The organism is Nocardia sp. AB354 (genome assembly GCF_049538315.1).
GTDB classification, from domain to species: domain Bacteria; phylum Actinomycetota; class Actinomycetes; order Mycobacteriales; family Mycobacteriaceae; genus Nocardia; species Nocardia nova.
Genome location: NZ_JBMVFU010000005.1, coordinates 54,244 through 168,601, shown reverse-complemented (window position 1 = coordinate 168,601; position 114,358 = coordinate 54,244). Strand labels below are relative to the sequence as shown.

107 protein-coding genes and 3 pseudogenes (2 of these 110 running past the window's edge) are annotated in these 114,358 nt (G+C 68.3%); 59 read left to right on the top strand and 51 right to left on the bottom strand.

Annotated features, from left to right (window positions below):
• A protein-coding gene (locus ACPCUW_RS09635) for a LuxR C-terminal-related transcriptional regulator (protein ID WP_423424367.1) crosses the window boundary here: on the bottom strand, positions 1-504 show its 5' portion. Its footprint begins 168 nt before the window's first position; the window shows 504 of its 672 coding nt (coding positions 1-504); the start codon lies at positions 502-504; its stop codon lies beyond the left edge, outside the window.
• A gap of 238 nt (positions 505-742) precedes the next feature.
• Between ACPCUW_RS09635 and ACPCUW_RS09630 the strand changes: the two genes are divergently transcribed.
• A complete protein-coding gene (locus tag ACPCUW_RS09630) occupies positions 743-1,135 on the top strand; it encodes a hypothetical protein (RefSeq protein WP_146098734.1) in 393 nt (130 codons plus the stop codon).
• A gap of 138 nt (positions 1,136-1,273) precedes the next feature.
• Here the strand turns inward: ACPCUW_RS09630 and ACPCUW_RS09625 are convergent, their stop codons facing one another.
• Entirely contained in the window at positions 1,274-2,482 is a 1,209-nt protein-coding gene (locus tag ACPCUW_RS09625) for an erythromycin esterase family protein (protein WP_423424366.1), read from the bottom strand.
• A gap of 114 nt (positions 2,483-2,596) precedes the next feature.
• Here ACPCUW_RS09625 and ACPCUW_RS09620 point away from each other — a divergent pair, with 114 nt between their 5' ends.
• Both ACPCUW_RS09620 and ACPCUW_RS09615 read left to right on the top strand, forming a co-directional pair.
• Positions 2,597-3,292 carry a MerR family transcriptional regulator gene (locus tag ACPCUW_RS09620; RefSeq protein ID WP_423424498.1) on the top strand — a complete coding sequence of 232 codons (696 nt, stop codon included), beginning with the start codon at positions 2,597-2,599 and terminating at the stop codon, positions 3,290-3,292.
• Positions 3,293-3,381: 89 nt separating this feature from the next.
• Positions 3,382-3,852, top strand: coding sequence for a hypothetical protein (locus ACPCUW_RS09615; protein ID WP_030513711.1), 471 nt, complete (start codon positions 3,382-3,384; stop codon positions 3,850-3,852).
• A gap of 89 nt (positions 3,853-3,941) precedes the next feature.
• On the opposite strand, the gene ACPCUW_RS09610 is transcribed toward ACPCUW_RS09615, so the two are convergent.
• The 3 genes and pseudogenes from ACPCUW_RS09610 to ACPCUW_RS09600 all read right to left on the bottom strand — a co-directional run.
• On the bottom strand, positions 3,942-4,277 hold the full coding sequence (locus tag ACPCUW_RS09610) for a hypothetical protein (RefSeq protein ID WP_063012843.1): 336 nt from the start codon (positions 4,275-4,277) through the stop codon (positions 3,942-3,944).
• 519 nt (positions 4,278-4,796) lie between these two features.
• Positions 4,797-5,630 (bottom strand): MSCRAMM family protein, encoded by an 834-nt coding sequence (locus ACPCUW_RS09605; RefSeq protein WP_423424496.1) that lies wholly within the window; start codon positions 5,628-5,630, stop codon positions 4,797-4,799.
• Positions 5,631-5,774: 144 nt separating this feature from the next.
• Positions 5,775-7,493: pseudogene (locus ACPCUW_RS09600) on the bottom strand (MFS transporter); the annotation flags it as partial.
• A 287-nt stretch (positions 7,494-7,780) separates the two neighbouring features.
• Between ACPCUW_RS09600 and ACPCUW_RS09595 the strand changes: the two are divergent.
• Positions 7,781-8,743 (top strand): acyl-ACP desaturase, encoded by a 963-nt coding sequence (locus tag ACPCUW_RS09595; RefSeq protein WP_063012841.1) that lies wholly within the window; start codon positions 7,781-7,783, stop codon positions 8,741-8,743.
• A gap of 32 nt (positions 8,744-8,775) precedes the next feature.
• Here the strand turns inward: ACPCUW_RS09595 and ACPCUW_RS09590 are convergent, their stop codons facing one another.
• The 14 genes from ACPCUW_RS09590 to ACPCUW_RS09525 form a co-directional block, all read right to left on the bottom strand.
• Entirely contained in the window at positions 8,776-9,480 is a 705-nt protein-coding gene (locus tag ACPCUW_RS09590; RefSeq protein WP_423424365.1) for an MBL fold metallo-hydrolase, read from the bottom strand.
• Complete coding sequence (locus tag ACPCUW_RS09585; RefSeq protein WP_423424364.1) at positions 9,477-9,707, bottom strand: hypothetical protein; 231 nt, start codon at positions 9,705-9,707, stop codon at positions 9,477-9,479. Before ACPCUW_RS09585 ends, ACPCUW_RS09590 begins: the two co-directional genes overlap by 4 nt.
• Before the next feature lie 59 nt (positions 9,708-9,766).
• Complete coding sequence (locus ACPCUW_RS09580; RefSeq protein WP_423424363.1) at positions 9,767-12,067, bottom strand: glycosyl hydrolase family 65 protein; 2,301 nt, start codon at positions 12,065-12,067, stop codon at positions 9,767-9,769.
• Between the two features lie 88 nt (positions 12,068-12,155).
• Positions 12,156-12,959, bottom strand: a complete 804-nt coding sequence (locus ACPCUW_RS09575) for an acyl-CoA thioesterase domain-containing protein (RefSeq protein ID WP_423424362.1) — start codon at positions 12,957-12,959, stop codon at positions 12,156-12,158.
• A gap of 42 nt (positions 12,960-13,001) precedes the next feature.
• The gene (locus ACPCUW_RS09570; protein ID WP_423424361.1) at positions 13,002-13,631 is read right to left on the bottom strand and encodes a hypothetical protein; all 630 of its coding nucleotides are present in this window, start codon (positions 13,629-13,631) and stop codon (positions 13,002-13,004) included.
• Between the two features lie 40 nt (positions 13,632-13,671).
• A complete protein-coding gene (locus tag ACPCUW_RS09565) occupies positions 13,672-14,628 on the bottom strand; it encodes an MlaD family protein (RefSeq protein WP_423424360.1) in 957 nt (318 codons plus the stop codon).
• Positions 14,625-15,722 carry an MlaD family protein gene (locus ACPCUW_RS09560; protein ID WP_245925583.1) on the bottom strand — a complete coding sequence of 366 codons (1,098 nt, stop codon included), beginning with the start codon at positions 15,720-15,722 and terminating at the stop codon, positions 14,625-14,627. The genes ACPCUW_RS09565 and ACPCUW_RS09560 overlap by 4 nt, the downstream gene beginning before the upstream one ends.
• On the bottom strand, positions 15,719-16,822 hold the full coding sequence (locus ACPCUW_RS09555) for an MlaD family protein (protein WP_423424359.1): 1,104 nt from the start codon (positions 16,820-16,822) through the stop codon (positions 15,719-15,721). The genes ACPCUW_RS09560 and ACPCUW_RS09555 overlap by 4 nt, the downstream gene beginning before the upstream one ends.
• Complete coding sequence (locus tag ACPCUW_RS09550; RefSeq protein WP_423424358.1) at positions 16,822-17,865, bottom strand: MlaD family protein; 1,044 nt, start codon at positions 17,863-17,865, stop codon at positions 16,822-16,824. The genes ACPCUW_RS09555 and ACPCUW_RS09550 overlap by 1 nt, the downstream gene beginning before the upstream one ends.
• Positions 17,853-18,857: an MlaD family protein gene (locus tag ACPCUW_RS09545; RefSeq protein ID WP_423424357.1), complete on the bottom strand. Its 1,005-nt coding sequence runs from the start codon at positions 18,855-18,857 to the stop codon at positions 17,853-17,855. The genes ACPCUW_RS09550 and ACPCUW_RS09545 overlap by 13 nt, the downstream gene beginning before the upstream one ends.
• Positions 18,858-19,916 (bottom strand): MlaD family protein, encoded by a 1,059-nt coding sequence (locus ACPCUW_RS09540; protein ID WP_423424356.1) that lies wholly within the window; start codon positions 19,914-19,916, stop codon positions 18,858-18,860.
• Between the two features lie 4 nt (positions 19,917-19,920).
• Positions 19,921-20,784, bottom strand: a complete 864-nt coding sequence (locus ACPCUW_RS09535) for an ABC transporter permease (RefSeq protein WP_423424355.1) — start codon at positions 20,782-20,784, stop codon at positions 19,921-19,923.
• Complete coding sequence (locus ACPCUW_RS09530; protein WP_423424354.1) at positions 20,784-21,641, bottom strand: MlaE family ABC transporter permease; 858 nt, start codon at positions 21,639-21,641, stop codon at positions 20,784-20,786. The genes ACPCUW_RS09535 and ACPCUW_RS09530 overlap by 1 nt, the downstream gene beginning before the upstream one ends.
• A 148-nt stretch (positions 21,642-21,789) precedes the next feature.
• Complete coding sequence (locus ACPCUW_RS09525) at positions 21,790-22,689, bottom strand: phosphotransferase family protein (RefSeq protein ID WP_063012908.1); 900 nt, start codon at positions 22,687-22,689, stop codon at positions 21,790-21,792.
• Between the two features lie 208 nt (positions 22,690-22,897).
• Between ACPCUW_RS09525 and ACPCUW_RS09520 the strand changes: the two genes are divergently transcribed.
• Positions 22,898-25,210, top strand: a complete 2,313-nt coding sequence (locus ACPCUW_RS09520) for an MFS transporter (RefSeq protein ID WP_423424353.1) — start codon at positions 22,898-22,900, stop codon at positions 25,208-25,210.
• Positions 25,211-25,253: 43 nt separating this feature from the next.
• On the opposite strand, the gene ACPCUW_RS09515 is transcribed toward ACPCUW_RS09520, so the two are convergent.
• The 5 genes from ACPCUW_RS09515 to ACPCUW_RS09495 all read right to left on the bottom strand — a co-directional run bounded on the left by ACPCUW_RS09515 (position 25,254) and on the right by ACPCUW_RS09495 (position 30,471).
• The gene (locus ACPCUW_RS09515) at positions 25,254-25,418 is read right to left on the bottom strand and encodes a hypothetical protein (protein WP_181068463.1); all 165 of its coding nucleotides are present in this window, start codon (positions 25,416-25,418) and stop codon (positions 25,254-25,256) included.
• A 67-nt stretch (positions 25,419-25,485) separates the two neighbouring features.
• Positions 25,486-26,112, bottom strand: coding sequence for a PAS and ANTAR domain-containing protein (locus ACPCUW_RS09510; RefSeq protein ID WP_227462964.1), 627 nt, complete (start codon positions 26,110-26,112; stop codon positions 25,486-25,488).
• A 177-nt stretch (positions 26,113-26,289) separates the two neighbouring features.
• Entirely contained in the window at positions 26,290-27,237 is a 948-nt protein-coding gene (locus tag ACPCUW_RS09505; RefSeq protein ID WP_063012815.1) for a helix-turn-helix transcriptional regulator, read from the bottom strand.
• 179 nt (positions 27,238-27,416) lie between these two features.
• Positions 27,417-28,085, bottom strand: coding sequence for an HAD family hydrolase (locus ACPCUW_RS09500; RefSeq protein ID WP_423424352.1), 669 nt, complete (start codon positions 28,083-28,085; stop codon positions 27,417-27,419).
• 154 nt (positions 28,086-28,239) lie between these two features.
• Positions 28,240-30,471, bottom strand: coding sequence for an MMPL family transporter (locus ACPCUW_RS09495; RefSeq protein WP_423424351.1), 2,232 nt, complete (start codon positions 30,469-30,471; stop codon positions 28,240-28,242).
• A 544-nt stretch (positions 30,472-31,015) separates the two neighbouring features.
• Between ACPCUW_RS09495 and ACPCUW_RS09490 the strand changes: the two genes are divergently transcribed.
• The 6 genes from ACPCUW_RS09490 (at position 31,016) to ACPCUW_RS09465 (ending at position 41,966) form a co-directional block, all read left to right on the top strand.
• Positions 31,016-37,459, top strand: coding sequence for a type I polyketide synthase (locus ACPCUW_RS09490; protein WP_423424350.1), 6,444 nt, complete (start codon positions 31,016-31,018; stop codon positions 37,457-37,459).
• Between the two features lie 42 nt (positions 37,460-37,501).
• Positions 37,502-38,908, top strand: coding sequence for a condensation domain-containing protein (locus ACPCUW_RS09485; protein ID WP_423424349.1), 1,407 nt, complete (start codon positions 37,502-37,504; stop codon positions 38,906-38,908).
• 33 nt (positions 38,909-38,941) lie between these two features.
• Entirely contained in the window at positions 38,942-39,625 is a 684-nt protein-coding gene (locus ACPCUW_RS09480) for a hypothetical protein (protein WP_423424348.1), read from the top strand.
• A complete protein-coding gene (locus ACPCUW_RS09475; protein WP_423424347.1) occupies positions 39,622-41,064 on the top strand; it encodes an MFS transporter in 1,443 nt (480 codons plus the stop codon). Before ACPCUW_RS09480 ends, ACPCUW_RS09475 begins: the two co-directional genes overlap by 4 nt.
• Positions 41,065-41,361: 297 nt before the next feature.
• A complete protein-coding gene (locus tag ACPCUW_RS09470; protein WP_423424346.1) occupies positions 41,362-41,574 on the top strand; it encodes a hypothetical protein in 213 nt (70 codons plus the stop codon).
• Positions 41,565-41,966 (top strand): hypothetical protein, encoded by a 402-nt coding sequence (locus ACPCUW_RS09465; protein ID WP_423424345.1) that lies wholly within the window; start codon positions 41,565-41,567, stop codon positions 41,964-41,966. Before ACPCUW_RS09470 ends, ACPCUW_RS09465 begins: the two co-directional genes overlap by 10 nt.
• A gap of 18 nt (positions 41,967-41,984) precedes the next feature.
• On the opposite strand, the gene ACPCUW_RS09460 is transcribed toward ACPCUW_RS09465, so the two are convergent.
• Positions 41,985-43,268 (bottom strand): MFS transporter, encoded by a 1,284-nt coding sequence (locus tag ACPCUW_RS09460; protein ID WP_423424344.1) that lies wholly within the window; start codon positions 43,266-43,268, stop codon positions 41,985-41,987.
• Between the two features lie 545 nt (positions 43,269-43,813).
• On the opposite strand from ACPCUW_RS09460, the gene ACPCUW_RS09455 reads away from it, so the two are divergent.
• The 6 genes from ACPCUW_RS09455 (at position 43,814) to ACPCUW_RS09430 (ending at position 49,934) form a co-directional block, all read left to right on the top strand.
• Entirely contained in the window at positions 43,814-45,397 is a 1,584-nt protein-coding gene (locus ACPCUW_RS09455) for a lipase family protein (protein ID WP_423424343.1), read from the top strand.
• Positions 45,398-45,494: 97 nt separating this feature from the next.
• Positions 45,495-46,682: an NAD(P)/FAD-dependent oxidoreductase gene (locus tag ACPCUW_RS09450; RefSeq protein ID WP_305780726.1), complete on the top strand. Its 1,188-nt coding sequence runs from the start codon at positions 45,495-45,497 to the stop codon at positions 46,680-46,682.
• A gap of 108 nt (positions 46,683-46,790) precedes the next feature.
• Positions 46,791-47,615 (top strand): DUF1684 domain-containing protein, encoded by an 825-nt coding sequence (locus tag ACPCUW_RS09445; protein ID WP_423424342.1) that lies wholly within the window; start codon positions 46,791-46,793, stop codon positions 47,613-47,615.
• Positions 47,612-48,634, top strand: a complete 1,023-nt coding sequence (locus ACPCUW_RS09440; RefSeq protein ID WP_423424341.1) for an LLM class flavin-dependent oxidoreductase — start codon at positions 47,612-47,614, stop codon at positions 48,632-48,634. The genes ACPCUW_RS09445 and ACPCUW_RS09440 overlap by 4 nt, the downstream gene beginning before the upstream one ends.
• Positions 48,635-48,701: 67 nt before the next feature.
• On the top strand, positions 48,702-49,295 hold the full coding sequence (locus ACPCUW_RS09435; protein ID WP_423424340.1) for a DUF4291 domain-containing protein: 594 nt from the start codon (positions 48,702-48,704) through the stop codon (positions 49,293-49,295).
• 228 nt (positions 49,296-49,523) lie between these two features.
• Positions 49,524-49,934, top strand: coding sequence for a hypothetical protein (locus tag ACPCUW_RS09430; protein WP_155525756.1), 411 nt, complete (start codon positions 49,524-49,526; stop codon positions 49,932-49,934).
• On the opposite strand, the gene ACPCUW_RS09425 is transcribed toward ACPCUW_RS09430, so the two are convergent.
• Complete coding sequence (locus ACPCUW_RS09425) at positions 49,921-51,237, bottom strand: MATE family efflux transporter (RefSeq protein ID WP_423424339.1); 1,317 nt, start codon at positions 51,235-51,237, stop codon at positions 49,921-49,923. The two genes, ACPCUW_RS09430 and ACPCUW_RS09425, sit on opposite strands and share 14 nt — an antisense overlap.
• Before the next feature lie 146 nt (positions 51,238-51,383).
• Between ACPCUW_RS09425 and ACPCUW_RS09420 the strand changes: the two genes are divergently transcribed.
• The 4 genes from ACPCUW_RS09420 to ACPCUW_RS09405 all read left to right on the top strand — a co-directional run bounded on the left by ACPCUW_RS09420 (position 51,384) and on the right by ACPCUW_RS09405 (position 55,877).
• Positions 51,384-51,899 carry a GtrA family protein gene (locus tag ACPCUW_RS09420; protein WP_423424338.1) on the top strand — a complete coding sequence of 172 codons (516 nt, stop codon included), beginning with the start codon at positions 51,384-51,386 and terminating at the stop codon, positions 51,897-51,899.
• 92 nt (positions 51,900-51,991) lie between these two features.
• A complete protein-coding gene (locus ACPCUW_RS09415; protein ID WP_423424337.1) occupies positions 51,992-53,365 on the top strand; it encodes a hypothetical protein in 1,374 nt (457 codons plus the stop codon).
• Positions 53,366-53,415: 50 nt separating this feature from the next.
• Positions 53,416-54,651, top strand: a complete 1,236-nt coding sequence (locus ACPCUW_RS09410) for an AAA family ATPase (protein ID WP_064901323.1) — start codon at positions 53,416-53,418, stop codon at positions 54,649-54,651.
• Positions 54,648-55,877 (top strand): DUF2201 family putative metallopeptidase, encoded by a 1,230-nt coding sequence (locus ACPCUW_RS09405; protein WP_423424336.1) that lies wholly within the window; start codon positions 54,648-54,650, stop codon positions 55,875-55,877. Before ACPCUW_RS09410 ends, ACPCUW_RS09405 begins: the two co-directional genes overlap by 4 nt.
• A gap of 56 nt (positions 55,878-55,933) precedes the next feature.
• On the opposite strand, the gene mug is transcribed toward ACPCUW_RS09405, so the two are convergent.
• Complete coding sequence (gene mug / locus ACPCUW_RS09400) at positions 55,934-56,497, bottom strand: G/U mismatch-specific DNA glycosylase (RefSeq protein ID WP_423424335.1); 564 nt, start codon at positions 56,495-56,497, stop codon at positions 55,934-55,936.
• 293 nt (positions 56,498-56,790) lie between these two features.
• Between mug and ACPCUW_RS09395 the strand changes: the two genes are divergently transcribed.
• From ACPCUW_RS09395 to ACPCUW_RS09365, 7 genes are all read left to right on the top strand, one after another.
• On the top strand, positions 56,791-58,137 hold the full coding sequence (locus ACPCUW_RS09395) for a family 1 glycosylhydrolase (RefSeq protein ID WP_064908544.1): 1,347 nt from the start codon (positions 56,791-56,793) through the stop codon (positions 58,135-58,137).
• A 111-nt stretch (positions 58,138-58,248) separates the two neighbouring features.
• The gene (locus tag ACPCUW_RS09390) at positions 58,249-59,088 is read left to right on the top strand and encodes an SAM-dependent methyltransferase (protein WP_064901317.1); all 840 of its coding nucleotides are present in this window, start codon (positions 58,249-58,251) and stop codon (positions 59,086-59,088) included.
• 92 nt (positions 59,089-59,180) lie between these two features.
• A complete protein-coding gene (locus ACPCUW_RS09385; protein WP_305780736.1) occupies positions 59,181-59,750 on the top strand; it encodes a dihydrofolate reductase family protein in 570 nt (189 codons plus the stop codon).
• Between the two features lie 14 nt (positions 59,751-59,764).
• A complete protein-coding gene (locus ACPCUW_RS09380; protein ID WP_063012902.1) occupies positions 59,765-60,121 on the top strand; it encodes a YciI family protein in 357 nt (118 codons plus the stop codon).
• Positions 60,122-60,125: 4 nt separating this feature from the next.
• Positions 60,126-61,424, top strand: a complete 1,299-nt coding sequence (locus ACPCUW_RS09375) for an RNA polymerase sigma factor (protein ID WP_305780738.1) — start codon at positions 60,126-60,128, stop codon at positions 61,422-61,424.
• Between the two features lie 144 nt (positions 61,425-61,568).
• Complete coding sequence (locus tag ACPCUW_RS09370) at positions 61,569-61,853, top strand: hypothetical protein (protein WP_423424334.1); 285 nt, start codon at positions 61,569-61,571, stop codon at positions 61,851-61,853.
• A gap of 106 nt (positions 61,854-61,959) precedes the next feature.
• On the top strand, positions 61,960-62,808 hold the full coding sequence (locus ACPCUW_RS09365) for a 3-hydroxybutyryl-CoA dehydrogenase (RefSeq protein WP_423424495.1): 849 nt from the start codon (positions 61,960-61,962) through the stop codon (positions 62,806-62,808).
• Positions 62,809-62,864: 56 nt separating this feature from the next.
• Here the strand turns inward: ACPCUW_RS09365 and ACPCUW_RS09360 are convergent, their stop codons facing one another.
• Positions 62,865-63,020, bottom strand: coding sequence for a hypothetical protein (locus tag ACPCUW_RS09360; RefSeq protein WP_156511303.1), 156 nt, complete (start codon positions 63,018-63,020; stop codon positions 62,865-62,867).
• Between the two features lie 403 nt (positions 63,021-63,423).
• Between ACPCUW_RS09360 and ACPCUW_RS09355 the strand changes: the two genes are divergently transcribed.
• Positions 63,424-64,341, top strand: a complete 918-nt coding sequence (locus tag ACPCUW_RS09355) for a cutinase family protein (RefSeq protein WP_423424333.1) — start codon at positions 63,424-63,426, stop codon at positions 64,339-64,341.
• A gap of 7 nt (positions 64,342-64,348) precedes the next feature.
• Positions 64,349-64,783, top strand: a complete 435-nt coding sequence (locus ACPCUW_RS09350) for a hypothetical protein (protein ID WP_423424332.1) — start codon at positions 64,349-64,351, stop codon at positions 64,781-64,783.
• Here ACPCUW_RS09350 and ACPCUW_RS09345 read toward each other — a convergent pair.
• Complete coding sequence (locus ACPCUW_RS09345) at positions 64,780-66,468, bottom strand: acyl-CoA synthetase (protein ID WP_423424331.1); 1,689 nt, start codon at positions 66,466-66,468, stop codon at positions 64,780-64,782. The genes ACPCUW_RS09350 and ACPCUW_RS09345 overlap by 4 nt on opposite strands.
• Positions 66,469-66,603: 135 nt before the next feature.
• On the opposite strand from ACPCUW_RS09345, the gene ACPCUW_RS09340 reads away from it, so the two are divergent.
• Together ACPCUW_RS09340 and ACPCUW_RS09335 are read left to right on the top strand one after the other, a co-directional pair.
• Positions 66,604-67,464: an oxygenase MpaB family protein gene (locus tag ACPCUW_RS09340; protein WP_423424330.1), complete on the top strand. Its 861-nt coding sequence runs from the start codon at positions 66,604-66,606 to the stop codon at positions 67,462-67,464.
• A 51-nt stretch (positions 67,465-67,515) separates the two neighbouring features.
• Entirely contained in the window at positions 67,516-67,689 is a 174-nt protein-coding gene (locus tag ACPCUW_RS09335; protein WP_156055502.1) for a hypothetical protein, read from the top strand.
• 49 nt (positions 67,690-67,738) lie between these two features.
• Here the strand turns inward: ACPCUW_RS09335 and ACPCUW_RS09330 are convergent, their stop codons facing one another.
• The 3 genes from ACPCUW_RS09330 to ACPCUW_RS09320 all read right to left on the bottom strand — a co-directional run bounded on the left by ACPCUW_RS09330 (position 67,739) and on the right by ACPCUW_RS09320 (position 70,113).
• Entirely contained in the window at positions 67,739-68,302 is a 564-nt protein-coding gene (locus tag ACPCUW_RS09330; RefSeq protein WP_423424329.1) for an NUDIX hydrolase, read from the bottom strand.
• 49 nt (positions 68,303-68,351) lie between these two features.
• The gene (locus ACPCUW_RS09325; RefSeq protein WP_423424328.1) at positions 68,352-69,308 is read right to left on the bottom strand and encodes an endonuclease/exonuclease/phosphatase family protein; all 957 of its coding nucleotides are present in this window, start codon (positions 69,306-69,308) and stop codon (positions 68,352-68,354) included.
• A 229-nt stretch (positions 69,309-69,537) separates the two neighbouring features.
• Positions 69,538-70,113 (bottom strand): TetR/AcrR family transcriptional regulator, encoded by a 576-nt coding sequence (locus tag ACPCUW_RS09320; protein WP_423424494.1) that lies wholly within the window; start codon positions 70,111-70,113, stop codon positions 69,538-69,540.
• Between the two features lie 163 nt (positions 70,114-70,276).
• On the opposite strand from ACPCUW_RS09320, the gene ACPCUW_RS09315 reads away from it, so the two are divergent.
• The 6 genes from ACPCUW_RS09315 to ACPCUW_RS09290 all read left to right on the top strand — a co-directional run bounded on the left by ACPCUW_RS09315 (position 70,277) and on the right by ACPCUW_RS09290 (position 76,209).
• On the top strand, positions 70,277-71,011 hold the full coding sequence (locus ACPCUW_RS09315) for an SDR family oxidoreductase (protein ID WP_423424327.1): 735 nt from the start codon (positions 70,277-70,279) through the stop codon (positions 71,009-71,011).
• Between the two features lie 95 nt (positions 71,012-71,106).
• Entirely contained in the window at positions 71,107-72,270 is a 1,164-nt protein-coding gene (locus tag ACPCUW_RS09310) for a PucR family transcriptional regulator (protein ID WP_423424326.1), read from the top strand.
• A 342-nt stretch (positions 72,271-72,612) separates the two neighbouring features.
• Positions 72,613-74,289, top strand: a complete 1,677-nt coding sequence (locus tag ACPCUW_RS09305; protein WP_423424325.1) for an AMP-binding protein — start codon at positions 72,613-72,615, stop codon at positions 74,287-74,289.
• A gap of 134 nt (positions 74,290-74,423) precedes the next feature.
• Complete coding sequence (locus tag ACPCUW_RS09300; RefSeq protein ID WP_063012756.1) at positions 74,424-75,035, top strand: hypothetical protein; 612 nt, start codon at positions 74,424-74,426, stop codon at positions 75,033-75,035.
• An 84-nt stretch (positions 75,036-75,119) separates the two neighbouring features.
• Positions 75,120-75,542, top strand: coding sequence for a DUF7144 family membrane protein (locus ACPCUW_RS09295; RefSeq protein ID WP_030513772.1), 423 nt, complete (start codon positions 75,120-75,122; stop codon positions 75,540-75,542).
• A gap of 7 nt (positions 75,543-75,549) precedes the next feature.
• Positions 75,550-76,209 (top strand): GAP family protein, encoded by a 660-nt coding sequence (locus ACPCUW_RS09290; RefSeq protein WP_423424324.1) that lies wholly within the window; start codon positions 75,550-75,552, stop codon positions 76,207-76,209.
• A gap of 4 nt (positions 76,210-76,213) precedes the next feature.
• Here the strand turns inward: ACPCUW_RS09290 and ACPCUW_RS09285 are convergent, their stop codons facing one another.
• Entirely contained in the window at positions 76,214-76,438 is a 225-nt protein-coding gene (locus tag ACPCUW_RS09285; RefSeq protein ID WP_030513774.1) for a lipopolysaccharide assembly protein LapA domain-containing protein, read from the bottom strand.
• A gap of 259 nt (positions 76,439-76,697) precedes the next feature.
• On the opposite strand from ACPCUW_RS09285, the gene ACPCUW_RS09280 reads away from it, so the two are divergent.
• Positions 76,698-78,593, top strand: coding sequence for an alkyl/aryl-sulfatase (locus tag ACPCUW_RS09280; RefSeq protein ID WP_423424323.1), 1,896 nt, complete (start codon positions 76,698-76,700; stop codon positions 78,591-78,593).
• A gap of 30 nt (positions 78,594-78,623) precedes the next feature.
• On the opposite strand, the gene ACPCUW_RS09275 is transcribed toward ACPCUW_RS09280, so the two are convergent.
• From ACPCUW_RS09275 to ACPCUW_RS09240, 8 genes are all read right to left on the bottom strand, one after another.
• Positions 78,624-80,090 carry an FAD-dependent oxidoreductase gene (locus ACPCUW_RS09275; protein WP_423424322.1) on the bottom strand — a complete coding sequence of 489 codons (1,467 nt, stop codon included), beginning with the start codon at positions 80,088-80,090 and terminating at the stop codon, positions 78,624-78,626.
• A gap of 32 nt (positions 80,091-80,122) precedes the next feature.
• Positions 80,123-80,245: a hypothetical protein gene (locus ACPCUW_RS09270; RefSeq protein WP_255359447.1), complete on the bottom strand. Its 123-nt coding sequence runs from the start codon at positions 80,243-80,245 to the stop codon at positions 80,123-80,125.
• A gap of 57 nt (positions 80,246-80,302) precedes the next feature.
• Positions 80,303-80,533, bottom strand: coding sequence for a ferredoxin (locus tag ACPCUW_RS09265; RefSeq protein ID WP_030513777.1), 231 nt, complete (start codon positions 80,531-80,533; stop codon positions 80,303-80,305).
• On the bottom strand, positions 80,530-81,768 hold the full coding sequence (locus ACPCUW_RS09260; RefSeq protein WP_423424321.1) for an NADH-ubiquinone oxidoreductase-F iron-sulfur binding region domain-containing protein: 1,239 nt from the start codon (positions 81,766-81,768) through the stop codon (positions 80,530-80,532). The genes ACPCUW_RS09265 and ACPCUW_RS09260 overlap by 4 nt, the downstream gene beginning before the upstream one ends.
• Complete coding sequence (locus ACPCUW_RS09255) at positions 81,765-82,334, bottom strand: ferric reductase-like transmembrane domain-containing protein (RefSeq protein ID WP_423424320.1); 570 nt, start codon at positions 82,332-82,334, stop codon at positions 81,765-81,767. Before ACPCUW_RS09255 ends, ACPCUW_RS09260 begins: the two co-directional genes overlap by 4 nt.
• The gene (locus tag ACPCUW_RS09250) at positions 82,331-83,257 is read right to left on the bottom strand and encodes an FAD:protein FMN transferase (protein WP_423424319.1); all 927 of its coding nucleotides are present in this window, start codon (positions 83,255-83,257) and stop codon (positions 82,331-82,333) included. Before ACPCUW_RS09250 ends, ACPCUW_RS09255 begins: the two co-directional genes overlap by 4 nt.
• Positions 83,254-83,505: a hypothetical protein gene (locus ACPCUW_RS09245; RefSeq protein WP_146098670.1), complete on the bottom strand. Its 252-nt coding sequence runs from the start codon at positions 83,503-83,505 to the stop codon at positions 83,254-83,256. Before ACPCUW_RS09245 ends, ACPCUW_RS09250 begins: the two co-directional genes overlap by 4 nt.
• 132 nt (positions 83,506-83,637) lie before the next feature.
• Positions 83,638-84,576, bottom strand: a complete 939-nt coding sequence (locus tag ACPCUW_RS09240) for a GlxA family transcriptional regulator (RefSeq protein WP_423424318.1) — start codon at positions 84,574-84,576, stop codon at positions 83,638-83,640.
• A gap of 200 nt (positions 84,577-84,776) precedes the next feature.
• Here ACPCUW_RS09240 and ACPCUW_RS09235 point away from each other — a divergent pair.
• From ACPCUW_RS09235 to ACPCUW_RS09215, 5 genes and pseudogenes are all read left to right on the top strand, one after another.
• Positions 84,777-85,468: pseudogene (locus ACPCUW_RS09235) on the top strand (DJ-1/PfpI family protein).
• A gap of 43 nt (positions 85,469-85,511) precedes the next feature.
• Complete coding sequence (locus ACPCUW_RS09230) at positions 85,512-85,829, top strand: hypothetical protein (protein WP_064901290.1); 318 nt, start codon at positions 85,512-85,514, stop codon at positions 85,827-85,829.
• The gene (locus tag ACPCUW_RS09225) at positions 85,826-86,275 is read left to right on the top strand and encodes a hypothetical protein (RefSeq protein WP_423424317.1); all 450 of its coding nucleotides are present in this window, start codon (positions 85,826-85,828) and stop codon (positions 86,273-86,275) included. The genes ACPCUW_RS09230 and ACPCUW_RS09225 overlap by 4 nt, the downstream gene beginning before the upstream one ends.
• A gap of 82 nt (positions 86,276-86,357) precedes the next feature.
• Positions 86,358-86,840, top strand: a complete 483-nt coding sequence (locus tag ACPCUW_RS09220; protein ID WP_064908529.1) for a hypothetical protein — start codon at positions 86,358-86,360, stop codon at positions 86,838-86,840.
• 96 nt (positions 86,841-86,936) lie between these two features.
• A pseudogene (locus ACPCUW_RS09215) lies at positions 86,937-87,482 on the top strand (glycosyltransferase family 39 protein); the annotation flags it as partial.
• A gap of 360 nt (positions 87,483-87,842) precedes the next feature.
• On the opposite strand, the gene ACPCUW_RS09210 reads toward ACPCUW_RS09215, so the two are convergent.
• Together ACPCUW_RS09210 and ACPCUW_RS09205 are read right to left on the bottom strand one after the other, a co-directional pair.
• Positions 87,843-88,721 (bottom strand): SAM-dependent methyltransferase, encoded by an 879-nt coding sequence (locus ACPCUW_RS09210; RefSeq protein ID WP_423424316.1) that lies wholly within the window; start codon positions 88,719-88,721, stop codon positions 87,843-87,845.
• Between the two features lie 116 nt (positions 88,722-88,837).
• Positions 88,838-89,770 carry an SDR family NAD(P)-dependent oxidoreductase gene (locus ACPCUW_RS09205; protein ID WP_423424315.1) on the bottom strand — a complete coding sequence of 311 codons (933 nt, stop codon included), beginning with the start codon at positions 89,768-89,770 and terminating at the stop codon, positions 88,838-88,840.
• A 103-nt stretch (positions 89,771-89,873) separates the two neighbouring features.
• Here ACPCUW_RS09205 and ACPCUW_RS09200 point away from each other — a divergent pair, with 103 nt between their 5' ends.
• The 4 genes from ACPCUW_RS09200 (at position 89,874) to ACPCUW_RS09185 (ending at position 92,798) form a co-directional block, all read left to right on the top strand.
• The gene (locus ACPCUW_RS09200; protein ID WP_393529870.1) at positions 89,874-90,719 is read left to right on the top strand and encodes a helix-turn-helix transcriptional regulator; all 846 of its coding nucleotides are present in this window, start codon (positions 89,874-89,876) and stop codon (positions 90,717-90,719) included.
• Positions 90,720-90,847: 128 nt separating this feature from the next.
• On the top strand, positions 90,848-91,441 hold the full coding sequence (locus ACPCUW_RS09195; RefSeq protein ID WP_423424314.1) for a TetR/AcrR family transcriptional regulator: 594 nt from the start codon (positions 90,848-90,850) through the stop codon (positions 91,439-91,441).
• Positions 91,438-92,286, top strand: a complete 849-nt coding sequence (locus ACPCUW_RS09190) for an alpha/beta hydrolase (RefSeq protein WP_423424313.1) — start codon at positions 91,438-91,440, stop codon at positions 92,284-92,286. The genes ACPCUW_RS09195 and ACPCUW_RS09190 overlap by 4 nt, the downstream gene beginning before the upstream one ends.
• An 83-nt stretch (positions 92,287-92,369) precedes the next feature.
• On the top strand, positions 92,370-92,798 hold the full coding sequence (locus tag ACPCUW_RS09185) for a hypothetical protein (RefSeq protein ID WP_423424312.1): 429 nt from the start codon (positions 92,370-92,372) through the stop codon (positions 92,796-92,798).
• A 20-nt stretch (positions 92,799-92,818) separates the two neighbouring features.
• Here the strand turns inward: ACPCUW_RS09185 and ACPCUW_RS09180 are convergent, their stop codons facing one another.
• Positions 92,819-93,448 carry a hypothetical protein gene (locus ACPCUW_RS09180; RefSeq protein WP_064901270.1) on the bottom strand — a complete coding sequence of 210 codons (630 nt, stop codon included), beginning with the start codon at positions 93,446-93,448 and terminating at the stop codon, positions 92,819-92,821.
• A 933-nt stretch (positions 93,449-94,381) separates the two neighbouring features.
• Here ACPCUW_RS09180 and ACPCUW_RS09175 point away from each other — a divergent pair.
• The 7 genes from ACPCUW_RS09175 (at position 94,382) to ACPCUW_RS09145 (ending at position 100,229) form a co-directional block, all read left to right on the top strand.
• On the top strand, positions 94,382-95,518 hold the full coding sequence (locus ACPCUW_RS09175) for an amidohydrolase family protein (protein WP_423424311.1): 1,137 nt from the start codon (positions 94,382-94,384) through the stop codon (positions 95,516-95,518).
• 70 nt (positions 95,519-95,588) lie between these two features.
• Positions 95,589-95,834, top strand: a complete 246-nt coding sequence (locus ACPCUW_RS09170; RefSeq protein ID WP_030513798.1) for a CsbD family protein — start codon at positions 95,589-95,591, stop codon at positions 95,832-95,834.
• A gap of 41 nt (positions 95,835-95,875) precedes the next feature.
• A complete protein-coding gene (locus ACPCUW_RS09165; protein ID WP_156055505.1) occupies positions 95,876-96,037 on the top strand; it encodes a hypothetical protein in 162 nt (53 codons plus the stop codon).
• 34 nt (positions 96,038-96,071) lie between these two features.
• Positions 96,072-96,536: a CinA family protein gene (locus tag ACPCUW_RS09160; RefSeq protein WP_423424310.1), complete on the top strand. Its 465-nt coding sequence runs from the start codon at positions 96,072-96,074 to the stop codon at positions 96,534-96,536.
• 152 nt (positions 96,537-96,688) lie between these two features.
• Positions 96,689-98,194 (top strand): 2-methylcitrate dehydratase PrpD, encoded by a 1,506-nt coding sequence (prpD, locus tag ACPCUW_RS09155; RefSeq protein WP_423424309.1) that lies wholly within the window; start codon positions 96,689-96,691, stop codon positions 98,192-98,194.
• Complete coding sequence (gene prpB, locus ACPCUW_RS09150; RefSeq protein WP_063015538.1) at positions 98,191-99,105, top strand: methylisocitrate lyase; 915 nt, start codon at positions 98,191-98,193, stop codon at positions 99,103-99,105. Before prpD ends, prpB begins: the two co-directional genes overlap by 4 nt.
• Entirely contained in the window at positions 99,105-100,229 is a 1,125-nt protein-coding gene (locus ACPCUW_RS09145) for a bifunctional 2-methylcitrate synthase/citrate synthase (RefSeq protein WP_423424308.1), read from the top strand. The genes prpB and ACPCUW_RS09145 overlap by 1 nt, the downstream gene beginning before the upstream one ends.
• A gap of 17 nt (positions 100,230-100,246) precedes the next feature.
• Here the strand turns inward: ACPCUW_RS09145 and ACPCUW_RS09140 are convergent, their stop codons facing one another.
• The gene (locus tag ACPCUW_RS09140) at positions 100,247-101,692 is read right to left on the bottom strand and encodes a lipase maturation factor family protein (protein WP_423424307.1); all 1,446 of its coding nucleotides are present in this window, start codon (positions 101,690-101,692) and stop codon (positions 100,247-100,249) included.
• A gap of 39 nt (positions 101,693-101,731) precedes the next feature.
• Positions 101,732-102,556, bottom strand: a complete 825-nt coding sequence (locus ACPCUW_RS09135) for an acyl-CoA thioesterase (protein ID WP_396929566.1) — start codon at positions 102,554-102,556, stop codon at positions 101,732-101,734.
• A 128-nt stretch (positions 102,557-102,684) separates the two neighbouring features.
• Between ACPCUW_RS09135 and ACPCUW_RS09130 the strand changes: the two genes are divergently transcribed.
• A complete protein-coding gene (locus ACPCUW_RS09130; protein WP_063015584.1) occupies positions 102,685-103,443 on the top strand; it encodes a DUF72 domain-containing protein in 759 nt (252 codons plus the stop codon).
• 12 nt (positions 103,444-103,455) lie between these two features.
• Here ACPCUW_RS09130 and ACPCUW_RS09125 read toward each other — a convergent pair whose 3' ends face one another.
• The gene (locus ACPCUW_RS09125; protein WP_423424306.1) at positions 103,456-106,887 is read right to left on the bottom strand and encodes a protein kinase domain-containing protein; all 3,432 of its coding nucleotides are present in this window, start codon (positions 106,885-106,887) and stop codon (positions 103,456-103,458) included.
• Between the two features lie 244 nt (positions 106,888-107,131).
• Here ACPCUW_RS09125 and ACPCUW_RS09120 point away from each other — a divergent pair, with 244 nt between their 5' ends.
• The 3 genes from ACPCUW_RS09120 to ACPCUW_RS09110 all read left to right on the top strand — a co-directional run bounded on the left by ACPCUW_RS09120 (position 107,132) and on the right by ACPCUW_RS09110 (position 110,964).
• The gene (locus ACPCUW_RS09120; protein ID WP_063015585.1) at positions 107,132-107,977 is read left to right on the top strand and encodes a crotonase/enoyl-CoA hydratase family protein; all 846 of its coding nucleotides are present in this window, start codon (positions 107,132-107,134) and stop codon (positions 107,975-107,977) included.
• 26 nt (positions 107,978-108,003) lie between these two features.
• On the top strand, positions 108,004-108,753 hold the full coding sequence (locus ACPCUW_RS09115) for a VOC family protein (protein WP_423424305.1): 750 nt from the start codon (positions 108,004-108,006) through the stop codon (positions 108,751-108,753).
• A gap of 204 nt (positions 108,754-108,957) precedes the next feature.
• The gene (locus tag ACPCUW_RS09110; protein WP_423424304.1) at positions 108,958-110,964 is read left to right on the top strand and encodes an aconitate hydratase; all 2,007 of its coding nucleotides are present in this window, start codon (positions 108,958-108,960) and stop codon (positions 110,962-110,964) included.
• Position 110,965: 1 nt separating this feature from the next.
• Here the strand turns inward: ACPCUW_RS09110 and ACPCUW_RS09105 are convergent, their stop codons facing one another.
• The 4 genes in view from ACPCUW_RS09105 to ACPCUW_RS09090 are tightly spaced (each overlapping or abutting the next) and all read right to left on the bottom strand, a layout consistent with a single transcriptional unit that may run on beyond the window.
• On the bottom strand, positions 110,966-111,943 hold the full coding sequence (locus ACPCUW_RS09105; protein WP_423424303.1) for a glycine betaine ABC transporter substrate-binding protein: 978 nt from the start codon (positions 111,941-111,943) through the stop codon (positions 110,966-110,968).
• Positions 111,940-112,677: an ABC transporter permease gene (locus ACPCUW_RS09100; protein WP_030513812.1), complete on the bottom strand. Its 738-nt coding sequence runs from the start codon at positions 112,675-112,677 to the stop codon at positions 111,940-111,942. Before ACPCUW_RS09100 ends, ACPCUW_RS09105 begins: the two co-directional genes overlap by 4 nt.
• Positions 112,674-113,960, bottom strand: a complete 1,287-nt coding sequence (locus ACPCUW_RS09095; RefSeq protein WP_423424302.1) for an ATP-binding cassette domain-containing protein — start codon at positions 113,958-113,960, stop codon at positions 112,674-112,676. The genes ACPCUW_RS09100 and ACPCUW_RS09095 overlap by 4 nt, the downstream gene beginning before the upstream one ends.
• Positions 113,957-114,358, bottom strand: partial view of an ABC transporter permease gene (locus ACPCUW_RS09090; RefSeq protein ID WP_063015547.1) — the 3' portion only. The gene runs 243 nt beyond the window's last position; only the last 402 of its 645 coding nucleotides appear in the window; the start codon falls outside the window, past its right edge — the gene reads right to left on this strand; the stop codon is at positions 113,957-113,959. Before ACPCUW_RS09090 ends, ACPCUW_RS09095 begins: the two co-directional genes overlap by 4 nt.

Below are 114,358 nucleotides of genomic sequence, written 5' to 3'. Positions count from 1 at the left end.
CGCCGATTCGCCCGAGGCGTACAGGGCGAGCACGTCGCGCTGGCGAGGGCTGAGGGTGACCGTGGTGAAGTTCTCGTCGGAGTCGATGGCGACCGCCCACTCCGTCGTCGGCACCTGGCGCCCGGCCGCGGCGTCGCGCACCGCGGCGGCGACCACCTCGTCGCGTTCGGATTTCCGCACGACTCCGAGAACACCGGCCCGGGCGGCGGCGCGCACCAGGAACGGTTCGTCGCCGGAGGTGAATACGAGGGTTTCGATGCCGGCGGCCCGCAGTTGCTCGATATTGGTGGCGGGGGAGGAACCGTCGGGTAGTCGCAGATCGAGGACGACGAGCGCCAGATCCGTTGTGAAGGAGAGCAATTCCGCTACCGACGCGCCCGTGGCCGCGATGGTGACGGTGGGCTCACCGGCGAGTATCTGGCGCAGACCGGCGATGGTGACCTGGTGGTCCTCGACGACACCGATGCGATAGGGGTCCCCGGCCGCGACATTCTCCCGCATCATGCCCCCTCCTGTTGCCGACCCGCGCCCGGCTGTGCCGGTCTCGGCGCGCGAATCCGCCGACGAATGATGATTGTTATTCACTCCGCCGGGGTAATTCATTACGTCCGGCCGGTCGGACGGTCACGGACAATTGACCAGTTGTCGTGCGAAATGCCGACTGACGCACTCGCCGCGGCGGGGCAGACTGAGCGGTATCGGATGGCAGCGCCCCAGGTTCGAGGAAGGAGGCGTGGTGGTCGTGACGGCAGAACCGCGCCATGTACCCACGGTCACGGTGGATTTCGACGATCTCGCCGAGCTGATTCTCGCCGTGCACACGGTCGTCACCGATGTGCCGCGCCGCCTGCGCCGCCGGCACGACAACGTCGTCGACATCGTCGCGGCGACGCTCAGCGATATCCGCCCCTCGGACGCGGGACGCCGTCATCACCTCCTCCGCACCCCCGCGGCGGCCTTCGCGGTCACCCAGCGCGGGGAAACGATCGACGTCGTCATCGAGCGCGACGACACCCTCGTCAGCGCCGGCTTCTTCGACCAAACATCCTCGGCCCACACGGATTTCGCCGCCTGGCTCGCCGCCCACACCCACGACGCCCTCCAGGACCGCCACGTCCACTCGATCCTGTCCTGAGCGCTCCGGCGCCGACTGAGACGGCGAGGTCGCCGTTGTCCCTTACTGCCCAACGGGTTCACCGAACAGGTTCAGCATGAACGGGGCGATCTGTGAAGTCCATCATCCCCACTCGGGTACGTGGTCCCGAAGGTTCCGCTACCAGTAGCGGACCTGTTTCCCGTCGGTGTCGGTGATGAAGACGGTGGCGTCGGCGGTGTCGAGATCCGCGCGGCGTAGCGGGATGTGGCCGAGGACGATCGGTTCGCCCGTGGCGATCGCGGAGGGCAGGTACTCGCGCAATTCGCTTGTGGGAAAAAGGGTTCGACGCGTCGTCGCCCGTGCCAGCACGCCCTGGAGGGTGGCCGGATCGGCGGCGGGGGCGCCGTCGGTCGTCACGACCGTGTAGCGGGCTCCCAGGGCGAGGGCGACGAGGGCTCCGGCTCCGCCCCAGCCGGGCGCTTCCTCACCGGGGGAGTGCGCGCGCTGGAGGTGGGCATTGTGCGCGAAGACGAGACTCGGCCCGCGATGCCGCTCCCGCCCGACGATCGTCAGCAGATTCGCGGCCATCATCTCGGCGCGCAGGCTCAGCAGGTCGCCGAGGCGATCGGTGGATGGGGTCGCCATGGCCGCGTGATAACGCAGCAGACCCTGTGCGGTGCGGGCATGGTCGGCCGCCCGGTCGTAGCCGGACGGATCGGCCGGCCGCAGCCCCGGACCCGCGCGGTGCAGGGCACTGGCGAGGTCGTCGGCGACGATGCGCAGGGCACGGGCCCGGTCGGAATTGCCGATGGAGGCGGCCGGGTCGAACATGGCCGCCTCGTTCGTCCAGTCGGCGTCCGCACCGGCCAGGGCGTCGAGGTCGGCTGCCGACGCCGGTCGCAGCGCCGCGGGCAGAGAGTCGGCGACCGCGGCCAGCGCACGTCGCGGACTCGGTGCCGCGGAGATCTCCACCGGCGCGTCGAATCCGTAGCAGTGCACGCGATCCCCCGGCGACCGGCCGGTGTTGTAGGCGCGCAGCCATTCCACGAGTTCGCGATTGCCCGGTATCGCGCCGAAGCCGTGACTGAACCCGGTGGCGAGGACATCATCGATATCCGCGGTGGCGCCGCGGACGTAGTCGTCGACGCGGGCGGCGGCGAAGAAGTCGATCTCGAGCGCGATCGACCGGAATCCCCGCTGCACGAGGTGGGCCAGAATATCGTTGCGCAGCAACGGAAATGCCGCGATGCCGTGTGTCGGCTCACCGAGGCCGAGCAGGGCCGGGGCCCCAGGGCACGCGGCGAGCAGTTCGTCGAGGGTGCGGCCCAGGTTCACCGGGTCGTCGAGAGGACGGCCGATGGCACGCAGTGTGGTGGCAGTGGACATGGATACCCCTTTCCGGCAGCGAATACCTTCGACACTATCGTTGAAGGTTCGAGTGAAACTTCTGCCGAAGCGACCTGGAAAAACACCCGTAGAAGTCTCAAACGGAGGTACGTCCTGCGGCCCGTCGATCTCGCCCGCGAACACGGATTGTCCGCTCAGGCGATCCGCAATTACGACGAGGCGGGCATCCTGCCGCCGGCCGAGCGCAGCGACGCCGGGTATCGCCGCTACACCGTGCTGCACGCGGTGGCGTTGCGCGCATTCCTCGCCCTTCGCACCGGGCACGGACATCGGCGGGCCGCGGAGATCATGCGTTCGATCCATCGCGGCGACCTCGAATCGGCCTACCGGCTCATCGACGCCGCACATGTCGCGCTGCTGACCGAACGCGGCACTCGCACCGAAGTCGCCGCGGCCTTGAGCGGCCTGTCCGCCGCGCCCACACCGGTTCCCGGCCCGCCCCTGACCGTCGGCGAGCTCGCGCGCCGGCTCGGGGTACACCCGGCTACCTTGCGTACCTGGGAAACTCACGACATCCTGCGCCCCGAACGCGACCGCGTGACGGGCTATCGCCGGTACGGCCCGGACTGCGTGCGCGACGCCGAAATCGCCAGGCAACTGCGTCGCGGCGGCTATCTGCTCCCGCAGGTCGCGCAGTTCCTGGAGTCGTTGCGCGCGGCGGGCGGCGCGCAGGCGCTGAGTACCTTTCTCGATGCGTGGCAGGACCGCTTGATCACCCGCAGCCGACATCTCGTGACCGGCGCGGCTCGCCTCGACGAGTACCTGACGCAGATGGATCGGGTCCGGTAGCCGGTCCGGACAGGCGCGGCGCGCCGTAATGGGTTGTGGCGGTGGGGCGATGGGTACGTCAGGAACATGATCACACCCAAGGAGGCAGCGTGAAACGATGGATCGTGCGTACGTTGGCGATGGCCGGTGCGGCGGCGCCGCTGGCGTTCGGCGGCGTGGCCGGCGCCGACACTCCCGGGCCCGTGTACTTCTCCGCGGGGAGGTTGAACTGCTCGATCGCCGACGACGGCAGCGTGGGATGCGATCTCGCCGATCCGACGTGGATGTCCATCCAGCTCGGCGGCAATGTGTCGGTGCCGGTGCCCTTCCCGGTCCGCGAGGTCGTCATCGACGTGCCGTGGGCGCCCGCGCATCCGGGGTTCGATGCCGGGACTCCGCATACCCTGCCCGGCGGCAATCCGGACATCTCGACCTACGGCCAGAGCGCCGGGTCCGGGCCGACGGCCGGACCCGCGGTCTCCCACGCCGGGTCGACGTGTGCGGTCGGGTTCCACGGCAGCTTCTCCTGTGATGCGAAGGGCCACCACTTCTTCTACTACGAGCAGATCACCGGCAGCTGATTCCGCCGGCGAACCCCGGTGGCGCAATTCGCCCGCACTCCGCTGGACGGAAGCCGGACGGATTGCGCACCAGGGTTTTTCCGGGCCGATCAGATGCCGTGCAATTCGGGCAGTTCGCCGCCGGCCCAGCGCGCATAGGTGTGCTCGGGGGTCACCGTGATGACGTCGGTGATCGCGAGGAGATCGGCGGGGATCACCCGGTCGGCGAAGTGGTCGAGGCTCGGAACGACCACGGCCTCGGCATCGAGGCGCACCACCGCGTCGATCAACTGCTGGATCGGATCGATGGTGCGGTTGCTCAGTGCCACGGTCTTGCACAGGTTGTAGCCCAGACGCCCTGCCAGCCATCGGATTTGGGACTCGTCCCAATGCTGGTGCCGTCGCGAGACATCTCTGCGCAGATATCCGAGGGCAAGGAAGGTCATGTCGGTCCATCCTCGAGTCGACTACACGCGGGCGAACTCGGTGGCCAGGGAGCTTCAGTCTCAGCATCTTTCTGGCAAACTCGAGCTTAACGGCGTTTTTCGTGCCGTGACAAGCAGTGGCTGCGGCACCGGCGGCCGGGTGTCCGGTCGAGTTTGCTGAGGCGGAAATCGTTCCGCGCAGGTAGCGGCCATTTTTCGGCGCCCCGCCGAGTGTGCCGAAGATCAACGGGGACAGGCGTTCAGGGCACTTTCATCGCCGCCGCATGCCCTCTGCTCCGCAGGTGGCCTGGATGGGGAATGTCGACCCGAGGCGCCCGTCGACCCGCGAATCCGCAGTGCCGCGCCGATGTCGCGTCCAGCCCGAAACGTTCGGCGAATCATGTTTCCACGCACGTCATTTCGGAGCGAGATGGCGATTGGCATCCCTGCCGTGTCGTCTCCTCGCGCCGAAACACGCGTGGCCCCAGCACCGCACTGTGCTGGAGCCACGCGGAGGCCGACGATCTCGGCCGATCTCGGTCAGTCCCGGTCGTATGCCGGTTCCGAGGGGTCCGGTTCGGTGGCGTCGCTGCCGGAGGGCAGGTCGTAGCCGAGTCGCACATCGTGTTCGACCGCGCCGCCGGTGACCTCGACCCGGCCCTCGCGCGGCGGGTAGCCGCGAACCACCACGGTGTGGGTGCCTTCGGTCAGGTCGGTCACGGTGTAGCGGCCGTCGCCGTCGGTGCGGGCGGTGCCGAGTACCGCGCCGGTCTCGTCGAGCACCGTGACCAGGGCGTCGGGCACCGCCCGGTCGCCTGCCCGGACCGCGCCGGTGAGCACGGCCAGCGAGGTCAGTTCCACATCGTGGTGCAGGACGCCGCTGTCGGGCACGGTCAGCGTCATGGCGGCCGGGCGCAGATGCGCGGCCACCGCGACGAGTGTGTAGGTGCCGCCCACGACACCCGAGCACAGGTATCCGCCGTCGGCATCGGTGACCGCCGCGCCGACGACCTGGCCACGCAGATCGGTGAGAGTGACGGTCGCGTCGGGAACCGCTCGGCCCGCCGCGCGGACGAAGCCGGACAACTCACCCGAACCGTGCAGTGTGACGTCGAGGCGCTGCGGCCGGCCGTCGACCGAGACGGTGACCGCGGTCGGCTGCTGTCCGCGGGCCGACACGATCAGCACGTAGTTGCCGGGGGCCGGCGGATCGATCACGTACCCGCCCTGCGGATCACCGGTGGCCCGCGAGACCTGATGTCCCTGCTGATCGATGAGCGTCAACGCCACACCGTCGAGCGGATGACCGTCGGTGCGCAGCACGCGTCCGGTGATCGAACGCTGCGACCGGGCGGGCGGAGCCGCCGCGGACATCACCGCGGTGGCCGCGAGCGCGTGGCGACCGGCGGATACGCCATGTCCGTTGGTGGCCGGCCGGCCGGTTTCGGCCTCGGCGTCCGCATCGGTGACCAGACCGGCGCCGGCCGCTTCGGCCAGTACCTGCGCCTCGTGTTCGACGTAGTCGCCGCGGGCGAACCAGGACGCGATCGAACCGAGCAGCATCATCACCGCGGCGGCGAGAAACACCACCACCAAGCCCGAGTGGAACGGGTCGGAGATCAGGTGCGGGAAGAACTCCTGGCCGGTCAGCACATCGGCGTGCACCCCCGGCTTGTCCAATGTGCCGCTCGGGCCGAGCAATTCCTTGAACGGGTTGTAGCCGAGGAAGGTCGCGAACAGGCTGCCGACCGGCGGCATATCCGCGATATGTCCCGCGACGTCGGCGGGGACGCCCTGGTCCTTCAGCCCGGAATTCATCGCGCCGGGCAGGGTGCCGGACAGGCCGACGATCATCAGCGAGAAGAAGATGCCGATGGACAGCGCCATGCCGCCGTTCATCAGCGTCGCGCGCATACCGGAGGCGACGCCGCGCTGCGAGGCCGGGACCGCGGACATGACCTCGGCGGTGTTCGGTGAGGTGAAAATGCCCATGCCGAGGCCGTTGAGCAAAATGATCAGCGCGAACAGCCAGTAGTTGAAGTTCACCGGGATCACGATCAGCAGGACGAAGGTGATCGCGGCGAGCAACAGGCCGCCGGTGGCGAACAACCGCCCGCCGAAACGGTCGCTCAGATAGCCGGACAGCGGTCCCGAGACCAGGAAGCCGATGGTCAGCGGCAACATGTAGATACCGGCCCACAGCGGCGTCGACTCGAAGTCGAAGCCGTGCAGCGGCAGCCAGATGCCCTGCAGCCAGATGATGAGCATGAACTGCAGGCCGCCGCGGCTGATCGAGGCCATCAGGCTCGCGAAACTGCCCAGCGCGAAGGTCCGGTTGCGGAACAGGCTCAGGTGGAACATGGGCTGGCGCGACTTCGCCTCGATGACGCAGAACAGCACGAGCAGCACGATGCCGCCGATGACTCCGGTCAGCACCCACGGGTTGCCCCAGCCGGTCTTGGAGTCGCCGTAGGGCTGGATGCCGTAGGTGATACCGGCCAGCAGCGCCGTCAGGCCGAGGGCGAAGGTGACGGTACCCGGGATGTCGAGCGACCCGGGTGTGCGTGCGCCGTTGTCGTGCAGCGACTTGTAGGACCAGATGGTGCCGAGGATGCCGAACGGCACGCTGACCCAGAAGATGGCCTTCCAGTCCCATTCGGCCAGCAGACCACCGATCAGCAGACCCAGGAACGAACCGGCCACCGCCGCGACCTGGTTGATGCCCAGAGCCATGCCGCGCTGCCTGGCCGGGAAGGCGTCGGTGAGGATGGCCGTCGAATTGGCCATCAGCATCGCGCCGCCGACACCCTGCGCCACACGCCAGGCGATCAGCCATATCGCACCGCCGCCGAGATCGAACGGATCGAACGACAGCGCTATCGCGCAGACGGTGAATATGACGAAGCCGAGGTTGTAGATGCGCACTCGGCCGAACATGTCGCCGAGGCGGCCGAACATCACCACGAGCACCGCGGAGGTGAGCATGAAGCCCATCAGCATCCACAGCAGGTAGCTGACGTTGGCGGGTTCGAGCGGATCGAGGTGGATCCCGCGGAAGATCGCCGGCAGGGAGATGATCACGATCGACGAGTTGATCGTGACCATCAACATGCCGAGGGTCGTATTCGACAGTGCCACCCACTTGTAGTGCGGGTGGTCGTGATCTACCCGGAGCCGGCGGCCGACGGTCCGGATGTCGGAGGCATCCAGGTCCTCGGCGGGTTGGGCGGAAGCCAAGTTCTCTCCCTCATCGACAGGAAAACGGAATGGGTCTCCAAATAATATAGTTGCGATGGCTAACTAATTGAAGAGGAGTATGTCACGTCCGAATTGTCCGGACTTTAGGTTTGATTCGGCGGGCATGTAATCGGTGTGCGACGTGATCGGCGCTCTCGAACCGGGGACACAGCGGCGGAAACTTCCGGCAACCATAGGTCGACGGGTAGCGTATCGCCGCGCAACACTGCTCTCGGATCGCCCTTGTGTGTCGTAAACCCGATGGTTACCTTCTCGAAAGGAATTGCATGCCAAAGGATTTGACGCAGTTGCAGTTGCTCACCGAACTGGAGCCGGTCGTCGCGGACCAATTGGACCGGCATCTGGCCACCGCCAAGGAATGGCATCCGCACGATTATGTGCCGTGGGACGAAGGCCGCAATTTCGCCGCACTCGGCGGTGTCGATTGGGATCCCGAACAGTCTCGTCTGTCGGAGGTCGCGAAGGTCGCCATGATCACCAATTTGCTCACCGAGGACAATCTGCCCTCCTATCACCGGACCATCAGCGAGCATTTCTCCCGCGACGGCGCCTGGGGCACTTGGGTCGGGCGCTGGACCGCCGAGGAGAACCGCCACGCCATCGCCATGCGCGATTATCTGGTGGTCACCCGCGGGGTCGACCCGGTGGCGCTGGAGCAGGACCGGATGGTGCACATGACGCGCGGCGTGCACGCGCCCGAGTACTTCCACGGCATGCTCGACCAGGTCGTCTACGTGACGTTCCAGGAGCTGGCCACTCGCATCAGCCACCGCTCCACCGGCCGGGTGTGCGGCGATCCGATCGCCGACCACATGCTCGCGCGGATCGCGGCCGACGAGAATCTGCACATGATCTTCTACCGGTCGATCGCGGCGGCGGCGTTCGATCTGGCGCCGGATCAGGCGATGGAATCGGTCACCGAGATCGCGAAGAATTTCGCCATGCCCGGCACCGGAATGCCGAACTGGCGGCGCAACGGTGTGCTGATGGTCAAGCACGGCATCTACGATCTGCGCCAGCATCTCGACGAGGTGCTCAATCCGGTGCTGCGGCACTGGAATGTCTTCGGCCGCACCGATTTCACCGAGCGGGGCGAGCGCGCCCGCCAGGAGCTCGCCGACTATCTCGACAAGCTCGGCCGCGACGTCGTGCGCTTCGAGGAGCAGCGGGCGCGCATCCTGGCCCGGGAAGCGGCCAAGGCGCAGACCCGGGATCCGGCGCGGGTGTAGCCGGGCCGGTGAAATCGGCTGGGCCGGTGAGATCAGCGGGCCATGGGTTTTCCGTGGCCCGGTATCAGCAGCCGCGGCCGGTGGGCGATCAGGGATTCCGCGGTGGTGTGGGTCTGTGTCTCGTCGTGGTTGAAGACCTCGGGTAGTGCTTGGAGTCCGGTGTCGGGAAGTAGTGGATGGCCGGTGACCAGGGCGTCGCCGCTGAAGAGGATGCCCTCGTCGGGCATGAGGTAGGCGGTGTGGCCGGTGGTGTGCCCCGGCGTCGGGACGGCCACGATACCGCCGGGCAACTGCCGCAGGGTGTTCTCGTCGTAGCTGGTGGCGGTAGGGACGCTCATGCGGACGTGGCCGCCCAGCGCGCGCAGTGTCTGGAACACCCACCGCGGTCCACCGGGAGTGCCGAGCTGGCGGGCCATGTCCACGGGAGTGATCTGCTGCAGATATTCGCGACGCGCGTGCGCGGCCTCGTCCGCGCCCGTGTAGACCGGCACACCCGTGCGTTCGACCAGGGTGGGGATGGCACCGATGTGGTCGAGATGGGCGTGGGTCAGCAGAATCGCCACCAGATCGGCCGGTTCGTGGCCGATCCGGCGGAACGAATCGAGTACCGCGCCGGTATCGCGCGGATAGCCGGCGTCGACGAGGACCACGCCGGAATCGCCGGTGATCAGCGACCAGTTGACGTTGGTTCCGGCTACCACGTACACCGAATCGGCGACCTGCTCGATGGCGCTCATGCGGCGATCCTCCCGCGCTCGTGCCGTTCACCGGCCGGCCGCGACCGGCCGGCGGCGGTGTGCTCCCGCGTCCGCGCGCTCGGCGAGCGCGGGACGACTGCGGTGTCGGGTGCCGCGTTGCGGCGCAGTGTGGTGACCCATTGCTGCGGGTCGCCGAGGTCGAAGTGGTTCTGCACACCGGCGATGGTGGTTCCGTTTGCCGCATCGCGCAACCGCGCACCGCTCACCTGGACCGCTCCGTCGCGAGGGGCCGGCCGGTGGCCCCGTCGCACATCCGCTGTACGTCTCAGCACGCGGCGCGGGTGGGGATCGAAAGGGGTTGTCCAGGGACCAGTTCGACGGAGCCACCCGGCGTCTGCAGGGTGATCGGGTCGCCCGAGGTGAGGGTCAGCGTGGTGTTCGCGGGCGTGATATGAACGGTCGTCCGGGCGGCGCCGATCGCCAGGCCGCGAATGGTCAGGCCGTCGGGGAAGCCGCCTGGCAGCATCGGATCGATGGACGGGCCGCCTTCGGTCCAGCGCAATCCGAGCGGTGCGTAGAGCAGTCCTTGCAGGAATCCCGCGGCACCGGTGACGAAGATCCACGCCGACTGCCCCTGCGCGTTGGCACCCGACCGGTCCCCGCGCGCCTCGGCCTGGAATCCGTACGGCTCGCGGGCATACGGCTGCACGGATCGGTCCAGGTAGTACTGGGTGCGACAGGGGTCGTAACGGGCACTGAGGATCGCGCCGACGCTGTTGCTCATATTCGGGCCGTCCGGATCGGTGCGGTCGAAGTAGTACCGCGTGGTCGCGGCCGGCGAATAGCCGGGCGCCGCGTAGGTGAACGGGTAGCTGAGCAACACCGTGTCGGCTTGTTTGATCGGGGCGCCGGTGTAGCCGAGATATTCGGCGGGCACCCCGGGCGCGATATCGGGCGGCATCGCCATATGCGCTGCGATATCGGCCCAGCGCGGGTCGACGGGAAGACCGGAGAGTGCGGCGGCCCGGGCGGCGATGTCCATCGTGTTGCGCACGCCGCCGTTGGTGAGCGCGTTGTCGACCGAGAAGGCGACGTACTCGTCGGATCCGGCGGCCGGGGCGAAATGGTAGGCGCCGTCGGGCAGTTTCGGCCCGATCCGCGCGGTCAGGTAGTCGGCGATCGCGGTGATCACCGGCGCGCCGCGGGTGCGCAGCCATTCGTTGTCGCCGGTGGCCAGGTAGTACTGCCATTGGGCGAGGGCGATCTCGTTGTGCAGATGTTCCTCGGTCAGGCCGCAGCCGATCGGGGAGGCGCAGCGCTGCGCGGGCCCGTCGTCCCAGGGATACAGCGCACCGGGCAGTCCGTAGCCGCGGGCGTTGGCCCGGGCGGCGGGCAGTGCGGCGGCGCGGAATTCGACCACGGTGCGAGCCAGGTCCGGATACAGCGCCAGCAGCGTCGGGAAGATCCAGGTCTCGGCATCCCAGAACGTCATGCCCCCGTAGTCGTCGGACGACAGTCCGGCCGGTTGCACCGACCAGCGCTCGCCCGCGCGCACGCTGGCCAGAACGGAATACAGCGCGGCGCGGATCCATCGGGTGTAGTCGGTGCGCCCCGGAGGCTCGATGGCGGGCTGCCACAACCGATCCCACTGCGCGGCGTGGGCGGAATGTGTGGCGTCGAACCCCTGGGCGCGGCCCGATTCGGCCGCGGCGGTGGCGGCGGCCAGGGGATCGGATCCGTAGTCGGTGGAGGAGATGCCGGTGTAGGCGGTGAAGGTGTAGCTGTCGTTCCCGGTGACGGACAGCAGATAGCGGATCCCGTCGGCGCCGGGCAGTGCGGTGCCCGCGGCCTGCGGCGGGGAATCGACGGACGACACCACGAATGCCGTATCGGAGGTTCCCTCGGCGCGGACTCCCGACACCGTGCGTCCGCTGCTCGGATCGGCCGTCGTCGTCACCGGGACCACCCGCCGCGCCGCCGCGCCGTCGATCCGGTCGACGACCGCGAGCTCGCCCGGGCGCTCGGGTGTGACGGTCAGTCTCTGCACCGCGAGATCCGGCCGGTCGCGAGAGACGAAGGTGTCGTAGCGAAGCCGCAGCCGATGCTCGGGATCCGGTGTCCAGTTGGCCCGGGTGGTCACCGTCGCGGTGCGGTAGTCCAGCGTCTGCCGGTAGTCGTGCACGGTGGCCGGGTCCACGTCCGCGTCGTAGCGGTGACCGTCGACTTCGACGGCCAGATCCGTCCACGCGGGCAACGCCGCGATCACCTGGGTGTACTGCGGCGACCGGAGGTATTCCGGTGACAGTGCGGCCTGCGCGTAGAAGCCCGCCAAATACGTTCCGGTATAACGGGATTGCTGCAGCGGGAAGGAGGTCCGCGCCGCGTCGCCGTAGTCGTGGTAGCCGCCGCCGCTGGGCGGCAGTACCGTCCCGATCCGGCCGTTGCCCAGATACGGCGCGGCGTGGAAATCGCCGGGTGCGAACGATTCCGCTGTCGAGGACCACAGCTCGCCCGCCGGGATCGCGGTGGCCACCGGTGGCGGTGCGGCCACCACACCGAGGACGACGATCACTACCGGCCACAAGCGCCGACGCCGCGCAGCGGGCGTCCTTCGGATCGGGCTCACCCCGACGATCGTCGGAACCGGCCGTCGCGCGGTCAACCCGACACGCGCGGCGCGGTCCGATATCGGGCCGGAAATATCGCCCGGCGCCTCAGTCTTCGGAGAAGTCGATCCCGTTCGCGGAGAAGTCGATCTGGGCGGCCGCGTTGCCGACGGCGGTCACCATGCCGGTGCCGATCGGCCCGCGGGAATCGAAAAGCGTTGCGGTGCCGACGGATACACCGTTGGCGGTGAGGTGGGTCTCGGCCCGCAGCCCGATTCGGTCGCCGACGGGCAGGCGGTCGAGTGCCACGGTGAGGTCGGCATTGATGTATCCGATGCCCTGCGACCCCCAGTTGGTCACCAGGCTGGTGGACTCGGCTGCGACCACGGCCTCCACGAACGCGCTGCGCTCCTCCCCCTCGACCGCTCCCAGCGGCACCGCCCACAGGCTTTTGCGGCCGGAGTTCTGGTGGTCGCCCATCGACGTCGACCAGTCGTTGTCGCTGCGGTACCACCAATCCACCCCGGCGTCGGCGGGTGGGTCGAACGGATGCTCGGAATGCCACTCCTCGCCCGGAGGGGTCTCGGTGGCGCGCAGCTGAACCAGGCGCGCTTCCGCGACCTCGACCTCACCCTGGCGCACCGTGGCCGAGGCGATGTGGATCCGCCGCCCGGCGCGGATCACTTCGGTGTGCACCTCGAGGGGCTGTCCCTTCGCCGCCTTGAACAGGTCGATGGTGAATCGAGCCGGCACGAAACCGGGCAGCCCGTGTTCCCGTTCGAGGGTGCGCGCGGCGGCTGCGCAGACGGCGGGGCCGCTGAGCATGTCCGCGCCCCAGCGGCCGTACGCCCACTTCCGGGGCAGGTACCGACCGGCGTCGTCGACGGTGAACATGGCAGGCATATCGGTCATCAGCTCATAGTGTCCTATCGCCGCCGGCGGCCTTCGCCCGACTCACTTGGTGGGCAGGGCGTTCTGCAACCCGCCGACATCGGTGATCTTCCAGTCCGCGTTGCGGTCGATGGTGAGCGAGTAGGTCACGGTGGTGCGACCGCCGTCGGGAGTCTGCGCGCTGGTCGATGTCACGTCCAGGTAGGCGTTGACCTTGTAGATGCCGTCCGATTCGGAGGTCACCGCGGCCGACAGCGGCGTCGCCTTGGACGTCCACTGCAGCGGGAGCAGGATCTGCTCGAGTTGCGGTGCGGTCGCGTCGAATTTCGCCGCCAGTTGCGTGGTGGTGCCGGCCTTCAACCGCTCGATCCAGCTCTTCACATCGTGATAGTCGATGGTCGACGCGCCGACGGCGTACTGCGACGCGATGTCCTCGGCGTGTTTGTCGCCGGCGGCCGCGGCGTCACGATCGGACAGGGTGGAACGCGCCGAGAAGTACAGGCACCCGAACACGATGCCGACCGCCAGCAAGGCGACGATCACCGCGGTGGTCACTGCGGTGGAGAGCCGGACGGCGATCGTCAGCGGCGCCCGCCGCTCGGTGCCGGGCGCGGAAGGCTGTGCGGCACAGGATTTTTCGTCCTTGTCCGCCTCCGCCGCGCGGATGTCTTTGTCGTCTACTGCTGTGCTCATCGGCTCGTTCCTCCTGCCGGTCGGGCTGGCTGGTACTCGGCTATTTGACGGCGATCCGGAAATGCAGCGTCCCGTCGGGATCGACGCCCTGCAGGGCCTGGCCGATCAGCGCGCTGACGTCGATATGGGGCGAGCTGTGCACGGCCTCGGTGAGGACCGGCTGCAGGGCCGGGCCCAATGGCGCCACCCCCGGCCCGATCTTGTTCAGCAGCTCGGTCAGTTGCCCGAGGAACGGAACGAGGCCGTCGCCGGTGTAGTAGTTGTCCACGGGTTGTTTGTTCGACAGCACGGACCCGCCCTCGACGATCTTGATCAACATGGTGCCGAACAGCCCGAGTTGTGGTCCGGCGGTTTCCAGCGAGGGCCCCAGCCAGTCCATGTTCCCGCCGAGGGCCTGCATGTCGGCGAACAGTTGCCGCATGGCGCCGGTACGGCTGAGCAGTGTGGCCGCCAGCAGGTCGGACGAGTGCTGCAGCGTGCGCATCGCCTGATCGGTACCCTTCAGCGCGGTGTCGAAGGTGTCGACCAGCCGCGCCACCGCCTCCGGGTGGATCTGCTCGAGCAGCTGTACCGCCCGCGTCGACAGCGCCGTGATGCTCATCGGCAGGTGCACCCGCTCGGTCGACATCGTCTGTCCGTCACGCAGATACGGCCCAGCCGGGCTCGTCGAGGCGAAATCGATGTACGGCTCGCCGAGTGCCGACAGCTGTTCGATATGGATCTCGCTCGTAGCCGGGATGTGATACTTGTCGTCGATCTTCAGCCGGACGAGCACGCCGGAGGCCTGTTTGCGTACCGTCTCCGCCTTGCCGACCGCGACCCCGTCGAACAGCACCGGCGAATTCGGGCCCAGCCCACCGGATTCGGCGAGCCGGAGATCGGCGGTGAAGAAAGATTTGCGCGGATCGAGGTGCAGGACGCCCACCGTCATGTAGACGATGCCGAAGACGAGCACGGCGGTGATCGCCGTGAGCGAGACGATCGATCGAATTCTCATCGGACCGCTCCGATCATCCGCAGCGTGTCGACGATGCGGGAGGTCTGTTGCTCGGGTGTCGTGCCGACGGCCGCAGACGGCGGCATCGCGACGCCGACCAGGTTGATCTTCGGTCCGCGCTCGGCGAACGGAATGATCTGCGATTGCAGCAGATTCGTCAGTGTCGCCATGTTGGACGGGGAGCCGGTGTCGAGCGGTGCACTGCCGAACAACATCGGCACCACCGCGCGCGCGGCGGCCGTGGTCGAATCCAGCACCGGCCCCAGCCATTTCGTCGACGGCGCGAACGGGCCGAGGGCCGTGAGGACGAAGACGACACCGATCTCGGCGCGAATCACATCGGTGGTGTGCTGCACACCGTCCGGGGTGAGCAGCGGATCCCACGTCGACGTGTGATTCAGCAGGCCCTCGTCGACCGTGGCCTGAATACCGCTGACCAACTGGTGAATCGAATCGGTATGTGCGGCAAGGTCACCGAGATCCGAACCGAGGACCTCCGATATCCGCGCGGTCACCGCCGGATTCGGGGGCATGATCCCGTTCACGTTCTGCACGATGTTCTGGATGTCGTGCACCGCGCCGCTGCCGACGAAGGTGGCCAGCTGCGCGAGGATGTCCTCGATGGGAAGTTGCGGGCGGGTGTCGGAGATCGGGATCGTCGCATCCGGGCGGATCTCGCCGGCCGTGGGGTGGGCCGGTTCGGTGAGTGCGATGTGGACGTCGCCGAGCGGAGTCGCCTGCCGCAGTTGGGCGGTGGTGCCGACCGGAAGCCGGACCGAGGTGCGGATCGCGACATCGGCGATCACATAGCCGGTGCGCGCCGGAGCCGTGCCGGTGGCGGGCGCCGGGTCGACGACGGTGATGTGGGTGAGCTGCCCGATCCGCACGCCGTCCGCGATGACCTTGGCGCCCTGCGGCAGATTGAGAACATCGGCGAATTCGATGCGCAGATGGTAGGTCGGTCCGCCGACACCGGTGCCCGGCACCGGGACGTCGGCCGGCTGGAAACCGCAGGCCCCGGCCGATGCCGCGAGGGTGGCGGCGACCAGCGTGCGGGCGCAGATCCGGCGGAGTTTCGCGGAGGGTCGTGTCACTTCGCGCTCACCGCCGACAGGAGAACCGGAAGCGCAGGCACCGTCACCACACCATTGCCGGGGGTCCCGCACTGTTGCCCCGCGACCGCCCGCAGCGCCGCGCAGATCTGGTCGGTTTGTGCCTGCGGCAGAGCCAGTTTCGGTGGCGCGTACCCGATGGTGAAGTCGCCGCTGACCGGATCGACCGCGTCGGAGAACCCGGTGGCGAGGGCCGGGGTCATGCGGATGATCTCGGCGAGTGAGCCGACTCCCGACGCGATGAGCTTCGACAGGCCGGGGATGTCGTTCACCGCGCGCAGCGCGGGGGAGCCGAGCTTCATGATCACCTCGTTGAGTTCCGGAAGCAGCCCGGCCAGCGCCGTCACGAGATCGGCCACGGGCGGGAACGCGAGGGTGTTGATATCGGAGAAGGTCTGGGTCAGCCGAGGCACGATGTTCTCCAGGTCCGGCCATCCGTTGCGGGCGCGACGGGCCAGTGCGGCGAGATCGTCCATGAGCTGACCGAGATGTCCGATCGCCGCGTCGGGGGAGGCGAGCGCCCGGCTGAGTTGCCCGATGAGCGCGTTGAGCTGCTCGCCGGTGCCGGATGTCGCCCGGTCGAGTGCGTCGAGACCGTCACCGACGGCGGTGCGCTGGGCGGGATCACCGGACGCGTCGAGCTGATCCGAGAGTTTCGCCAGTGCGTCGAAGGTCTCCGACATGCTCTTGGGCGTCAGGGTTTTGGTGATGCATCGGCTCGGATCCCAACCGGCTCCGGCGGGTTCGGCGCCGATGAGCGCCAGAGTGCGATCGGCCAGGATGGTGTGGCTGACCGTCACCGCGCCGACGTCCACCGGGAGTTTGCGGTCGGCGCGTACGGTGAAACGCACTGTGGCAGCGCCGTTGTCGGGCTCGACGGCGGTGACCTTGCCGACCTGAACGCCCATGACGGTGACGGCGCTGTCGGTGTAGAGGCCGATGCTGTCGGGCATCCGCGCGCAGTAACCGCGCGTCGCCGGTTCGGATCTGCTCATCGTCACGGCGAATCCCGCAGCCAGGACGAGCACCAGCACCACCGCCGCCGACATCAGGCCGCGCGATCCGAGAATCCTGCTCAGCATCAGCATCCCCCTCCGGGCACCGGAACACAGATGCCGGTGACGGTGGCGGCGGACTGGTCGACGCTCACTCCGCCGCCCGGCTGGACCAGCGGTGTCAGGCGCTGCTCGAAGGTGTGCAGTGAATCGAGCAGGGCGCCCATGCGGTCGCCGAGTTCCCGCAGCTTCGGGATCGCGTCGACGAGCGGCTGCGCCTGTTCGCGTAGCGAGTCGTCCCAGATCCGTCCGAGCGGGACCAGCTTCTGCACCAGCTGGGCCAGGCCGTGCAGCGCCCAGCTGAGCTGTTCCCGATTGTCGGCGACGACGTTCTCGAGTGTGCCGAAGGTCCGCATCAGGGTGACGAGGGTGTCGGAATTCTTGTTCAACGCCGTCAGATATTCGTCGGTCAGCGCCAGCGTCCGAGATACGTCCGCGTTCTGCCGGTCCATGATGGCGACGATGTCGGCGACCGCCCGGCCGGCGTGCCGGAGCGCGTCCGGGCTCCTGTCGATCGAACCGGCCAGTGCGGCGAGATCCCGGCGGATGGCGTCACCGTCGGTCCGCCGCACGGGCTCGACGGCGTCCTGGAAAGCCTGGGTGAGATTGTACGGCAGAATCACGCGCTGGACGGGAATGACGGTGTTGCCCAACGGGTTCGATCCCGCTGGTTGAACGGCCAGATAGTAGCCGCCGACGAGGGTCAGCATTCGCACCGCGAGGGTGGTCTGATCGCCGATGGCGACCCCGTCCTTCACCGTGAACGTCATCCGCACCCGATCGGGAAGCAACCGCAGGGATTTCACCTTGCCGACCGGAATTCCCGCTATCCGGACATCGTCACCCGTGCGGATCGAACCGGCCTCGGCGATATCGGCGGAATATGTTCGCTCGGGTGTGGTTCCGACGACATCGATCACGCCGATCGCCGCGACCAGAACGAGAACCGCGACTATTCCGCTGATGCCCCAGCGCAATTGGGCGCCGCGCTCGTCACGGCTGGTGAACATCCGGCGCCGGACCGTGCGCAGGGCGGCGGTGACCGACGCGGGGGTGACTACCGATGGCATAGCGTGATCCTCTGTCCGGCGATCAGGACGGCCAGCGGTCCGGGCGCCGGTGCGATCCCGTGCGAGCAGGTCATCGCCGCGTCGGGCCCGGTCTGGGGAATGGTCGTCGTCATGGTCTGGATCAATCCGGGCAGCCGTCCCAGCACATCGGCGGCCTGACGCGGCTTCGGAAGGACGCGATGCAGGAGCGCGTCCAGGTCGCGGTTCTTCTCACCGGTGACGCCCAGGACATCCAGCAGGTCCAGCAGTGGGCGCAACATCGGCGGAATTTCCATTCCGAATTGCACGAGGCCGGGCAATTTGTCGGTGATAGTGACGAACAGTTCGGTCAGATTCGTCATCAATTGCATGGCATTGCCGGATTTCCCGGCCATATGCGCGGAAACCTGGGCGAAATTGTTCACCAGGACCGACAGCACCTGTGCGCGGTCGGACGCGTACCGGCTCAGCATGTCGATGGCGTCGAGCGCCGGCCCGATGCCGTTGCCGTCGCCCTGGACGACGGCGAGCATACTGCTCGCGAACCGATTCAGATCGTCGGGTGACAGCTGCGCCAGCACCGGCTGCAAACCGTTGAACAGGGTGGTGATGTCGAAGGCCGGAACCGTGTGCGCGGTGTCGAAGGCCGCTGCCGCCGGGCGGCGGGGACCCGGCTGATCCGGCTGCTGGATCTCGAGATACCGGAAACCGGTGAGGTTCTGATATCGCACCGCCACCTTGGTCTCGGTGTAGAGCGGATGGCCCTGCGTGACGGTGAAGCGCACGCGGGCCAGCGCTCCGTCCAAGTCGACGTCGCGCACCTTCCCGACCTGCACCCCGTAGAGCCGGACGTCGTCGCCGAGCCGCAAGCCGTTCGCATCGGTGAAAATCGCGGTGTAGGTGTCGGTGTCGCCGCTGACCGGCCGCTCGATCAACCGGAACACCCCGACGAGGACGACGGCCATGGCCAGCACGGACACGGCCACTCGAATCCACAACGCGCGGGTCGACATTCAGCGACCTCCCGCACCGGGCTGGTGGGCGAGCAGGGCTGCCAGTGGCGCCGCCAAGCCGGGGACGGTGGTCAGATCCACGCGGGCGTTCAGCACCGGGCCCGAGGGCGAGTCGTGGAAGCCGGCGCCGAGACGGTCGAGCAGTTCACGCAATTCGCTCTCCGAACGCCGCGGGTCGGAGACCGAACCGGCGACCTGGTCGAGCATCGTGACGGCGATCGGCAGGAGCCCGCCGAAATTTCGCTGCGCCGTGTACAGGGTTTCCGTTGCCACCGGCAGCATCTCGTTCTGGACCCGATTGAACATCTCCGAGAAGCGATCGACGTTCTCCTTCGTCGCGAGCTGCTGATTCGTCAGATCCGCGTGCAACAGTTCGGCCGCGCCGGCGAGCAGTGCCGGCACACCGTGCAGCGCCGAGCCGAATTGGCCCAACACCATCGACGGTGGGAGTTGCTGGGTTTCGGTGAACGAGCGCGCGGTCGTGCCGATCGCCTGCAGCAGCGGGGTGAAGGCGCTGATGTCGTGCGAGGTGGTGCGCAGCACCTCGGTGAGTTTCGGGGTCAGCACGTCGTCGGTGAGCCGGCCCGTGGATTCCAGCAGCGCGGCGAGGGTGGCATCGCGCACCCGGTCGGCGTCGCGATCGCTCAGGTCCACGGTCGAGCCGTCCCGCAGCCGAGTGCCGCCGCTGTTCGGATTCAGTTGCAGCGCAGTGATTCCGAAGAGATTCCCGGGCGCGTAGTCGACGGTCAGCGCGTCGGTGAGGCCGAACAGCTGGGATCGGCGCAGCGTCAATTCGATGCGCTGCCGGCCGGTTCCGGCCATGGCGACCGAGGTGACCGAGCCGACCCGGACACCGTCGAGCCGGACATCGGTTCCGGCGCCGACTCCCTCGCCGACCTGCGCGGTGACCAGGTCGACGCGCATCTCGTCGGCCGGTCGGCTGTCGGGCAGCAGCCGCCAGCCGACGACGAGCACCACGGCGAGCGCGACCGCACCGATGCCGAGGATCCGCGCGCGGCGGGGCCCGACCTCGGTGCCGGGCAGGGCATAAGGAGGCATGGGGTCATCCGGTGAACGTGATGGGGGACCGGAATCCCCAGAGGACGATGGTGGTGAGCATGTCGAGCGCGATGATCGAGACGAGGCTGGCCCGGATCGCGCGCCCCGAGCCGATGCCGACGCCCTCCGGGCCGCCGGTCGCGAAAAAGCCTTGGTAACAATGGATCAGGACGACGGCGACCGCGAAGACCATCACCTTGATCGTCGCGGCGATGACGTCCCAGCCCAGCACGAACTGATCGAAATAGTGATTGTAGGTCCCGGCTGGCGTGCCGTGGATGGTGGTGACGATCAGCGCGCACGACAGATAGCTGAGAATCAGTGCCACCACGAAAGCCGGTGCGACGGCGATGATTCCGGCGATGACGCGGGTGGTCACCACGAACGGCACCGACCGCACGCCGAGCGATTCCAGCGCGTCGATCTCCTCGGAGATGCGCATCGAGCCGATCTCCGCGGTCATCCGGCAGCCGGCCTGCGCCGCGAAGCCGACCCCCGCCGCGATCGGCGCCAGCTCCCGGGTCACCCCGAACGCGGAGATCAGGCCGCTGAGCTGACCCAGCGACAGCAGGTTGAGCGCACTGAACGCCTCGATGCCGATGGAGGCGCCCATCGCCGCCCCGAGCAGCAACATCAGCGGGACCACGCCGCCGCCGATGATCACCGAACCGCGGCCCCACGTCATGTCGGTGATCACCACGACCGTCTCGCGGCGGTAGTGCATCAGCGTGTACGGCAGCGACGACACCACCTGCCACCCGAATCCGAGGACGAAGCCGATCGATTCGAACGGCCGCAGCGGATGGGCGCGACGCCCCAGGCGATGCACCCACCGCAGGCCCGCGGGCGCATACGGGGTCGCGGTCATCAGGCCATCCTCACCGGGAAGAACATGGTGACCACCTGTGTGATCGCGGTATTGAGCACGGTGACCGCGGCGATCGACATGACCACGGCCGCGTTCACGCCGTCGGCCACGCCGCGCGGGCCGCCCCCGGCTTCGAGCCCGCGCTGGCAGGCGATGATCACCACCAGGAAGCCGAAGATCAGCGCCTTGATCAGCGACACCCAGATATCGAGGGTGGTGGTGAAGGCGCCGAACGACTGCCAGTAGCTGCCCGGTGTCACCCCGAGCGCGGCGACCGCGACGGCGAAGCCGGAGGCGATGCCGACCGCGATGATCAGGATGTTGAGCAGCGGAGCGACCAGCATCATCGCCGCGATGCGCGGAACGACGAGACGCTGCACCGGATCGATCCCCATGACCCGCATGGCGTCGACCTCTTCCCGCACGGTTCGCGCGCCGAGATCGGAGGCGATGGCCGCCGAGCCGGCCCCGCCGAGCATCATCGCGGCGGCCATCGGCGCGCCCTGTTTGATCACCCCCAGCCCGCCGGCCGCGCCGATCATCGAATCCGCGCCCAGTTGCGAGACGATATTGCCGACCTGGGTGGAGACGATGACGCCGAACGGAATCGCCATCAGCACGCTCGGTATCGCGGTGACCTTGATCAGAAACCATGCCTGCGTGAGGGTTTCGCGCGTCCGAAACCGCATCCGCACCGCATCGCCGAGGCCTACCCGGATCGCATGGGAACCCATCTGCAGCGCCCGGCCGAGTGTGGCGAGACTCGACAGCACCGTGTCGGAGAAGTTCCGGCGCAGTACCTGCGCCGCCCTGGGTTCCCGTCCCCCGAGGTGTACTTCCAGATCAGTGGTCGACATCGAACCTCCGTCCGCCGAACCATGCGGCAGAACGTACCATATGACCTGGACCACATTCCAGACACCAATCCAGATGGGTGCTCTGATCCGAGGGCGAGAGGCGTCGCGTGCTCGCGCAAAGGGGAAACCGCGTGAGGGCCAGGCGGTTTCAGTGCAGGGGTGCCCAGCCCGGCCACTGCCGCGGACCTTCGTCGCCGCGGATACAGGCCAGCCGCCAGCGTGCCTGGTGGAGGTGAACCGGGTCGGCGACGGCGGCGCGGACGGCATCCATCGTCATCCGCAACTCGACGATGTCGCGCAGCAGGAAGAACCCCGGCCACCGCAGGACGTCGAGGTGGTAGGCGTTGCAGAACCGGGCGTACTGCGCGCTGGTGATCCAGCCCAGCGAGGCGTAGGCGATCGCGGTCGGTACCAGATCCCATTCCGGCGGGCCGATCGACATGTTCTCCAAGTTCAGCATCAGGACGTCGTGGTCGACGGTGGCGGCGAATTCGCGGCCCCAGGCCTCGCCGTGGATGACACACCACTGCATCCCGCTCGGCAGATCGGCCCACCGCCCGCGCAATTCGGTGAGATGCTCGCGCAGCCAGCGGCGGTCGTCGGCGGTGAACAGCTCGGCGGTGGCGATCAACTCGGCGATTCCGCGAAACGGCTGCAGCTGGCCGAGAGCGAACGTCGTCGGCGGCGCCAGGCTGTGTAATCGCAGCAGCGCCTGCGCCATATCGTCCAGCGCGCCGTGCTGATACAGCGGCGGAACCTGCCAGAAGGTCACCGTCCGGCCCTGGATTTCGAGCGGCTGACGCACGTCGGGCAGGGTGTGCGGCGCGGCGACGCCGGAGGCGGTGAGCCAGCGGGAGACCTCGATCTCCCGGCGCGCCTCGGGCCGATGATCCGGGTGGCTGATGCGCACCACGACCCCGCTGGGCAACCGGTAACCGGTACCCGCGCCGAACCGCACCTCCTGTGCGCCGCCCGCTTCCATGCCGGCACTCAGACATGCGGCGCGCAGAACCGACAGATTTCCGTTTCCAGCCAGCTGTGCGGTCATGCGCATACCCGAGTTCCTGCCGAATCCCTCATCCTTGCCCTCATTGTGCGGGATCGGCGGACCGTGCGACGCGGTTTCGTGCAACATCGTGGTTACCGACTACTGAGGTCGAGATCACGTTCGCGCGGTCGGGGACTGCCTCACATCCCTGTTAGGGTTTCTAACCGGAGATTCACTCCACTTCCGTCTCGTGGGGAGGAAACCACCCGTGGCGCGCGTCAAATCCCGCCCGCACTACAACGTCGTCTTCGCGGTGCTGCTGCTCGGCATCTCCGCCTACGCGCTGCTGCAGTCGATGGTCGTTCCGGTACTGGCCCTGCTGATTCCGGCGCTGCACACCACGCAGAGCACCGCGACCTGGCTGATGACCGGATATCTGCTCTCTGCCTCGGTGGCGACGCCGATTCTCGGGCGGATCGGCGACAAGGTCGGCAAGGAACGCATGCTCGTCGTCACCCTGGTCGCGCTGACGGTCGGCTCGCTGATCGCGGCGCTGACCGAATCGGTCGGGGTGATGATCGTGGCGCGGGTGATCCAGGGCCTGGGCGGTGGCGTGATTCCGTTGGCATTCGGCATCATTCGCGACGAGTTCCCGGCGAAGAAGCTGCACGGCGCGGTGGGGATCGCCTCCTCGCTCATCGCCGTCGGCTCCGGGCTCGGGCTGGTGCTGGCGGGCCCGATCGTCGAACATCTGAACTACCACTGGCTGTTCTGGGTGCCGATGATCATCACCGCGATGGCCGCGGTGGCCGCGATCGTGTTCGTGCCGGAATCACCGGTGCGCAGTCCGGGCAATATCAATTGGGGCGCGGCGATTCTCCTGTCGGCCTGGCTGGTGGCGCTGCTGCTCGCGGTGAGCAAGGGGCCGTCCTGGGGCTGGGGTTCGGCGCTGACGCTCGGCCTGTTCGCGCTGGCCGTCGTGGCGGCGGCCGCCTGGATCATGGTCGAGCTGAAATCGACCACCCCGCTGATCGATATGCGCACCATGCGGATTCCGGCGGTGTGGACCACGAACCTGGTGGCCGTGCTGACCGGCGCCGGAATGTACGCCATGATGACCTTCCTGCCGCAGCTGTTGCAGACCCCGAAAGCGATTGCGGGATACGGCCTGAGCGCCGGCATCACCCAGTCCGGGCTGTACATGCTGCCGCTGTCGGTGGCGATGTTCGTGATCGGCCTGTCGATCGGGCCGCTGGCGGCGCGCATCGGCCCCAAGGCGATCGTGCTGATCGGCAGTGTCATCACCGTCCCGGCGTTCGTAATGCTCGCCGTCGGGCACGACCAGAGCTGGGAGATCTACCTGGCCGGTGCGCTGCTGGGTGTCGGTATCGGGCTGGCCTTCTCGTCGATGCCGGCCATCATCGTCGCCGCGGTGCCGCCCGCCCAGACGGGCGCGGCCACCGGAATGAACGCCAACGTCCGCACCGTCGGCGGTGCGATCGGCAGCGCGGTGTCGGCCGTGCTGCTGACCTCGGGTGCCACCACCGCGCACGGGCTGCCGGCGGATGCCGGGTACTCCCGGGTCTTCTGGTTCCTGGCCGGTGTTTCCGTGCTCGCCGCACTGGCGGCGGTGATCATTCCGTCGGTGCGCGCGCATGCGCCGCAGGCCGTCGCCGCGGAATCGGACGGCATCGCGGAGACGGCGGAGCTGTCGGACCCGGAACCGGCTGCCGGGCCGCACGGTAGTGCGGTGGCCGCCGGAATCGCGGGTGTGTCGGCGCCGCAGGCGGTGGATCTGGCGGGCGACGACCGGGCCATCGGTGGCAGCGTCCGGCGCGAGAACGGCCGGCCGGTGCCGGATGTGGCGCTGACGCTGATCGACCAACGCGGACACCAGGTTTCGCGCGCCACGGGCGAAGCCGACGGCAGCTACCGCCTCCCCGCCCCGGCGCCCGGCAGCTATGTGCTGATCGCCTCCGCCGCCGCGCATCGCCCGGTGGCCGTCACCGTCGTCGTCGGCGCCGTGGCCCAGACCGTGGATCTGACGCTGCCGAGTTCCGGCGAGCTCACCGGCACCGTCCGACGCGCCGGTGACAAGAAACCCGTTGCGGGAGCGACGGTTACCCTCACCGACCCACTCGGAGAGGTGATCGGGGCAGCGGTGACCGGCGGCGACGGCGGCTACAGCTGCGGCGGCGTCGCGTCGGGTACCCACACCCTGGTCGTGGTCGCCGACCGGATGCACCCCACCGCGGTCACCCTCACCATCCCCGACAGCGGACTGCTGCACCACGACGTCGACCTGGAACCGATGGCAACCCTGGCCGGCGCCGTCCAGGCGCAGGGCAAGGCGGTCGCCAACGCCGAGGTGACCGTTCTGGACGCCGGCGGCGATCGGATCTCCACCGCTCGCACCGACCACAACGGCCGCTACGTGGTCTCCGATCTGCCCGCCGGTCACTACACCGTGGTGGCGCGCGGATATCCCTCGGTGAGCAGCACCGTCACCGTTGGAGTGGGCCGGATCACCCACGATGTGGAACTCGGCTACGACGGGTCGGCATCCGTGCGCTGCGGCTGAGTCAGGCCTCGATCTGCGGGTGTGACGGCGACATCCCCACCGTTCAGCCCAGCACCACGAACAGCACCACGATGACGACCAGCACGATGATCATGGTGACCACCAGCAGGAGCGGGCTCTTGCGGTTGGTCACGGGCGAGTCGCTGAGCGAGATGTCCTCGCGCTCCGGATTCGCGGGCCGGCTCTGGTCGTCGAATCGTTCGGACATCGAGCACCTCCGGGTGTGCGAAGCGGTCGCTGCGTAATACCCGGGCGGTGCGTCGGCAAACTCGCCGCTAGCCGCCGACCTTCGCGCCCGGGATGCGGGTGTGCACGGTGAGCAGCAGGTGGTCGAAGGCGGTGATGGTCTCCGGTGCCGGCGGCGCGACGAGGGGAAGTTCCTCGATGATCTGGGCGGCGAGATCACGCAGTTTGGTGTTGGTTTCCTGCGAGCGCCACGCCAGGACCTTGAACGCCTGCTCGGCGTTGATGCGGTACATGCGCATCAGCACGCCCTTGGCCTGTTCGATCACCGCGCGGTTCTCGATCACGTCGGGCAGCGTCGCGGACAGGGTTTCGCGTTCGTTCTCGGCGAGGGTGTCGGTGAGGTCGATGTAGAAACCGGCGGTAGCGGCGACCTGCCCGGCGTCGTCGAAGATCCGGTCGGCGACGACCATCACGTTGTGCACGGTGCCCGCGGTATCGACGAACCGATGCCGGCTGGAGAACGATTCGCCCAATTCGATCGCGCGGGCGATGGTCTTGGCGACCTCCTCGCGGTCGTCCGGATGTTTGTGCGCGAGCAGCAGTTCCGTGGTCGGGACGACTCCGCCGGGGGTGTACCCGTGCATCCGGTACACCTCCTCCGACCATTCCCAGCGACGGGTGGCGAACCAGAACCGGAACGACCCGACCTGCGGCATCCGGCCGGACGCGCTGGTCACGGGTGTCGTGTGGTCGGCAAGGGGGTCCGTTCTATGCACAAGCATCATTATGTTCACGCGTAGAGCCCGCTGCCCGCGTTCGAACGCACAGTGGACTGAATCGTTCGTTTTCCGTCCTGAGGACGCCCTGTACCGGCGTATGCCCCGGTCCAGCGCTCAGCCGGCGAGGGTGGCGGCGGGTGAGCGGCCGTAGTGGCGGCGGTAGAGCGCGGCGAAACGACCGGGGTGGCCGAAACCCCATGTGGCGGCGATGCCGGCCACGCTGTCGCCGTCGTCCGCACTGCCCGCGACCAGGTCTTCATGGGCACCGCGCAGCCGCATCCGCTTCAGATACGCGGTCGGCGTCGTGTCCAGATGCCGGCGGAATGCGATCTGCAGCGCCCGCACGGTCACATAGGCCGCCGCCGCGATGTCGGTCACCGCGATGTCCTCGTGGATGTGGGATTCCATGTACGCGATCGCGCGGCGCACAGTGAGCGGATGCGCGTCTCGGCGATCGACCGGGGTCGCCTCGAGCCCGGCCGTATTCGGAAACGCGTGCAGTACGGTCGCCGCCAGATATTGCGACGCCGTGGCCGCCACCAGTGGCGGCACGTCACCGTCGTAGGAGGCGGCGAGCTGCTGCATGTGCGAGATGACCGCGGTGAGCCGATGGCCGGCCTCCGGAGTGACGGTGCGATGGCTCGTGAGGGCCACCTCCGCGGTTCCGGGCCGATTCCCCGAGGCGACTCTGCCGAGCAGGGACGGATCGAACATCGTGATGGTGAAGTCGGCCCGGTGGACGACACCGGAGTACGGCAGGTCCGGCGGGGTCAGAATTCCGATCTCGCCGGGCCCGAACGTATCGTTGCCCGCGTCGACGTATTCTTCCTCGACCCATCCGGCTTCGACCCCGATCAGGCAGATCTTGTTCAGCGGATCGGCGTCGTAGCTCATATCGAATCCGAGTTCGAGCCGGTCGAGACTCACCTGGCCCAGCATGTCGCGCGCGATCCGGCTGCGAACCGGGACCTCGGTGGCATTGCCGATCTCCATGGTCGTGTAGTTCCGGTTCAGAAATTGCTCGGTGGCAGCCAAGCTCTCGCTGTCGAACTCTTCTGTCATCGATCGGTGATCCTCCGCTGTGCCACTGCCACTGCCACTGCTCCGGGCACGGTCGCCTGGTCCAGGCCGCGCCGTGCGGAATTCGAAGCCTACTTGTCCATAGTGTTGCCGCAGCGCGCGTCGTGTCACCCGACGGTGACATGATTCTCGAGGCAGTAACGAATTGGCGCCGGAAACGATCAGAGAAGTGACGCGAGCGGGCTGCGACGCAGGTCACGGCGCAGATGGTCGACATCGTCGCAGACGTAGGCCGCACCGTCGGCCGTCAATTCGCCGCGGGATATTCCGCCGCTCAGGACGCCGATGGCCGCCACGCCCAGCTTCGTGCAGGCGCGCATATCCCAGACCGTATCGCCGATGAACACCGCTCGCTGCGGCGTGACCCCGGCCCGGTCCAGCGCCACCTGGACGATGGTCGGGTCGGGTTTGGCCGTCTCCACGTCTTCGGCGCCGGTCACCGCGTACAACCACGACTCGGCATCGAGCAGGTCGCGCAATCGGGCCAATTCGTCGGGCGGTGCGGAGGTGGCGAGGACGACCCGCAAACCCGCGTCGTGCAGATGCCGCAGGATCTCGCGGGCGCCGGGCAGCAGGGTCAGCTCGTCGGCGCGGTCGAGGTAGTAGCGGCTGTGCAGATCGCTCGCGGTATCGGCGGTCTCGCTGTCGAGGTCGGGGGCGAGCGTGCGCAGCAGTTCGTCGCCGTCCATGCCGATACTGCGGTGGATCCGCCAGATCGGCACGTCCGCGTCGACCTCGCGGAAGGCTCGATGCCAGGTCACGGCATGCAGATAGTTGGAGTCGACGAGCGTGCCGTCGATGTCGAAGAGGACGGCTGCGGGTTCGGGCACGGCATCTCCTTCTTCCGGTGCAAGCCTGCGCGACGAGCCATTCGAGACCAGACGCCACTGTACCGAGGAGACCCTCGATGCGGCGGCGGACATCCTCGCCGGAGTCGGCAACTGGCCACTACCAGGGCACCGGAAACGAAATGGCCACAACCGGTCACCGGTTGCTCGCCACCGGCGCGGGCAGCGAAGGCGCGTCGTCGGTGTCCGCGAAAGTGTCTGTCCCGACGTCGGCTTCGTGGTCCGCGGCCGTCCGCCCCGGTTCGCGGCGCAACCAGCGCGGCGCCCACCAGCAGGCGTCGCTTAGCAGGCGCATCGTCGCCGGAACCAGCAGCACGCGCAGGATGGTCGCGTCGATGACCAGCGCGGCCACCATGCCGAAGGCGATGTACTGCATCATCACCAGATCCGACAGCGCGAAGGCGCCGGTGACGACCAGCAGGATCAGGGCGGCTGCGGTGATGATGCGCCCGGTGTGGGCGACGCCGGCGCGGATCGCCTCGCGGGTGGACGCGCCCGCGGCTCGCGCCTCGACCATGCGGGAGAGCAGGAATATCTCGTAGTCGGTGGACAACCCGTAGATCACCGACACGATCACCACCAGGACCAGCGCCATGATCGGTTGCGGGGTGAAGCCGAGCGGCCCGGCGCCGTGCCCGTCGATGAAGATCCAGGTGAGGATGCCGACCGTGGCGCCGAGCCCGAGAAGATTCAGCGCGGCGGCCTTCAACGGCAGCACCAGCGACCGGAAACTCCAGGCCATGAGGGCGGTGGTGGCGAGGAATACGAGGGCGACCACCAGCGGTATCCGGTGCACGAGGGCGTCGATACTGTCCTTCTCGATGGCGGGTTGCCCACCGACGAACAGGGTGGCGCCCTTCGGCAGGGCCATCGAACGCAGGTAATCGATCGCCGCGTCCTTGTCGGCGGTGGGCGCGAGCACCGTCTGCGTGGTGAGAACGCTGGACTGCGCGGGCCGTTGCAGCCAGGCGGGGAACGGCGCCGCGAGACCCGGGGCGTGGCCTGCCTCGGCCAGCACGGTGTCCGCGGCAGCGGGGTCGTAGGTGATCAGCACCAGGTCGATCGGGTTGATGCGGCGCAGCGGGAAGATCTCGTCGAAGTGCTGCTGGGCCAGCCGCGTCGGATGGTCCGGTGGCAGGAACCGTTCGTTGATCGCGCCGAAGGCCAGATCCCGGATCGGCGCGATCAGCACCAGCAATCCGATTACCACCGAAACCGTTACGAGCAGCGGCCTTTTCATCACACGGTCGGCGATTCGCCCCCAGAGATTGTCCGGAACCCGGCCCGGTGGCGTGGTCCGGCGAAACCAGGAGACGCCGAAGCGGTCCACCCGGTGGCCGAGCACCGCCAGCATCGCGGGCAGCAGCGTGACCGAGGTGAACGCGGCCAGCGAGATGGTGATGATGGCGCCGTAGGCGAACGAGCGCAGAAAACCCTGCGGGAACACCAGAATTCCGGCGGCGGCCACGGCCACGATGGTCGCGGAGAACATCACGGTGTGGCCCGCGGTCGCCACGGCACGCCGCACCGCGTCGTCGACCTCGCGGCCGTCGGCGAGTTCGTCGCGGAACCGGCTCAGCACGAACAGTCCGTAGTCGATGGCCAGGCCCAGCCCGACCATCGAAACCACCGGCGAGACGAAGGAATTCACCTCGGTGACGGTGGTCAGCATGCGGATGAGCCCCCAGGCACCGAGGACGGTGAGCCCGCCGACGATCAACGGCAGCGCCGCCGCCACCACGCCGCCGAAGAGGAAGAACAGCAGCACCGCCACCGCGGGAATCGCGAACAGTTCCATGCGCTGCTGATCGTGAGCCATGGTGTCGTTCAGGGCGCCGGCGACCGCTTGCCCGCCGGCGACCTCCATATTCACTCCCGGGACATCGAAGGCGTGCGCGACAGCTCGGAAGTTGCGCATCTGCTCGGTGGGGTTGTCGCCGTGGATGGCGATCGAGGCGAAGGCGTGCTCACGGTCCGCGGAGCCGAACACATCCGGGAGTGCCACACCCGTTCTCGTGGGCCAGTACGCGCCGTTCACGCGGTCGATCTGCCGCGGGTGCCGATCGGGCAGCCTGTTCAGGCTCGCCACGATCGGCGCGGCGAAGGCCGGATCGTCGATCGTCGTGCCGGGCGGCGCGTGATACAGCAGCACCACGTCGGCGCTGTGGTCGCGCCCGAAGATCTGCTCGTGGACGCGCGCGGCCCGCACCGATTCCGAGGACGGATCGTCCCAGCCGCTGGAGCTGAGATGCGCGCCGAGGCCGAGCCCGTACCAGCCGAGGGCGAGCAGGCCCGTCACCAGCACACCGATCACCGTGAACCGCCGGCGCGGCACGACATCGGCCCAGTGATTCGATTCGGCGGACAAGTGCCGGCTCCCAACTGTTTGCGCGGATCGGTTCGGCTGTCGTTTCGCGACGCTCGCCGAGAGACCGGACCTGGAGTTTCGGCGGAATTTCCGGAAATTAACCGCCGTATCGCCGTGGGGGCGGCCGACAGCTCCCTGAAGAAAATGAGCGTTCGAGGAAAGATAGGACGGGTTGCGCGCGAATTCGGCCGATGTACAGCAATTTACCGACGGATCATAATCGCGGCCCGTCGCTCTTGTGAGTGGTGAGCAAAGCCCTCCGTGAGGGCCCGGTCGGCCGTCGGAGATTGTACCGAATACTGTTGCGGCACTGTGGGTTCAGTGGCCGGGTAGCCGGCACCGAACATTTCGGTGCAGCCGCTGGGCGGGATCACAAATTCGCCGCGCGCTGTTGGTTGGAGGGTCCAAAACTGCAATGAATCTCTTCCTTCCTCGATCGCGGTCAATAGCGTGGGCGCCATCGGTCAATGCCCAGGACCGCAGAGAGACGAGTGAGTCGCCGAGATCAGCTGGTGGCCTCTGAACGCGAGACCGGAGGATATTCGTGTCGGATATTGCAATTGTGGGTATCGGCTGTCGATTCGCGGGCGGAATCGACTCGCCCGAGACATTCTGGGACTTCGTGGTCGACAAGCGCGACGGCGTGGTCGAGATGCCGGCGGATCGATGGGACTACCGCAGGTACTACGACCCCGAACCCCGCACCCCGGGCCGCAGCTACACCAAGCGCGGCGCCTTCATGACCGTCGACCCGTGGCAGTTCGACCCCGACTTCTTCGGGATCTCCCCGCGTGAGGCGACGGTGCTGGACCCGCAGCAACGCCTGATGCTGGAGGTCACCTGGGAGGCGCTCGACGACGCCGGGATGGCCGGCCGCGCGGCCGGTTCCTCGGTCGGGGTGTACGTCGGCGGATTCGTGGTCGACCAGTCCGTGATCGGCGTGGTCGGGCCGGCCCTGTTCCACACGGATATGCACACTCCGGCGAGCGCGTCCTACACGATGCTGTCGAATCGAATCGCCTACGCGCTCAATCTGGTCGGGCCCGCGCTCACCGTCGACACCGCCTGTTCGTCGTCGCTGGTGGCCTTTCATCTGGCCTGCCAGGCCCTGGACAACGACGACTGCCGGGTGGCCCTGGCCGGCGGCGTGAACGTGATGCTGCAGCCGGAAACCTTCGTGCTGATGTGCAAGGGCGGGTTCCTCGCCGCCGACGGCCGCTGCAAATCCTTCGACGCCTCCGCCGACGGGTACGGCCGCGGCGAGGGCGCCGGCATGGTGGTGCTGAAGAAGCTCGACGACGCCGTGCGCGACGGCGACCGCATCTACGCGGTGGTCAAGGCCACCGGCTCGAATCAGGACGGGCGCACGACCGCCATCACGGTGCCGAATGTCGATTCCCAGGAGGCGCTGGCCCGCACCGTCTGTGAACGCTCGGGTCTGGCGCCGCAGTCGATCACCTACCTCGAGGCGCACGGCACCGGAACCCTCGTCGGCGACCCGGTCGAATTGCGCGCGCTGGGAAAGGTTTTCGGCGCCCCCGCCGGACGCACCGAGTCGGTCGGCGTCGGGTCGGTGAAGGCGACGATCGGTCACACCGAGGCCGCCGCGGGAGTCGCCAGTGTGATCAAGGCGGCGCTGGCCATCACACATCGCACGCTGCCCCCGCAGGGCTGGCTGGACAAGCAGAACCCGGATATCCCGTTCGAGGAACTGGGCCTGCACGTGCAGACCGAAGCGCAGCCGCTGCCCGCCGACGCCGGCCCGATGTCGGTGGCGGTCAACGGTTTCGGCTACGGCGGAACCAACGCGCACGCGATCCTGCAGGAATACGTCGGTACCGCCCCGGCGCCCGCAGTACCGCACCGCCACCTCGGCATTCTGCCCATCTCGGCCCGCAGCACCGCCGCGGCCCGCGCGCTGGCCGGACGATTCGCCGACCTGATCACCGCGGGAGCCGACCCCGATCACCTCGCCGAGGCGGCGTGGACGCGGATGGCGCACCACGCGTTCCGCACCGGCGTACTGGTCGGTGACTCCACCGAGGACCTGGTGCGGGAGCTGCGCAGCTACGCGGCGGGGGAGGGACGCGACGCGTCCCGCACCATCGTGTCGCGCGCGGCCGAACCGGTCTTCGTCTTCTCCGGCATGGGCCCGCAGCACTGGCGGATGGGACGGGAACTGCTCGCGGCCGGTGGTGTGTTCGCCGAGACCGCGGCAGAGATCGATGCCGAGTTCCGCGCCCTGGCGGGCTGGTCGATCATCGACGAACTGCGCAAGCCGGAGGACGAATCGCGCGTCACCCGAACCGACGTCGCGCAGCCGGCCAACTTCCTCGTCCAGGTGGGGCTCGTGCGCGAGCTGGAGCAGTACGGCATCACCCCGGCCGCCATCGTGGGACACAGTGTCGGCGAGGTGTCGGCGGCGTATGTGAGCGGCATGCTGTCGCTGCGTGACGCCGTGCGGGTGGCCTACCATCGCGCCCGGCTGCAGGCGACCACCGCCGGCACCGGCGGCATGCTCGCGGTGGGATTGCCGAAGGACAAGGCCCTCGAACTGATCGGCGACGATCCGGGCATCGATATCGCGGCGGTGAACAGTCCCAGCGCCGTCACCCTCTCCGGCGACGCCGACCGGCTGGATCTGCTGGCCGAAAAGCTCACCGAGGACGGCGTTTTCGCCCGCCGCCTGCGGGTGGAGGTGCCGTATCACAGCCGCCTGATGGAGCCGATCGAGGCCGAATTGCGGTCGGTGCTGGCCGATCTGGAGCCCCGGACGCCGACCGTGCCGCTGTATTCGACGGTGACGGGTATGCGGGTCGCCGAGGCCGACTGGGACGCGTCCTACTGGTGGTCGAACGTGCGGCAACCGGTCCGGTTCTTCGATGCCGTCGGCGCCCTGATCGGCGCGGGTCATCGGATCTTCCTCGAGGTCGGCCCGCATCCGGTGCTGTCGGGCAATATTCGCGAAGCCCTGCTCGGCGCCGATGTGCAGGGGACCACGGTGCCGACGCTGGACCGCGAACAAGCGGATGCCGACAGCCTGCGCCGCACGCTGATCGGCCTGCACGCCGCCGGTGTCCTCGACCGCGATCTGCTGTTCCCGCCCGATCGCCCGGCCACTCCGCATCTGCCGCTGCCTCGTTATCCGTGGCAGCGAACCCGCCTGCACTCGGCGCTGCCGCTGTTCGAACAGGCCCGCCTCGGCACCCCCGGCTCCTACGCGATGCTCGGCGATCCCGATGTCGAAGGCCGTCCGGAATGGCTGCTGCAGGTCGGCACCGAATTGCTGCCGTGGCTCTCGGATCACGTGGTCAACGGCATCAAGATCATGCCCGGGGCCGCGTATCTGGACGCGGCACTGAGCGCCACCACGTCGCGAATCGGCTCGGAACAGGTTGCGCTGGAGGGAGTTCGGTTCGTCGCACCGCTGATCATGGGTGCCCCGGACGTACCGCTGGTGGCACTGAGTATCGAGGAGGCCAGCGGCCGGTTCCTGATCCGCTCGCGCAGTGCCACCGGTACCGCGTGGACCGTGCACGCCTCCGGGCGCACCCTCACCGGCAGCCACGAGCAGACCACGGTCGATGTTCCGGAGATCGAGGTCGGCATCGACGTCGACCCGGCGATGTTCTACACGGGCCTGGCCGCGGCCGGACTGCAATACGGGCCGTCGTTCCGGCGGGTCACCTCGGTGCGGGTCGGCCGCGATGTGGTGGTGGCGACCGTCGACGGCTCGATCGCCGCGGATTCCGGCCATCTGGCGCATCCGGCGGTCGTGGACGCCGCCATGCAGTGCGCGGCCATGCTGTTCGCCGACGAACGCATCGACGAGGGCGTGATGGTTCCGGTCGGCGTGGGTGCGGTGCGCTTGCTGGCGGCGCTGCCCGAGACGGTGACCGTGGTGGCCCGGCGCGATCCGAAGGCGCGGCTGCGTGCCGATGTGGATCTGCTCGACGCCGACCACAAATTGGTGGTCCGGCTGTCCGGCCTGCAGATCGGCGCGCTGCGGCCCGGCGACGATCCACTGCACCGGATGGCCGACTTCTACTACACCGAGACCTTCGAGGAACGCGATCCGATCGACCCGTCCGCACTGGCCGAGGCCGGTTCGGTGACTACCCTGGTGGTCCGCCTCGGCGAGACGGCACGGGCCGGCCGATTGGTGGCCGCGCTTCCGGATTCCCGCCTGCACGTGGTGGATTCGACCGGGCCGGAACTGGAGTCCGAGCTCGCCGAGCAGCTGCGCGCCGCCCGCGGCGAGCCGACTCGGCGGTTGCACATCTGCGTGGTCGCGGGTGCGGTCGCCGACGAGGTGGCGCAGTTGTGGACGCTCAAGCGCATCGCGGTGGCTGTCGCCGAATTCGTCGAACCGCCGAGCGAGAACGGCACTCCGCAAACGATTTTCGGCGATGGTCTCGTGCACTGCACCCTGGTCACCGAATCCGCGTTCGCCCTGCCCGGCAGTTCCGCCGTGCCCGACACCGGGCAGGCCGCAGTGGCCGGCGCGCGGCGCGTCCTGCTCAACGAGCAGACCGCACTGCGGTGGCGACTCGTCGACACCGAACCCGCGACACCGATCGCCGATCTCGTGGCGGAACTGGCGGTGCCCGGCGCCTTCTCCCTCGACAACAGCGACGAGGTGCTGTTGCGCGACGGCAAACGCTGGGCGACGGTGATCACCAAACCGCTGCCCGAACGGCTGGAAGTCCTGGACACCTCGGCGCCGCTGACGGATCCGGAGGCCAACTTCGAACTCGACATGCCGCGCACCCGGCTGCTGTCGGCACTCGCCTGGCGGGAATGCCCGCGCGTGGAACCGGGCCCGGGCGAGATCGAGATCCGGATGCAGGTCATCGGATTGAACTACAAGGATCCGCTGAAGGTCATCGGGTTGCTCGGCGAACGTGAGCTGGCTCCAACGTATTTCGGCACCGTGCCCGGCATGGAGGGGGTCGGCACCGTGGTGCGGGTCGGGCCCGGCGTCGAGGACGTCGAGGAGGGGGATCTGGTCGGTGTGGCCGCCAAGGGCATGATGCGCCGCTTCGCGGTCGTGGACCGGCAGCTCGCGGTCGTCCTGCCCGAGGGCACCGATCCGGGGCACTGCACCAGCATCATCGCCTTCGGCACCGCCGAATACGCCCTGCTGGATCTGGCCCGGCTGGAACCGGGAGAGACGGTGCTGGTGCACGGTGCGGCCGGCGGCGTCGGCACCGCCGCGATCCAGGTCGCCAAGGCCCGCGGCGCCACCATCATCGGCACCGCCAGCACCCCGGAGCGGCGTGCCCACGTGCTCGCGATGGGGGCGGACTACGCGGTGAATTCGCGGTCGCTGAACTTCGTCGACGAGGTCGCCGCGATCACGGGAGGAGCGGGCGCCGATGTGATCGTCAGCAGCGCGCCCGGTGAGATTCTGCGCCAGAACTTCAACGCCGCAGCGGAATTCGGCCGCATCGTCGAGGTCGGCAAGGCCGACATCTACACCGGTGGCCTGCTGGAACTGGCCAATTTCGACAAGAACCTGTCGTACTTCTCGATGGACCTCGACCGCCTGGTCAAGGTGAAGCCGCAGCGGCTCGCGGCTCTGCTGCAACGGGTGTTCGAGAAGGTCACCGAGGGCACCTACCGCCCCCTGCCGTACCACCTGTTCGACACCGCCGAGGTGAGCAAGGCGTTCGAGGAGACGCTGCGCTCGTCGCGGCCGGCCCGGATCGCGCTGCGCATGGACGCGCCGGAACCGCCGGTGCGCCCGTACCTGCCGGATGTCGAGATCAGCGACAGCGCAACGTATTTGGTTACCGGTGGATTCGGTGGGTTCGGTCTGGCGATCGGCCGCTGGCTGACCTTGCGTGGTGCGCGGCGGCTGGTGCTGGCCGGGCGGCGCGGCGCGACCACCGAGGAGGCGCGCCGGCAGCTCGAGGCGTGGCGCGCGATCGGGATCGAGATCGTCGAGGAGCTGCTCGATGTGACCGACGCCGAGGCGGTGGCCGACGCGATCGCACGCATCCACAGCGCCGGCCATCCGCTACGCGGGGTGTTCCACGCCGCGGGTGCGGTCGCGGACAACAATCTGGCCAAGATGGAATTCGGCCAGCTCGAACAGGTCTATCTGCCGAAGGTGCTGGGCGCGCAGATCGTGCACCGGGCGGTCGCCGACGCGGGCATCGACCTCGACATGTTCGTGCTGTGCTCGTCGGGCGGGTCGATGTACGGCATCTACGGCCAATACAGTTACTGCGCGGCCAATGTCGCGGTCGAATCGCTGGCGCTGCGCTGGTCGCAGGCGGGGGAGCGGGCGTTGTGCGTCGGCTGGGGCCACCTGTCCGGCGCCGGCGGCATGGCGGCGAACGAGACCTCCGAGAAATATCTGGACCTGGTCGGATTCGGCCCCATCGATATGGGCGACGCCACCGCCTATCTGGAACAGTGCCTGCGCCTGGGAGCCTCGCGCGTGGCCGTCATCCCGACCGATTGGGCCAAGCTCACCGGTACCTTCCCGCAACTGGCTCGCACCGGTCGCACCGCCGCACTCGCGCGGGCCTCGGCGAAGGACACCTCCGAGCTGGCCCGGTTGCGTGAGGAGCTGGCCGCGATGGAGGAGTCCAAGCGCGGCCCGCACATCGCCCGGCTGATGGCAGGCGAACTGGCCGTCGTCATGGGCGTGGACGTCGACACCATCGATATGACGATTCCGGTGCCGGAGCTGGGTCTGGATTCGCTGATGGCGGTCGAACTCGGCGCACGCGTGACCAAGACGCTCGGCATCGACCTGATGTCGTTGCAGATGGGCCGCTCGTTCAGCCTGGAGCAGGCCGGACCGAAGGTGGCCGAGCTGATCCTGGCGCACGAACCCGGTGGGGCTCAACCGGATCCGGCTGCCCTGGCCGCGGCGGTGGACGGGACCGTCCCGGGCGGATCACAGCCCGCGGCCGAGTCGAGCGGCCCCGACGCGCCGGCTGGTGCGGTCGCGGAGATGGCGGGAGTCGGCTGATGGGCCGCCGTTTCGATGCCCACCGGTGGAAATGAGGTAGTCGTGGTCGACTTCGGACTCATCGACGAATGGTCACCGCCGCCGGGGCGGATGGTCACCTGGGTCGCGTCACCGGAAGCGGTGGCGCGGGCCCGGACCGCCCCGGTGCATCCGGCGCCGCCGTCGCTGCAACAGGAACAGTATCTGCGCCAGGCGAATCGGCACGCCGCCGCCGACTTCCGCTTCTCCGGACTGTGCCTGGCCACCGCGCAGATCCCGACCGGTGGCCTGGACCGGGAGGCGATGACGCGGATCATCAACACCTTCCTGTTGCGGCACGACACCTTCCGGACCTGGTTCGACATCGACGCCGGCGGCACCGTGCGGCGGCATCTGGTGCCCGAGGACGTGGTCGACTTCATTCCGATCGACTACGGGTGGATCGACGATCCGGCCGCGATCCGTCAGCACGTCGAGAAGACGACTCCCGATCCGTTCCAATGGGATTGCTTCACCTTCGGAGCCATCGAACACGGCGACGCGACCACGGTCTACCTCGCCGTCGACCACCTGCACACCGACGGTCTCGGCCAGTATCTGTCCGCCTCCGATTTCGCGCAGCTGTATCTGGCCGAACTCGGCGGCGAGGCGGAGCCGCTGCCCCCGGCGGCGAGTTATCTGAACTACTGCGTCACCGAGCGGGCCTACAGCGAGACCCTGACGCTGTCCTCACCCGGTGTGCAGAAGTGGTTACAGTTGTTGCGCGGCAACGACAATCGGCTACCGTCCTTTCCGCTGGACCTCGGCAAGCGCTCCGACGGCTACAACCGCAGCGCGCATCGCACGGTGCCCCTGCTGGACGAACAGCAGGCGCTGGCCTTCGAGGAGGTCTGCCGGGCCAATGACGCGGAATTCGTGGGCGGGGTCTTCGCGGCGGCGGCCCTGGCCGAACGCGATCTCACCGATTCCGACTACTACTTCGGGATGACTCCGGTGAGCACGAGAACCTCGGCGGCGGAGGGCAATTCGGTCGGATGGTATGTGACGCTGGTGCCGGTGGCCTTTCCGCTCGGCCCCGGCACCCCCGTCACCCGCACGCTGAAATTGGCCCAGCGCGCCTACGAGAACGGGCTGCGACTGGCGCCCACCTCGTTCCACCGGGTGCTCGAACTGCTGCCCGCCGACTCGGAGATCAAGGCCGAACCCGGCTGGGTCACACCGATGATCTCGTTCATCGACGCCCGCGACTTCCTGGGCCACGAATTCTTCGACGAGGTCACCGCCGGCGTCTACGCCAACCGTGCCGCGTCGGAAGAGGCGCTGATCTGGGTCAACCGGCTGCCGTCCGAGACCACGCTGAGCGTCATCTATCCCGACACCGCGGTCGCCCACGACTCGGTGGAGCGCTATATCGCGGCGATGCGCTCGGTTTTCGCGTCGATCATCGACCGCGACGTGGAAACGAACTGAACTACAGGAGGTTTCGTGGTTTCAGGAGGTACGGTGCCCACCCTCTTTCGCGACCCCGGCATACCCGACGGCGAGAAATGCCGGTACACCGTCGAAACCGGCGGGCGCAGTGCGGGTTTCGAGCTGACCAGCGTCGTCACCCACGAGAACGGCGGTTACCGGACGCTGCTCGAGGCATCGAGCGGCGACGGCGAGCTGGAACTGACCGTCGACCAGCGCTTCGGCCGGCTCGACGGATTTCTGCGCGCCGAGGACTACCGCGCCGAAACCCGCTCTCGTGGCGCGGTCGTCTCTCGCGAGGAGGCGCATTTCGTCGACACCGTCCACCTCCCGATAGGCGGCGCACCCACGCCGTTTCCCGCCGACATCATGCCGATCGCCGGCGGCCTGACCCTGTTGCGCGGGCTCGACCTCACCGAGGGCTCGGTGCAGTCGATCGATACGTGGCTGGCCTTCTCGGTGCACTGGCCTTTGGTCGCGCGCGTGGACAAGCGCACGGACTCGGTGGTCGGCACGGGCGAGATCGAATGCCGCCAGGTGCGCCTGCGGCCCAGCTTCGGGCAGGTGAACATGTTGCTGGACAAGATGATCGGCGGGCTCCTGCCACCGTTCGTCGCACAGATCGAGATAGCGCCACCACATCGTGTGGTGCGCTTGAGTTTTCCGACCGAACTGGCGTTGTCCGCCCCGCGCAGCGTGATCGAGCTGGCCGGATGAGGGGAAACACCGTCGGTGAACCGGAAAGCGTTGTCCTGCTTCCTGGCTCGTCACCGTCCGAATCGGCGGCGTGGCTGGCCTTCGCCGGCTGTCTGATCGCGGTGTTCATGCAAATGATCGACGTGACGATCGTGAACACCGCCCTGCCTCGGTTGACCTCCGATCTGGGGGCCTCCCGCTCGGCGGAATTGCTGGTCATCTCGGGCTATTCGCTGGCCTTCGCCTGTACGTTGCTCAGTGCCGCCCGACTCGGGGCCGTGGTCGGCCGCCGCGCGATGTTCCTCACCTCGGTGGTGGCCTTCACCGCTGCCTCGGTGTGGTGCGGATTGTCCACCGGCGCCACCGAATTGGTCGTAGCCCGCGTAGTGCAAGGCGCCGCGGGCGCGGGCATGGCGGCGCAGACCATCGCCATCCTCATCGCCAGTTTCCCGCGCGAACGCCACTCCCTGGTCTTCGCCATGTACGGCGGGGTGGCCGGTTTCGCCGGCATGCTCGGCCCCATCCTCGGCGGCGCGCTACTCACCGTCGACATCGGCGGCTGGGGCTGGCGCACGGTCTTCCTGATCAACCTTCCCATCGGCATGGTCGCGTTCGGCCTGGCCTGGCGCTATCTGCGGATCGGCCGACCGGCGTCACCCGAGCGCCTCGACCTCGGCGGCGCGGCATTGTCGGGCGCCGGGCTCCTGCTGCTCGTCTATGCCCTCGCCCTGGTCCAACAGCACGGCTGGCAATCCCGGCCGATCGCCCTCGCCCTGGCCGGAGTAGTGGTGTGCGCCCTGTTCGTGGCCCACCAGATCAGGCGTTCGTCCCGTGGAGCCGACCCGTTGATGCGGCTGGAACTCTTCTCCGACAGAGGCTTTCGCATCGGCTCGATCCTGATCTGCGTCTTCTTCGGCCTGTTCACCGCCTTCGTCTTCGCCGCCTCCATCACCATGCAGGACGTCCTCGGCTACACGCCGTGGCACACGGCGATCGTCATGACGCTGTTCGCTCTGGGAGCGGGCGCGGGAGCGATTGCCTCCCTGTTCCTGGTCCGGCAGTGGGGAATCCTGATCCTGGCCGGCGGCGTCACCCTCTACGGAGGCTGCATGGCCGGCGGCGCGATCTACCTCCACCTGACCAACGGCATCGCCAACCCTCTCATCGCCACCCCCGCCGTGTGCGCAGCCGGTTTCGGAGTAGGGATCTTCGCGGTCCAAATCCAGCCGATCATGCTGTCCGGTCTGAACGCCGACCACATGTCCGAGACATCGGGAGTCGTCCCGACCATCGAACAGATCGGCAACGCACTGGGTTTGGCAGTGCTGACCACCCTGTTCTTCCGCTCCCACACCCTCGACGGCGCGATCACCATGATGCTGGCCTTGGCCGTGGTGTCGTTCGGTTTGGGAGCGCTGACGTTGGCTCTGCCGCGACAGAGCACCAATGGAGCGTCCTGAACAGAATTCGTTGATAGGCAACGGCCGGGATAGGTCGATTCGTGCGGCGTCGACTCGGCGAGTGGTTGAAACCGCGAGTCGGGCAGGATGCCTTCCTTGCCAGGCGAATGACGGATCAGTCCATCGACCAGGGCAGCGCGTCCGGATTGTGCCACTCCCAAGGCCGGAATTGCACGATAGTGCCGGAGAGCGCGTGTCGGTACGGGAACTATGAGGCTACGACACGCGCTACATGACGCGCCGAATCTGTCTAGCCTAGGTTGACTTGAAATGTCTAGTCTAACTAGACTAAAATCTATGACGAAGCGTAGGGACATCATCAGGGCGATCCGGGATGCTGCCAGTCGACAGGGGCTTGCTGTCGCAGTCACTGAAGGTGGCAATCACACTCTCGTCGTCTTGGATGGGTTGAAGATCCCTGTGCCGCGACACAACGAGGTCCGCGAGCTGACTGCCCGCAGCATCTATAAGCAGGCCGCCGAAAAGCTGGGAGAGGACTGGTGGAAGTGAGCACATACACGGCGCGGGTTACCCGCGACGAGGACGCGTGGATGGTCGAGGTCCCCGAAGTCGATCGGGTTACCCAGGCGCTGAACCTGCGCCAGGTCGAGGAAATGGCGCGGGACCTCATTGCCATCATGACCGACATCGAGCCGGATTCGTTCGATCTCGTCATCGAGTGGCCGGCACACATCGCCGCATCGCTCGACGCGTACCGTGCCGCCGGTGTCGAAGCCGAGCAGGCGGCCGCGCGCGCTGCCCAAGCGCGAATCGATGCCGCGGCAGCCCTCCAGTCCGAAGGCGCAACGGTGCGCGATATCGGCGCATTGATGGGTGTGTCGTTCCAACGCGCGCAACAGATCCTCGAGGCTGGACGGAACTCACACGCCGCGGCGAGCTAAGGGAACGCAGCGCTGCTGCTACACCGCGCGTTGCTCGGTTGGGGCTCGGTTAACGCGTTGTGCGGTTGTGTCGGTTCGCCAGGGCAGTAAAGCCGAGCTGACGAGCACGGCTACGGTCGCGCAGCCGATCGCGACTCGCGTGTTCGTCGCGCCGGCCAGGAGCCCGCCCAGGGCGATGAACGCGGGCTGGACGCTCTTCGAACTGATCGACCACGCGGTGCGGACGCGGCTCATGTGATCGTCGGTGGTGCAGTTCATTCGGTAGGTGGCGAAGATCGGGTTGAACACTCCGGCGCAGAGCAGCAGAAGAGTTTCGGCGGTCAGGATGACGAGAAGGCCCCGAGCACTGGGCCCTGCGATTAGCAGTAGCCCCATCCAGCAGGTTCGCAATGTGCCGGAGCCGAGGAGTACTGCGCGTCGACCGAATCGCGCGACAAGTTTCGGGCTGCACAGTGATCCGAGGAGGCCACCGAGGCAGGGCAGTCCCAGGGCGAGTCCGTACTGCCACGGCGCGAAGTGCAGTTCGCGCAGCATGAGCAGGGCGAGCAAAGGCGTGGTGAGAGTGACTGCTCCGCCGAAGAGCATGCCGTTCCAGAACAGTCGGCACAGTACGGGATGATCGAAGATATAGGTCCATCCGCTGTAAATCTCCCGCCGCCAGTGGTGGCGTACCGATGCGTGCGCGGGTATCGGTTCGATGGTGGCGATCCTCCGGATTCCTGACGCGGACAGCAGGTAGCTGACCGCGTCGAGCGCCACGGTGATCGTCGCACCGAACACCGTGACGAGAACGCCGCCGATCGGCGCGCCGATGGTGGATGCGGTCCAGAAGGTGGCTTCGAACCGGGTGTTGGCTCGTACGCGGTCCTGCTCGGCGACGATGGCTTTGACATACGCCCCATTGGCTGCGTTGAACACCATTCCGCAGAGGGTTTGCAGCGTGAGGACGACGCAGAGTTGCCCGTAGCTGAGCGCACCGAGGCATGCGGCCAGAGGAACACTGGCGAGGGCCGCGAACGAAACGAGGTCGGCGTACATCATGACGGGTCGCTTGCGACGGAACTCGATGAACGATCCCATCGGCAATGCGATTGCCGCACCGGCGAACCCGGCCAGCGCCGCCATCAGCGAGACCTGCAGCGCGGAGGCGTGCACGACGAGGATGGCGACCAGTGGGAACGCACCCGCGCCCAAGGCGCTGCCCATCTGACTGACGGTGGAGGCCCACCACAGGCGGTAGAAGTCGGGTGAGAGTCGATCCGTCTCTGCGGCAGTACCTGTCACAGCCCGACTCCGATCCATCGGTGGTGGCGCCCATTGTGACTGTCCCTGCCGGCCTGGGCGACTGCTCGAGGACACGAGATGGCGTGCCGCCGCAGATCCACCGATTCTCGCTGGTCCGGGGGTATCTTTCGAAGGTCGGTGCGGCGTCGGCCGCCGCCGACGCGCGCCCTTGCGTACCGGATAGCCGGGACTGCTCCACTTCTGCACGACCTTCGGTTCGAGTACCACTCCGACAGGACGGGTGTGTTGTCGTGAAATGTCTACGGGGCATTGCGGTCACGCTGGCGATGGGTTGTGCACTGACGTTGGGGCAAGCTGCCGCGGCCGCCGACCCGTCGTCGCCGACCCCCGCCCCGACCACTGCCGTCCCGACAACTCCGCCGGCATCCGACCACGGAGAGTCGTCCGACCCCGAGCGGGCTGTTCCTTCGGCGTCCGGTCCGGATGTGCCGTCGGCTTCCGACGGTGTCGCGCCGTCGGCGTCCGGTCCGGGCGCGTCGTCGGCGCCCGACGGTGCCGAGCCGTCTGCGTCCGGTCCGGGCGAGTCGACCGCGGATCGTGGTGTGCCGTCGGAGTCCGGTCCCGCGGCGCCGTCGACCACCGACCAGCCTGCGCCGCCAGCCTCGGGTCCGGCTGCACCGCCGGCCTCCACTTCTCCAGCGCCGGCGGCCGGTGAGCCGGACGCTGCGTCCTCGGAGCCGAATCCCGCAGTCACACATAAGGATCCGGGGCCGTCGGCGTTCCAGAAATGGCTCGACGACACCATTCCCGCGCCGTCGTCGGTGCTGCCCGGGATCGGGTCCGCTGCCTCAGATTCCGGCGGGGCGTCGGACCCGCAGGCGCTGTGGAATGCGATTCAATCCAGTCCGACCGGGGATCCGTTCTTCGACCAGGCCCCGGCGAATCTCGCCCAGTACGCACCGGGTGACGTCATCGAATCGCGGGACGTCAGCTGGCCGGGGGTGCCGATGGTCTTCCTGACGGTGCTCACGCCGGTTCAGCGGGCGATACAGCTGAAATTCCGGACCACGAACTCCTCGGGCGCGCCGTCCTTCGGGACCGCGACGCTGCTGTTGCCGTTCGGCCGGTGGACCGGGCCGGGAAGCCGGCCGGTGCTGCTGAACGCCCCGCCGATCAACGCGCTCAACCGGCGCTGCACTCCCGGCTACGTGTTCTCCCACGGATTCGACATCACGACCGGCGGCACCGGCAACGATTTCGTCCCCTCACCGACGATGTGGGCCGCGAGCCGGAACTACGCGGTGGTGATCCCGGATCACGAGGGACCGTTGATGGCGTATGCCGAGCCGACCGTGGCCGGCCACATCATGCTCGACACCGTGCGTGCGGTACGGCATCTGATGCCGGACGAGTTCGGCGAGAGCCGGTTCGCGATGACCGGCTATTCCGGCGGTGCCATCGCCAGCTACGCCGCCGCGATGCTTTCGCGCGAATACGCCCCGGAACTGGCCCCCAACCTGGCCGGTGCCGCGATGGGCGGTCTGCCCGTCGATTACGAATCCTTCGCGAAGACCTTCGACGGCACCTACGCCTCGGGACTGATGATGACCGTGACACTCGCGCTGGCCCGAGAGCATCCCGAAATCCTCAGCCGCATGAATCATCTCGCGCAGTGGGCGGCCATTTCCCCGCTCAAGGACGTGTGCAGTTCGACCATGGCCGATATCGGCGTCTTCGTACCCTTTGCGGCCGTGGCCAATATGGCCGACCCGCTCCACACCGAATTCGCCGACATGATGTTCCGGCGGTTGAGTCTGAAAGGCAAGAAGGCCGGGATGCCGATCTACGTCTACAACGGCGTGCACGATCCCTGGATGCCGGTCGCGAAGGCCGAGGCGTTCTATGCCGAACAGTGTGCTCTGGGAGTCCCGGCCACGAAGAGCATCGTGGGCGGGGAACACATCCTCGGCTACTTCGACGGCTTTCTCGGATCGACGCAGTGGCTGGGTGAGCGGTTGTCGGGTGTCCCGGCGCCGAACGCCTGCGAAGTGGCGCCGCGCGCGGATGGCGCAGCACAGCAGGGCGCCTCGAACAGTGCGCCCAGCGACGTCCCCCGGGCCGAGAAACCCTCCGCAGCGCCCGTGCGGCGAAAGCCGAGTGGAGCCGATCCACGTCGGCACCGCTGACATCCGGCCGTAGCTTGTGATCCACGTCACTCGTTGTCACAGCCGTGAGGGATGCGGCGTCTTATGCCCGAACCCCTCAGCACACGGAGGAAAGACGATGAACAACAACGAAGTCGTGGTGATCGGCGGCGGATACGCCGGCGTGATGGCAGCCAACCGTCTGACCCAGCGAGACGACGTGCGGGTGACCGTGATCAACCCCCGCCGAGTGTTCGTCCCGAGGCTGCGGTTGCACCAGTTGGTGGGCGCGACTCACGAGGCGGTCGTCGATTACCAGGATGTCCTCGCCGAGAAGGCGCGGCTGGTCGTCGACAGCGTGACGCGGATCGACCCAACCGAGCGCACCGTGCACTCGGCCGAGGGCGGCAGCATCCGGTACGACTATCTGATCTACGCCGTGGGGAGTGGAACCCCCGCGCCGCAGGTGCCGGGCGCGGCCGAATTCGCCTATCCCGTAGCGACTCTGGAGGCGGCGCAACGGCTGCGATCGGTGCTGTTCGATACGCCCTCATCGGCCCCGGTGACGGTGATCGGGGGCGGGCCGACCGGGATCGAGACCGCCGCCGAGCTGGCCGAGCAGGGACGCACGGTCACCTTGGTCTGCGGCAGCGTTCTCGGACCGTATCTGCACCCGAAGGCGCGGCGCACCGCCCACAAGTACCTCGCGAAGCTCGGAGTGAAGGTCGTCGAAGGACCTGACGCGACAGTCACCGCGATCCGGCGGGACGTGGTGAAACTCGGTGACGGCCGGACCCTGGTCAGTGCCGTGACCATCTGGGCTGCCGGCTTCGGCGTACCGGATCTGGCCGCTCGCAGCGGATTGAGCGTCGATGCCGCCGGACGGCTGCTCACCGACGAGACACTGACCAGCGTCGACGATGAACGCATCGTCGCGGCGGGTGATTCGTCGGCACCCTCGGATCTGCCGTTCCGCATGAGCGCCTACACGGCGTACTGCCTGGGAGCACACGCCGCCGATACGGTGCTGCACCGCATGGCGGGTGAACAGCCCGCACCCGTCGACCTCGCCTTCCCCGCGATGTGCCTCAGCTTCGGCCGGGACGCCGGGATCTACCAGCTCGGTCACAAGAACGAGACCGCCATGCGGCTGTACTTCGGCGGATTCGCCGGCAAGAAACTCAAGGAAATCGCGTGTGAGGCAGGAATCAAGCACCTGGCGACCGAGGCGCGCACACCCGGCTCGCATCACTGGTTCTCCGACGGCAAGCACCGGCCGGCCCAGCTGGAGGCCCGCCGCGAGGGCAGGGTCGTGCCGGTTGCCTAGGTGACCGGCCGTGCTTCATCCCCCTGCTCGCCATCGGCCGAGACGCGAATTGCGTTCGGGCTGAGCGCAAGTCTGTGCCCGGGCTGCGGCATCCGCTTACATCGAGACATGGAAACTCAGGCCCCCTCGCCCGCCGATGCGGACACTTTCACCACCGAGTGGCAGGAATGGCATCGGCGGCAGGAGGCGCACCTGTCCGATCGGCACGGGTTCCTCGCCATCACGAGCCTGCACTGGCTCACCGAGACGCCGCAGCGCTTCGACGATGCGCCCGGCGCCTGGTCGACGGGGGCCGACGGCGTGGTGGTCGTCCTCGACGAGGGGGAAGAGGTGGTCGTCGACGACGCGCGGGTGCGTGGCCGCTACGGGTTCGGCATCGTTCCCGAGCGTGGTGGCGTGAACGCGGTGTGGGGTGACGCGGTGATCGAGGTCGCCAAACGGGGCGGCCACGATATCGTGCGGCCGCGACACCCGAACAACCCGCTGCGCACCGCATTTCGCGGCACCCCCGCCTTCGCGCCGGAGCCGAAATGGGTGGTGCGCGGACGCTATGTGGCCTTCCAGGAGCCGCGTCCGACGACGGTCGGTGCCGCCGTGGAAGGGCTCGAGCACGTCTACGACGCGCCGGGACGGATCGAATTCGAGATCGACGGTAAGCCGTTGCGGCTGACCGCTTTTCCCGGCAAGAACCCAGGCGACCTGTCGGTGCTGTTCACCGACGCGACCTCCGGAGTGACCACCTACGCGGCGAATCGGGTGGTACAGGTGCCGGCGCCCGATGCCGACGCAACGGTGGTGCTCGACTTCAACCGCGCGGTGAATCTGCCGTGCGCGTACACCGATCTGGCGACCTGCCCGCTGCCGCCGGCGGAGAACCGGCTGCCGATCGCGATCGAGGCGGGGGAGAAGATCCCCTACGAGCGTCAGGGATGAGCTCTCCGCGGATCGGTTCGCTGGCGTTTCTGACCCCGGGAAATTATCTCGACGACGATCCGTACACCGGCCTCGAGGACACGCTGCAGCTGTTCGAATACGGCGAGCGGCTCGGGTTCGACGGCGCGTGGGTCCGGCAGCGGCATCTCGAGCACGGTGTCGGTTCGGCGGCGGTCTTCCTGGCCGCGGCCGCCCAGCGCACGAATCGGGTCGAGTTGGGCGCGGCGGTGATTCCGATCGGTTACGAGAGCCCGTTCCGGCTGGCCGAGGACCTGTCGCTGGCCGATGTGTTGTCCCAGGGCCGGTTGCAGCCGGGGTTCAGCGCGGGGACGCCGCCGCACGCCGAGCTGATCGGCGATCTGGTCTTCGATGGTGACTGGCGCGGCTTCGACCTGTCCTACGGCCGGATAGCCCGGCTCGTCGAGAATCTGCGCGGCCATTATCTCGGTGATGCCGACACCGTCATCCACTCGCCGGGTAACACCCAGCGCCCTCGGCTGCAGCCGCACAGCCCCGGCCTGGCCGACCGAATCTGGTACGGCGGCGGCAGCACCCGGTCGGTGCGCTGGGCGGCGGAGAGCGGACTGAATCTGCTGAGCGGAAATATCGTATTCGGTGATCGCAGTGACGATTTCACGACCGCGCAACTGGGACTGATCAGCGATTATCGCGAGCGGATCGATCCGGCGCGACCTGCGCGCGTCGCGATCGGCCGGGTGATCGTCCCGTTCGACAGCGCCGACCGCGTAACCCGGGAGCGGTACGGCGCCTACGCCGCGAGCCGGCACGAGCGCACGCTCGGCCCGCAGGGCGAGCGGCGGGTGTTGTTCGCCCCGGATGTCGTCGGCACCGCCGAGCAAATCCTCGAACAGCTGCATGCCGATCCGGTTCTCGCGCAAACCAGCGAACTACGTCTCGAGCTGCCCTACGAGTTCCATCGCGCGGACTACGAGCAGATCCTGCACGACACGGTGGAGTTGATCGCTCCGCAGCTGGGATGGAAACCCGCGTTCGCCTAGCTGAATGATTCGACGGGGGTCGGAAATTCGCTCGCCGACCGAGTCGTTCGGCGTCACGCTCTACAACATGAAAGAACCACAACACGGGATCCGCGCGCTCCATACGGCATCCACCGTCACGGTCTACCAGGCATACTCCCCGGACATCGGCAGGCCCGCCATCCGCGACGGCGCCTTCCCCGCGGCATGGAACCGGGACCGGATGACGTGGATCAAGCCGTCGTTCCTGTGGATGATGTACCGCTGCGGATGGGGCACGAAGCCGGATCAAGAGACCATCCTTGCCGTGGAGATCTCACGCAGCGGTTTCGAATGGGCACTGCGCCATGCGTGCCTGTCGAGCTACAAGCCCGGGCTGCATTCCGACCGCAGCACCTGGCAACGCCGGCTCGAGCGCGCGCCCGCCCGCGTCCAGTGGGATCCCGAGCGGGATCTGCATCTGCGGCCCCTCCCGTACCGCTCGCTGCAACTCGGGCTCTGCGGTGAAGCCGTACGGCGCTACGCGGACGAGTGGACAGTCGCCATCAGCGACATGACTCCACTGGCCCACGAGATTCACGAGCTGGTCAGAGATGGCGACCTCGACTCTGCTGCCCGACTACTGCCCCATGAGGACCCGTACCCGGCCGCGGACGAACTGCTGGCACACCTTCGTTCGTGACCGCGGACTCGCATCCGCAGGTGGTCCCACGCCTCGAGCGTCGGTGGACACGACTCTGTGGAGCGAGTTTGAAGCTGTGCTTCCGGGTATCCACACCACGGCTCGATACTGGTGTCGGCGGGTACGTGCGGGCCTGTCATCGCGTCCGCCGGCCCGCGAGAGGTCCGACACCGGCGTTCCAACGATTCGGTATCACCGTTCGTACGACAAGCCAGGAGGACGAGATCGATGATGACCGGCCGGAACTACCGGAGCTCAGCTCTTTTCGTCAGCGCCCTGGCAGCGATGGGGTGGGCCGCTGTCTCGACGGCCGCTCCGGCGCTCGCCGCCAATACGATCGACATCAAAGGTGTGGGACCTGCGAACGTGGGGGTCGACTACACCTGTGATGCCAACTCCGGCGCATCCGCCGTCAAGGTCATGGTGGGTGATCCCAACGCCGACGCACCGTCCGCGATGGGTACGCAACCGCAGGTCACGTGCGACGGGCAAGCGCAGAGCACCGTCGTCGTGCTGACCGGGCCCGACGGGTCGCCCGCGCAATTGCAGCAGGGCCAGACGGTGCAGGTCCGGGTGGCGTTGGTGGATCCGCAGGACACCGTGGTCTCCGGAAAGGCGAATGTCTTCAAGCTGGGGTAGTGCCCGCTCCTGCGCGCCGGCGCCGGTGTGTGGCCGCGGCCCGAGCGATCCAGCCGGCCACGATCCCGAGGTAGACACCGGTGAGCCCCCAGTGCAGCACGGCGGCCGATATCCACACGGCGGGCAGGGTGACGCAGACGACCGAGAACACGGACGCGGACATCACCGCTTTCGTGTTCCCGGCCGCGCGTAGCTGAGCGGCGTAGACCATGCCGATCGACATGATCGGCGCCAGTACCGGCAACGACCACACCACCCCGCGAGCGGTCGCACTGACCGCGGCGTCGCCTGAGACGAGCCGGAACAACACGGGCGACAGCGCGGTGACCAGCAGCGCGACCGCACTCGAGGCGCCGACCATCAGCGCCGCGCCGGCCCGCACGACGGCGTGGCGCTCCCGATCGTCACCGGCGCCGAGGCACTGTCCCGCCAAAACCGCTGTCGCCACGCCGATTCCGAACACGAGCATCCACACCGTCGAGATCGCCAGGCTCATCACCCGGTGCGCGGCCAGGCTCACCGTCCCCGCTTCGGCCACCACCGCCGCGATGACTGCATCGCTCCCGTAGCCGACTACTCCGAATACGACATCCGGCACGGCGAGCGCGGTCACCGCGTGCCATACCGTGCGATCTGCCCGGGCCCAGACGACCGCGAGCCCGGTGGCCCGGCGAACGCGCGGGAGCAGAGCGGCTGTGCCGGCCGCGACGGCGAGGGTGGAACCGATCGCGGAACCCGCCGGTCCCCACCCCGCGGCGAAGATCAGGATCGCCGACACCATCACGTTCAGCACGGCCACCGCCACCGCCACCTGGGCGCCGCTTCTCGTATCACCGATTCCGGCGAGCACACCGCGCACATGTGCGGTGACGGCCGTGAACGGCAACCCGCACAACAGAATCCACAACATGACCGTTGCTTCGCGGCGATCCAGGGCCGCCGTCGCGGTCACCGCCACGATCACCGGCGCGGCCGCCGCCGCGACCATCGCGACCGCCACGCCGACCGCGGCTGCGCCGGACAACCCGGTCGACGTCACGTTCCGGATCGCATCGAAGTCACCGGCGCCGTGCCGGCGGGCGACGAGTATCTGCGTCGCCGATCCCCACGGCACCACCACCGCGGTGCAGAAGATCCATATCGGCAGCACCGATGCGGCGACACCGAGCGCTTCGATCGAATGGTGGCTCAGGAGCGCGGTATCGGTCACGCCCAGCACCAGCGTCGTCGCGGAAGTCAGCACGACGGGCCCCGCCAGTTCGGCTACCTGACCGAATCGCGCAACTCGCGCGTGCCGCCCCATGGAGCGACTCTAATAGGTTCTCGCGCAGAGCTTTCCGCTGGTACAGGCGAATCGGCCCGCGCCGGGCTACCCGAGTGGAATCCGGTGTAAGCATCGTGTCAGCGCGGCGTCAGTCCGGTGACAGCGGCGTGGAAGACAGTCTTCTCATGAACAGCGGAGCAGTTGCCACCTGCGGAGCGCGGAATGCCGTGTGGGACACCACCCTCGCCGGGCGTTTCGATACGCCCCTCGGTGGCGGACTCCCGCAGTGGCTCGATCGCGGCCGGCGATACCTGCGAGGTGATCACGCCGTCGCCCAGTTGATCCGCTTCGCCCTGGTCGGTGGCGCCGCCAATATCGCCTACGCCGTGCTGTTCCTGGTCATGAGCGGGCTCGGCCCGCTGGTCGCGAATATCGCGGGCTCGCTGGTCAGTACGGCGATCGCGAACGAAATGCACCGCCGGCTCACCTTCCGGGCGACGGGACGCGTCGGCTGGTTCACCGCACAGTGGGAAGGCGGCGGCCTCGCGCTCGTCGGCGTGCTTATCAGCACGGCAGCGCTCGCCGGCCTCCGGTTCTGGGCCCCCGGCCTCGGCGACCTCGCCCAGGCGAGCGCCGTCCTGGTAGTCACCGGTGCGGTCGGCGGTATGCGGTTCCTGGCACTGCGTGGCTTCGTGTTCTGAGAGGCGGTATCATGGGCCGTGATGATGACTCATTTCGACACAGGATTGGGGGTCTCGTTCGCGCCAGGTGAGTGCTGATGCACCCTGTGACCGTGAACGGGAACGATTCCCGAATTCCCTTGTGGCTGCGGATACGCGAGTTCGCCGTGCCGCCCTCCATGATCGAGACCGCGACCACCCGGCGCCGTGCCGGGGACTGGGCCGGAGCGTGTGCCGCGGCCGGGGTCGACGTCGACGTCGACCCGCGCGCACTGGCACATACTCACGGCAGCGAACTCGCCGCCCGGGTACTGGGCGATCTGCGGCATCTGGCGCCGGATCTACTGCGCTGGCATATGCCGAGGGTCGCTTCCGACGGCGTGTTACGGCCGGGCCTCACGACGACTCTGGCTCGATACGACACCGGACAGCACAGAAAGCGATGTCGTAGAGCCAGTTTCGTGCATCTCGTCGTCCGCACGCCGCCGGCCTGGGCGGACTCCGGACAACGCATGAGCCTGGCGCTGTGGGACGAATCCGGTCCGGACCGCGGGATCGGCTCGCATCCGCATCCCCGACCCAACCGCCGTTTCCGATTCGACCTGCACCGTCACCTCTGGGACGCGCGCCGCACCGACGAACTCGGAACACGGTGCGGCACAGGGAAAACAGCCGAGGTCAGCCGCACGGAGAGTGGGGTCGCGGAGCACGCCCCGCCCGGGAGTGCTGTCGACCTGTGGGCGGCCGAGGCGGAGTTACTGCTGTGCGCCGACGGATATCGGCGCGGACCGGTGCTGGTGCGATTCGGCGCACGACATCGGGTGATCCTCGAGTACGAAGGGGATCCTCCCGCGCTGCGGGTCGCGCAGGGATACGCGCAGGGCGCGGTACCCACGCTTCCGATCCTGCCGTACGCGGCGACCTGGGTGCTTCCCGATCTGGCATTGCTGCGCGCCGGTGCGATCACGGCCGATCGCCTGCATCCGCTGGTCGCTTCGGCAATCGTGCCTGAGTTCTGCTCGGCCGCAACGTCGTTCGAGGCAGAACGGCACGATTATCCGCATCTGGTGCAGTGCCGGGGAGAGCAGCACCGCATCGCACTGGTGGACGGCGAACTGACCGCGCTCGATCACGGCCCCGCCGAGATCCGCCGCGAAGAACTGCTCGTCGCACTGTCCGGCACACCGCTGCCCTGCCTGCAAGCGATCGATCTGGCGCACCGCCGGCCGGATTGCCTTGCCGGTGTCCGGGATCGGTTGCGTCACGGAGATATCGCCGGAGCGTTGGCCGTCGTCGAAAACCTGCTCGGAACCGCGGCGCTGATGCGTCCGGGAGCGTTGCGAGACGAACTGGAGGCGGCCGCACAGCGGGAAAGCACGTACCGGCAATTCCGCACCGGGCTGTCCGATTCCTCTGAGGCCTTCCCGCCGGCGAAACGACGCACGCCCTCCCACCGCACACATCCCCGCCATGCGACGTCGCGCTGACCGCGCACCGCGCATGTGCCCGATTCTTCTGAAACCGAGGGTGATTCACGATGACCACACCTGTTCCGACCACGGCACGAGCCGCCGCCCGGCTCGACGCCGCCGGAGAACTGCTGACTCTGCTGAACGAGGCGACCACCGAGCCGCGCTCCGATATCCAACTGGAGGCCCTGACCGTGGCCGTGGCCGCCGACCTTCCGGTGCTCCTGTGGGGCGAACCCGGAATCGGGAAGACCGCGGCCCTGACCCAACTCTCCGAAACCTTGGACCTTCCGCTGACCACCGTGATCGCGAGTGTGCACGAACCGTCCGATTTTTCGGGCCTGCCCGTTGTCGGAGAGGATCCCGCGGCACACGGTGTGCCGCTGGCTCCGCCGGATTGGGCGGTACGGCTCGTGCGCGCCGGTCGGGGTTTGCTGTTCCTGGACGAACTGTCGACCGCACCGCCCGCGGTGCAGGCGGCGCTGTTGCGGCTCGTCCTGGAACGCCGGATCGGTGCGTTGCGGCTGCCGGCCGGTGTCCGCGTCGTCGCTGCCGCCAACCCGCGCTCGTCGGCCGCGGACGGCTGGGAATTGAGCCCGCCGCTGGCCAACCGATTCGTCCACCTCACCTGGACTCACGACCCCGATGTCGTGGTGCGCGGCTTGGGCGGAGTCTGGCCCCGCGCGGATCTGCCCACGCTGGACCCCGAAAAGTTCCCGGAGGCAGTGGCTTTCGCTCGACGCGCGGTGTGCGGGCTGCTCGCTGCCCGGCCCGCGTTGGTGCATCGCATGCCCAGCGGTGAAGCACGACGGGGCGGCGCCTGGCCGTCGCCGCGCAGCTGGGATATGACCCTGCGACTGATCGCCTTCGCGACCGCGGCCGGCGTCGGCCGGGATGTGGTGTCCATGCTGGTCCGGGGCACCGTCGGTGACGGCCCCGGATTCGAACTGCTGACCAGCATCGACCGGATGGAACTTCCCGACCCGGAGCAGTTACTCGCCTGTCCGGACACCGCTGACCTGCCGGAACGCGGTGATCTGCGCCAAGCCGTGCTCGACGCCGTGGTGGCGGCGGTCCGCCGGCAGCCGGAGAAGTCGCGCTGGGACGCGGCCTGGGCGCTGTTGGCGAAGGCCGTCGAGACCGGAGCGCCGGATCTGGTGGTCGTTCCCGCAACCACCCTTGCCACACTGCGCCGCGAGCAGTGGGAGGTCCCGGCATCGATCGAGCACCTTGCCGGAACGGTGTCGGTGTCCCGACAGGCGGACCGTGCCGCGGAACGCGTTGCCGCGCAGGCGAGACGATGACCGCGGGGGCCACGACGGTGGATTTCGAGAAGCTCGGCGCCGCCCGCCTGCTGGCCGCGCGGGCCCGCCCCTATCTGGCCACCGCCCTGTACGCGTTGCACATCGTCGAGTCGCCCGCGGTGCCGACGATGGGTGTGGACCGGTACTGGCGGTGCTACGTATCGCCGGTGTTCGTCGGCCGCACGGCCGTGGAGGAGCTGGCTTCGATTCTGGTACACGAGGTTTCGCATCTGCTGCGCGACCATCACGGGCGCAGTGACCGATTCGCTCGTGAGCACGATCTGACCGGTCCGGCGGAACGGCTGCGAATGAATATCGCAGCGGACGCCGAGATCAACGACGATGCCTTCGGTGACGGGTTGATCGAGCCGGAAGGCGCTGTCGTACCGGCAAGTCTGGGACTGCGCAGCGGTGAACTCATGGAGGACTATCTGCGTCAATTCCGCTTGGGACCACACACCCAGGACATGGCGTGGCTGGATTGCGGCAGCGGTGCCGACGGACTGGACCGCGCATGGGAGTACGGGCCGGACGGTGCGAACGGCCTCAGCGATCAGGAACGCGAGGCGGTCCGGTTCCGCGTGGCCCAGGGTATCGACGGTCATCCGGGTCACGCGCCCCGGGGGTGGCGGCGCTGGGCGGAGGAGGCGTTGCATCCACCGCAGCCGTGGCGGGACCTGCTGCGCGGCGCCATCCGCTCCGCGGTCTCCGCGTCCGGTGCCGGCGACGACTACACCTATGGCCGGCCGGCTCGGCGATCAACCGCAGTGCCCGGCGTGGTGCTACCGAGCCTGCGGCACACCCCGCCGCGGGCCAGCGTGGTGATCGACACCTCGGGGTCGGTGAGCGACGCGGAACTGGGTAGCGCCCTGGTGGAAACGCTGGCGATCTTCCGTGCCGTGGGCGGTCGCCGCGATCTCGTCCGGGTCCTGTCCTGCGACGCCGCGGCTCGGATCGCGCAACCCCTGTGCCGAGCGGACGGCATCGAGCTGGTCGGTGGCGGCGGCACGGATCTGCGCGCGGGTTTCGCCGAAGCGCTACGCGCGCAAGTCCGTCCGGACGTGATCGTTGTCCTGACCGACGGTCACACACCGTGGCCGGCGGCCCGGCCAGCGTGCCGGACGGTCGTGGGCTTGCTGGGACGACAGCGGTCGTGGAACGAGGCCGATCCGGATTACGTTCCGGCGCGGCCGCCCGGCTGGGCACGGGTCGTTCGAATCGGGTGACAGCGGCATCGGCCGGTGTCGCCGTCGTCAACCGCGGTGGCAGCGACATCCCGACGTCAGCCGGCTTCCGTCGCCTCCCGCAGGGTGCGGAATTCGGCTGCCAGGGCGTCGAGGGTGTAGTGGGCGTTGAGGCCGCTCGGGTTGGGTAGCACCCAGATCGCGGTGGTGCCGAGGGTTTCGGGTTGGCGTCCGACGGTGGTTCGCGGCCGGCCGAATGCGGTGCGGTAGGCGCCCAGGCCGAGGACGGCCAGGACGCGTGGGCGGTAGTGCCGGACTCGCTCGGCGAGCGCGCGACCGCCCTCGCGCAGCTCCTCCGCTGTGAGTTCGTCGGCCTTCGCCGTCGTTCGTGCGGCGACATTGGTGATGCCCAGCCCCAGTGCGAGCAGTTCTTCCTGCTCGTCGGGGCGGAACAGGCGTGGTGTGAAGCCGGAGCGGAACAGCGCGGGCCAGAAGCGGTTTCCGGGGCGAGCGAAATGGTGGCCGGTCGCGCCCGACCACAGTCCCGGATTGATACCGCAGAACAGCACCCGCAGGCCGGGTGCCACCAGATCGGGAATGGTCCGGTCCTTCGCGGCGGCGAGGTCCGCCGGCGTGGGGCGGTACGCGGCGGAATGTGCCATCTGCCCAGTCTGCCGGAACGGGTGCGGCACCCGGACACGGTGGTCGCGGGCTCGCTCCACCGGCATGGCCGCCGCCGCGCTCCGGGAGATCGACACGTGGGTCGCGGACCGACTGCGGGAGAAAACGATCTGACCAGGCCGGCGTTGGGCGGCTGACCGTCCTCCGATGCGGTGCGGCCGCGAGCCGTCGCGATGCTCGCGGGTCGCTGGTGCGCCGGCGGAACCCATTGTGACGGTGACGTAGTGGTGACCGATCACCAGCGCGGACGGACTGTATTCGTTACCCTGGCTTGATGCGATCCCGGTTTCTGCGCAATGTCTCGGCCGTGTTCGTCGCTGTTGCGTCGGTGTTGCTGAGCGGCACTCCGGCCCTCGCCGGCCCACCGATGCGGGCGGCGGCGCTGTCGTCGCTCGACCCCGGTTTCCTGTGGGGCGTGTCGAGTTCCGGTTTCCAGTCCGAAGGACATGCGCCGGACAGCAACTGGACTCGCTATATCGCTCGCAATCCCGGCTACGAACCACTGCAGGATTCGGTCGACTTCGTCGATCGCTACGACTCCGACATCCGCCTGGCCGCCGATATGGGCATGCGCGTGTTCCGGGTCGGGATCGAATGGGCGCGGTTGCAGCCCACGCCCGGGAAGTGGGACGACAACGCGTTTCGCTTCTACGATTCGGTCGTCGACAGCATCGTGCGCGCCGGGATGCGGCCGATGATCACCCTCGACCACTGGGTGTATCCGGGCTGGGAGGCGGACCGGGGCGGCTGGCGCAATCCGGGCATGGTGGGGGACTGGCTGGCCAACATGCGCGCCGTCGTCGATCGCTACTCCTCGCGGAACCCGTTGTGGGTCACCGTGAACGAACCGGTCGCCTACATTCAGAACGAGGTGCGCGAGGGCGGCGCCGATGCCAACACGATGCTGACCGGGGTCGTGGACGTGCACAACGCCAGCTACGACTACATCCATCAGAAGCAGCCCGGAGCTCAGGTCACCGCCAACGTCGGATATGTCGCGGGTGCGGAGGATCAGGTCAACGGCGAGTTGGTCGACCGGATCGGCGCCCGGCTCGACTACGTGGGCGTCGACTACTACTTCGGATTCGACCCGGCGCAGTCGCTGTACAGCGCGATCGGACGGGCCACCGGTTCCGCGATGCCGCCCCTGCCCGGCCCGCGCATCTGGGAGATGCCGCTGCGCACCGAGGGTATCTACTATGCGCTGCAACACTATTCGCGCCGTTTTCCGGGCAAGCCGCTGTATATCGTCGAGAACGGCATGCCCACCGAGAACGGCCTGCCCCGCGGCGACGGCTACACCCGCAGCGACCACCTCCGCGACACCGTCTACTGGCTGCAGCGCGCCAAGGCCGACGGTATGAACGTGATGGGCTACAACTACTGGAGCCTCACCGACAACTACGAATGGGGCAGCTACACGCCCCGTTTCGGCCTGTACACCGTCGACGTCCGCACCGACCCGTCGCTCACTCGCCGCCCGACCGACGCCGTCGGCACCTACGCGCAGATCGTCGCCGCGGGCGGCGTCCCCGCCGACTACCGCCCCACCCGAGCCCCGGCCCTCTGCATCTTCGTCGACCCCCCGGCCAGCTGCCTCAGCCCGGTCGCGGGGCCGTAGCCATTCCGGAAGTCATCCGGGCCGCTCCAGTGATGTCATCGATGCCGTGGTGTGACGGTGGCACGCAGTGGTTAACTCCTCTGCGACAACACAAGTGGAGAGGAGCGGGCCGTGGCCGACGACGGCGGTGTGGTGGATCTCGGACAGGATCGGGCGCACAGTGCCCGCATATACGACTACTACCTCGGCGGACGTGACAACTACGAAGCCGACCGGGTAGCGGCGGCAGCGATCGAGCAGGCCATCCCGTCGGTGCGGGCGGTGGCGCGGGGTAACAGGGCGTTCATGGCGCGCGCGGTCCGGCACCTGAGTGCCGACCTCGGCGTTCGCCAGTTTCTCGACATCGGCACCGGAATCCCGACCGAGCCGAACCTGCACCAGGTCGCGCAGGAGGCCGCACCCGATGCGCGCGTGGTGTACGTCGACAACGACCCGATCGTGCTGGCCCACGCGCGGGCACTGCTGACCGGGACTCCGGAGGGGGTCACCCGATACGTCGAGGCGGATGTGCACGATCCGGGAAGGATTCTGTCCGCACCCGAAGTGGAGGCGACACTGGACTTTTCGAAGCCGGTGGCGCTGAGCCTGATAGCGCTGTGTCACTTCGTGCCGGGAGACGAGGTGTACGACATCATCGACACCCTGCTGGCACCGCTGGCCCCTGGATCGTTTCTGGTGATGACACACCTGAGCCCCGATTTCGCCCCGGACATGGTCGAGGGGACGGTCGCGGCCTATCGACAGAGCGGGATCGAGATGGAAGCTCGGTCCTACGACGGGGTCGCGCGCTTCTTTCGCGACATGGATGTGATCGAGCCCGGCATCGTGGCGATCGACGACTGGCACGCCGGCGGGGTGGCTCCCGCACTGCCCGACGATGTGAGCACGCTCGACACCGGTGCGACCGCGCCTCCGGCCGCCGGATATGCCGCGGTCGGCCGCAAGCGGTAAAGATTTTTTCCGATGATGTCGATTCCAGGGGTGTCCCGTTCGAGGGGTAGGTGAGGGGCTGAGAGGCAGCCCACCCCTGGAAGGACACAAGTATGCGCACAGTGGTGGCTTTCGAGCACATGACGCTGGACGGTTACGCCTCCTCCGGCGAGAACCTGGGATTCGAGTTCACCTTCCGCGCCTACGACGACGAATTGCGGGCGTATGCCGAACACATTCAGGCGGACTTCGACACCGCGGTCTACGGGCGGGAGACCTATCTGGGGATGTTCGGATACTGGTCGCAGCATCCGAATGCCGAGAGTTCGCCGGCCGAACGCAGGCACGCCGAATGGGTCAACGCCGTGGACAAGATCGTCTGCTCCACCACGCTGGAGTCGGCCGAATGGAACAACACCCGGCTGATCAGCAGCGACCTCGCCGCGCAGATCGAGGCGCTGAAGCGTGAGGACGGCGGCGTGATCGCGATCTACGCCAGTCCCAAGCTGGTGCATTCGTTCATCGATATGGGTCTGGTCGACGAGTTCCGCATCGTCGTCCATCCGGTCACGCTCGGTTCCGGCACGCCGGTGTTTCACGACAAGGCGAAACTGGATCTCGACCTGCTGGAGTCGAAGGCTTTCGGTTCGGGCGCGGTGTATCTGCGCTACCAGGTGCGATGAGGAAGGATGCGGACATGCGCTATCTGATGCTGATCCGTCTCGATCCCACGGCCGCGCCGACGCAGGGGCCGGATCCCGCGATGGCCGAGAATATGGGCAAACTGCTCGAGGAGATGACCAAGGCCGGCGTCCTGCTCGACACGGCCGGACTGCGACCGGTCGAGGAGGGCGTGCGGGTTCGCCAGACCGGTGGCAAGCAGAGCGTGCTCGACGGCCCGTTCAGCGAGTCCAAGGAGGTCATCGGCGGATACTGCCTCGTGCAGACCCGCTCGCAGGACGAAGCCGTGGAGTGGGGTTCGCGGTTCCTGCGGTTGCACGGGCCGGAATGGGATATCGAACTGGAGATCCGTCAGCTCGACGACCAGGCTTGACGTTATGTCCTTACCCGAGGTGAGTGGCCGCCCGCACGATGGTGCCGACGGCCGCTCACCGGCGGCTCGGGCCGTCGAGGCGGCGTGGCGCATCGAATGGCCGAAACTCGTGGCCGGACTCACCCGGCTGGTCGGTGATATCGCCACCGCCGAGGAATTCGCCCAGGACGCACATCTGGCGGCCCTGGAACAGTGGCCGCGCGAGGGGGTTCCGCCGAACCCGGGCGGCTGGCTGATGCTCACCGCGAAACACCGCGCCATCGACCGGATCCGGCGTGACGCCACCTTCGCCCGCAAACTGCCGATGCTCGGACACGAGCTGCTCACCGAACAGGAACAGACCGGCGAGCAACCGAACGACATCGATGACGACCTGCTGCGCATGGTGTTCACCGCATGTCATCCCGCGTTGTCGCAGCCGGCTCGGGTGGCATTGACGCTGCGCATGGTCGGCGGCCTGACCACCGAGGAGATCGCCCGCGCGTATCTCGTGCCGGAAACGACGGTGGCACAACGGATCGTACGAGCCAAACGCACCATCGCCGAGAAGAAGCTGCCCTACGAGGTTCCGGCGGGTCCGCAGCTGGCCGACCGGCTGGAATCCGTGCTCGAGGTCATCTATCTGATCTTCAACGAGGGGTACGCCGCCACCTCCGGCGACAACTGGGTGCGCGCCGAACTGTGCGACGACGCATTGCGATTGGCGCGCATCCTCACCGGGCTGATGCCCCGGGAGCCGGAAGCATTCGGCCTCGCCGCACTCGTGGAATTGCAGGCCTCCCGGACCGGCGCGCGCAGCGACGCGACGAAACAGCTTGTGCTGCTGCCCGATCAGGACCGCAGCCGCTGGGATCAGCTCTCCATCCGCCGCGGTTTCGCCGCCCTCGGCCGGGCCCACAACCTGGCCGTGCGTCGTGGTGTTCCGCCCGGCCGCTACGCCCTGCAGGGCGCCATCGCCGCCGCGCACGCCATGGCCGCCACCTCCGAGGACACCGACTGGCGGCGCATCGCCGGCCTGTATGCCGTTCTCGCCGAACGCTTTCCGTCGCCGGTCGTCGAGGTGAACCGCGCCGTCGCGGTGGCCATGGTGCACGGCCCCGCCGCGGGTCTCGACCTCGTCGACGCGGTGGCCGCGACCGGCACACTCGACTCCTACCATCTGCTCCACGCCGTGCGCGCCCACTTCCTCTCGCAGCTGGACCGCCCGGCCGATGCTCGCGCCGCCTATTTGCGCGCCGCCGCACTCACCGCCAACGCCGCCGAACAGGCGTTGTTGCGCGACCGTGCCGCCCGCCTGAATTAGGCGACGCCGGGTCAGGTCTGGGGCTGGCGTTCGGCGTTCTGGGCCGTCGCGGTGCTCAGTGCGGCGGTGCTCGTGCCGGTGTGGACGATGCTCGGCCGGCGAACACACGCCGAGGGTGATGTGCCGAGCGGGACCGTCCCTCCGATGCGGCGTGAATGGTCCGTGCTGACGCAGCGCCCAGTTGTGCTCGCCGTCATCGCCGGAGCCCTGGTCAACGCCGCGACCTTCGCCGCATTCACCTATCTGGGCACCCTCGGGCCGGTCGCCGCCGGTTCGACCGTCGATCACACCGGTCGCCCGGCCACCGCGTTGTGGTGCGGTGCCGCCTTCACCGCTGCCGCGCTGGGTGTCGTCCTGCCGGAACGGCGCGAGGCGAGCCGATCGAGCAGCGATATCGCCCATCGCTGCCCGTCGCGGCGTGGCGGGTGACGGAGCGGTTGCCGGGTCCCGAATTTGCCCGCAACCTGTTCCAACTACCCGAACAGCGATAATGAGCGCGAAAGTGTTCGAAACCGAGATGGTGGGAGAGACGACTGTGAAGCTGATCGGTGTGATCGGTGGCGGAACCATGGGTGCGGGAATCGCCGAGGTATGCGCGAAGGCCGGGAGCGAGGTTCTCGTCCTGGAGACGACTCCGGACTTCGCCGAGGCGGCGCACAAGCGCATCGAATCGTCGATCTCGCGGGGAGTGACGAAGGGCAAGATCACCCAGGACGAGGCCGACGCCGTGCTCGCCCGGGTGCGGGTGACCCTCGACATCGAGGAGTTCGCCGATCGCGACCTGGTCATCGAGGCCGCTCCGGAGATCGAGTCGCTGAAGTACGAGATCTTCGGCAAGCTGGACAAGATCGTGAAGCCCGCCGGCATCCTCGCCACCAACACCTCCTCGATCCCGGTGATCAAGGTGGCCGGAGCCACGCAGCGTCCCGAGCAGGTCGTCGGCCTGCACTTCTTCAACCCGGTGCCGGTGATGCCGCTGGTGGAGGTGATCTCGACGCTGGTCACCTCGCCGGAGACGGCCGCCGCTGTCACCGACTACGCGAAGAACACCCTGCACAAGACCACCGTGCAGGCCGGTGACCGCTCCGGATTCATCGTCAACGCGCTGCTGATCCCGTACCTGTGCCAGGCGGTGCGGATGCTGGAGTCGGGCTACGCCAGCGCCGAGGACATCGACGCCGCGATGAAGGGCGGCTGCGGCTACCCGATGGGTCCGCTCACCCTCCTCGACACCGTCGGCCTCGACATCGCGCTCGCGGCCGCCGAATCACTGTACGGCGAATTCGCCGAGCCGCACTACGCACCGCCGGCGCTGCTGCGCCGCATGGTCGACGCCGGCCGCTTGGGCCGCAAGGCCGGTCGCGGGTTCTACGAGTACAACTAGCGGCGTTGGCCCGCGTTCCCGGTGATATCCGACCGGGAACGCGGGCTCGAGCCGAATCAGGTGTCGGGATCTTCGTTCTGGTCGCGGGCGGGTCCGGGCCCGGCCAGTTTGCCGGAGTGCTCCGGCGGCGTATCGACTGTGCGCTTGCCCTGGGTTTCCTGATCGTCCTGCTCGGCGTCGGCGCCTGCGTCGGTGTTCTCGGGGTGACTCATGCCGTGCGCGTACCCGTTCGGCGGCTGTCGAATCGCGAGCCCGCGCCGACGCCCCGGACTGGGCTCGACGGAACAAGACGGAACCGCCCGCAAGCAAGGTACGGGCCAGAAGTTATTACTCGTTCTTACCGGAGCTGCTCGCGGGCGCGAGATTGCCTTCTCGTCGTGCATGACGGAAGGTGAGATGTCGATGTGGCGCACTCGTCGACCGACAGTCAATGTCACTGTCGTGGAACTCTTCTGAACTTTCGGACGCCGGATCTCGACGTGGGCGAATTCGCGCGAATCCGGCGACACTCGGCCGGTGGGAGTGATAAGTTATTTATCATTCTCTCAACAACGACACCGCGCCCCCGGGCGCGGAGGTCGCGGCAAAGCTGCCGAGTGATTCGGAGGTGTCACCTTGTCTCCGTTTGCACGCTGGAAGTCCCTCGCGGCCGCCGGGCTGGTGGCGGCGACGTGTGGCCTGGCGCACTTCGGCGGTGGCGCCCCCGCGCACGCGTCGCCGAGTTGTCCCGGCCTGTATGTGCTGGCCGTGCCCGGCACGTGGGAAACCTCCGACGCCGATCCGCGCAAGGGAATGCTCGCGGCGAGTGTGGATGCGCTGCCGGGCGACGTCGGGGTCGGCTATATCGCATACACCGCGACCGCCTTCCCCTGGGAGGGTGAGGTCTACGGCCGCTCCAAGCGCGAAGCCGTCGACAAAGCCCGTGCCGCGGTCGCCGCGGTGGCAGGGTCGTGCACCGCGACCCGCATCGCGATCGTCGGCTACAGCCAAGGCGCCGACGCCGCGGGCGATCTCGCGGCCGAGATCGGCACCGGCCACGGTGTGGTGGCGCCCGACCGAATCGCATTGGTGGGCTTGATCTCCGATCCTCGCCGCGCACCCACCGACACCCTGATCGGTCCGCCTGTCGTCGGGGCCGGCGCGGGCGGCCCGCGCCCTGGCGGATTCGGTCTGCTCGGTCCGCGGACCTACACGTTCTGTGCGGCCGGGGATCTGTACTGTGCGATGCCCGACGGCGATTTCGCCGGCCGTATCGCCGGATTCTTCGTGGAGATCTCGAATCCCGATCCCGCGATGTTCGACCGGTACTCCCGGGATGCGGGGGATCTTCTCGATTCGGCGCTGGCCGCGGGAGGTCTCGGCTTGCTGGCCGGCGAGCTCGACGCGAACGCCGTGGACGAGCGCAAGGCCCAGATCGCGGAGTTCGTGAATTCCGGTGTCCACCAGAGCTATCCGTTCTACGTCGTCGGGCCCGACGGTGAGACTGCGCTGTCCTGGCTGCGCCGGCAACTGGTGGATCTGATAGGCAGGTGAGGTGGGTATGCGGGAAACGGCCGATCGTGGTCCGGTGGCGATCGTCGGTGCGGACGGGCCGCTGGGAAGTGTGATCGATCGCGTCTGTGGGCAGCAGTCGGTGGCGGTGGTCGGCCGGGTCACTCGCAGAGGCTGGGTGATCGACGGGCCGCCCACGGTGGTCATCGACGTCGGCTCTGCCGAAAACCTGTGGGACAGTGCCGAATTCTGCCAGCGGTGGGGCAGCGCCCTGCTGTATTGCGCGGCGAACCCGGATCCCGGCGGATTCACCCGGCTGCGTGAATTGAGCGCAACCGTACCGGTCGGACTCGCCACGACCCTGGCCCGACGCGATACCGGGCTCGAGTTGCTGGCCGCGCAATTGCTCGGTGTCGCCGGGGAACTCGCGTCGGCGGTCCCCGGCTGGTATCCGATGGCGGATCGGTTCTTCGCGGCGAACTAGTCGGCGGGTGCGACGCGTTCGGATTCCAGCTGCCGCCGCAATAATTTCCCGGTCGCGTTGCGCGGCAGTTCGTCGACGAAGACGATATCGCGCGGAACCTTGTGGCGGGCCAGATTCGCCTTGACGTAGTCGCGGATCTGCTCGGCGTCCACGTCGGCTCCGCCGGCGCGAACGACGAAGGCGCGCAGCCGCTTTCCGAAGTCGCGGTCGTCCACGCCGACCACCGCGGCCTCCGCGACGTCGGCCCGGCTCACCAGCAGGTTCTCGACCTCGAGAGGGTAGACGTTCTCACCGCCGGAGACGATCATGTCGTCGTCGCGGCCGTCGACGAACAGCCGGCCGTCGGCGTCGAAATGCCCGACGTCGCCGCTGCACAACAACCCGTCGACGATCTCCTTGTGCTGCCCGTCGGTATATCCGGTGAAGCTGAGGCCGCTGGAGACAAAAATCGTGCCCACCACACCGGGGGTGGTCACCGGATTGCGGTCGGAGTCGTAGATCGCGACCCGGCATCCGACCGGCGGCCGGCCGACCGTTCCCGGCGCCTCGCGCATATCCCGCGGTGTCGCCACCGCCGCCACCGCGACCTCGGTAGAGGCGTACAGGTTGTAGAGCACGTCGCCGAAGACGTCCGCGGTGCGGCGGCTCAGATCCGGTGAGATGGACGAACCGGCGGCGAAGATCACCTCGAGCGACGACGTGTCGTACTGCCGCAACACCGACTCGTCGAGATCGACGATGCGCTGCAACATCGTCGGCACCAGCACGAGGGTCGCGGCGCCGTATTCGGCCACCGCGGCGAGCGTGCGAACCGGATCGAACTTGCGCTGTCGGAAGACGATTCGATTACCCAGCGCCCAGCCCAGTGTGCACTGGGACAGCCCGGTCCCGTGAAAGATCGGCGCGGCCATCACCATCGTGGCATCGCGCGGCAGCGGTATCCGGTCGAGGAATTGGGCCGACTGCAGCGGGGAAACCTTGTCTCGCGGAGCGCCTTTCGGTGTTCCGGTGGTCCCGCTGGTGAGAATCACGAGTCCACCGGGGCGCGGCGGCGCCGGTACCGGGTCGGTGGAATGCGGCCCGGCCTGCGCATAGATGGTGGTGAGGGCGGAGGTCTCGTCGTCGTCCCAGGTGAGCAGCCGGGGGATGCCGGCCGGAACGGCGCGGGCGCGCTCGACGAATTCGCTGTCCAGGAGCAGAGCCTCGATCTTCTCGCGGGCGACGACCTCGGCGAGTTGCGGGCCCGCGGACCCGGTGTTCAGCAGCACCACCCGGGCGCCCAGCTTGCCCGCGGCCAGCAGGCTCAGAACCATGCCGCGGTGATCGCGGCACAGCACGGCGAGCACGGATCCCGGCCCGAAACCGCGCGCGGCGAGCCCGCGGGTGAGTGCGTTGGATTCTCGGTCGAGGTCGTCGAAGGTGAGGGTGCCCCGTTCGTCGACCAATGCCGGCGCCGTCGGATCGCGGCGCGCGGCGTGGGCGAGCACGGTGACGAAGGGGCCGTAGGTTCCGGCGTCGCGCGCGGTGCGCACGATATCGAGCGGATGCCACGGGTCGAACATGCCGCGCCGCCGCAACACCGACGCGGCGGCGAACGCGTCACCGACGGACCGGACCAGCTCGCTCGCAGAACTCGACAGCACCACACAGACCTCGATCCCAGCTCGGCCGGCGAGCCCTTCCATATCGTGTCGCCGGATAGACTCAGAATATACATTCACATATTGCGGGCTGCCCCGGTTCCGGGGGCATTGCCGTCGACCTTCGGATGGTGAGAAGATGAGACGTCTTATGTCTCAGTGATCCACGGAGTGATACGTATGAATCGAGCCGCCCGAACCGCCGCCGCGGCCCCGACGCCGGATGCCGGACTCGCCCACCGGCGGCAGTACATGGCCGGTCCCGCGGCATTGCTGGGCGGCCCGGCGAATGTCGTGATGCAACTCGGTTTGCCGCCGGTCGGCCGCGGAGTTGTCGAAAGTACCGTGGAGAGCGGCCAATACGCGCGGCATCCGCGCAAGCGCGGTCGCACCACGCTGACCTATCTGGCGGTGGCCATGCTCGGGACCGAAGACGACCGTGCCGCCTACCGTGCCGCTGTGGACACCTCGCATCGGCAGGTGCGTTCGCGTCCCGGCAGCCCGGTCCGCTACAACGCCTTCGACCCGCAACTCCAGCTCTGGGTGGCCGCCTGCATCTATCGTGGCGTCGACGATTCGACCCGGTTCTTCTACGGAAGAATCGACGATAACTTGGCGGAGGAGTTCTACCGTGAGTCCGCACGCTTCGGTACCACCTTGCAGATGCCGGAACGGCTGTGGCCGCCGGACCGGGCGGCCTTCGAGGAGTACTGGAACGCCAAGCTCGGCGAGATCTCGTTCGACGACGAGGTTCGCCGCTATCTGCTGGATCAGGTCATCGGCCTGGGGCCGTACAGCCGTGTCGAGCGAGTCGCCTTCGCGCGGTTCAATCGCTTCTTCACCACCGGCTTCCTTCCTCAGCAGTTCCGCGACGCGCTGGGGCTCGGATGGGGTCCGCGGCGGCAGCGCGCCTTCGAGATCGCGATGCGAACCATCGGAACGGTGCTGAAGCGCCTGCCCGAACACTGGCGCAGCTACCCGTTCGACGGGTACCTCGAGGATATGCGGCGGCGGCAGGCGCTCGGAAAATCGTTGGTGTAGAAGACGGTCAGGTCGGTCCGCCGTCCCCGCGAGAGGGATACCGTGGTTGTCATGCCTTTCCGCGTATACACGACAGCGAGTGGGCCGGACCGAGAACAGTCTTTCCCCGACCCGGAGGACAATTTCAAGTTCCTCGAGGGGGGAGTGCTGGCGGTTTACACGGCGGCGAAGTACACGTATTTCGCCCCCGGCTACTGGACGCACCTCGAAGAACACAAGCCCTGAACGTTCCCGGTCGGCGGACTCGGGTGCGTAGTCGAGGGCGGCCGGGCTGCTACCGCGCCGACAGCGCGGTGCGCAGTTTGGTGAGGAACCGGCTCAGGTGGGGGTCGGATTCAGGGATGGCGTCGTCATCGATGTCCCACCATCGCCCATCGGCGAATTCTCGTGGGTCTAGTGCGAAGGGACGTTCGCGGTCGCCGCGCACCACGTACCACAGCGAGACGTCGCGGTGTGGATGCGCTCCGACGGTCCGGGTGATGGTCAGAAACAGGGGGCGTTCGCCGACAACGGTGAACTCGGCCTGCGTTCCGAGTTCCTCGGCGGCCTCGCGTCGCGCTGTGTGCAAGGGGTTTTCGGCGGGGTCCACGTGACCGCCCATCGGCAGGTGCAGTCCGGACTTGCGATGCGCGCCGAGCAATACCGCGCGGGCATCCGGATCGACGACCACCACATACGAAACGAGGTGCTGCGGCGGTGTGGCGGGAGGTTCTCGCCGGAAGATGTCGTCGGTGTCGTCCAGCCAGGACAGCGTCTGGTCGAGGTGCTCCTGCTCCACCGGGTCCAGCGGCGTGATCGCCGCGACGATGTCCGCGACGACTGCGGTGGCCGGATGCATATGCCGACGATAGCGGCGGGTACCGACAACCGGCCGGAGTCGATCGGGGCTAGTGCGGGCGGAGGCGCAGTTGTGCGATGAGCGCCTTGTGATCGGCGCCGGGCAGGCGGAACGTGTCGACGGTGTCCGCGCGGCCGTCGGCGACCAGGATGTGGTCGATGCCGACCAGTGGTGGCCAGCGCTTGTCGGTGGGATAGGTGACGAGGTGGCCGGCGCCCTCCTGTTCGGCCGCGTCGTGGAACCGGCCCGAGAGCATCGCGCGGAATTGGGCATGGTCGAAGGTGGCGTTGAAATCGCCGCCGACGATCACCGGCCGATCCGCGGGCGAGCGGTCGAGAATGGTTCGCAGCCGGGACAATTCGTCGGCCCACAGGTGCGTTCCGGAGATCGGGGGCACCGGATGGAAGGCATAGACGGTGACCGGTCCGGCTCCCGGGACGGTCGCGGTCGCGGAGAGCTGGTTCAGGACGAATCCGTCGTATTCCACCGTGTCCGAGAGGGGATGGGCGCTCCAGATCCCGGTACCGGTGGCGGTCCGCCCGGGTGACAGATACCGATGCGGCAGCAACCGGTCCAGGCCCACGCCCTCGAGTGCGCGCACCGCGGCCGGAGTCAGTTCCTCCACGGTGAGGATGTCGACCTTGCGTTCGCGCACCTGCTCGATCAGCGCCTGCGGATCGGCGCCGTCGAACAGCAGATTGGCCTGCATCACCGTCACCGGCGTGCCGTGATCGCCGGGAGAGTGGCCGACATACAGCGGAGCTTGCGTCCAGATCGCCACGCCCGCAACGGCAATGGCGACCGCGACCCCGGCCCACCGCTTCGCGGCAGCGAACAGCGCCACTCCGGCCAGTGCGGCACACATCAGATACGGCGCGCCCGACGCCGCCAGAACCAGCCACCGGGACTCGGTTCGATTGAAATGCAGAGCCACACCGGCGGCGCCCACCACGGTCGCGACTGCGGCAAGCGATTCGAGCGCGATCCGCCCCCACGCCGCCCTCACGCGCCCGACCTCCGCACCCCGGATCCGGCGATCGCCCGCCGCGCGGCCTCGATCGTCGCCGGCGCATACCGCAGGCGGAACGCGGAGAGGTGAGGCCGTTCGGCCGTCGCCCGCGGAAGATCGTCGTGCTCGTCGCCGACTGTGGGCGTCCCGTGCGCGTACGGCTCGGGCGGGGGGAACGGCACGGCACTCCCATCGATCGATCGGCTCGCGGACGTGGTGAGTGTATTCATGCCTCGCGGACCGGTTTTCGGCCGTCGGCCGACGTAGCCGTGCCGTGCAGGACGTTGGCGACCAGGGTGGTGGCGAAGTGCTCGCCGAGGGGCAGGTTCGGCAGCAGCAGGCGGTGGTAGCAGGCGCCCCACAGCTGGTCCACGAGGATCTCCGAGTCGACATCGGCACGCAGTTGCCCGCGCTCCTGTGCGCGGCGCATGGCCTCCACGGCCAGCCGGCGGCGCGGTCCGGAATAGCGTTCCAGCAGGGCGGCGGACAGGTCCGGATCGGTTTGGGCCTGGCCGATGAGTTCGGCGATCACCCGCCCGGCGCGGGTGCGCGTGAGGACGTGGACGAACGAGCAGAGCTGCGCGGTCAGATCGGCCTCGATATCGCCGGTGTCGGGAAAGGTCAGGGCGGATTCGACGGCGTGGAAGTATCCGTCGAGTGCGAGCGCGCCCTTCGACGGCCACCACTTGTACAGCGTCGTCTTACTGACGCCGGCCTTCTCCGCGACCGCCTCGATGGTGAACGCGCCCATCCCCGACTCGAGCAGCAGCGCGCCGGCGGCGTCGAGCGCCTCGGCGCGCACTTCGGCGGCCGGACGGCGGCCACGGCCTCGTCGCGGGCGTGCCACGTCGTCTTGTTCCGGCATCCTCACCCTCCTTTTCCGAACGTTCTCAGCGTGACATATGGACGCAGCGTCCACAATCTGTTTATATGGACGCGGAGTTCATAAGTTTCGAGGAGGCATCATGGCCGAACACACGCGCGTCGCACTGGTGACGGGAGCCTCGGGCGGCATCGGTCGCGCCGTCGCCCGGCGCCTCGCCGCCGACGCGATGGCCGTCGGCGTGCACTACGCCGGCAACAAGGCCACGGCCGACGAGCTCGTGACCGAACTCGAAGGGCGCGGCGGCCAAGCCCTCGCGGTGGGCGGCGACGTGGCCGACGAACACGCGATGGCCGCCGTGTTCGACGCCGTCGAGGCCGCCTTCGGCGGGATCGATGTGGTCGTCGACACGGCCGGGATCATGACGCTGGGGCCGGTCGCAGACTTCGATCTCGACGCCCTGGATCGCATGCACCGCATCAACATTCGCGGCACCTTCGTGGTCGCCCAGCAGGCCGCGCGGCGCGTGCGCGCGGGTGGCGCCGTCATCACCTTCTCCACCTCGGTGACCCGCCTGGCGCCTCCCGGGTACGCCGCCTACGCCGCGAGCAAGGGGGCGGTCGAGGCGATGACCCTGATCCTGGCCCGCGAACTGCGAGGCCGCGACATCACCGTGAACGCGGTCGCCCCGGGCCCGACCGCCACGCCCCTGTTCCTCGACGGAAAGGATCAGGAGGCCGTCGACCGCCTCGCCGCGCAGTCTCCGCTGGAACGACTCGGCACGCCCGAGGACATCGCCGAAGCGGTCGCCTTCCTCGCGGGCCCCGGCCGCTGGATCAACGGCCAGGTTCTCTTCGCCAACGGCGCCATCGCCTGAGGCCCACCCAGCGGGAGGATTCGCCGGAAGGACCCGGCGTGCCGCCACACTCTTGCCATTCTGAGCGGCGGACTCGCCGGAGTGGAGGTGGGCGAATGGACGAGCCGGGTGCCGAGGCGCCGAGACTGCGCGAACTCGGTGCGGACCCGGACGCCGTGCTGCGGCTGATCCGATACTTCGACGGTTTCGACGAATCCGACGCCAACGCGGATGCGGTGGTCCGCGCCGCGGCGCTACTGGCCGAATGTCCGGCGGGGGCGAGGTGGCCGTCCGGCACCACGATTCGCTACGACGCGGCGGGGCGTCCGCTGCCGGCGGTGATGCCGCCGCCGGAGGTGATCGGCGAGCCGGCGGTGTGGCTGGAGCGGGCCGGCGCCGCGCACGCCCTCGACGCGGTCCTGGTGGATCGGCTGCGGCACTGTCTACGGGTGGTGGCGGTGCGCGGTTCGGTGGCGGGGCCGACGGGTCTGGACGATCCCGCGCTGCTGGAGCTGGTGTTGTCGGAGAAGCAGCGGCGCGAGGATCGCGTGCGGGCCATGCGCCTGCTCGGCATCGACCCGGCGCAGCCGATGCGGGTGCTCGCGGTATCGGGACCCGGTGCGGTGGAAGCGGTCCGGATCATCGGCGCCCGGGTGCGGCTGGTGCGTTCGGCGCCGATCGGCGCGACCACCGCGGTGCTGATCCAGGACCGGGAAGGCTGCCGGGAGCTGTCGGATGTGTTGAATTCGGCTGTGGTGCACAAATTTCCGGCGTCGCGCCGGGGTGCGTGCGGGCCGTGGGTGGGGATGGGGGAGCGGTTGCCGGCCTACGCGGCCGCCACGTCGTGGGAGCAGGCGCGGCGGGCGTTGCGTTTCGCCTCCTCGACCTGGCACGGGCGCCGGGTGGTCGCGTACGAACGGCTCGGGTCGCTGGTCCTGCTCGGTGAGCTTCCGGTGCAGCGACTGCTGGGCATCTCGGATGTGTTGCGGGTCAACGAGTTCGCTGCCACCGAGGCCGGTGCGCTCGCCGTCGACACGCTCGAGGCGTTCTGTGTCTTCGGATCGCTGCGCCGCACCGCCGCGGAACTGCATCTGCATCACAGCACCGTGGCCGCGCGCATCGCGCAGGTCGAGGCGGTGATGGGCTGGGATGTCGACGAGGCGCTCGACCGCTTCATGGCCGCGCTGGCGCTGATGGTGCGACGCATCGCCTTGTCCTCGGCCGAACTCGCCGCGGATCCGGAAGCGGCCGGGCGTACCGATCCGACGCGTGTCGGATGAATGCGGCCCATCCAGCGACGGGCGGCGGGTGATCCGGATCACTCGGTTCGGCCATGATCGGCAGCGACAGAAGGAGTTTCGACATGGCAGTCACCGGGCGCGTACGCCCCGCAGATCGGCATCCCCGTCGACGACACCGCGGCCGACTATCCGGTCGTATTCCGGCAGCTACTGCTGTGGCCCGTCGACGCGGAAGGACGGATCGTCGGTGAGGACTCGTATCACTCGGGTCCGGTCGAGATCCGCAAACTGAGTGTCGACGAATTGCCGGGCGAATACATCGAACTCGTGCACTCGAAGGCGTGAAACGGCCAGACTCGGCTGATGGAAGGCGATACGGAAATGACTGAACTCTCCCATGCGACCGCGGACGTGCGCCGCACGGATATCGCGACCATGCTGCTCGACCGGCTCGGAGACGAGCGGCTCGGACTGCGCACCCGTGATCGGGATTGGACCTGGGACGCGGTGGTCCGGGAATCGGCCGCCCGTGCGGAGCTGGCGCGCTCCCTGCGCCGCGACGGGCCCTTCCATATCGGGGTGCTGCTGGACAATGTTCCCGACTTCGTGTTCTGGCTGGGTGCGGCGGCGTTGGCGGGCGCCACGGTCGCCGGCCTGAATCCCACCCGCGGAGACGCTCAGCTGGCCTCGGATATCCGATACGTCGATTGCCAGTTGATCGTTACCGACGCGGCCGGGATGGCGCGACTGCACGAACTGGATCTCGACCTTCCCGGCGACCGGTATCTGCAGGTCGACGACCCCGGTTATGCCGCGCTCGTCCACGCCCATCGCGGCGAACCGGTGGCCGCGGGCGGCCCGGACGCGCTGATGCTGTTGCTGTTCACCTCCGGCACCACCGGAACCTCGAAAGCGGTGAAATGCAGTCAGCGCCGCCTGGCCATGATCGCGTACGCGGCGCGGGACAAATTCGGTCACGTGCGCGACGATGTCGACTACTGCTGTATGCCGCTGTTCCACGGCAATGCCATCATGGCGTTGTGGGCGCCCGCGCTGACGGTCGGCGCGACGGTATGTCTCACACCGAAATTCTCTGCCTCCCAATTCCTTCCCGATGTTCGATATTTCGGCGCGACCTTCTTCACCTACGTCGGCAAGGCGCTCGGATATCTGCTCGTCACGCCCGAATCACCGCAGGACGGCGACAACAGTCTGGTGCGCGGTTTCGGTACCGAGGCGTCGGTGGCCGATCAGGCCGAATTCCGGCGCCGGTTCGGCGCCGAATTGTTCGAGGGCTACGGTTCCAGTGAGGGCGCGACGCTGGCGGCGCTGGATCCGAATGCCCCGCCCGCCGCCCTCGGCCGTCCCGCGCATGCCGGTGTCGCGGTGGTGAATCCGGATACGCTGCGCGAATGTGTGCGTGCGGAACTCGACGAATACGGCCGGGTCCGCAATCCCGACGAGGCGATCGGCGAGATGATCGACAAAGCCGGCGCAGTGGCCTTCGAGGGCTATTACAAGAACGACGCCGCCGATGCCGAACGCATTCGCAACGGCTGGTACTGGACCGGAGATCTCGGCTACATCGATACCGAGGGATTCCTGTATTTCGCGGGCCGCAAGGGCGATTGGATTCGCGTCGACGGTGAAAATACCTCCGCCCTGATGATCGAACAGGTCCTGCGCCGCCATCCCGCGATCGTCGCGGCCGCCGTGTTCGGCGTCCCCGACCCGCGATCCGGTGACCAGGTCATGGCCGCCGTGGAGGTCGCCGACCCGGATTCGTTCGATGTGCGCGAATTCGCCGAATTCCTTACCGAGCAAAGGGATCTCGGCACGAAGGGTACCCCGCGACTGCTTCGGGTGTCGGCGAATTTGCCGGTCACCGGGTCCAACAAGGTTCTCAAGCGCCGACTGCAGGAGCAGGCGTGGCGCACCGACGATGCCGTCTATCGCTGGATCGGCCGCGGCGAACCCGCGTACGACCGCATGACGCCGGCGGACAAGCAGGCGTGGGAGGCCGAATTCGCGATCTACGGCCGGGAGCGCATGCTGTAGCGGCACGAGGCCCAGCAGCGGGCCCGCGGGTGCCGGAATTCCCTCGCACGTTCCCCGTGCTCGCCGGTAACTGGGCGGTTACTGTGAAGCTGCGGCATCGTCGCGCACGCGGTTCACGGTCGAAAGGGGTCGTGATGAACGGCATCGTGGTTGCGCTCGTCGGGGCTCTGCTCTGCTTCTACGGCATCAGATCGGTGCATCTGGGGATCCTGGCGATCGGATTCGGCATCGGGTGGCTGGTCGCGGATCTGTTCAATCCGTCGTTTCTGTGGTTGCTGCTGTTCGGAGCGATCGGCGCGCTCTCCTCGTGGGTGGTGACCTCGCTGGTCTTCCGTTTCGCGTCGTATGTCATCGGCGGGCTGACCGGCGCGATGGTCGGCGCCAAACTGGCGTCGGTGCTGCAACCGGGAGACAAGAACTGGGCGCTGAGCATGATCGTGATCCTGGCGGTCGGCGTGGCCGGCGGTTTCCTCGCCGACCGATTCCGGGCCCGGGCACTGCTGTGGCTGACCTCGATCGGTGGCGCGAGCATGGTGCTGAGCGGGATCGGTCGCACGAACGATCATCTGTCGTTCCTGCGGGCGCCGGATTCCACCTGGGAACAGATCTTCTCGGCGCTGGCCTGGATCGCGCTCTCGGCGGCGGGCTGGATCGTGCAGCGCCATCTGTTCGCCGAGAAACTCGGTATCGACCATCTCGCCGGTCGGCACAAGAACGACGGCGGCGCGGTCGCCACCGGGAAGTAGCTCGCACTTCATCCGATTCGGGTGAGGTGAGCCGGGTTCACCTGCGCGACAGTCATCGGCAACCCTGCTCGGAAGGAGTCGGAGATGACAACCTCGTCGCAGCACCGGGCGCCGGCCCACAGCCACCCCGTGCGGCAGGGCTTCGCCGCCGGGACCTCGATCGGCGCCGCGATCCTGCTCGTCACGGTCGGCATTCTGTCGATCCTGCAAGGGATTTCGGCCGTGGCCGACGACACCCTGTTCGTGGCCGGGCCCGATTACGTCTACAAGGTCGACCTCACCACGTGGGGCTGGGTCCACATCGGACTCGGGATCGTGCTCGTGGTGTGTGCGCTGGGCCTGATGACCGGAACCGCGTGGGGCCGCGGTGCGGCGATCGGCATCGCGGCCCTGTCGATCATCGCGAATTTCCTGTGGTTGCCCTGGTATCCGTGGTGGTCGCTGACCGTGATCGCCCTCGACATCGTCGTCATCTGGGCCGTCGCCACCTGGCGCCCGCAGATGTGATGCGCAGATGGGCGCTGTCATCGGCGATCTGCTGCCCCTGGCGGTCGGTGTCGCGATCTCGCCGATCCCGATCGTGGCCGCCATCCTGATCATTCTCTCGGCGAATGCCGCGCGGACCGGGACCGGCTTCGCGATCGGCTGGCTCCTCGGGATCGTCGTCGTCACCACGATCTTCGTGTTGTTGTCGGGAACGATGGCGGATTCGGAACACGAGCATCCGTCGACGGTGACCGCGTGGATCAAGATCGTGCTGGGCATCGTGCTGCTGGGTCTGGCCGCGAGGCAGTGGCGGTCTCGCTCGGAAACCGACGTTCCCGGGTGGATGCGTGCGATCGACACGTTGAGCGCGATGGGCGCGTTCGGTCTGGGCGCGATGCTCTCGGCGGTGAATCCGAAGAATCTGCTGTTGTGCATCTCGGCCGGGGTGGCCATCGGCACGAGTGGGATCGGCGGTGGCCGGCAGGTGATCGCGGTGGTGGTGTTCACGGTGATCGCGGCGGCCAGTGTGCTGGCGGTGGTGATCGGATATCTGGTGGCCGCCGATCGGCTGCGGGAACCGCTCGACAGCGCCCGGCGATGGTTGCAGGCCGACAACCACCTCGTGATGGCGATCGTGCTGCTGGTGATGGGTGCCGTCGTCCTGGGAAAAGGAATCGGCGGACTCTGACCGGTCAGCGCCGGCTGCGCCGGGTGAGCAGGCCCGCGACCCAGCCGACGAGGAACATGATCAGCAGCACCAGCCACATCGGCGACCGGATGGTGACGGTGAGGATGTTGATGTCGACGCGATGATGGTTCTGCGCGACGAAGATGACGGTCAGCACCGCCAGCACGATCGCCACCCACTGCCGCGCCGAAATGCGTGACAGCAGGGAAGGTTTCGCGGCTCGATCCATAGCGTCCTCCTGGTACTCGTCGGTGACACGATTGCCGAGGCGGCAGCGCCACATGCCGTCGAGCCGATGATCTCGGGTGCGAGGCGTGCGGGCTTCACCCGTAGGAGGTGATCTCCGCTCGGACCGGTGCGTGCATCGGGCGATGCGGCGGCGGCAGTCATGCTCACCCGTCTCGGGTGAGGTGATTTCCCGACGCCGCTGGCAGGGTCGCAGGCGAGTCGACACAACCACAGCCTTCGTGCGGATTGGGGTGCGTGCCATGAGCGGCCAGGGCGACGTTTCCGGCAGTGTGCGGACACAGAACGAGGAGGCGACCCGGGCGCTGCCCTTCGGGGACGAGCAGGATTTCGCGGACGCGCGGCGCGGGTTCATCGCGGCGCTGGAACCCGGAGTGGTCGAGAATGCGGCGGGCGATGTGGTGTGGGACAGCGACGGATACTCCTTTCTCGACGCGGAATGCTCGCCCACCGTGCATCCCAGCCTGTGGCGGCAGTCGAAATTGTGTGCCATTCAGGGTTTGTTCGAGGTGACCGAGGGGATCTATCAGATTCGCGGGCTCGATCTGTCGAATATGACCGTGGTCGAGGGCGATACCGGTGTCATCGTGATCGATCCGCTGATCTCGCTGGAAACCGCCGCCGCGGGACTCGCGCTCTATCGCACTCATCGCGGTGACCGGCCGGTGACGGGGGTGATCTATTCGCATTCGCATATCGATCACTTCGGCGGCGTCAAAGGCGTGACCACGGCGGACGATGTCGCCGCGGGTCGCTGCCCGATTCTGGCGCCGGCGGGATTCGTGGAACATGCGGTCGAGGAGAACGTCTACGCCGGCACCGCCATGGGCCGGCGCGCCGCCTATATGTACGGCGCGGCCCTGGCGCGCGGCCCGAAGGGCGCGGTCGGCGCCGGTTTGGGGCCGACGACCTCGACCGGAACCCCGACCCTGATCCCACCCACGATCGACATCACCCACACCGGGCAGACCGAGGTCGTCGACGGTGTGCGCATCGAATTCCAGATGACTCCGGGCACCGAGGCGCCGTCGGAGATGAATTTCTATTTTCCCGACCGGCGTGCATTGTGTATGGCGGAGAACGCGACACACACCTTGCACAATCTGCTGACGTTGCGCGGAGCTCTGGTGCGCGATCCGCATGTGTGGTCGAAATACTTGACCGAGTCGATCAATCGTTATGCCGCGCGGGCGGATGTGCTGTTCGCCTCGCACCATTGGCCGACGTGGGGCACCGAGAACCTCACGGAATTCCTTGCGCTGCAACGTGATCTGTACGGATATCTGCACGACCAGACATTGCGCGCGTTGAACAAGGGCGCCATCGGTATCGAAATCGCCGAAACCATCGAATTGCCCCCGGCCGTCGCCGCGGCCTGGCATGCGCGCGGATACTACGGTTCGGTCAGCCACAACGTGAAGGCGATATACCAGCGCTACATGGGATGGTTCGAAGGTAATCCGGCCACCCTGTGGGAGCATCCGCCGACCGAATCGGCGAAGCGGCACGTCGACTACATGGGCGGTGTCGAGCAGGTGCTGAACAAGGCGCGCGACTCGTTCGCTGCCGGCGATTTCCGTTGGGTCGCACAGGTTCTGAACTACGTGGTCTTCGCCGAACCGGACAACCGCGAGGCGCGGGAGCTGCAGGCCGACACGTTCGAACAACTCGGCTACGGCGCGGAGAACGGTACCTGGCGCAACTTCTTCCTGATGGGCGCCTACGAATTGCGCCACGGATCGGTCGGTACACCGACCGCCTCGGACGCACCCGACATCGCGGCCGCGCTCACGGTGGAACAGCTTTTCGACGCCATCGCGCTGCGGATCGACGGTCCCAAGGCCTGGTCGGCCGCCATCACCATCGACTGGAACGTCTCCGACCGGAATCTCGTGCACCGCACCCAGCTGCGCAACGGCGTCCTCGTCCACTTCGACGCGAGCACGGATATGCCCACCCCGGACGCCGCATTCACCCTGTCCGACGCCGATCTGCACGCGGCCCTGCTCGGTGCGAAGGATATGCGGCAGCTGATCGCCGACGGCGCGGTCACCGTCGAGGGCGACGTGTCGAAGCTGATCGAACTGGTCGGATATCTCGACGCGCCCGATCCCGACTTCGCCATCGTGACGCCCTAGGCCGGTGAGGGGTCCGGCGTAGCCGGACCGTCACAGCTGATCGAGATCGCGAGTTGCCGGTCCCTCCAGCAGTTTTCCGTCGTGGGTGAATCGCGAGCCGTGCAGCGGGCAATCCCACGAACGCTCGGCGTCGTTCCAGTTGAGGATGCCGTGCAGATGTGGGCAGATCGGTGAGACGGCCGAAGTGGTGCCGTCGACGGTGCAGACTCCGGCGGGCCGGATTCCGCGGCGCTCCACTCTGCCCTCGCCCTCGGCGGGGGTATCGCCACCGCCGAAGGCCGCGCTCAGCCAGCCGGTCGTCAGATGCCGTGCGACTTGGAGATTCATCGACGCGGCCTTCACCAGCCCGGTCACTTCGCTGCCGCGCCAGGTGCGATACGCCTGCGCCCACGGCTGATGGCCGCCGAGCACGGTGCCGGCCAGCGCGAGGGCCGCCGCCACCGCATTGGTCATTCCCCATTTCGCGTAGCCGCTGGCGACGAGGATGTGATCGCTGCCCGGCAGCAGCGGTCCGGCGTAGGGCAGTTCGTCGATGGCCGAATAGTCCTGGGCCGACCAGCGGTGGGTCAGCTCGGCGTCGGGGAAGTGGGTGCGCGTCCAGGTATACATGTCGGCGACGTGCGCCTTCTCCGAGCGGGTGCGGCCGACGACGTGCCCGCTGCCGCCGACGAGCAGCAGATCCTCCCCGTCGTGCGGGGCGTACCGCAGCGACCGCGTGGGCTGGTCGGCGGACAGGTACATGTCGTGCGGGAATACGCCGGGCACCCGGAACGCGGCCGCGTAGGAGCGGTGCGGCTCCAGTCGCGCGAAGTACCCGCCGCGATCGAGAATCGGTGTGCCCGTGGCCAGCACGACGGTTCCGGCGCGGATATCGCCGCGGTCGGTCGACACCGTATCGCCGTGGACGGCGTGCACGCGGGTGTGTTCGAAGATCGTCGCACCGTGCCGGCAGGCCTGCAGGGTCAGTCCCTCGAGGACGTCCATCGGATCGAACTGCGCCTGGTCCGCCAGTCGCACGGCGCCGTAGGTGGGGAACGGCAGGGCGGTGTCGTCGGACCACGCGACGTCGAGACCGGCTCGCTCACAGGCGCGAAATTCCTTGCGCACCGAGTCGGTTCCCGCTTCGGTACCGGCGTAGGTGATCGCGTCGGCGCGCTGGGTGGCGATGTCGTTCTCGGCGCAGAACCGCAGCAGCCATTGCTGGCCCTCCAGATTCGCGTCGACGTATTTGCGCACCGTGGCCGTCGAATGCTTCGCGGTGATCGCCGAGAGGTGGGTGCCCTGCAGCAAGCTGAGCTTGCCGGTGGTGTTGCCGGTCGCGGCCGCGCCGATCGTGCGGCCCTCGAGGACCGCGACCGTGCGCCCGGCGCGCGCGAAGAGCAATGCGGTCACCAGACCGGTGAGCCCGGCGCCGACGACCACAACGTCGTACTCCCTGCCGGGATCCGGAGTCACCGGGACCGAGACGGGCGTTCGATCGAGCCACAGAGATGTCACCGAACCAGCCTCCTGTCGTTCCGCGCGCCTCGTCACCGCAGGTTGCCCTCTTTGTCCGGCGGCTCCGTCGGACCCGACCGGTGATTGTGGATCGTGCGGTACAGCACCACCGCCGCGACCAGGACGACCAAACCGGCGATCACCAGTAATTCCATACCGAGCCCTTACCCGGGATGGTCGTCTTCAACCCGGGTCATCGGATCCGCCGCAGCTCACCCGATCCGCCGCAGCGACAGGGCCAGGCGCGGGCACAGGCTCACCGCGTCGCGGGCCGCGGCGGCCGAACCGCTGTCGAGGACCGGATCGCGGTGGTCGCGGGTGAGCGGAAAGCCCCAGTCGTCGCGGGCGATGGCATGGGGCAGCAGTTCGCTGCACAGGCCGCGGCCGTCGCAGCGAGTCCAATCGATGTGCAGGCGCCAGGTGGGCCGATCGGGTGCGGTCACAGCGCGGCTCCCCGGGAACGGGCACGGCAGGAACCGAGCCGGTGGCGGTCGATTTCCTCGGCGAAGACGGCCAGGGCCGAACGTGCCAGGCGTGCGGTCCCGTCGGGGTGGTGGCAGGCGCCGCGACCGTCGACCAGATCGGCGACGCGGGCGACCTCCTGGGGCCGGGTGCGGCCGCGGGCCGCCAGATCGCCGACGGTGCGGGCCAGCTGCGGTAATCCGTTCCGGCACGGCCCGCACTGTCCGGCGCTCTGGGCGGCGAGGTACGCGATGATGTCCGCGGTGACCCGCAGCCCGCATTCGTCGTGGCGGAGTACGCGTACAACCCCGGCGCCGGGCGATGCGTGCCGGTGTCGCAGGGCTTTGCGGGACATCGCCGCGCCGGCCAGTGCGCTGCCCGGCAGCCAGGTGCCGTGGTACCCGCCGATCAGGACCGCCTGGACCTGTGCCGGATCGGTGCGCCCGAACCGCTGGATCAATTCGATCAGGCCGGTGCCGATCGGGATCTCCACGACGCCGGATGCGGTGGTGCCGGACAGGGTGACCAGCATGGTGCCGGGTTCGTCGGGGGTTCCGGCAGCACGGAACCAGGCCGGGCCGAATCGGGCCAGCAGTGCCAGATGCGCGAGCGTCTCCACGTTCTGCACCAGCGTCGGGCGGCCGTTCAGCCCGGATCGAGAGGTGCTCACCGGCTTGTCCCGCGGTATCGGTGCGCGACCGGCCAGCCGCTCCAGAACCGCGCTCTTCTCCCCGGCCAGGAAGCCGTCGGCGGCCGGGGTGAGATCCACGCGCCGCGTGTCGTAGCCGGTGGACTGCCGCTCGGCGAGGGCGTGCCGAATCGGGTCGAGCAGCCGCTCCGGTGCGTACAGGTGGCATCGCCGCGCCCCCACGGCGGCGGCCGCCACGGACAGTCCGTCGAGCACCAGATGCGGTGCGCGCCAAAGCAATACCGCGTCCTTGTCGCTGGCCGGCTCGCCCTCGGCGCCGTTGGCGACCACGACGGCGCCCCGGCCGTCGGCCACCGCCGCGAGTTTGCGCGCCACCGGGAAGCCCGCGCCCCCGCGACCGGTGAGTCCGGCAGCAGCCACGACGTCGATGAACTCGCCGCCGACCGCACGGGCGGGGCCATAGGAGGCCGCATGCGCGGAAAGGCTGGAATCGCCGGCCGCCAGCAATCGGTCGGTGCCGGCCGGGGCGGGTGGAGTCGCGGGATTTCCGCTCAGTGTCGCCGTCATCGCCGGCTCCTTTCGGGGACTGTGGTGAATTCGGTGAAACCGCGGCTGAACCGCCAGACGCCGGCGGTGGCGACGGCGAGAACGCACGCGCCGACGAGGACGAGCATCCAGATCCGGTCGACGTCACTTCCCGATCCGAGCGTGTGGATCAGGGCCACCGGCCACAGTGGGTACACCGACCAGTGCACCAGGCGGAAGACGGTGGGGCCCAGCCGATGTCGCAGCAGCGCGGTGATCACGACGACGGCCAGCAGGTCGACGGCCAGGGTGCCGAAACCCACCCACAGCGGCCGATAGCCGCCGGTGAACGGCACCACCACGGTCAGCAGCCGCAACTGGGCGTACGGATCGAGGAGCATCGCCAGCACGTGCAGCGCGACGAATGCCGTCGCCGACAGTGCCGCGCCGCGGTGGAATTCGGCGAGGCCGGCGCGGGGAAGCAGGACGGCCCGCCCGGAGCGCGCGGCGATCCCGGCGACGGCCGCGACGGTCAGCAGAATCAGTGCCGTGATCCCGCCGACCCGGCCGAACGCCCACAATGCCTGGTCGAACGCAGAGGTATTCATCGAATTCCGTCCGGCTCGTCGGGCCAGCCGCCGAGGGGGAGGACTCGCCCGTGCCGGTCCACCAGCCGGGCCGGCAGCCCGGCGGAACGCAGCCACGGCAGTGCCGCACGCCCGCGCACGACCGCGGCGGTGGCGGCCGCATTGGCCGCGAGGCAGGAGTCGGCGGCCACCGACACCGTGCGCCAGACCGGCTCCGCGGCACACCCGGTGCGGGGATCGAGGATGTGGTGCAGCGGCCGTCCCCCGCGAATCCAGCGCCGCCGCACCGTACTCGAGGTGGCGATCGCCGCACCCGCGGGCAGTCGGACGAGGGCGGCGGGCTGGGTCGCATCGTCCTGGACGAGCACCTGCCAGTGCCCGTCGGGAGCGGGCCCGGCGGTGGCGATGTCGCCGCCCAGGCTCACCAGTACGCCGCAGTCGAGTTCGTCGGCGACCGTGCGCGCACACCGGTCGGCGGCCAGGGCCTTCGCCGTCGCGCCGAAGTCGAGCCGCACGCCGGCCGGCAGCGTCACCGACCGCGGCGACCGGATCACCTGCGACCAGTCGGGTCGCCGGGTGACGCTCAGCGGGACGACCGCCGGCCCGGCGGTGATCTGCGTGAAATCGCGGTCGTAGCCGAGGTTGTCGAGGTCGGCGCCGACCGTCGGATCGACGGCGCCGTCGGTGTCGCGAGCGACGGTCAGGGCGGCGTCGAGATATTCGTCGAACAACGCGCTGACGGTGACCGGGCGGCCGGGCGTCAGCATGCCGATTTCGGAATCTGCGCGAAAACGGTTGCAGGCGTTGTCGACTCGATTCAGGTGAGCGTCGACGAGGCGGCGCGCCCCGGCCAGGGCGGCCGGATCGGTGACGACGAGGCGAGCGGTGGTGCTCCACAGCTCCCATTCGGCTGCGGCGGTCTCCGCCGCGTGTGTCGAGGTCATGAGCCGCTCGAACGCGCGTGCGCGGTGCCCTGGCCAGGGCTCAGCTGGGGCACGGTGCCCGCAGTGCCGGAGGACTGATCGGTGCTCGCGCTGCCGGTGTTGTCGGTGATGCTGGTGTTGGTGGTCGCGGCGGACTGGTTGTCGGCGTATGCGACGACCGCCGCCGTCGTGGTGCCGACGGCGCCGACGGCCAGGAGTACCCCGGCCGCTGTCCGGCCGACGCGGCGGTTCGGATGTGACGTTCCCATATCGGTCACCTGCTCGTTCCGTGCTGTGCCGACGCGCGTCGGCCCTCTCTGAAAGGCCAGCATGCGGACCGAGGCTGGGTGTGAGCTGTGCGTGAGCAATGAGTTGCCGGGGCGGCGACCGTGAGTTGAAGATCAGCTGAAGCTGCGGCGATAGCTGTGCGGACTGACTCCGGTGGTGCGTTTGAACCGCTCGCGGAAGGCGGTGGGCGAACCGAATCCGACCTGGGCGCCGATGCGTTCGACCGAGTGGGTGGTGGATTCCAGCAGATGCTGGGCGCGGCGGATGCGGGCGCGATGCAGCCACTGCAGGGGCGTGGTGCCGGTGTGCTCGCGGAAGCGGCGAAGGAGGGTGCGGGTGCTGACTCCGGCGCGCGCGGCGATCTCGTCGAGGGTCATGTCGGCCGCGAGGTTGGTCTCGAGCCAGTTCAGCAGCGGCTCGAGGTCGCAGCCGCGCGGCGTGGGCGCGAAGCCGTGGACGATGAATTGGGCTTGTCCGCCTTCGCGTTCCAACGGCATCACCGAGAGCCGGGCGGTGTCCGCGGCCACCGCCGAACCGTAGTCGCGGCGGATCATGTGCAGGCACAGGTCCAGGGCCGCGGCGGCCCCGGCCGAGGTGAGGATCTGGCCGTTGTCGACGTAGAGCACATCCGGGTCCACCTCGATCGCCGGATACGCGGCCGCCAGCTCGGCGGCGGCGATCCAGTGCGTGGTGGCGCGCAGCCCGTCGAGCAGTCTGGTGGCGGCGAGCGGGAAGGTGCCCGAGCAGATCGAGGCGATGCGCGTGCCGTGCGCGGCCGCGGTGCGCAGCGCATCCCGGACGGCGGGCGAAATCGGTGCGGCCGGGTTCGCGGTGCCGGGCACCATGATGGTGTCGGCGTCCTCTAGTCCGGCCAGCCCCCAGGGAGCGCGCAAGGTGAAGGCGCCGGCGTCGACCTCGGGTTGTTCGGCGCAGACCCGGACCTGATAGCCGGGGCGGCCGTCGGGCAGCCGGGTCCGGGTGAAGGCCTCGATCGGGGCGGCGAGGTCGAACGAGACGACCCCTTCCAGGGCGAGGACGGCGACGGTGTGCATGGCCGGAACATACCTCGTCGCCACCTGTGCTGTTCGCCATGATGCTCCGGACATCGCCCTCTTCTCCCAGGTGATAGCGACTTTTTCGAGGTATGTCGTTTTCCCGTCGAAACCTGTCGAAAACGCCACTGGGAACCGCGTACCCGCCCGAATACCGTCAGGCCGTGCCCGGGCGGCCGGGCGGATTCGAAGGGATTCCCATGCATGCTCAGATCGTCCTGTTCGACGGGTTCGATCCGCTGGACGTCATCGCCCCCTACGAGGTGCTCTATGCCGGCGGGACCGCATCCGACGGTGCCGTGAGCGTCGAACTGGTCTCGGCGGAAGGGCCGCGGGAGGTGGTGAGCGGCACCGGCGGCCTGACCTTGCGCGCTACCGCGGCGCTCGATCCGGCGCGACCCGGTGTGGTGCTGGTCCCCGGCGCCTCGGGCCGCATCGGCGAGCCGGGGGAGATGCCGGATCAGGATGCCGGGGCCGCCGGCGAGTGGCGTCGCGACGAATCGATCCCGGTTCTGCTCGGCCGCACGCTGACCACCGGACTGCCCGAGCTGCTCCGCGCGGTGATGGCGAATCCGCGGATCACGGTTGCCGCCGTCTGCGGCGGGTCGCTGATACTCGCCATGGCCGGGCTGGTGGAGGGCGTCCGGCGACCACCCATCATCTGGGACTGGATCTGCTCGAGGCCACAGGCGTGCAAGCCGTGGACGCGCGCGTGGTCGACGACGGCGATCTCGTCACCGGCGCCGGCGTCACCTCCGGGCTCGACCTCGGGCTCCATCTGCTCGAACGCGAGGTCGGGCCGCGCGTCGCGCACGCGGTCGAGCGGCTGTTCGCCTACGAACGCCGCGGCATCGTCTGGCGTCGCCAGGGCCCCGTTCCCGTCACCGTCTGATCCGACCTGCTCACCCACGACACATCCGAGGAACAACTGCGTCATGTCCGCCGAAGGCATTTGGGACCTGTCCATCTCCACCCCGATCGGCAGGATTGCCGTCGAACTCGATATCCATCGCGAGAACGGCACCCTCGCCGGCACGGCAAGCGGTGCGGGCGAACGGGTTTCGCTGCACGACATCGTGCTCGACGGTGATCGGCTCACCTGGAATCAGGCCGTCAGGAAACCGATGCGCCTGAATCTCGCCTTCGCGGTGACCGTCGAGGGCGACGCGCTCACCGGCACCGCCAAGGCGGGACGCCTGCCCGCGTCGAAGGTCACCGGCGTGCGCCGCGGTGGAGCGGAGCACATCCGGTGACGAAAGTGCTGCTGTCGCTGCATGTTCTGGCCGCGGTGATCGCGATCGGCCCGGTTGCCGTCGCTGCCAGTATGTTTCCCCCAGCCCTGCGCCGGGCCGCCGGATCGGTCGACATGAACGCGAATCTTCAAGTACTGCACCGCATTTGCCGGGTATACGCGGCCGTCGGGCTCGCGGTTCCGATCTTCGGGCTGGCCACCGGCGCCGCCCTGGGTGTACTCGGCACGGGATGGCTGATCACGTCGATCGCCCTCACCGCTGCCGCCGCCGCGATCCTGGGCACGATGATCCTGCCCGACCAACGCGCCGCGCTCACGACCGTGGCAGCCGGCCGCGTCGATGCCACGGCCGCGCGCCTGGCCATGTCGGCCGGAATCTTCAACCTGCTGTGGGCGATCGTCGCGGTGCTGATGGTCGTACGCCCGGGATCGACCACCGGCGTCTGAATTGTCGGCGTGTCCGGTCGCGACACGACGACGATCGCGCCGGGTCGGTGCATTGCGAGGCCGGCCGGAATACCGTGGACGTATGCGCGCTGTCGTCCATCTGGTGCTGTTCGCCTGTGGGGTCGTGATGGCGGTCGGAGCGTTCGGGCCGTTCGTCGGAGTTGTGCAGGCCCGCCACATCCGGCTCGCCGATATCCGCGACGGCTTCGCGACCGGAATCCCGCTGGACGGGGTGCAGGCCCAGGCGACGCAGCTGCGCGCGTCCTACACGGTGGTGTTGCTGCTCGTCGCTCTGGTGATGCTGTTGGCGGGGCTGTTCGGCTCGCGCGTCCTGGGATGGCTGGCGGTGCTGGCCGGAATCGCGGCGATCGCGGTACCGGCTTGGCGATTGGATCAGCGGTTCGACAGACAGTTGCGCGACGACTACCAGCATCTGCTCACCGGCACGTGGGGGTTGTACCTGTTCGGCGGTGCGGTGGTGGTCGCCGTCCTCGCGCTGCTCGTGCCCGGTGAGCGTCCCCGGCGCCGGGCGGTCGCGGCCGCGGGGCAGAAGCCGGCCCGCTAGGCGTTCATCGCAACCTCACTGCTCGCTCACAGGTAGCTGTGGAGCTGCGCGGGCTGAATAGGCGCCGTGACTACATCACTCCTCGAGAATTCGCCCGTGGTACCGCCCGAGCCCGCGAAACCCGGCGCCGCTCCCGGATTCGGCGGCAGAGCCGTCGAGCGGGCCGGTCTGGCGGTGCTCCTGATCGCGACGGCGGTGATGTACCTGTGGAACATCACCGTCAACGGGATGGGCAACCAGTTCTACGCCGGCGCCGCCTGGGCCGGATCGAAGAACTGGGAGGCGATGCTGTTCGGCTCCCTGGATCCGGCGAATTTCATCACCGTCGACAAGCCACCCGTCTCGCAGTGGGTGATGGGGTTGTCCGGTCGCATCTTCGGCTTCTCCAGCGCGAGCATGCTCGTTCCGCAGGCGTTGATGGCGGTGGCCGCGGTCGCCCTGCTCTACGGCGCGGTCCGGCGGATCACGAACAACCACTGGACGGCGGTGCTCGCGGGCGCGGCGCTGGCGCTGACACCGGTGGCGGCGTTGATGTTCCGATTCGACAATCCGGACGCGGTCATGGTGCTGCTCATGACGGCCGCCGCCTATGCCACGGTGCGGGCACTCGAGCGCGCCTCCACGACGTGGTTGCTGCTGGCCGCGCCGACGTCGCTGCGCACCCGCCTGCTCGCAATCAAGGTCCGGCGGATGCGCGGGAGCAGGCCGCGACCGGCGACCGGAATCCGGGGACGACCGGGCGCGCCGAGGGTGCGACCACGAGCCGGGGCCGGGAGCAGACGACACCGGGAAGCACGCCGGGGCAGCCGCAGCCGGACACCACCGAGAACAGCGGCGGCCCGGGCGGTTTCGGCCGCAATCAGCATGCCGACATCACCGCCTGGGTCACCGCCACCTTCCCGGCTCAGCACATCGGCAACGCCACGGTGTACAACCTGAGCGGATACCGGGGGTAGGAGTGCGACAGCGGCTCGGCGGGCGAATCCGATTGCCGCACACGGTTCACGGCCGGGTGACGGTCGCCAGATTGATCAGTGACTGCTGGCGGCCGTCGGCGCCCGCCGGGGTGTGGCCGAGGCTGCGAATGTAGTCGGGAAGGTAGACGCGCTCACCGCTCCATCCGCGGTCGGTGAACCAGGCGGTGGCCTCGCTGCGCGGCTCGTTGTAGATCAACTTCACCCATTCCGAGCCGGATGCTCCGTCTGCTGCCAGGGCTTCGGCGGCCTCGGCGGGCAGGGGATCCATCTGTTCGACGGCGGCCCGGCTGCCGGGTGCGCTGAGCGAGTGGACCGTATCGAACAGCCGGTCCTGGGCGGCGGGTGTCAGGTAGATCAGCAGCCCCTCGATCAACCACGCGGTCGGCCGGTCGGAGTCGAAGCCGCTGTCGCGCAGGGCTTTCGGCCAATCGCCACGCAGATCGACCGCCACCTCCCGGCGATCCGCGATCGGTTCGCGCCGGGCCTGCGCGAGGGTCGCGCGCTTGTACTCGAGTACCCGCGGCCGGTCCAGTTCGTAGACTGTGCAGCCCGCCAGCCACGGCAGTCGGTAGGCGCGTGCGTCCAGGCCCGCCGCGAGCACCACCACCTGCCGGATTCCCGACGACACCGCGGCCTCCAGGTAGTCGTCGAAATAGCGGGTGCGGAAGAGCTGATGCTGCTGGAACGGGATGCCGAAATCGGTTGTCAGCAAGGGATGTTCAGGCAGTCGTCCCGCCATCAGATCCGCCCACTCGCCGCCCGCGGCCGAGACGAACAGCTCGGCGAGCGGGTCCCGAGCCGGAGCGTCGTCCGCGCGGCCGCCCAGGGCGCGAGCGGCCGCGACGAACAATGCCGTGGATCCGACACCGGTGTTGATATCCCAGGAATCCTCGTCGGTACGCATGACGGCCAACCTACCGACCGGGGTGCGGCCCGGCAGGTACCCGCGCCGCGCCCGTGTGAATCCGCCATGAAACCCCTGCCACCACGTGTTTCCCGCCATCGAGCGGGGATTGCCGCCTATGTCCGCACGCGCTCGAGCAGCTCGATGGTCGCCTCCCACAGGCGGCGCTCGCGGTCACGGTCGTGGGCGACCGGCTGCACCTCGGTGAGCGCGGTCTTCACCACGAAGGCGCCGTCGCGCAGGTGTGCCCACTTCTCGTCGAGGGCCATCGAGGCCAGGAGCGGTCCCGAGCTTTGCGGGGTCGAGACGCCGGGGAGCCGGCCGATAGCGCGGCCGATCGCTTGCACCGGCGCGGGAGCGCCGCGGCCGAGCGCGGTACCCGGCATCCAGCCCGGTTCGAAGACCGAGACGTTGATCCCGGGGCCGGCGTGGCGCTGCAGTTCGTGGGCGTAGTACAGAATCGCCAGCTTGGCGTTGGAGTACGCGACCCCCGATGCGGTCATGCCCGGCGCCCGCTCGCCGGTGGCCGGGCGAGCGAGATCGAGCGGATCGGCCCATTCGGCCTCGGCGACATGGAGCAGCCTGCGCCAGAAGTTGGCGTGATAGGTGTTCGAACCGAGCAGAACGATCCGCGCCGGGGCGGTGAACACGTCGAGCAGATCGCCGATGAGCTGGGCGTGGGCGAGGTAGTTGACGGCGAAGGTCGTCTCGTAACCGTCGGGCGTGGCTTGCCGGGTGTCGGCGGACATGATGCCGGCATTGGCGATCAGTGCGCGCAGTGGTCGCACGGCACCGGAGGAGAGAAGTTCGCGCACGGTCGTCGCGGCGGCGCGGACATCGGTGAGATCGGCCAGATCGCAACCGATTTCGCGGACCCCGGCGCCGCGCGCACGGGCCTCGTCGGCGATCGCGGTCAGATCCGGCCCGGCGCGGCCGACCAGAAGGAGGTCGGGACGCTGTCCGACCGGGCGGCCGGCCATCGCCAGCGTGGTGGCGCGGCCCAGGTTGCGGGTCGGGCCGGTGATGAGAACAGTTCCGGTTTCGGTCATGTCCCCAGCGTGCCGACCGGGCCGGGCCGTAGGCAGTCGTCCGGTTGTCGTAGGACTGCCAGGGCCAGGACAAGCCGGCGCGCGCTCGCGCAGACTGGAGTACGTGGAAGCGTGGGAATTCGGCCGGACGGTGCGCCGCTGGCGCGACCGAGTGGCGCCCGAGGCCGTCGGCGTGCCGGTGGGGTCCCGGCGCCGGGCCGCCGGATTGCGCCGGGAGGAACTGGCCGCGCTCGCCGGCATCTCCGCCGACTACCTCACCCGCCTGGAACAGGGACGCGCGACCGCGCCGTCGGCGCAGGTGGTGGAGGCACTGGCCCGGGCGCTGCGCCTGACGGATGCCGAACGTGACCTGCTCTACCGGTTGGCCGGGCATGCCGCACCGGGCCCGGACGTCGTGCCCTCGCGGATCACCGCGAGCGTGCAACGACTGCTCGACCGGTTGTCGCACACGCCGGTCGTCGTCTACGACGCGAGCTGGACGCTGGTGATGGCCAACGCGCCGTACAACGCGCTGATGGGCGACACCACCTCGTGGCGCGGCGTGGAGCGCAATGCGGTGTGGCGCAACATCACTCGCATGCCGACCCGGGTCGTGCACTCCGAGCGGGAGCAGGCGGAGCACGAAGCCCGGCTCGTGGCCGACCTGCGCCTGACCGCCTCCCGCTATCCCGCCGACCGCACCCTGCGGCGCCTCATCACCGACCTCGGCGCGGCGGGTTCGACGTTCACCGACCTCTGGAACTCCGAGACGCCACCGCCTGCGCCGGACCCGTCGAGGCGGAAGACGATCGACCACCCGGCGGTCGGCCTGATCACCCTCGACTGCGACACCCTGCTCGTGACTCTCGACGATCTGCGCATTTCCGTCTACACCGCCGAGCCCGGTACCGAGGACGCCGCCCGTCTCGACCTGGCGATCGTGCTGGGCACGCAATCGCTGGCACCGTGAGCCCCCCGCGGAGCCGGCCTTCGCGTGCTCGCCGTTCCCGCCCTCGACATCGGAGCGAAAATTATGTGGCCGTGCCGATCCTAATATGCTTAGGTTACATCCTAAGTAGATTAGTTTAGGAGTGGTACATGTCCCCCCGTGCGGGATTGTCCAGGCAGCGAATCGCCCACGCCGCAGCGGAACTCGCCGACGAAGTCGGATTCGCCCACGTCACCCTGTCCGCGGTAGCCCGCAGGTTCGGGGTGAAGGATCCCAGCCTCTACACCCACGTCCGGAACCTGCGGGATCTGCAGGTGCAGGTGGGATTGCTGGCCGGGGCGGAGATGAACGAGCGGATCGGCGCGGCGGTGGCGGGGCGCTCCGGGCGCGAGGCGTTGTTCGCCTTCGCCGACGCCTACCGCTCCTACGCCCTCGACCATCCGGGCCGGTACGCGGCAACGCAGATCCGCATGAATCCCGAGGAGGTCGCCGGAGAGCCGGCCCTGCTGCGCGGTATCGAGCTCACCGCGGCGCTGTTGCGCGGATACGGATTGAGCGAACCCGGGTCGACCGACGCGGGACGCTTGCTGCGCAGCACATTTCACGGTTTCGCCACCCTGGAGGCGGCGGGCGGATTCGCGCACTCCCGGGCGATCGACGCCAGCTGGCACCGCATTCTCGAGGCCCTGCATCGCACCCTGTCGCAGTGGCCGTCCGGCACCGAAGAGGAAGTAGCGCAATGAGATCCGACACACTGACCGTCCCCGGCGCCACGCTGTACTACGAACTGCGCGGCGACGGGCCGCTGCTGTTGCTGATCCCCGGTGGCGGCGGCGACGCGGGCGTCTTCGACGAGATGGCCGAGGTGCTCGGGCGCCGTTTCACCGTCGTGGCGCTGGATCCACGCGGCTGTTCGCGCAGCGTGCTCGCCCACGGGCCCGAGGATCAGCAGGTGGCGGTGCAGGCGGACGACGTGGCCCGGCTGCTCGCACATCTGTCCGATGAGCCGGCGTTCGTCTGCGGAACCAGCAACGGCGCGATCGTCGGACTCGACGTGCTGGCGAGACATCCCGACCGGGTGCGCCGACTGGTCGCGCACGAACCACCCTGCTTCGCCGTCCTGCCGGACGCCGACCGGCACCTCGCGATGGTCGAGGAGGTCTATGCCCTGCTCCACACCGAGGGCGTCGCCGCGGCCGGCGCGAGATTCCTCGCGGGCATCGGTCCCGCGATGAAACCGGCGCCGCAGGTTTCGCAGTTGTCGGAGCGTGCCGCGCAGATGTGGGCCCGCCTCGCCGCCAACGGCCCGCTCATGATCGAACACGAGTTGCGTGAATTCACCTCGTACACACCGGATTACAGTGCGCTGGCCGCGGTGTCGGACCGTCTGGTGCTCGCGGTCGGCCGCGAAACGCGCGGGTGCCTGCCCTATCGGCCCGCGGTCGAGATCGCGGCCCGGCTCGGACTCGAGGTGGTCGAGTTCCCCGGGGCACACAACGCAGTGCGCACCGAGGCCGAAGAGTTCGCGAACCAGCTGATGGAGGTCATGGAGATTACGTCACCGCAGCGTCATCCGACGGATTCGTAGCGGCACCGGTAGCGGCGATGCTCGATGAGTGTCCGGCACCGCGAACCCGCGGCCGGCGGCCCTACCGGTTTCGAGGAGTTTCCATGACCACGGTCCGTTTTCATCTCATCTCCACGCTGAGCCCCGCCGAGGTCGTGGGCGTGCTCACCGACTTCGGCCCGTCCCGGCCGCAGGTGTGGCCGACGATCGATGCCGAGCACTTCGTCGTGCACGAGCAGGGCGAGGGGTGGGCCGAGGTCACCGAGGGGACGGAGGCGGCCTGGGAGCGCGCCCGCTACGAGTGGGACCCGGCGGGCGACACGGTGACCGTGACCACCCTGGATTCCAAACTCTTCGGCGCCGGTGGTGGGTGGGTCTTCCATGCCACACCTGCCCCGGAGGGCAGCCGTGTCGAGGTCGAACTGACCCGGACGCCACGGGCGCTCGAGGGGAAGCTCCTGGCCGTGCTGCTTCCCCTGGTCGGCCCGTCGTCGCTGCGCAAATCGTTGCGAGTTCCGTTGCGGGCGGCCTGATTCCGGCCGGGCCACCCGGCTCAGGCCTCGACCTCCCACACGAATCCGTCGGGATCGGTGAAGGAACCGAGGGGGCCGGTGACGGCGATGCGATGCGACCCGGAGCCCTCCGCCGGGACACCCGCGTCCTTGGCGGCGGCCTTGCGGCCGTAGAGCGCGAGCTTGACCGACCCGGCCGGCGACTCGAACTCCGCGTACTTACCGCCGAAGCTCTTGGCCACGGTCAAGCCGCGCTCGACGTAGAACTGTTTGGTCGCCTTCACACTCTCGACCCCGAGCAGCAGAACGAAATCGTCGATCTCGCGGGTGGCCGGGCCGGTGTCCTTCTTCGCCGAGGTGGCGATCTTCCAGACCGCGCCGTCGGGGGCCTGCACGACGCCGCCGTACCCCCAGAAACTCTTCTTGGCCGGCTTGACCGTCGTGGCGCCCGCCGCGACCGCGGAGCTGATGAGGCTGTCGACGGTGCTCGGCTGGGACACCACGAGGGAGAGGATGTATCCGCGGAAGCCGGTGGTCTCCGCGTCCGACTTGCGGACCCGCAGCCGGTCGCCGAGTCCGAACGCGGCCTCGTAGAAGGCCGCGGCGGCAGCCGGGTCCGGGGTCTCCAGGATGACCGATGCGATGGTGCTCTGAGCAGTGGTGATGTTCATGTCGAAGACGTTATCGGCGATCGCACGACCGTCGCTTCTCGATTCCTGATCACTCTGGGAGCGTCTGCACCACATCGTGTCCCGGCTCCGTGGCGGGCGTGATCGAGCGCCTCGGAAGGCGGCGCCGGCAATGCTGGACCCGGTCCAGCCGGCGGCCGAATACGCGGCGGTTGTGGCGGCCGCGCCGAACGCCGAACCGACGGAGTAGAAGAGCATGTATGTGCCGATGACGCTGCTGGTCCGGTCCTGTGCGGCCGTGAGCAGGTGCTGATTGCCGACATGCACGGCCTGCACGGCGAAATCGAGGACGACCACGCCCGCGACGAGCAGCCCCAGCGACCACGATCCTTGTGCCGAGGGAGGCGAACAGGAGGAATGCGATCAGTCCGCGAGAGCAGAAGCCGGTCACCGAACAGGGACCGCGAGCCGCGCAGCACCTGCCGATAGCCGGGGCGGCCCGCGCGGGCCTCGGCCGGCAGAAGCATCAGGACCAGGCCCGCCGGCGCGACGAGGAGGACCGCCGTCACGGCGTACACTCCGCGCCAGCCCCAGACGGTGGCCAGCAGGCCCGCGACGATGCGTGCGCCGAGGATGCCGACGACGAGCGGTCGGGTGGACTCGGAATCGACCTCCGTGCGCAAGGCCGGATGAGGCGAGACCCGCGCCGTCGTCCCCAGTGTCGAGCCCGGATTCTCATGCCCATCGGGTCGTCCATGGCCGGTGGGCAATTTCTGATGATCTCATCATTTACTCTTGACAGCGCGGTCGATCTTATCTGATGATTTGATCAATACCTGCCGGTGGCGTTGACGGCCTTTCTCGGAAGGACACCGCGGAACGCTTCTCGGACAGGGTCTTTCGCAGTGCGTCGAGCGCGAAGTCGCCCACGCTCGACCCGCGACCGATCAGAGTCGATTCGGAAAGTGAGAATCCATGAACGCCACTCGCCTCATCTCCGCGATGAGCCGTCGTCGCGCACTGGGTACGGCCGTCGCCGGCACTCTCGGCGTGGCCGCGGCCGCGGCGGCGGTGTTGCCCGCCGCGCAGGCGGCACCGGTGCGCGACCAGCGGCCCGCGCCCTCCGGCACCTACCGCATCGATCTGCACGCACATTTCCTGCCCCCGGACTACCGTGCCGCCCTGATCGAACACGGCCACCTCACCATCGGCGGTTACCCGACACCGGAGTGGTCGCCGGAGCAGGCGCTGGCCTTCATGGACTACTACGGCATTCAGGCACAAGCACTTTCGGTGTCCGACCCGGGTGTGTCCTTCCTGAGCGGGAAGGAGGCCAACGATATGGCGCGCTACTGCAACACCTATGCCGCCGGCCTGTTCCGATCGAATCCGACGCGGTTCGGCGCCTTCGCGGTCCTGCCGATGCCCGATATCCCCGCCTCGATCGCGGAGGCGATCTACGCCCTCGACGAACTGTATCTCGACGGGGTGATCCTGCTGTCCGCCTACAACGGCGTGTACCTGGGGGATCCGCGGTTCGAGCCGTTGATGGCCGCGCTGAACCAGCGCAACGCCTACGTTTTCGTCCACCCCGCGGCGATTCCCGACGACGCCAAACCAACACTGCCGCTACCGGATTTCCTGGAAGAGTTCACCTTCGACACCACCCGCGCGGCGACCATGATGATGGTCACCGGTGTCACCCAGCGATATCCGAACATTCGCTTCCAGTTGGCCCACGCGGGCGGCACGGTACCGTTCTTGTCGCACCGGATCAGCGTGGCCTCTCAGACCGTGCTGGGGCAGTTGTGGCCGCAGGACCTACCGAAACCCTCCGTGCTCGATATCCAGCGACAGATCTCGACCTTCTACGTCGACACCGCGCTGAGCGGCTCGGCCGCCGCGATGGCGAGTGCCACCGCGGTGATGGGCCGTGAGCACATCGTCTTCGGTTCGGATTGGCCGTTCAGCGCGTTGACTCTGCCACAGTCGGGCAGCCACGATCCGGCGCCCGGTCTCGGCGACATTTTCGACGCCGACCAGCGGATGGAGGTCGAGCACCACAACCCGCTGCGGCAGTTGCCCCGCCTGGCCCGAGCCGTGAGCGGGTAATCGTCCGATTGAGCGCCGCTGCGCTGGGTAGGTCGTTGCATGTCAGGAAATTGCGACGGAAGGGGACTCCGTGTCCGACCACAACAGTGGCCCGCGTGAAGGAATCAAGGGCGTCGTCGAGGATGTGAAGGGGAAGGCCAAGGAGGCGGCGGGCATCGTCACCGGCAACAACGACCTCGAGTCGGAGGGCCGGGCCCAGCAGGACAAGGCCGAATCGCAGCGCGAGGCGGCCGAGAAGGAAGCTCAGGCCGAGAAGGCCCGGGCCGAGGCCAACGTCGACGAGGCGCGTCAGCGGTCTCACCAGCAGGGCAGCTAGCTTCCCGACCGTTCACCCGTTCCGTGCCGGAGGAGGTTCCCGTGGTTTCACACGACGTCATCGCCCAGCTTCGCCAGGACATCACCACTGCGTCCGATGCCGGAGACGAGGCGGAAGTGCAACGGCTGCAACGCGAACTCGACACCGCGCTGCAGGCGTACCGCGAGAGCGGCGACGACGGCACGGAACGGGGAGCGGAATGAGGGAGGACACCGTGGCCGCCCGGGAGGCGGGGCGATGACCGAGGGTGCCGCCGAGCGGATCGCCGAGCTGGCCGCGGCGGCCGGTTCGACGATCGCGGTGGCGGAATCGCTCACCTCGGGCAAGATCGCCTCCGCCCTCGGCGCGGCACCGGATGCGGGACAGTGGTTCCGCGGCGGGGTCGTCGCCTACAGCCCGGAGGTCAAACGCACTGTCCTGGATATGCCCGATGTCCCCGTGGTGTCGCGGCCGGCGGCCGAAGCGTTGGCGGCCAGCGTGCGCAAGCTGCTCGGCGCGAGCTATTCGGCGGCGGTCACCGGTGTCGGTGGGCCCGAACCGAGTGACGGCGAACCGCCCGGCACGGTCTGGTTCGCCACCGCCTCCGAGACCGCCGTCACCGCCTGCCGGGCCGAATTCGACGGTGAGCCGGAAGAGGTGCTCGAGCAGACGGTGCGGTTCGCGCTGAGCTGTCTGCTGGACCGTTTGACCGCCGATCGGTGAACGGTTCGCGGACGAGCGCATTGTCCGCAATATTCGCAACTTCGCCGGATCGATAACGCATAACTAGGCAGTTGCAACGTATTTCGACGGGTACCCGTCCTGAGTAGCGTCCGAATCATGCGATTCACCGACGTTCCCGGAAGGTCCCGACTGTGAAGAATCACCTCGTTCGCACGCACCGCTCCGCCGAGGTGTTCCCGCGGGCCGAACACCTGGCGTGGCGCATCGCCGAGGTCGCCACGGATCCGGTCGCGGTGGCGCCGGAGACCGAAGAGATGATCGTCAACCGGATCATCGACAACGCCGCCGTCGCCGCCGCATCGATCACCCGGCGTGCGGTGGCCAACGCCCGCGCGCAGGCGCTGGCGCACCCGTATCGGCCCGGTGCCCCGGTATTCGGCGTTCCCGGCACGTATTCCCCGGAGTGGGCCGCGTGGGCCAACGGCGTCGCGGTGCGCGAACTCGACTTCCACGACACCTTTCTCGCCGCCGAATATTCTCATCCGGGCGACAACATTCCGCCGATTCTGGCCGCCGCCCACCAGGCCGGACGCAGCGGCCGTGATCTGATCCGCGGCCTGGCCACCGGCTACGAGATCCAGATCGATCTGGCGCGGGCGATGTGCCTGCACGAACACAAGATCGACCACGTCGCGCATCTGGGCCCTTCGGCCGCCGCCGGAATCGGTACGGCGCTCGGCCTCGATACCGAGACGATCTATCAGGCCATCGGTCAGGCGCTGCACACCACCACCGCGACCCGGCAGTCCCGCAAGGGTGAGATCTCCAGCTGGAAGGCCTACGCGCCGGCCTTCGCGGGCAAGATGGCGATCGAAGCCGTCGACCGGGCGATGCGCGGCGAGGGTGCGCCCGCGCCCATCTGGGAGGGCGAGGACGGGGTGATCGCCCGGTTGCTGGCCGGGCCCGACGCCGAGTATTCGGTACCGCTGCCGGGTCCGGGCGAGCCCAAACGAGCGATCCTCGACTCCTACACCAAGGAGCATTCGGCCGAATATCAGAGCCAGGCGCCGATCGATCTGGCCCGGCGGATGCGCGACCGCATCGGGGACGTCGGCCGGGTGGCCTCGATCGTGCTGCACACCAGCCACCACACCCACGTGGTGATCGGCACCGGTTCCCACGATCCGCAGAAATTCGATCCCGAGGCGTCGCGGGAGACCCTCGACCACTCGGTCATGTACATCTTCGCGGTCGCTCTGCAGGACGGGACCTGGCATCACGAGCGTTCCTACACGCCCGACCGTGCCCGCCGGCCCGACACGATCGAGCTGTGGCGCAAGATCTCCACCGCCGAGGACCCGGAATGGACCCGCCGCTACCACTCCACCGATGCCGCCGAGAAGGCCTTCGGCGCCCGCGCCGAGGTCACGCTGACCAGCGGTGAGGTGATCGTCGACGAACTCGCGGTCGCCGACGCCCACCCGCTCGGCGTGAGGCCGTTCGCCCGCGAGCAGTACATCGCCAAATTCCGCACGCTCGCCGAGGGCATCGTCGACGCGGCCGAACAGGATCGATTCCTCGACGTCGCGCAGCGGGCGGGCTCGCTGTCGGCGGACGAACTGCCGCAACTGACGTTCACGGTCTCCGACGAGGTGCTCGCCCGCGCCCCGAAACTGTCGAAGGGATTGTTCCGATGACCGGATTGCTCGCCGCCGCCACCTCCGCCGCCGACAAACGCGTCGCTTTCCGCGCCGGACTCGCGTCGGGGTCGATCCAGCGATTCCCCGGCGCCTTCAATCCCTTGGTGGCCAAGCTGATTCAGGACATCGGGTTCGAAGGTGTCTATGTCTCCGGGGCGGTGGTGTCGGCGGAACTGGGGCTGCCCGATATCGGGCTGACCACACTGACCGAGGTCGCGAGCCGCGGCGCTCAGGTGGCCCGGGTGACCGATCTGCCGGTGCTCGTCGACGCCGATACCGGCTTCGGGGAACCGATGAACGCCGCCCGCACGGTGGCGCTGCTCGAGGAGGCCGGCCTCGCGGGCTGTCACCTGGAAGACCAGGTGAATCCCAAGCGTTGCGGCCACCTCGACGGCAAGGCGGTAGTGCCCACCGACGAGATGGTGCGCCGCGTGCGTGCGGCGGTCTCGGCGCGGCGTGATCCGAATTTCGTCATCTGCGCGCGTACCGACGCCGCCGGGATCGAGGGCGTCGACGCGGCGATCGAACGGGCCCGCGCCTACGCCGACGCCGGGGCCGACCTGATTTTCACCGAGGCATTGAGCGGCGCGGCCGATTTCGAGAAATTCCGGGCCGCGGTGTCGATTCCGCTGCTGGCCAATATGACCGAGTTCGGAAAATCCGAACTGTTGCCGGCGCGGACCCTGGAATCGATCGGCTACAACGCGGTGATCTATCCGGTGTCCACTTTGCGCCTGGCGATGTGGGCGGCCGAGACCGGATTGCGCGAAATCCACGAGACCGGCACCCAGGCGGGACTGCTGGATCGGATGCAACATCGCAGCCGCCTCTACGAACTGCTGCGATACGAGCGCTACAACGAATTCGATTCCGACATATTCACTTTCACTCTCGGAAGGAACCAGTGATGACGAAGTCCGCGACTCCGGCGATCAACAAGGGCCTGGCGGGCGTCGTCGTCGACACCACCGCGATTTCCAAGGTGGTGCCGGAAACGAATTCGCTGACCTACCGCGGATATGCCGTCCAGGATCTAACGGCGCACTGCACTTTCGAACAGGTCGCCTATCTGCTGTGGTACGGCGAACTGCCGAACGACGCTCAGCTGGAACGGTTCTGCCAGCAGGAACGCGCGGCGCGACGGGCCGATCGATCGCTGCTCTCGCTGGTGACGAAATTGCCCGACACCTGCCATCCGATGGATGTGGTGCGCACCGCGATCAGCTACGTCGGCGCCGAGGATCCGCTCGAGGACGACAATTCGCCGAAAGCCAACCGCGCCAAAGCGTTACGCATGCTGGCGGTGCTGCCGACCATCGTGGCCGCCGACCATCGCCGTCGGCACGGACTCGATCCGATCACGCCGCATTCGCATCTGGGATACGCGCAGAATTTCCTGAACATGTGTTTCGGGACCGTGCCGGCGCCGGAGCTGGTGAAAGCGTTCGAAGTCTCGCTGATTCTCTACGCGGAGCACAGTTTCAACGCCTCGACGTTCGCCGCGCGCGTGGTGACCTCGACGCAGTCGGATATCTACAGCGCGGTCACCGCCGCTATCGGCGCGCTGAAGGGGCCGCTGCACGGCGGGGCGAACGAGGCCGTCATGCGCGACATGCTCGAGATCGGCGAGCCCGAGCGAGCCGAAGCATGGTTGCGGAAGAAGCTGGCGGACAAGGACAGGGTGATGGGATTCGGCCACCGGGTCTACAAGCACGGCGATTCCCGGGTGCCGACGATGAAGCGGGCATTGCTCGATATCGCCGCTGCCACCGACGGCGGCCGGTGGGTGCGCATATACGAGATACTCGAACGCACGATGGCCGAGGCCACCGGGATCGCGCCGAATCTCGACTTTCCCACCGGCCCGGCGTATTACCTGCTCGGATTCGACATCGAGACCTTCACCCCGATCTTCGTGATGAGCCGGATCACCGGCTGGGCCGCGCACATCATCGAACAGGGCGCCTCGAACGCGTTGATCCGCCCACTGGGCGAATACGTCGGGGTCGGGCAGCGCTCCGTTCTGACCTGATCGGCGTCCGGGACGACTCACCCGTGCCGGATCCGCGGGGAGGCGAGGGCGGTGGGCGGCACGTAGTCGCCGACCGCGTCGCGGTGCCACCACACATGGTCGCGGCGCAGCTCTTCCCGGGTGCTGAATCGGTAGAGGTACTGGCGCACTCGCACATGGGCGGGCGGCAAGTCCGGGAAAGGGTTGTGCCGCAACAGGTGCAGGGTGGCCGGGTCGTTGATCAGCAGCCGCCGCAGGAACGGGCCCAGCCAGGAGCGGGCGTAGATCGGGGAGATGGCGGCGAACCACATCAGCCAGTCCAGGCGCAGATGGTAGGGCGCCCATTGGCGGGGCAGCCGATGCGGATCGCCGGGCTTACCCTTGAAATCGTATTCCTCCCAACGGGTTTGCTCGGTGATGTGCCGGTCGTGGGTGCCCTCGACCACCAGTTCCCATCGCCGGCGCTCGATCCGCCCGAACGCGCCGTAGGTGTTGACCAGGTGGTACCGATTGAAGCTGGCGTTCATTCGCTGGTGCCCGGACAACAGATTGCGTATCGGCCAATAGCTGAGAACGGCCACCGCGGCCGTGAAGGCGCAGACCACCGCGACGAACCATATCGGCGGATCCGCGAAGGCGGGCTGAGCGGGTAGCGGCAGCACGGTCGCGGCCGAGCGGGCGTCGATCGCGGTACAGGCCAGCAGGATCGTCAACCAGTTGAGCCAGGCGAAATTGCCCGAGGCGACCAGCCACAGCTGGGTGATCACGACGACGGCCGCGGCGACACTCGCGATCGGCTGCGGGGTGAACAGCGCGAACGGCACGGCCAGTTGGGCGATGTGGTTCGCGGCCACCTCCACGCGGTGCAGCGGTTTGGGCAGGTGGTGGAACAGCCAGCTCAGCGGGCCGGGCATGGGCTGGGTTTCGTGGTGGTAGTACAGGCAGGTCAGATCGCGCCAGCAGGGGTCGCCGCGCAGTTTGATCAACCCCGCGCCGAACTCCACCCGGAACAGCAGCCAGCGCGCCAGCCACAGCACGAGAATGGGTGGCGCGGTGTGACCGTTGCCGAGAAAGACCGCCAGAAATCCCGTCTCCAGCAGCAGCGATTCCCAGCCGAACGAATACCAGGCCTGGCCCACGTTGACGATCGACAGATACAAAACCCACGCCGCCAGCCACAGCAGCATCGCCGCCCACAGCGGCACCTGATCGCCCGCCCCCGCCGCCAGTGCCACCGCCAGCGCCGCACCGGCCCAGGAGACACCGGCGAAGAACCGGTCCGAATAGTGCAGATGGAAGATGCTCGGCGATCCCCGGAACGACGACCGGGCCAGGAAGGCGGGCACCGGCAGCATGCCCCCGGCGCCGATGAGCGCCCGGAACTGCCGCGCGGCGCCCACGAACGCGATCAGATAGACGACCGCGAGGCCGCGTTGGAACACCTCGCGCGCGAACCAGTACTCGGGCGCCGTGAACCACTGCATGCTCGGGGCATACCCGCTGCGGCCGGTCGCGATGCCGGTTCAGTCCTTGAAGTAGACCAGCTGATGCGTGGTGGCCAGCGGCCTGCCGTCGGCGCCCCACAGTTGTGCGGACTGATCGAAATAGCCGCCGCCGAAATGCTGTCCCCGCGCGGTGGCGAGTACCGGACGGTCGCCGTGGGCGGCGAGAGCGGCCGCATCGGCGTGGAAGTAGACGGTGAGCGAGACGGTACTGGCGGCGATCATCCGGCCCTGTCGCACCATCACCCGCGGGATGAAGACATCGGCCAGGGCCGTCACCGCGGGAAAGTCCACCGGACGAGCCGGGAGGTCTCGCACCCAGAGCGTGGTCGTGGAGGTCGGCTGTTCCCGCGGATCCGACGCGATCGGCCCGCCGCCTTCGACGAATCGCATCTCGTAGTTGCGCATCCACACCGGGAACTCCGGCGGTTGCGCCACGGCCACCGATTCGGCGGGCGGCGCGGCGGGCGGTTCGATCTCGGTATCGGACCAGGTGGGCCGCCGGGCGCCGCAGACGACGGTCGCGGTGGTGGTCACCGCGTCGTCCTGGGTCAGCGTCAGCAGCCAGTGCTGGGTGCTGCGGTTGGTCCGGACCGGCGTGCTCTCGATCGTGAACGGGCCGTCGGCGATGGCGCCCGCGTAATTGACGGTGATCGACACCGGTTCGGCCGCGCACCGCGGATCGTCGAGGACCGCGCGCAAGGCGGTGGCCGCGGTGACTCCGCCGAAGGGGCCGACCATATTCGAGTACTCCGCCGTGGTGCGGCCCAGATAGCGGCCCGCACCGGCGGGCGCGGGCGCGGTGGCGAGATCGAACGGGTGGGTGCCGATATCGGTCGGATTCACGAGCGGGTACTCCTTGTCTCATGCGTGCGGCCTCGGCGGCCTCGGCCCACCGACTATAACGATCGTCATAGGCGCGGTGGCCGTCCGGGTCCGAGCGGAGCCGGGACGAGTCTGGTTCGATGGACGATGTGACCCTGTTCGTCGGGACTTCCGGCTGGCAGTACCGCGACTGGCGCGGAGTGCTCTACCCGCCGGGCGTGCCGCAGCGGCTGTGGCTGGAACGGTATGCGGCCGCCTTCGCGACCGTCGAGAGCAACAACGCCTTCTATCGGTTGCCCAGTCGTGAGGTCTTCGCGGCCTGGCGGGAACGCACACCCGAGGATTTCGTCGTGGCCGTGAAGGCCAGCCGCTTCCTCACCCACGTCAAACGCCTCCGCGAGCCGGCCGAGCCGGTGCAGCGGCTCCTCGATCACGCCGCGGGACTGGGCGACCGGCTGGGGCCGATCCTGGTGCAACTGCCGCCGACCCTGCGGGCGGACGCGGGCCTGCTCGACGACTGTCTGCGACAGTTCCCCGCGACCGTGCGCGTGGCCGTCGAACCGCGCCACGAGTCGTGGTGGACACCGCGCATCCGCACCGTACTGGAGGAACGCGGCGCGGCACTGTGCTGGGCGGATGCGCGCTCGCGCCCGGTGACGCCGCTGTGGCGCACCACCGACTGGTCGTATCTGCGTCTGCACTCCGGATTGGCGCGGCCGCAACCCCGGTACGGCCGGCGCGCCCTGACCGCATGGGCGCATCGGCTGGCGGACACCTTCGGTCCCGCCGACGGTTACGTGTACTTCAACAACGATCCGGGCGGCGCGGCCGTCCACGACGCCGTGGTGTTCGCCGGGCTGGCGCGGGCAGCGGGACTGACCGTGACTCGCACCGACGTGCCTTCCTGACCGGTCACCGATTCACCCGAGGTGGTCGAGGACGGCCCGCGGGAGCGCTATCGCGTTCTGTCCCAAAGTATTTCGCGCCGTGCCGGTGGAGAGTCGCCGGACGACGGCGAGCAGTGCCGGGCCCTCGTCGAGCAGCGGGCGCACCAGCCCCACTTCGACGCAGCGGCGCAGGGCCGGCGCGAGAACCGCCTCCGCCTCCTCCGACCGGCCCACCGTCTCGAGACAATTCGCGGACAACAGTGTGGCGCACAGGGCGGCGCGCGGGCGCGCGGCGGCGTCGATCGACTGTCGCAGGGCATCGGCGCGGTGCGGCGCCCGTTCGGGATCGACCCGCAGCAGCCACCGGACGGCCGCTTCCTCGGTGAGTTCACGAATCGTCGTGGCCACGCCGTCCTCCGCTGCGCGGGCGCCGGCCGGCTCGCCGGGCACGATTTCACCGATCCCCAGCCGAATCCGCTCGAGTTCGATCCGTGCCGACAGTCGCGGGAGGGCGTGTGCGGTGGCGACCTCGGCGCCGGAGGCGAGCAGTCGCTCCGCGGCCGCGCGATCCCCGCGCAGCGCCTCGATCCGCGCGCCGGTGCCGTAGACCCCGGTCAGGAAATCTACTGTGCCGCCCTCGAATCCGAATTCCACCGCGACGTCGAGCAGCTGGTGCGCCTCCGCGATCTCGCCGCGGTCGTAGAGGAAATCGCCGAGTGCGGCCGAGGCCAGACGGGCGGTGAAGGAGCTCTCCCCGGTCGTGGTGCGCGCCAGATACAGCGCCGTGCGGAAATGCTCCTCGGCCGCCTCCTCGGCGAGTTGCTCACGCGCCGCCATCCCCGCGAAGCAGTGGCTGTACATGATGCTCAGCGCTCCGGTGATGTCGCGGAAATAGATCCGGCCCCACCGGTGCCATTCGTGGACACGGTCGAAGTCGAATCGGTGCAGCGCGGCGAAGGCGCCCAGGTTGGCCGCCGCCGCCAATACGAACGGCGGCAGCGAATCGGCGCGGGCGCGACTCTGCTCGACGGTGTCCTCGAGGCCGTCGAGGTGATCGGCGAGCGCCGCCTCCACTCCGCACAGAATCGACGCCTCGACCGCCAGATCGGATTTCCGATGTCCCGGAGGCTGTTTCGCCGAATCGGCGGCCAGCGCCAACTGCAGTGCGGTGTGCATGCGGCTCGACCGGCGCAACAACACCGCCGCCCAGGCCAGCGCGATCTGCAGGGTCGGGTCGGCCGCCGCGTCGGTGACGGGCAGTTTCGCCGCCAGTGCCGCCAAGGTGGCCAGATGCGAATGCTGCACGAGTTCGCGAGCGTGGGCGGAGACCAGCGCCACCGCCCGCTCGGGTTCCCCGGCTGCCATCGCATGGTCGATCGCCTCGCTGAGCATGTCGTTGGCGGCGAACCATTCGGCGGCGCGACGGTGCAGCCGTGGCACGCGTTCGGGATGGTCGCGCTCCAGCCGCTGCCGCAGGAAATCGGAGAACAACGTGTGATAGCGGAACCATTCGCCGTCGTCGTCGAGGCGGCGCAGGAATAGGTCCCGGCGCTCGATGTCCTCGAGCAGCGCCCGTCCCTGCGGCCGTCCGGTCAGCGCCGCGGCGAGCGGTCCGCAGATCTTCTCGGTGACAGCGGTTTCCAGCAGTGCGGTCAGCAATCCGGGCTCGAGTGCGTCGAGCACGTTGTCGGTCAGATATTCGCTGATCGCCTGGTGCCGTCCGGACATGGTGGCGATCGCGGAACCGGGGTCCGCGCGGCCGCGCAGCGAGATCGACGCCAGTTGCAGCCCGGCGACCCAGCCGTCGGTGCCGGTCCGCAGCCGGTCGATATCGGCGTCCTCCAGTGCGAGCCCGCCCACCCGGGTCAGGAAGTCCGCCGTCTCGGACTCGTCGAAACGCAGGGCGGCGGAGTCGATTTCGATCAGCTCGTCGCGCACCCGGATGGCCGAGAGCGGTAGTCCGATCATCTCGCGGCTGGTGATCAGCAGTTGCAGATGGTGGCAGGCGTTGTCGAGCAGGAAACGCAGCGCGGCGGTGGTATCGGCATCGGTGACGCGATGCCAGTCCTCGATGATCATCACGAGCCGCTCGCCGTCGGCGTGGATGCGGTTGATCAGCGTGGTCAGCACGTAGCGCATCACATCGTTGCCGTGTTCCTCGACCACGCGCAGCAGTTCGGTGGTCAGGGCGGGTCGCGCCCGGCCGACGGCTTCGATCAGATGCAGCAGGAACCAGACCGCGTTGTTGTCGTCGTCGTCGATGTTGAGCCAGCATGCGGCGACCCCGCGATTCACCATCCGCTGCGCCCACTGCGCGGCGAGCGTGCTCTTGCCGAAACCGGCAGGCGCGTGCACGACGATCAGGCGCGGCCAGCGCTCGGGATCCATCGAGTCCAGCAGGCGGGGACGGCGCACCAGCGGGCGGGGGGAGAGCGCGGGATGGAATTTGGTTTCGGCGGTCGGCGGTGTCGTCACCAGGTCGGCCGGGGGAAGCAGGCCGAGTCGGGTCGGTTCTCCGACGCGATCGGCGGGCGCGGGTTCGGCCGCCGGAATCTCCGGTGTCGGGATCGCCATCTCGTCCACGCGCAGTCCGCGGTGACGTTGCAGCTGCTGGGCTCGCTCACCGAATTCCATCGCGGAGACCGGGCGCCCGCCCGGGTCGGCGGCCATACTCTCCTCGATGAGTTCGCAGATGTCGTCGGGGATGCCGCCGGGGCGCAGGTCGGGAATCGGTTCCTCGGTGATGCGCAGGAACTGGGCGACCAGTCGTTCACCGGAGCGGCGCTGGTAGGCGGCGTGGCCGGTGAGCATGCAGAACAGCGTGGCGCCCAGACTGTAGATGTCGGAGGCGACCGACGGGGTGCCGTCGCGCAGGACCTCGGGAGCGGTGAACGCCGGTGACGCCGTGACCACTCCGGTGGTGGTGCGGAAGCCGCCCTCCACCCGGGCGATGCCGAAATCGGTCAACTGTGGTTCGCCGTAGTCGGTGAGAAGAACGTTGCCCGGCTTGATGTCTCGATGCAGGATCCCCGCCCGGTGCACGGTCTCCAGCGCACCGGACAGCTTCACCGAAATGCGCAGCGCGGTCGTGATATCCAGCGGCCCGCCGTGCTGGATCCGCTGTTCCAGCGAGCCCCTCGGGTGATACGGCATCACCAGATAGGGCCGTCCGTCGCCGGTCGTGCCGACCTGCAGGATCGCGACGATATTGGGATGTTCCGGCAGCCCGCCCATGGCCCGCTGCTCGCGGAGGAATCGTTCGACACTCTCGTCGCCGAAATCGGCTGCGGCGCTGAGCACCTTCACCGCGACGATGCGGCCCAGTGCGAGTTCGCGGCAGCGATACACCACGCCGAATCCGCCCCGTCCGATGATGTGGGCATCGGCGAACCCGGCCGCTCGCAGACCGTCGTCGATCACCAGGGAGCGGTCGCGCTGGGTCGCCATGGAATCCTTGTCGGCCATCGGAACCGTTTCCGTCTGTACTGCTTGTCGCGGAGCCCGTCGCGCTGGCATGTCAAGTATAGGCTCGGCCTGCGCGGATGCCGGTGGCCGAGACCGCTCGCCCGCGCGGTCGGCAGGCGCTGTTCGGGCCGTGCGGCGCGCGCGTCGAAGGGGCAGGCGGCGCAACGGGATTCGCGCGCGGTGCCGGGCGGGGCCCGGTGACGGGGATGGTCACCGCCCGGGGGCTGCTGGCATGCTGTCCGATATGGCCGACATCCGCTGGGAAATCTCCGACTCCATCGCCACGATCACGCTCGATCGCCCGCAACAGCTCAACGCCTTCACCACCGCGATGGGCGAGGAACTGATCGCCGCCTTCGACGACTTCGACCGCGACGACCGGGTGCGCGCGATCATCGTGACCGGGGCGGGACGCGCGTTCTGCGCGGGTGCGGATCTGTCGGCCGGAGCCGAAACCTTCGCCGCCGAGGCGACCGACACCTTCCGTGACGGCGGTGGTGAGGTGGCGCTGCGGATGTTCGAATCGCAGAAGCCGATCATCGCCGCGGTCAACGGACCCGCCGTCGGCGTGGGCATCACGATGACCCTGGCCGCGGACTTCCGGCTCGCCGCCGACACCGCGCGGATCGGATTCGTCTTCAATCGGCGCGGCATCGTGCCGGAATCCTGTTCGAGCTGGTTCCTGCCCCGCCTGGTGCCCATGCAGACCGCGTTGGACTGGGTGTACTCCGGCCGGCTGGTCGAGGCCGACGAGGCCTTGGACGCGGGTCTGTTCTACGCTCTGCATCCGGTTGCCGATCTGCTGGACCAGGCCCGGGCACTGGCGCGACGGCTCACCGAGCATTCGGCGCCGGTGTCGGTGGCGCTGTCGCGGCAGATGCTGTGGCGCGGCCTCGGCGCCGAACATCCGATGATCTCGCATCGCGTCGAATCTCGCGGTATCAACCAGCGCGGTGCCAGTGCCGATGCCCGCGAGGGCGTCTCGGCGTTCCTCGAGAAGCGGCCCGCGCAGTTCCCCGACAGCGTCGAGCGTGATCTGCCCGATGTGTTCGCCGGTGAGCTCGCGACCCCGCCCTTCCGTCCCGCCTGATCCGTCCGACGAGCCTGGAGGAGCGCATGATTCGCTGGAGCTGGATGTACATCGACCGGCCCGCCGCACGTTTCGACGAGGCGTTCGCCTTCTGGTCGGCGGTCACCGGCACCCGGTTGTCGGCTCGCCAGGGTGAACACGCCGAGTTCGCGACCCTCGACCCGGCGACCGGCGACGCCTACCAGGCGGCGCAGGCGGTCGGCGGGGACGGGGGCGCCCATCTCGACATCGATGTCGTCGATCTCGACCGGGCCCGCCGCGCGGCGCGCGATCTCGGCGCGACCCTGGTGGCCGATCACGACACCTGGTCGCTCGTGCGTTCACCGCACGGCCTGCCGTTCTGCCTGACCACCGGTGACGGGCGGCATATCCCGGCGCCGGTGGCCGGGCCGGACGGCACCCTCAGCCGCGTCGATCAGCTCTGTTTCGACATTCCGCCGTCGGGCTACGACGGCGAGGCCGCCTTCTGGTCCGCGCTCACCGGCTGGCCCGTGCAGCGCACCGGCCGGTCCGAGTTCGCCCGGCTGCTCGTGCCGGCGCGATTGCCGATCCGAATCCTGCTGCAGCGCTTGGACGCCGACCGGGAGCCGGGCGCCCATATCGATATCGCCTGCGCCGATGCCGAGGCGGTGGCGGCCTGGCACGAATTCCTCGGCGCCCGGCGCGTGCGGCGCGGCGCGCAGTGGCTGGTGATGAACGACCCGGTGGGCGGGGTGTACTGCCTCACCGAACGAGACCCGTTGACCGGCAAGGTGTTCCGGCGCGGGCGCGGCTGAACGGATTGCTGCAGGACGTTCCCGCGCACCGCTCGCCGGCGTCGGGGCATCGCGGTCACCGCGCTCCACGGGCGCGCCGGGTTTCGGGGCGGGCGAGGAAATGGCGGCGAGCCGGCGGGGATCGGCGCATCCTGGAAGGGACATCGCACCAACGACCGCGCCCGAATCCGGCGATCCCGCCAGTACCGGCGCAGAGGAGGGCAGATGACCGATCAGGAGATCCGCGGGGACGGCCCCCGCAACGTCGCGCAGAAATTGATCGGCTCCCACCTGGTGTCGGGGCGAATGCGTCCGGGGGAGGAGATCGCGCTGCGTATCGACCAGACCCTCACCCAGGACGCCACCGGCACCCTGGTGATGCAGGAACTCGAGGCACTCGGCCTCGACCGGGTGCGCACCGAGCTCAGCGCCCAGTACGTCGACCACAATCTGTTGCAGACCGACGACAAGAACGCCCAGGATCACGAATTTCTGCTGTCGGCCTGCCGCCGCTACGGGCTGTGGTTCTCGAAGCCGGGCAACGGGGTTTCGCATCCCACCCATATGCAGCGTTTCGGCAGACCCGGCGCGACGATGGTCGGCTCGGATTCCCATACGCCGGCCGGCGGATCGCTGGGCATGCTCGCGATCGGCGTCGGCGGTCTCGAGGTCGCGCTCGCCATGGCCGGTGAGCCGCTCTACATCACCATGCCGCAGATCTGGGGCGTCGAACTGACCGGTGAGCTGCCGCCCTGGTGTTCGGCCAAGGACGTGATCCTGGAAATGTTGCGCCGCCACGGTGTCAAGGGCGGGCTGAACCGGATCGTGGAATATCACGGCCCCGGTCTGGCGACCCTCACGGCGATGGACCGGCACGTGATCGCGAATATGGGCGCCGAACTCGGCGCCACCACCACGGTCTTTCCCGCCGACGACGCGGTGCGCGACTTCCTGCGCGCCGAGGACCGCGCCGGCGACTTCACCGAACTGCGGGCCGACGAGGGCGCGACCTACGACGTCGACGAGCACATCGACCTGTCCACGATCGAGCCGCTGATCGCCAGGCCGTCCTCCCCCGGGGATGTGGTGCCGGTGCGCGAGGTCGCCGGCGAGCCGGTGGCACAGGTGGTGATCGGATCCTCGGCCAACCCCGGGCTGCGTGATTTCGCGATGGCCGCCGCCATCGTCTCCGGCCGCCAGACCCACAGCGACGTCAGCTTCGACGTCAACCCGTCCTCGCGCGAGATCTTCGAGGACCTGACCAAGATGGGCGCCACCTTCGAGCTGATCCGCGCCGGGGCGCGCATCCATCAGTCCGGATGTATGGGGTGCATCGGCATGGGGCAGGCGCCGGCCGTGGGCCGCAATTCGTTGCGCACCATGCCGCGCAACTTTCCGGGACGCTCGGGCACCGATGAGGACGCGGTGTGGTTGTGCTCTCCGGAGACCGCCGCCGCATCGGCGCTGACCGGTGTGATCACCGATCCGCGCGATCTCGCCGACGAGCTGGGCCTCGACTATCCGGTGCTGAATCTGCCCGCACAGGCGTCGGTCAACACCGCGATGCTGGTGCCGCCGCTGCCGGTGGCGCAGGCGCGCACGGTGGAATTGGTGAAGGGCCCCAACATCTCCGCGCTGCCGGATTTCGATCCGCTGCCCGACGTGATCGAGGCGCCGGTACTGCTCGTGGTCGGCGACAACATCTCCACCGACGACATCTCCCCGGCCGGAGCGCGGGCGCTGCCGTTCCGCTCGAATATTCCGAAACTCGCCGAATTCGCTTTCACCCGCATCGATCCGCACTATCCGCGGCATGCGGCCGATATCTCCGCCACCACCGGGCATGTCATCGTGGGCGGCGACAACTACGGGCAGGGCTCGTCCCGGGAACACGCCGCGATCGCGCCGAGGTATCTCGGGTTGCGGGCGGTGATCGCGAAATCGTATGCGCGCATCCACTGGCAGAATCTGGCGAATTTCGGCATCGTCGCGCTCGAATTCGCCGATCCCGCCGATTACGACCGCATCGGAGTGGGCGACGTGCTGCGCATCGAGGGGCTGCGTTCGGCACTCACCGCCGGTTCCGCGATCACCGCCCACGATGTCACCGCGAATGTGGATATCCCGCTGCGGCACCGGCTTTCGGACCGGCAGGTGGAAACGGTCCTGGCCGGCGGCATCATTCCGCGGCTGGCGGCCGCACAGGCGGCGCGGGAGATGTCGACCCCATGAGCTACTCGATGAGCTTTTCGCTCTTCAACCAGTCGTAGGCGACGTCGGCGGGATCCTCGCCGTCGATATCGACGCGGCCGTTGAGTTCCTGCATCAGATCATTGGTCAGGCGTTCGGAGATCGTACCCAGCAGCTGTCGCAACTGCGGATAGCGGTCCAGGATCTCACCGCGCACGACGGCGGCGCCGCTGTAGGGCAGGAAGAATTTCTTGTCGTCGTCGAGCACGACGAGATTCAGATTCTTCACCCGGCCGTCGGTGGTGTAGATCATGCCGAAATTGCACGGTGAGCTCTTGGCCGTGGCGGTGTAGACGACGCCGGCGTCCATCCGGGTGACGTTGCCGGTGGGCACGCCGTTCGGATCGTTGTAGGGGATGCCGTATTTCTGCAACATCGGAATGAAACCGTCGGCGCGACTGAAGAATTCGTCGTCGACACAGAACGTGCGCTCGCGCACCGGCAAGGCCGCCACATCCGACAGCGACCTCACCCCCAGCCGTTGCGCGGTCGGCGTGGACACACCGAACGCGTAGGTGTCGTTGAAATTCGCCGGTGGCAGCCACTCCAGATTGTGCTCGCGCTTCTCGACGTCGTGCACGCGCTGCCAGAGTTCCTGCGGATCGGAGATCGTCTCGGTTTCGTTGTGGTAGTTGACCCAACCGGTGCCGGTGTACTCCCACAGAATGTCGGCGTCGCCGTTGAGCTGAGCCTGCCGCGACGACGCCGAACCCGGTGCGCCGGTCAGGTCGGTGACCTTCGCGCCGGCCGCGGCCAGATAGGTCGCGGTGATCTTGCCCAGCAGCACGCCCTCGGTGAAACTCTTCGACGTCACCACGAGTTTCGCGCCGTCGAGCGGTCGCTGCCCGCCGGGCAGGCTCGCGTCGTGGAAGGTTCCCGACGAGCTCACCAGACCGCATCCGCCGAGTATCGACACCGCGAGGACGGTCGCGCACACTGCCAGGGCCCGTGCCGATCTCATGACACACCTCGCGGGGTCGCCGCCAGTTCGACGAGTCTGCCCAGCCAGTCGATGATCAACGCCAGCAGTCCGACCAGGATCGCTCCGGACACGAGCAGTTTCGGCAGGAACAGCGTGACGCCCGTGGTGATCAGCGTGCCGAGGCTGGTGGCGCCGATGAAGGTGCTCAGGGTCGCGGTGCCGACCAGGATCACCAGGGCGGTGCGCACCCCGTTGAGGATCACCGGCACCGCGAGCGGTAACTCGACTCGGACCAGGGTGCGGGTGGCGGAGAACCCGATCCCGCGCGAGGCCTCGATGGTGCGCTGATCCACCTGCCGCAGGCCGATGATGGTGTTCTGCAGGATCGGCAGAATCGCGTACACCACCAAACCGACGACCGCCGTACGGAATCCGGTGCCCAGCCAGAAGGTGAACAACACCAGCAGCCCGACCGCCGGCGCCGCCTGGCCGATATTGGCGATGTTGACCGCGATCGGCTCCAGGCGTTTCAGCGCGGGCCGGGTCAGCGCGATACCCAGCGGAATCGCGACGACGACCACGATCACCGTGGCCACCACGGTCAGCTCGATATGCGACCAGATCGTGGTCTGCAGGTTGGACCAGGCCAGCGAGGCCTGTTCGGTCGGGGTGAATGTGGTCGACCGATACCAGACGATGTAGCCGATTCCGATGACGAGGATGATCAGCGGCTCGAACCAGACGTCCATCGGCAGCCGGCGCAGGCGGGTCATGATTGCCCGGCCGATTCGTGTTCGTCGTCGTCGGCGGCGACCACCGGCGTGGGCGCGGGATCGGTTCCGTCGACGTAGGTTTCGTACGAGGTGTCGTGTTCCTCGGAGCGCACATCGGCGAGTGCGGCCTGGATGGTCTCGGTCACCGCGCCGATGCCGATCGAGCCGACGACCGCGCCGCGTCCGTCGGTCACCAGGGCCGCACCCTGACTGGCCGCCAGCATCGCGTCGAGGGCGTCGTTGAGGGTCGAGGAGCGAGCGACGACCGGCAACCGCCGATCGAGGTAGTCCGAGACCTCCGGTTTGCTCGCCAGTTCGGTGAGCGAGGGCCACGACCGTGGCCGTCCGGCATCGTCGACGACCACCACCCAGGTCTGCCCGGCGGCCCGCGCGCGCTGGATCACCGGCTGCGCCGGCTCCCCGATGCGGGCGGTGACCACGTCGTCCCACTCCACGTCGCGCACCCGCTGCACGGTCAGATAGGCGAGTTTGGCGCCGGATCCGACGAATTCCTCCACGAACGGCGTGGCCGGTGCGGTGAGGATCTCCTCGGGCCGCGCGTACTGCTCGACGTGCCCGCCCTCGGACAGGATGAGCACCTTGTCGCCGAGTTTGGTGGCCTCCTCGAAATCGTGGGTGACGACGACGATGGTCTTGCCGAGTTCGTGCTGAATCGCGATCAGGCTGTCCTGCAGGCGAACCCGGGTGATCGGGTCGACCGCGCCGAACGGCTCGTCCATCAGCAGCACCGGGGGATCGGCGGCCAGCGCCCGCGCGACACCGACCCGCTGCTGCTGTCCGCCGGACATGTCCTTGGGCAGGCGGTCGGCGAAGACGCCGGGATCCAGGCCGACGAGTTCGAGCAGATAGTCGGTGCGCTCGGCGATCCGCTTCTTGTCCCAGCCGAGCACTCGCGGGATCGCGCCCACGTTCTTGCGCACCGACCAGTGCGGGAACAGGCCGCCGGATTGGATGACGTACCCGATCGACTGCCGGAGCTTGTCCGGGTCCTCGCTGGTGACGTCGCGCCCGCCGATGAAGATGCGGCCCTCCGTCGGTTCGATCAGCCGGTTGATCATCTTCAGCGTGGTCGTCTTGCCGCAGCCGGAGGGGCCGACGAAGGCGACGATCTGTCCGGCCTCGATCTCGAGGTCGAGGCGGGCGACGGCCGGCTTGTCCTGGCCCTTGTACCGCTTCACGACCGAGTCGAGGACGATGGAGGCCCCGGTGACATTGCGTTCCGGCGTCGCCGGTCCGGGCCGGTCGGTCACAGCGTCGGTCATGAGAGTCCTTTTGCGATGGTGAGGCGGCCCAGCAGAACGAGTAGCGCGTCGAACACCAGCGCCACGATGACGATGAGGATCGTGCCCGTGGCCGCCGTCTCCAGGGCGTTCGCGCCGCCGAGGCGCGACAGGCCGTTGAAGATCAGCGATCCCAGACCCGGCCCCAGGACGTAGGCGACGATGGCGGCGACACCGACGATCATCTGCGTGGAGACCCGGATACCGGTCAGGATCACCGGCCACGCGATCGGCAGTTCGACGGTGAGCAGGATGCGGGTGCGGGAGAATCCGATTCCGCGTGCGGATTCCACCACCGAGGCCGGTACCGAGCGCAGGCCGACGATCGCGTTGCCGATCACCGGCAGCGCCGCGAAGAACGCCAGCATGATGAACGACGG

Coding starts and splice junctions, on each gene's coding strand:
- ACPCUW_RS09625 (WP_423424366.1), bottom strand. CDS start 2,482: ATGTCCACTGCCACCACACTGCGTGCCATCGGCCGTCCTCTCGACGAC.
- ACPCUW_RS09610 (WP_063012843.1), bottom strand. CDS start 4,277: ATGACCTTCCTTGCCCTCGGATATCTGCGCAGAGATGTCTCGCGACGG.
- ACPCUW_RS09605 (WP_423424496.1), bottom strand. CDS start 5,630: ATGTCCGCGGCGGCTCCGCCCGCCCGGTCGCAGCGTTCGATCACCGGA.
- ACPCUW_RS09595 (WP_063012841.1), top strand. CDS start 7,781: ATGCCAAAGGATTTGACGCAGTTGCAGTTGCTCACCGAACTGGAGCCG.
- ACPCUW_RS09590 (WP_423424365.1), bottom strand. CDS start 9,480: ATGAGCGCCATCGAGCAGGTCGCCGATTCGGTGTACGTGGTAGCCGGA.
- ACPCUW_RS09575 (WP_423424362.1), bottom strand. CDS start 12,959: ATGACCGATATGCCTGCCATGTTCACCGTCGACGACGCCGGTCGGTAC.
- ACPCUW_RS09570 (WP_423424361.1), bottom strand. CDS start 13,631: ATGAGCACAGCAGTAGACGACAAAGACATCCGCGCGGCGGAGGCGGAC.
- ACPCUW_RS09565 (WP_423424360.1), bottom strand. CDS start 14,628: ATGAGAATTCGATCGATCGTCTCGCTCACGGCGATCACCGCCGTGCTC.
- ACPCUW_RS09555 (WP_423424359.1), bottom strand. CDS start 16,822: ATGCTGAGCAGGATTCTCGGATCGCGCGGCCTGATGTCGGCGGCGGTG.
- ACPCUW_RS09550 (WP_423424358.1), bottom strand. CDS start 17,865: ATGCCATCGGTAGTCACCCCCGCGTCGGTCACCGCCGCCCTGCGCACG.
- ACPCUW_RS09545 (WP_423424357.1), bottom strand. CDS start 18,857: ATGTCGACCCGCGCGTTGTGGATTCGAGTGGCCGTGTCCGTGCTGGCC.
- ACPCUW_RS09540 (WP_423424356.1), bottom strand. CDS start 19,916: ATGCCTCCTTATGCCCTGCCCGGCACCGAGGTCGGGCCCCGCCGCGCG.
- ACPCUW_RS09535 (WP_423424355.1), bottom strand. CDS start 20,784: ATGACCGCGACCCCGTATGCGCCCGCGGGCCTGCGGTGGGTGCATCGC.
- ACPCUW_RS09530 (WP_423424354.1), bottom strand. CDS start 21,641: ATGTCGACCACTGATCTGGAAGTACACCTCGGGGGACGGGAACCCAGG.
- ACPCUW_RS09525 (WP_063012908.1), bottom strand. CDS start 22,689: ATGACCGCACAGCTGGCTGGAAACGGAAATCTGTCGGTTCTGCGCGCC.
- ACPCUW_RS09515 (WP_181068463.1), bottom strand. CDS start 25,418: ATGTCCGAACGATTCGACGACCAGAGCCGGCCCGCGAATCCGGAGCGC.
- ACPCUW_RS09510 (WP_227462964.1), bottom strand. CDS start 26,112: ATGCCGCAGGTCGGGTCGTTCCGGTTCTGGTTCGCCACCCGTCGCTGG.
- ACPCUW_RS09505 (WP_063012815.1), bottom strand. CDS start 27,237: ATGACAGAAGAGTTCGACAGCGAGAGCTTGGCTGCCACCGAGCAATTT.
- ACPCUW_RS09475 (WP_423424347.1), top strand. CDS start 39,622: ATGAGGGGAAACACCGTCGGTGAACCGGAAAGCGTTGTCCTGCTTCCT.
- ACPCUW_RS09470 (WP_423424346.1), top strand. CDS start 41,362: ATGACGAAGCGTAGGGACATCATCAGGGCGATCCGGGATGCTGCCAGT.
- ACPCUW_RS09460 (WP_423424344.1), bottom strand. CDS start 43,268: ATGGATCGGAGTCGGGCTGTGACAGGTACTGCCGCAGAGACGGATCGA.
- ACPCUW_RS09450 (WP_305780726.1), top strand. CDS start 45,495: ATGAACAACAACGAAGTCGTGGTGATCGGCGGCGGATACGCCGGCGTG.
- ACPCUW_RS09445 (WP_423424342.1), top strand. CDS start 46,791: ATGGAAACTCAGGCCCCCTCGCCCGCCGATGCGGACACTTTCACCACC.
- ACPCUW_RS09440 (WP_423424341.1), top strand. CDS start 47,612: ATGAGCTCTCCGCGGATCGGTTCGCTGGCGTTTCTGACCCCGGGAAAT.
- ACPCUW_RS09435 (WP_423424340.1), top strand. CDS start 48,702: ATGAAAGAACCACAACACGGGATCCGCGCGCTCCATACGGCATCCACC.
- ACPCUW_RS09430 (WP_155525756.1), top strand. CDS start 49,524: ATGATGACCGGCCGGAACTACCGGAGCTCAGCTCTTTTCGTCAGCGCC.
- ACPCUW_RS09425 (WP_423424339.1), bottom strand. CDS start 51,237: ATGGGGCGGCACGCGCGAGTTGCGCGATTCGGTCAGGTAGCCGAACTG.
- ACPCUW_RS09420 (WP_423424338.1), top strand. CDS start 51,384: ATGAACAGCGGAGCAGTTGCCACCTGCGGAGCGCGGAATGCCGTGTGG.
- ACPCUW_RS09410 (WP_064901323.1), top strand. CDS start 53,416: ATGACCACACCTGTTCCGACCACGGCACGAGCCGCCGCCCGGCTCGAC.
- ACPCUW_RS09405 (WP_423424336.1), top strand. CDS start 54,648: ATGACCGCGGGGGCCACGACGGTGGATTTCGAGAAGCTCGGCGCCGCC.
- mug (WP_423424335.1), bottom strand. CDS start 56,497: ATGGCACATTCCGCCGCGTACCGCCCCACGCCGGCGGACCTCGCCGCC.
- ACPCUW_RS09395 (WP_064908544.1), top strand. CDS start 56,791: ATGCGATCCCGGTTTCTGCGCAATGTCTCGGCCGTGTTCGTCGCTGTT.
- ACPCUW_RS09385 (WP_305780736.1), top strand. CDS start 59,181: ATGCGCACAGTGGTGGCTTTCGAGCACATGACGCTGGACGGTTACGCC.
- ACPCUW_RS09380 (WP_063012902.1), top strand. CDS start 59,765: ATGCGCTATCTGATGCTGATCCGTCTCGATCCCACGGCCGCGCCGACG.
- ACPCUW_RS09375 (WP_305780738.1), top strand. CDS start 60,126: ATGTCCTTACCCGAGGTGAGTGGCCGCCCGCACGATGGTGCCGACGGC.
- ACPCUW_RS09370 (WP_423424334.1), top strand. CDS start 61,569: ATGCGGCGTGAATGGTCCGTGCTGACGCAGCGCCCAGTTGTGCTCGCC.
- ACPCUW_RS09360 (WP_156511303.1), bottom strand. CDS start 63,020: ATGAGTCACCCCGAGAACACCGACGCAGGCGCCGACGCCGAGCAGGAC.
- ACPCUW_RS09350 (WP_423424332.1), top strand. CDS start 64,349: ATGCGGGAAACGGCCGATCGTGGTCCGGTGGCGATCGTCGGTGCGGAC.
- ACPCUW_RS09345 (WP_423424331.1), bottom strand. CDS start 66,468: ATGGAAGGGCTCGCCGGCCGAGCTGGGATCGAGGTCTGTGTGGTGCTG.
- ACPCUW_RS09340 (WP_423424330.1), top strand. CDS start 66,604: ATGAATCGAGCCGCCCGAACCGCCGCCGCGGCCCCGACGCCGGATGCC.
- ACPCUW_RS09335 (WP_156055502.1), top strand. CDS start 67,516: ATGCCTTTCCGCGTATACACGACAGCGAGTGGGCCGGACCGAGAACAG.
- ACPCUW_RS09330 (WP_423424329.1), bottom strand. CDS start 68,302: ATGCATCCGGCCACCGCAGTCGTCGCGGACATCGTCGCGGCGATCACG.
- ACPCUW_RS09315 (WP_423424327.1), top strand. CDS start 70,277: ATGGCCGAACACACGCGCGTCGCACTGGTGACGGGAGCCTCGGGCGGC.
- ACPCUW_RS09310 (WP_423424326.1), top strand. CDS start 71,107: ATGGACGAGCCGGGTGCCGAGGCGCCGAGACTGCGCGAACTCGGTGCG.
- ACPCUW_RS09305 (WP_423424325.1), top strand. CDS start 72,613: ATGACTGAACTCTCCCATGCGACCGCGGACGTGCGCCGCACGGATATC.
- ACPCUW_RS09300 (WP_063012756.1), top strand. CDS start 74,424: ATGAACGGCATCGTGGTTGCGCTCGTCGGGGCTCTGCTCTGCTTCTAC.
- ACPCUW_RS09295 (WP_030513772.1), top strand. CDS start 75,120: ATGACAACCTCGTCGCAGCACCGGGCGCCGGCCCACAGCCACCCCGTG.
- ACPCUW_RS09290 (WP_423424324.1), top strand. CDS start 75,550: ATGGGCGCTGTCATCGGCGATCTGCTGCCCCTGGCGGTCGGTGTCGCG.
- ACPCUW_RS09285 (WP_030513774.1), bottom strand. CDS start 76,438: ATGGATCGAGCCGCGAAACCTTCCCTGCTGTCACGCATTTCGGCGCGG.
- ACPCUW_RS09280 (WP_423424323.1), top strand. CDS start 76,698: ATGAGCGGCCAGGGCGACGTTTCCGGCAGTGTGCGGACACAGAACGAG.
- ACPCUW_RS09270 (WP_255359447.1), bottom strand. CDS start 80,245: ATGGAATTACTGGTGATCGCCGGTTTGGTCGTCCTGGTCGCGGCGGTG.
- ACPCUW_RS09260 (WP_423424321.1), bottom strand. CDS start 81,768: ATGACGGCGACACTGAGCGGAAATCCCGCGACTCCACCCGCCCCGGCC.
- ACPCUW_RS09255 (WP_423424320.1), bottom strand. CDS start 82,334: ATGAATACCTCTGCGTTCGACCAGGCATTGTGGGCGTTCGGCCGGGTC.
- ACPCUW_RS09250 (WP_423424319.1), bottom strand. CDS start 83,257: ATGACCTCGACACACGCGGCGGAGACCGCCGCAGCCGAATGGGAGCTG.
- ACPCUW_RS09245 (WP_146098670.1), bottom strand. CDS start 83,505: ATGGGAACGTCACATCCGAACCGCCGCGTCGGCCGGACAGCGGCCGGG.
- ACPCUW_RS09240 (WP_423424318.1), bottom strand. CDS start 84,576: ATGCACACCGTCGCCGTCCTCGCCCTGGAAGGGGTCGTCTCGTTCGAC.
- ACPCUW_RS09230 (WP_064901290.1), top strand. CDS start 85,512: ATGTCCGCCGAAGGCATTTGGGACCTGTCCATCTCCACCCCGATCGGC.
- ACPCUW_RS09220 (WP_064908529.1), top strand. CDS start 86,358: ATGCGCGCTGTCGTCCATCTGGTGCTGTTCGCCTGTGGGGTCGTGATG.
- ACPCUW_RS09210 (WP_423424316.1), bottom strand. CDS start 88,721: ATGCGTACCGACGAGGATTCCTGGGATATCAACACCGGTGTCGGATCC.
- ACPCUW_RS09205 (WP_423424315.1), bottom strand. CDS start 89,770: ATGACCGAAACCGGAACTGTTCTCATCACCGGCCCGACCCGCAACCTG.
- ACPCUW_RS09195 (WP_423424314.1), top strand. CDS start 90,848: ATGTCCCCCCGTGCGGGATTGTCCAGGCAGCGAATCGCCCACGCCGCA.
- ACPCUW_RS09190 (WP_423424313.1), top strand. CDS start 91,438: ATGAGATCCGACACACTGACCGTCCCCGGCGCCACGCTGTACTACGAA.
- ACPCUW_RS09185 (WP_423424312.1), top strand. CDS start 92,370: ATGACCACGGTCCGTTTTCATCTCATCTCCACGCTGAGCCCCGCCGAG.
- ACPCUW_RS09180 (WP_064901270.1), bottom strand. CDS start 93,448: ATGAACATCACCACTGCTCAGAGCACCATCGCATCGGTCATCCTGGAG.
- ACPCUW_RS09175 (WP_423424311.1), top strand. CDS start 94,382: ATGAACGCCACTCGCCTCATCTCCGCGATGAGCCGTCGTCGCGCACTG.
- ACPCUW_RS09160 (WP_423424310.1), top strand. CDS start 96,072: ATGACCGAGGGTGCCGCCGAGCGGATCGCCGAGCTGGCCGCGGCGGCC.
- prpB (WP_063015538.1), top strand. CDS start 98,191: ATGACCGGATTGCTCGCCGCCGCCACCTCCGCCGCCGACAAACGCGTC.
- ACPCUW_RS09145 (WP_423424308.1), top strand. CDS start 99,105: ATGACGAAGTCCGCGACTCCGGCGATCAACAAGGGCCTGGCGGGCGTC.
- ACPCUW_RS09140 (WP_423424307.1), bottom strand. CDS start 101,692: ATGCAGTGGTTCACGGCGCCCGAGTACTGGTTCGCGCGCGAGGTGTTC.
- ACPCUW_RS09125 (WP_423424306.1), bottom strand. CDS start 106,887: ATGGCCGACAAGGATTCCATGGCGACCCAGCGCGACCGCTCCCTGGTG.
- ACPCUW_RS09120 (WP_063015585.1), top strand. CDS start 107,132: ATGGCCGACATCCGCTGGGAAATCTCCGACTCCATCGCCACGATCACG.
- ACPCUW_RS09115 (WP_423424305.1), top strand. CDS start 108,004: ATGATTCGCTGGAGCTGGATGTACATCGACCGGCCCGCCGCACGTTTC.
- ACPCUW_RS09110 (WP_423424304.1), top strand. CDS start 108,958: ATGACCGATCAGGAGATCCGCGGGGACGGCCCCCGCAACGTCGCGCAG.
- ACPCUW_RS09105 (WP_423424303.1), bottom strand. CDS start 111,943: ATGAGATCGGCACGGGCCCTGGCAGTGTGCGCGACCGTCCTCGCGGTG.
- ACPCUW_RS09100 (WP_030513812.1), bottom strand. CDS start 112,677: ATGACCCGCCTGCGCCGGCTGCCGATGGACGTCTGGTTCGAGCCGCTG.
- ACPCUW_RS09095 (WP_423424302.1), bottom strand. CDS start 113,960: ATGACCGACGCTGTGACCGACCGGCCCGGACCGGCGACGCCGGAACGC.